The organism is Methanobrevibacter sp. V74 (genome assembly GCF_963082495.1).
Lineage (GTDB): Archaea > Methanobacteriota > Methanobacteria > Methanobacteriales > Methanobacteriaceae > Methanocatella.
Genome location: NZ_CAUJAN010000001.1, coordinates 1 through 113525 on the forward strand (window position 1 = coordinate 1; position 113525 = coordinate 113525).

At 31.5% G+C, this 113525-nt stretch carries 137 protein-coding genes, 2 tRNA genes and 1 other RNA gene (1 of these 140 running past the window's edge); 108 read left to right on the plus strand and 32 right to left on the minus strand.

Annotated elements, in window-relative coordinates:
• The first annotated feature begins 303 nt into the window (after positions 1-303).
• The gene (locus Q9969_RS00005; protein WP_305553135.1) at positions 304-1254 is read left to right on the plus strand and encodes an adenosylcobinamide amidohydrolase; all 951 of its coding nucleotides are present in this window, start codon (positions 304-306) and stop codon (positions 1252-1254) included.
• Here Q9969_RS00005 and Q9969_RS00010 read toward each other — a convergent pair.
• Genes Q9969_RS00010 through xseA form a run of 3 tightly spaced genes read right to left on the minus strand, consistent with a single transcriptional unit; the run spans position 1238 to position 2875 of the window.
• Positions 1238-1459: an exodeoxyribonuclease VII small subunit gene (locus tag Q9969_RS00010; RefSeq protein WP_305513074.1), complete on the minus strand. Its 222-nt coding sequence runs from the start codon at positions 1457-1459 to the stop codon at positions 1238-1240. The two genes, Q9969_RS00005 and Q9969_RS00010, sit on opposite strands and share 17 nt — an antisense overlap.
• Positions 1459-1920, minus strand: a complete 462-nt coding sequence (locus tag Q9969_RS00015) for an exodeoxyribonuclease VII large subunit (RefSeq protein WP_305553138.1) — start codon at positions 1918-1920, stop codon at positions 1459-1461. Before Q9969_RS00015 ends, Q9969_RS00010 begins: the two co-directional genes overlap by 1 nt.
• On the minus strand, positions 1874-2875 hold the full coding sequence (xseA, locus tag Q9969_RS00020) for an exodeoxyribonuclease VII large subunit (protein WP_305553141.1): 1002 nt from the start codon (positions 2873-2875) through the stop codon (positions 1874-1876). Before xseA ends, Q9969_RS00015 begins: the two co-directional genes overlap by 47 nt.
• 119 nt (positions 2876-2994) lie before the next feature.
• Between xseA and Q9969_RS00025 the strand changes: the two genes are divergently transcribed.
• Positions 2995-3225 carry a PRC-barrel domain-containing protein gene (locus Q9969_RS00025; RefSeq protein WP_305553144.1) on the plus strand — a complete coding sequence of 77 codons (231 nt, stop codon included), beginning with the start codon at positions 2995-2997 and terminating at the stop codon, positions 3223-3225.
• Complete coding sequence (gene pyrE, locus Q9969_RS00030) at positions 3225-3749, plus strand: orotate phosphoribosyltransferase (protein WP_305513080.1); 525 nt, start codon at positions 3225-3227, stop codon at positions 3747-3749. Before Q9969_RS00025 ends, pyrE begins: the two co-directional genes overlap by 1 nt.
• Before the next feature lie 17 nt (positions 3750-3766).
• Here pyrE and Q9969_RS00035 read toward each other — a convergent pair whose 3' ends face one another.
• The 4 genes from Q9969_RS00035 to Q9969_RS00050 are packed head-to-tail and all read right to left on the minus strand — an operon-like array spanning position 3767 to position 6193.
• Positions 3767-4273 (minus strand): MogA/MoaB family molybdenum cofactor biosynthesis protein, encoded by a 507-nt coding sequence (locus Q9969_RS00035; protein ID WP_305553147.1) that lies wholly within the window; start codon positions 4271-4273, stop codon positions 3767-3769.
• 12 nt (positions 4274-4285) lie between these two features.
• On the minus strand, positions 4286-4591 hold the full coding sequence (locus tag Q9969_RS00040; RefSeq protein ID WP_305553150.1) for a winged helix-turn-helix domain-containing protein: 306 nt from the start codon (positions 4589-4591) through the stop codon (positions 4286-4288).
• A 22-nt stretch (positions 4592-4613) separates the two neighbouring features.
• A complete protein-coding gene (locus tag Q9969_RS00045; RefSeq protein ID WP_305553153.1) occupies positions 4614-5405 on the minus strand; it encodes a transcriptional regulator FilR1 domain-containing protein in 792 nt (263 codons plus the stop codon).
• Positions 5402-6193: a transcriptional regulator FilR1 domain-containing protein gene (locus Q9969_RS00050; RefSeq protein ID WP_305553156.1), complete on the minus strand. Its 792-nt coding sequence runs from the start codon at positions 6191-6193 to the stop codon at positions 5402-5404. The genes Q9969_RS00045 and Q9969_RS00050 overlap by 4 nt, the downstream gene beginning before the upstream one ends.
• A 220-nt stretch (positions 6194-6413) precedes the next feature.
• Between Q9969_RS00050 and Q9969_RS00055 the strand changes: the two genes are divergently transcribed.
• Genes Q9969_RS00055 through Q9969_RS00065 form a run of 3 tightly spaced genes read left to right on the plus strand, consistent with a single transcriptional unit; the run spans position 6414 to position 9021 of the window.
• Positions 6414-6920 carry a ribonuclease VapC gene (locus Q9969_RS00055; protein WP_305513091.1) on the plus strand — a complete coding sequence of 169 codons (507 nt, stop codon included), beginning with the start codon at positions 6414-6416 and terminating at the stop codon, positions 6918-6920.
• Positions 6917-8029, plus strand: coding sequence for a DUF2117 domain-containing protein (locus Q9969_RS00060; RefSeq protein WP_305553159.1), 1113 nt, complete (start codon positions 6917-6919; stop codon positions 8027-8029). Before Q9969_RS00055 ends, Q9969_RS00060 begins: the two co-directional genes overlap by 4 nt.
• A gap of 17 nt (positions 8030-8046) precedes the next feature.
• Entirely contained in the window at positions 8047-9021 is a 975-nt protein-coding gene (locus tag Q9969_RS00065; protein ID WP_305553162.1) for a methanogenesis marker 2 protein, read from the plus strand.
• A gap of 45 nt (positions 9022-9066) precedes the next feature.
• On the opposite strand, the gene Q9969_RS00070 is transcribed toward Q9969_RS00065, so the two are convergent.
• Positions 9067-9795 carry a thermonuclease family protein gene (locus tag Q9969_RS00070; RefSeq protein WP_305553165.1) on the minus strand — a complete coding sequence of 243 codons (729 nt, stop codon included), beginning with the start codon at positions 9793-9795 and terminating at the stop codon, positions 9067-9069.
• Positions 9796-9925: 130 nt separating this feature from the next.
• Between Q9969_RS00070 and Q9969_RS00075 the strand changes: the two genes are divergently transcribed.
• From Q9969_RS00075 to Q9969_RS00120, 10 genes are all read left to right on the plus strand, one after another.
• Positions 9926-11473, plus strand: coding sequence for a methanogenesis marker 3 protein (locus Q9969_RS00075; protein ID WP_305513549.1), 1548 nt, complete (start codon positions 9926-9928; stop codon positions 11471-11473).
• Positions 11445-11915 (plus strand): methanogenesis marker 6 protein, encoded by a 471-nt coding sequence (locus tag Q9969_RS00080; RefSeq protein WP_305553168.1) that lies wholly within the window; start codon positions 11445-11447, stop codon positions 11913-11915. Before Q9969_RS00075 ends, Q9969_RS00080 begins: the two co-directional genes overlap by 29 nt.
• A gap of 8 nt (positions 11916-11923) precedes the next feature.
• Entirely contained in the window at positions 11924-12382 is a 459-nt protein-coding gene (locus Q9969_RS00085; RefSeq protein ID WP_305553171.1) for a methanogenesis marker 5 protein, read from the plus strand.
• The gene (locus tag Q9969_RS00090; RefSeq protein ID WP_305553174.1) at positions 12383-13624 is read left to right on the plus strand and encodes a methanogenesis marker 15 protein; all 1242 of its coding nucleotides are present in this window, start codon (positions 12383-12385) and stop codon (positions 13622-13624) included.
• Positions 13625-13642: 18 nt separating this feature from the next.
• Positions 13643-14203 carry a methanogenesis marker 17 protein gene (locus Q9969_RS00095; protein WP_305513556.1) on the plus strand — a complete coding sequence of 187 codons (561 nt, stop codon included), beginning with the start codon at positions 13643-13645 and terminating at the stop codon, positions 14201-14203.
• A gap of 66 nt (positions 14204-14269) precedes the next feature.
• Positions 14270-15136, plus strand: a complete 867-nt coding sequence (locus Q9969_RS00100) for a radical SAM protein (protein WP_305553177.1) — start codon at positions 14270-14272, stop codon at positions 15134-15136.
• A gap of 101 nt (positions 15137-15237) precedes the next feature.
• Positions 15238-15732, plus strand: coding sequence for a metallophosphoesterase (locus tag Q9969_RS00105; protein WP_305513560.1), 495 nt, complete (start codon positions 15238-15240; stop codon positions 15730-15732).
• A gap of 7 nt (positions 15733-15739) precedes the next feature.
• Positions 15740-16660, plus strand: a complete 921-nt coding sequence (locus Q9969_RS00110) for a manganese-dependent inorganic pyrophosphatase (RefSeq protein ID WP_305553180.1) — start codon at positions 15740-15742, stop codon at positions 16658-16660.
• Positions 16661-16894: 234 nt separating this feature from the next.
• A complete protein-coding gene (gene mtnA, locus Q9969_RS00115; RefSeq protein WP_305553183.1) occupies positions 16895-17824 on the plus strand; it encodes an S-methyl-5-thioribose-1-phosphate isomerase in 930 nt (309 codons plus the stop codon).
• A 268-nt stretch (positions 17825-18092) separates the two neighbouring features.
• A complete protein-coding gene (locus Q9969_RS00120) occupies positions 18093-18419 on the plus strand; it encodes a hypothetical protein (protein WP_305553186.1) in 327 nt (108 codons plus the stop codon).
• Between the two features lies 1 nt (position 18420).
• Here the strand turns inward: Q9969_RS00120 and Q9969_RS00125 are convergent, their stop codons facing one another.
• Positions 18421-19455, minus strand: coding sequence for a class I SAM-dependent methyltransferase family protein (locus Q9969_RS00125; RefSeq protein ID WP_305553189.1), 1035 nt, complete (start codon positions 19453-19455; stop codon positions 18421-18423).
• Between the two features lie 313 nt (positions 19456-19768).
• Between Q9969_RS00125 and dph5 the strand changes: the two genes are divergently transcribed.
• On the plus strand, positions 19769-20560 hold the full coding sequence (gene dph5 / locus Q9969_RS00130; protein WP_305513568.1) for a diphthine synthase: 792 nt from the start codon (positions 19769-19771) through the stop codon (positions 20558-20560).
• A 783-nt stretch (positions 20561-21343) separates the two neighbouring features.
• Entirely contained in the window at positions 21344-21499 is a 156-nt protein-coding gene (locus Q9969_RS00135; protein WP_305513570.1) for a hypothetical protein, read from the plus strand.
• Positions 21500-21642: 143 nt separating this feature from the next.
• Here the strand turns inward: Q9969_RS00135 and Q9969_RS00140 are convergent, their stop codons facing one another.
• Both Q9969_RS00140 and Q9969_RS00145 read right to left on the minus strand, forming a co-directional pair.
• Positions 21643-22224 carry a transposase gene (locus Q9969_RS00140; RefSeq protein WP_305553192.1) on the minus strand — a complete coding sequence of 194 codons (582 nt, stop codon included), beginning with the start codon at positions 22222-22224 and terminating at the stop codon, positions 21643-21645.
• A gap of 98 nt (positions 22225-22322) precedes the next feature.
• Positions 22323-23069, minus strand: coding sequence for a transposase (locus Q9969_RS00145; RefSeq protein ID WP_305553195.1), 747 nt, complete (start codon positions 23067-23069; stop codon positions 22323-22325).
• Positions 23070-23371: 302 nt separating this feature from the next.
• On the opposite strand from Q9969_RS00145, the gene Q9969_RS00150 reads away from it, so the two are divergent.
• Entirely contained in the window at positions 23372-24292 is a 921-nt protein-coding gene (locus Q9969_RS00150) for a hypothetical protein (RefSeq protein ID WP_305513571.1), read from the plus strand.
• Positions 24289-24711 (plus strand): hypothetical protein, encoded by a 423-nt coding sequence (locus Q9969_RS00155; protein ID WP_305553198.1) that lies wholly within the window; start codon positions 24289-24291, stop codon positions 24709-24711. The genes Q9969_RS00150 and Q9969_RS00155 overlap by 4 nt, the downstream gene beginning before the upstream one ends.
• On the opposite strand, the gene Q9969_RS00160 is transcribed toward Q9969_RS00155, so the two are convergent.
• The gene (locus Q9969_RS00160) at positions 24703-25446 is read right to left on the minus strand and encodes an archaeosine tRNA-ribosyltransferase (RefSeq protein ID WP_305513575.1); all 744 of its coding nucleotides are present in this window, start codon (positions 25444-25446) and stop codon (positions 24703-24705) included. The two genes, Q9969_RS00155 and Q9969_RS00160, sit on opposite strands and share 9 nt — an antisense overlap.
• A 183-nt stretch (positions 25447-25629) precedes the next feature.
• Between Q9969_RS00160 and hdrC the strand changes: the two genes are divergently transcribed.
• From hdrC to Q9969_RS00205, 9 genes are all read left to right on the plus strand, one after another.
• A complete protein-coding gene (hdrC, locus tag Q9969_RS00165; RefSeq protein ID WP_305553201.1) occupies positions 25630-26577 on the plus strand; it encodes a CoB--CoM heterodisulfide reductase subunit C in 948 nt (315 codons plus the stop codon).
• Between the two features lie 22 nt (positions 26578-26599).
• A complete protein-coding gene (gene hdrB / locus Q9969_RS00170; RefSeq protein WP_305513579.1) occupies positions 26600-27496 on the plus strand; it encodes a CoB--CoM heterodisulfide reductase subunit B in 897 nt (298 codons plus the stop codon).
• Positions 27497-27686: 190 nt separating this feature from the next.
• Positions 27687-27953, plus strand: coding sequence for a DUF749 domain-containing protein (locus Q9969_RS00175; protein WP_305513581.1), 267 nt, complete (start codon positions 27687-27689; stop codon positions 27951-27953).
• Complete coding sequence (locus Q9969_RS00180) at positions 27950-28477, plus strand: DUF2096 domain-containing protein (RefSeq protein WP_305513583.1); 528 nt, start codon at positions 27950-27952, stop codon at positions 28475-28477. The genes Q9969_RS00175 and Q9969_RS00180 overlap by 4 nt, the downstream gene beginning before the upstream one ends.
• Before the next feature lie 12 nt (positions 28478-28489).
• Positions 28490-29179: a metallophosphoesterase gene (locus Q9969_RS00185; RefSeq protein ID WP_305513585.1), complete on the plus strand. Its 690-nt coding sequence runs from the start codon at positions 28490-28492 to the stop codon at positions 29177-29179.
• Positions 29180-29281: 102 nt separating this feature from the next.
• Positions 29282-30172, plus strand: coding sequence for a 2-phosphoglycerate kinase (locus tag Q9969_RS00190; RefSeq protein ID WP_305553204.1), 891 nt, complete (start codon positions 29282-29284; stop codon positions 30170-30172).
• Between the two features lies 1 nt (position 30173).
• Positions 30174-30563, plus strand: coding sequence for a CBS domain-containing protein (locus tag Q9969_RS00195; RefSeq protein WP_305553207.1), 390 nt, complete (start codon positions 30174-30176; stop codon positions 30561-30563).
• A 152-nt stretch (positions 30564-30715) separates the two neighbouring features.
• An RNA gene (ffs, locus tag Q9969_RS00200) (signal recognition particle sRNA) lies at positions 30716-31031 on the plus strand.
• Between the two features lie 62 nt (positions 31032-31093).
• Positions 31094-31177, plus strand: a tRNA-Ser gene (locus Q9969_RS00205).
• Positions 31178-31180: 3 nt separating this feature from the next.
• On the opposite strand, the gene Q9969_RS00210 is transcribed toward Q9969_RS00205, so the two are convergent.
• The 3 genes from Q9969_RS00210 to Q9969_RS00220 all read right to left on the minus strand — a co-directional run bounded on the left by Q9969_RS00210 (position 31181) and on the right by Q9969_RS00220 (position 34812).
• Positions 31181-32086 carry a cation diffusion facilitator family transporter gene (locus Q9969_RS00210; protein ID WP_305553210.1) on the minus strand — a complete coding sequence of 302 codons (906 nt, stop codon included), beginning with the start codon at positions 32084-32086 and terminating at the stop codon, positions 31181-31183.
• On the minus strand, positions 32079-33197 hold the full coding sequence (locus tag Q9969_RS00215) for a pyridoxal phosphate-dependent aminotransferase (protein ID WP_305553213.1): 1119 nt from the start codon (positions 33195-33197) through the stop codon (positions 32079-32081). Before Q9969_RS00215 ends, Q9969_RS00210 begins: the two co-directional genes overlap by 8 nt.
• A gap of 61 nt (positions 33198-33258) precedes the next feature.
• Positions 33259-34812 (minus strand): radical SAM protein, encoded by a 1554-nt coding sequence (locus tag Q9969_RS00220; RefSeq protein ID WP_305513593.1) that lies wholly within the window; start codon positions 34810-34812, stop codon positions 33259-33261.
• A 493-nt stretch (positions 34813-35305) separates the two neighbouring features.
• On the opposite strand from Q9969_RS00220, the gene Q9969_RS00225 reads away from it, so the two are divergent.
• The 4 genes from Q9969_RS00225 (at position 35306) to fwdF (ending at position 40232) form a co-directional block, all read left to right on the plus strand.
• Positions 35306-38233 carry an Ig-like domain repeat protein gene (locus Q9969_RS00225; protein ID WP_305553216.1) on the plus strand — a complete coding sequence of 976 codons (2928 nt, stop codon included), beginning with the start codon at positions 35306-35308 and terminating at the stop codon, positions 38231-38233.
• A gap of 241 nt (positions 38234-38474) precedes the next feature.
• Entirely contained in the window at positions 38475-38933 is a 459-nt protein-coding gene (locus tag Q9969_RS00230) for a phosphopantetheine adenylyltransferase (RefSeq protein ID WP_305513601.1), read from the plus strand.
• Between the two features lie 88 nt (positions 38934-39021).
• A complete protein-coding gene (locus tag Q9969_RS00235) occupies positions 39022-39213 on the plus strand; it encodes a 4Fe-4S binding protein (protein WP_305513602.1) in 192 nt (63 codons plus the stop codon).
• Between the two features lie 8 nt (positions 39214-39221).
• Positions 39222-40232 carry a tungsten-dependent formylmethanofuran dehydrogenase subunit FwdF gene (gene fwdF / locus Q9969_RS00240; RefSeq protein ID WP_305553219.1) on the plus strand — a complete coding sequence of 337 codons (1011 nt, stop codon included), beginning with the start codon at positions 39222-39224 and terminating at the stop codon, positions 40230-40232.
• 19 nt (positions 40233-40251) lie between these two features.
• Here the strand turns inward: fwdF and Q9969_RS00245 are convergent, their stop codons facing one another.
• Both Q9969_RS00245 and Q9969_RS00250 read right to left on the minus strand, forming a co-directional pair.
• Positions 40252-40434 carry a class III signal peptide-containing protein gene (locus tag Q9969_RS00245; RefSeq protein ID WP_305513606.1) on the minus strand — a complete coding sequence of 61 codons (183 nt, stop codon included), beginning with the start codon at positions 40432-40434 and terminating at the stop codon, positions 40252-40254.
• Entirely contained in the window at positions 40427-40633 is a 207-nt protein-coding gene (locus Q9969_RS00250; RefSeq protein WP_305513608.1) for a class III signal peptide-containing protein, read from the minus strand. The genes Q9969_RS00245 and Q9969_RS00250 overlap by 8 nt, the downstream gene beginning before the upstream one ends.
• Positions 40634-40817: 184 nt before the next feature.
• On the opposite strand from Q9969_RS00250, the gene Q9969_RS00255 reads away from it, so the two are divergent.
• Both Q9969_RS00255 and Q9969_RS00260 read left to right on the plus strand, forming a co-directional pair.
• Positions 40818-41984: a hypothetical protein gene (locus Q9969_RS00255; RefSeq protein ID WP_305553222.1), complete on the plus strand. Its 1167-nt coding sequence runs from the start codon at positions 40818-40820 to the stop codon at positions 41982-41984.
• Complete coding sequence (locus Q9969_RS00260) at positions 41984-42703, plus strand: metal-dependent hydrolase (RefSeq protein WP_305553225.1); 720 nt, start codon at positions 41984-41986, stop codon at positions 42701-42703. The genes Q9969_RS00255 and Q9969_RS00260 overlap by 1 nt, the downstream gene beginning before the upstream one ends.
• A 5-nt stretch (positions 42704-42708) precedes the next feature.
• Here the strand turns inward: Q9969_RS00260 and rqcH are convergent, their stop codons facing one another.
• The gene (rqcH, locus tag Q9969_RS00265) at positions 42709-44703 is read right to left on the minus strand and encodes a ribosome rescue protein RqcH (protein WP_305553229.1); all 1995 of its coding nucleotides are present in this window, start codon (positions 44701-44703) and stop codon (positions 42709-42711) included.
• Positions 44704-44787: 84 nt separating this feature from the next.
• Here rqcH and Q9969_RS00270 point away from each other — a divergent pair, with 84 nt between their 5' ends.
• Entirely contained in the window at positions 44788-45060 is a 273-nt protein-coding gene (locus Q9969_RS00270) for a hypothetical protein (RefSeq protein WP_305513619.1), read from the plus strand.
• Here the strand turns inward: Q9969_RS00270 and Q9969_RS00275 are convergent.
• Complete coding sequence (locus tag Q9969_RS00275; protein WP_305553232.1) at positions 45055-46875, minus strand: DUF2070 family protein; 1821 nt, start codon at positions 46873-46875, stop codon at positions 45055-45057. The genes Q9969_RS00270 and Q9969_RS00275 overlap by 6 nt on opposite strands.
• Positions 46876-46982: 107 nt before the next feature.
• On the opposite strand from Q9969_RS00275, the gene Q9969_RS00280 reads away from it, so the two are divergent.
• The 3 genes from Q9969_RS00280 to Q9969_RS00290 all read left to right on the plus strand — a co-directional run bounded on the left by Q9969_RS00280 (position 46983) and on the right by Q9969_RS00290 (position 49072).
• Complete coding sequence (locus tag Q9969_RS00280; RefSeq protein WP_305513623.1) at positions 46983-47504, plus strand: FumA C-terminus/TtdB family hydratase beta subunit; 522 nt, start codon at positions 46983-46985, stop codon at positions 47502-47504.
• 89 nt (positions 47505-47593) lie between these two features.
• Positions 47594-47923 (plus strand): hypothetical protein, encoded by a 330-nt coding sequence (locus tag Q9969_RS00285; protein ID WP_305553235.1) that lies wholly within the window; start codon positions 47594-47596, stop codon positions 47921-47923.
• Entirely contained in the window at positions 47924-49072 is a 1149-nt protein-coding gene (locus Q9969_RS00290) for a TIGR03576 family pyridoxal phosphate-dependent enzyme (protein WP_305553238.1), read from the plus strand. It abuts the gene before it with no gap.
• On the opposite strand, the gene Q9969_RS00295 is transcribed toward Q9969_RS00290, so the two are convergent.
• Together Q9969_RS00295 and Q9969_RS00300 are read right to left on the minus strand one after the other, a co-directional pair.
• Positions 49069-49986, minus strand: a complete 918-nt coding sequence (locus Q9969_RS00295) for a biotin--[acetyl-CoA-carboxylase] ligase (protein WP_305513625.1) — start codon at positions 49984-49986, stop codon at positions 49069-49071. The two genes, Q9969_RS00290 and Q9969_RS00295, sit on opposite strands and share 4 nt — an antisense overlap.
• A gap of 21 nt (positions 49987-50007) precedes the next feature.
• Positions 50008-51498, minus strand: coding sequence for an acetyl-CoA carboxylase biotin carboxylase subunit (locus Q9969_RS00300; RefSeq protein ID WP_305513627.1), 1491 nt, complete (start codon positions 51496-51498; stop codon positions 50008-50010).
• Between the two features lie 67 nt (positions 51499-51565).
• Between Q9969_RS00300 and Q9969_RS00305 the strand changes: the two genes are divergently transcribed.
• From Q9969_RS00305 to Q9969_RS00460, 32 genes are all read left to right on the plus strand, one after another.
• Positions 51566-52198 carry an METTL5 family protein gene (locus tag Q9969_RS00305; protein ID WP_305553241.1) on the plus strand — a complete coding sequence of 211 codons (633 nt, stop codon included), beginning with the start codon at positions 51566-51568 and terminating at the stop codon, positions 52196-52198.
• A gap of 230 nt (positions 52199-52428) precedes the next feature.
• The gene (locus Q9969_RS00310; RefSeq protein ID WP_305513629.1) at positions 52429-53256 is read left to right on the plus strand and encodes a putative RNA uridine N3 methyltransferase; all 828 of its coding nucleotides are present in this window, start codon (positions 52429-52431) and stop codon (positions 53254-53256) included.
• Positions 53257-53586: 330 nt separating this feature from the next.
• Positions 53587-54597, plus strand: coding sequence for a 50S ribosomal protein L3 (rpl3p, locus tag Q9969_RS00315; RefSeq protein ID WP_305513630.1), 1011 nt, complete (start codon positions 53587-53589; stop codon positions 54595-54597).
• Between the two features lie 2 nt (positions 54598-54599).
• A complete protein-coding gene (rpl4p, locus tag Q9969_RS00320) occupies positions 54600-55364 on the plus strand; it encodes a 50S ribosomal protein L4 (protein ID WP_305513632.1) in 765 nt (254 codons plus the stop codon).
• Positions 55365-55387: 23 nt separating this feature from the next.
• Positions 55388-55648 carry a 50S ribosomal protein L23 gene (locus tag Q9969_RS00325; RefSeq protein WP_305513634.1) on the plus strand — a complete coding sequence of 87 codons (261 nt, stop codon included), beginning with the start codon at positions 55388-55390 and terminating at the stop codon, positions 55646-55648.
• A 13-nt stretch (positions 55649-55661) separates the two neighbouring features.
• Positions 55662-56387 carry a 50S ribosomal protein L2 gene (locus tag Q9969_RS00330; protein ID WP_305513636.1) on the plus strand — a complete coding sequence of 242 codons (726 nt, stop codon included), beginning with the start codon at positions 55662-55664 and terminating at the stop codon, positions 56385-56387.
• A gap of 15 nt (positions 56388-56402) precedes the next feature.
• A complete protein-coding gene (rpsS, locus tag Q9969_RS00335) occupies positions 56403-56813 on the plus strand; it encodes a 30S ribosomal protein S19 (RefSeq protein WP_305513638.1) in 411 nt (136 codons plus the stop codon).
• Between the two features lie 12 nt (positions 56814-56825).
• Positions 56826-57290, plus strand: coding sequence for a 50S ribosomal protein L22 (locus Q9969_RS00340; protein WP_305513640.1), 465 nt, complete (start codon positions 56826-56828; stop codon positions 57288-57290).
• On the plus strand, positions 57290-58051 hold the full coding sequence (locus Q9969_RS00345; protein ID WP_305513642.1) for a 30S ribosomal protein S3: 762 nt from the start codon (positions 57290-57292) through the stop codon (positions 58049-58051). The genes Q9969_RS00340 and Q9969_RS00345 overlap by 1 nt, the downstream gene beginning before the upstream one ends.
• Before the next feature lie 27 nt (positions 58052-58078).
• Positions 58079-58285 carry a 50S ribosomal protein L29 gene (rpmC, locus tag Q9969_RS00350; protein WP_305513644.1) on the plus strand — a complete coding sequence of 69 codons (207 nt, stop codon included), beginning with the start codon at positions 58079-58081 and terminating at the stop codon, positions 58283-58285.
• Positions 58286-58624 (plus strand): stress response translation initiation inhibitor YciH, encoded by a 339-nt coding sequence (yciH, locus tag Q9969_RS00355; RefSeq protein ID WP_295598971.1) that lies wholly within the window; start codon positions 58286-58288, stop codon positions 58622-58624. It abuts the gene before it with no gap.
• Positions 58625-58708: 84 nt separating this feature from the next.
• Positions 58709-58987: a ribonuclease P protein subunit gene (locus Q9969_RS00360; RefSeq protein ID WP_305513648.1), complete on the plus strand. Its 279-nt coding sequence runs from the start codon at positions 58709-58711 to the stop codon at positions 58985-58987.
• Positions 58988-58998: 11 nt separating this feature from the next.
• Positions 58999-59316 (plus strand): 30S ribosomal protein S17, encoded by a 318-nt coding sequence (locus Q9969_RS00365; protein WP_305513650.1) that lies wholly within the window; start codon positions 58999-59001, stop codon positions 59314-59316.
• Positions 59317-59321: 5 nt separating this feature from the next.
• Entirely contained in the window at positions 59322-59720 is a 399-nt protein-coding gene (locus Q9969_RS00370) for a 50S ribosomal protein L14 (RefSeq protein WP_292740338.1), read from the plus strand.
• 9 nt (positions 59721-59729) lie between these two features.
• A complete protein-coding gene (gene rplX, locus Q9969_RS00375; protein ID WP_305513654.1) occupies positions 59730-60080 on the plus strand; it encodes a 50S ribosomal protein L24 in 351 nt (116 codons plus the stop codon).
• 1 nt (position 60081) lies between these two features.
• On the plus strand, positions 60082-60810 hold the full coding sequence (locus Q9969_RS00380; RefSeq protein WP_305553250.1) for a 30S ribosomal protein S4e: 729 nt from the start codon (positions 60082-60084) through the stop codon (positions 60808-60810).
• Positions 60807-61319: a 50S ribosomal protein L5 gene (locus Q9969_RS00385; RefSeq protein ID WP_305513658.1), complete on the plus strand. Its 513-nt coding sequence runs from the start codon at positions 60807-60809 to the stop codon at positions 61317-61319. The genes Q9969_RS00380 and Q9969_RS00385 overlap by 4 nt, the downstream gene beginning before the upstream one ends.
• Positions 61320-61328: 9 nt before the next feature.
• Positions 61329-61472, plus strand: coding sequence for a 30S ribosomal protein S14 (locus Q9969_RS00390; protein WP_292608552.1), 144 nt, complete (start codon positions 61329-61331; stop codon positions 61470-61472).
• An 11-nt stretch (positions 61473-61483) separates the two neighbouring features.
• Positions 61484-61876 (plus strand): 30S ribosomal protein S8, encoded by a 393-nt coding sequence (locus Q9969_RS00395; RefSeq protein WP_305513661.1) that lies wholly within the window; start codon positions 61484-61486, stop codon positions 61874-61876.
• Between the two features lie 8 nt (positions 61877-61884).
• Positions 61885-62421 carry a 50S ribosomal protein L6 gene (locus Q9969_RS00400; protein ID WP_305513663.1) on the plus strand — a complete coding sequence of 179 codons (537 nt, stop codon included), beginning with the start codon at positions 61885-61887 and terminating at the stop codon, positions 62419-62421.
• Positions 62422-62432: 11 nt separating this feature from the next.
• Positions 62433-62762, plus strand: coding sequence for a 50S ribosomal protein L32e (locus Q9969_RS00405; RefSeq protein WP_305513666.1), 330 nt, complete (start codon positions 62433-62435; stop codon positions 62760-62762).
• Between the two features lie 103 nt (positions 62763-62865).
• Positions 62866-63321: a 50S ribosomal protein L19e gene (locus Q9969_RS00410; protein WP_305513668.1), complete on the plus strand. Its 456-nt coding sequence runs from the start codon at positions 62866-62868 to the stop codon at positions 63319-63321.
• 2 nt (positions 63322-63323) lie between these two features.
• A complete protein-coding gene (locus tag Q9969_RS00415) occupies positions 63324-63905 on the plus strand; it encodes a 50S ribosomal protein L18 (protein WP_305553253.1) in 582 nt (193 codons plus the stop codon).
• Positions 63906-63907: 2 nt separating this feature from the next.
• Positions 63908-64549: a 30S ribosomal protein S5 gene (gene rpsE / locus Q9969_RS00420; protein ID WP_305513671.1), complete on the plus strand. Its 642-nt coding sequence runs from the start codon at positions 63908-63910 to the stop codon at positions 64547-64549.
• An 11-nt stretch (positions 64550-64560) separates the two neighbouring features.
• On the plus strand, positions 64561-65019 hold the full coding sequence (locus Q9969_RS00425; RefSeq protein WP_305513672.1) for a 50S ribosomal protein L30: 459 nt from the start codon (positions 64561-64563) through the stop codon (positions 65017-65019).
• Between the two features lie 15 nt (positions 65020-65034).
• The gene (locus tag Q9969_RS00430) at positions 65035-65472 is read left to right on the plus strand and encodes an uL15 family ribosomal protein (protein WP_305513674.1); all 438 of its coding nucleotides are present in this window, start codon (positions 65035-65037) and stop codon (positions 65470-65472) included.
• A 23-nt stretch (positions 65473-65495) separates the two neighbouring features.
• Positions 65496-66857, plus strand: coding sequence for a preprotein translocase subunit SecY (gene secY / locus Q9969_RS00435; RefSeq protein WP_305513676.1), 1362 nt, complete (start codon positions 65496-65498; stop codon positions 66855-66857).
• Positions 66858-66893: 36 nt separating this feature from the next.
• Entirely contained in the window at positions 66894-67451 is a 558-nt protein-coding gene (locus Q9969_RS00440) for an adenylate kinase (RefSeq protein ID WP_305513678.1), read from the plus strand.
• 8 nt (positions 67452-67459) lie between these two features.
• Complete coding sequence (locus Q9969_RS00445) at positions 67460-68035, plus strand: EMC3/TMCO1 family protein (protein WP_305553256.1); 576 nt, start codon at positions 67460-67462, stop codon at positions 68033-68035.
• A 108-nt stretch (positions 68036-68143) separates the two neighbouring features.
• Positions 68144-68410: a 50S ribosomal protein L34e gene (locus Q9969_RS00450; RefSeq protein ID WP_305553259.1), complete on the plus strand. Its 267-nt coding sequence runs from the start codon at positions 68144-68146 to the stop codon at positions 68408-68410.
• Positions 68410-68931, plus strand: coding sequence for a (d)CMP kinase (gene cmk, locus Q9969_RS00455; protein ID WP_305513682.1), 522 nt, complete (start codon positions 68410-68412; stop codon positions 68929-68931). The genes Q9969_RS00450 and cmk overlap by 1 nt, the downstream gene beginning before the upstream one ends.
• Positions 68932-69099 (plus strand): 50S ribosomal protein L14e, encoded by a 168-nt coding sequence (locus Q9969_RS00460; RefSeq protein ID WP_305553262.1) that lies wholly within the window; start codon positions 68932-68934, stop codon positions 69097-69099.
• A gap of 223 nt (positions 69100-69322) precedes the next feature.
• On the opposite strand, the gene Q9969_RS00465 is transcribed toward Q9969_RS00460, so the two are convergent.
• Positions 69323-70126 (minus strand): class I SAM-dependent methyltransferase, encoded by an 804-nt coding sequence (locus Q9969_RS00465; protein ID WP_305553265.1) that lies wholly within the window; start codon positions 70124-70126, stop codon positions 69323-69325.
• A 924-nt stretch (positions 70127-71050) separates the two neighbouring features.
• Between Q9969_RS00465 and Q9969_RS00470 the strand changes: the two genes are divergently transcribed.
• Entirely contained in the window at positions 71051-72013 is a 963-nt protein-coding gene (locus Q9969_RS00470) for an RNA-guided pseudouridylation complex pseudouridine synthase subunit Cbf5 (RefSeq protein WP_305553268.1), read from the plus strand.
• Between the two features lie 210 nt (positions 72014-72223).
• On the opposite strand, the gene Q9969_RS00475 is transcribed toward Q9969_RS00470, so the two are convergent.
• Both Q9969_RS00475 and Q9969_RS00480 read right to left on the minus strand, forming a co-directional pair.
• Complete coding sequence (locus Q9969_RS00475) at positions 72224-73990, minus strand: DUF2207 domain-containing protein (RefSeq protein WP_305553271.1); 1767 nt, start codon at positions 73988-73990, stop codon at positions 72224-72226.
• Positions 73991-74004: 14 nt separating this feature from the next.
• The gene (locus Q9969_RS00480; protein ID WP_305513395.1) at positions 74005-74559 is read right to left on the minus strand and encodes a LemA family protein; all 555 of its coding nucleotides are present in this window, start codon (positions 74557-74559) and stop codon (positions 74005-74007) included.
• 211 nt (positions 74560-74770) lie between these two features.
• Between Q9969_RS00480 and Q9969_RS00485 the strand changes: the two genes are divergently transcribed.
• From Q9969_RS00485 to Q9969_RS00600, 24 genes are all read left to right on the plus strand, one after another.
• A tRNA-Ser gene (locus Q9969_RS00485) sits at positions 74771-74855 on the plus strand.
• Positions 74856-75039: 184 nt separating this feature from the next.
• On the plus strand, positions 75040-75489 hold the full coding sequence (locus Q9969_RS00490; protein ID WP_305513393.1) for a 30S ribosomal protein S13: 450 nt from the start codon (positions 75040-75042) through the stop codon (positions 75487-75489).
• Between the two features lie 60 nt (positions 75490-75549).
• A complete protein-coding gene (locus Q9969_RS00495) occupies positions 75550-76089 on the plus strand; it encodes a 30S ribosomal protein S4 (RefSeq protein ID WP_305513391.1) in 540 nt (179 codons plus the stop codon).
• 11 nt (positions 76090-76100) lie between these two features.
• Entirely contained in the window at positions 76101-76493 is a 393-nt protein-coding gene (locus Q9969_RS00500) for a 30S ribosomal protein S11 (protein WP_305513389.1), read from the plus strand.
• A gap of 15 nt (positions 76494-76508) precedes the next feature.
• Complete coding sequence (locus tag Q9969_RS00505; protein WP_305553274.1) at positions 76509-77309, plus strand: DNA-directed RNA polymerase subunit D; 801 nt, start codon at positions 76509-76511, stop codon at positions 77307-77309.
• A gap of 2 nt (positions 77310-77311) precedes the next feature.
• On the plus strand, positions 77312-77677 hold the full coding sequence (locus Q9969_RS00510) for a 50S ribosomal protein L18e (RefSeq protein WP_305513385.1): 366 nt from the start codon (positions 77312-77314) through the stop codon (positions 77675-77677).
• A gap of 15 nt (positions 77678-77692) precedes the next feature.
• Complete coding sequence (locus Q9969_RS00515; protein ID WP_305513698.1) at positions 77693-78115, plus strand: 50S ribosomal protein L13; 423 nt, start codon at positions 77693-77695, stop codon at positions 78113-78115.
• A 17-nt stretch (positions 78116-78132) separates the two neighbouring features.
• Positions 78133-78534, plus strand: coding sequence for a 30S ribosomal protein S9 (locus Q9969_RS00520; protein ID WP_296784186.1), 402 nt, complete (start codon positions 78133-78135; stop codon positions 78532-78534).
• Between the two features lie 47 nt (positions 78535-78581).
• Positions 78582-78752 (plus strand): DNA-directed RNA polymerase subunit N, encoded by a 171-nt coding sequence (locus Q9969_RS00525; protein WP_305513380.1) that lies wholly within the window; start codon positions 78582-78584, stop codon positions 78750-78752.
• A gap of 61 nt (positions 78753-78813) precedes the next feature.
• Positions 78814-79011: a DNA-directed RNA polymerase subunit K gene (locus Q9969_RS00530; protein ID WP_305513378.1), complete on the plus strand. Its 198-nt coding sequence runs from the start codon at positions 78814-78816 to the stop codon at positions 79009-79011.
• A 132-nt stretch (positions 79012-79143) separates the two neighbouring features.
• Positions 79144-80388: a phosphopyruvate hydratase gene (gene eno / locus Q9969_RS00535; protein WP_305513376.1), complete on the plus strand. Its 1245-nt coding sequence runs from the start codon at positions 79144-79146 to the stop codon at positions 80386-80388.
• A gap of 22 nt (positions 80389-80410) precedes the next feature.
• Positions 80411-80605: a 4Fe-4S binding protein gene (locus Q9969_RS00540; protein ID WP_305513373.1), complete on the plus strand. Its 195-nt coding sequence runs from the start codon at positions 80411-80413 to the stop codon at positions 80603-80605.
• Between the two features lie 15 nt (positions 80606-80620).
• Positions 80621-81223, plus strand: coding sequence for a 30S ribosomal protein S2 (gene rpsB, locus Q9969_RS00545; RefSeq protein WP_305553277.1), 603 nt, complete (start codon positions 80621-80623; stop codon positions 81221-81223).
• Between the two features lie 9 nt (positions 81224-81232).
• Positions 81233-82081 (plus strand): MEMO1 family protein, encoded by an 849-nt coding sequence (locus Q9969_RS00550; RefSeq protein ID WP_305553280.1) that lies wholly within the window; start codon positions 81233-81235, stop codon positions 82079-82081.
• Between the two features lie 9 nt (positions 82082-82090).
• A complete protein-coding gene (gene mvk / locus Q9969_RS00555) occupies positions 82091-83053 on the plus strand; it encodes a mevalonate kinase (protein WP_305513367.1) in 963 nt (320 codons plus the stop codon).
• A gap of 4 nt (positions 83054-83057) precedes the next feature.
• Positions 83058-83858 (plus strand): isopentenyl phosphate kinase, encoded by an 801-nt coding sequence (locus Q9969_RS00560; RefSeq protein WP_305553283.1) that lies wholly within the window; start codon positions 83058-83060, stop codon positions 83856-83858.
• A gap of 3 nt (positions 83859-83861) precedes the next feature.
• The gene (fni, locus tag Q9969_RS00565) at positions 83862-84908 is read left to right on the plus strand and encodes a type 2 isopentenyl-diphosphate Delta-isomerase (RefSeq protein WP_305553286.1); all 1047 of its coding nucleotides are present in this window, start codon (positions 83862-83864) and stop codon (positions 84906-84908) included.
• Positions 84909-84911: 3 nt separating this feature from the next.
• A complete protein-coding gene (locus Q9969_RS00570; RefSeq protein WP_305553289.1) occupies positions 84912-86255 on the plus strand; it encodes an RNase J family beta-CASP ribonuclease in 1344 nt (447 codons plus the stop codon).
• A gap of 12 nt (positions 86256-86267) precedes the next feature.
• Positions 86268-87248: a short chain isoprenyl diphosphate synthase IdsA gene (gene idsA, locus Q9969_RS00575; RefSeq protein ID WP_305553292.1), complete on the plus strand. Its 981-nt coding sequence runs from the start codon at positions 86268-86270 to the stop codon at positions 87246-87248.
• 233 nt (positions 87249-87481) lie between these two features.
• Positions 87482-88267: an ADP-ribosylglycohydrolase family protein gene (locus Q9969_RS00580; RefSeq protein ID WP_305553295.1), complete on the plus strand. Its 786-nt coding sequence runs from the start codon at positions 87482-87484 to the stop codon at positions 88265-88267.
• A gap of 476 nt (positions 88268-88743) precedes the next feature.
• Complete coding sequence (locus Q9969_RS00585; protein WP_305553298.1) at positions 88744-89109, plus strand: pilus assembly protein; 366 nt, start codon at positions 88744-88746, stop codon at positions 89107-89109.
• A gap of 14 nt (positions 89110-89123) precedes the next feature.
• On the plus strand, positions 89124-90155 hold the full coding sequence (locus tag Q9969_RS00590) for a molybdopterin-dependent oxidoreductase (protein ID WP_305553301.1): 1032 nt from the start codon (positions 89124-89126) through the stop codon (positions 90153-90155).
• Positions 90156-90164: 9 nt separating this feature from the next.
• Positions 90165-91304: a Coenzyme F420 hydrogenase/dehydrogenase, beta subunit C-terminal domain gene (locus Q9969_RS00595; protein ID WP_305553303.1), complete on the plus strand. Its 1140-nt coding sequence runs from the start codon at positions 90165-90167 to the stop codon at positions 91302-91304.
• Positions 91305-91318: 14 nt separating this feature from the next.
• A complete protein-coding gene (locus Q9969_RS00600; RefSeq protein ID WP_305513349.1) occupies positions 91319-91723 on the plus strand; it encodes a hydrogenase iron-sulfur subunit in 405 nt (134 codons plus the stop codon).
• Positions 91724-92359: 636 nt separating this feature from the next.
• On the opposite strand, the gene mcrA is transcribed toward Q9969_RS00600, so the two are convergent.
• Genes mcrA through mcrB form a run of 4 tightly spaced genes read right to left on the minus strand, consistent with a single transcriptional unit; the run spans position 92360 to position 96668 of the window.
• Positions 92360-94012 carry a coenzyme-B sulfoethylthiotransferase subunit alpha gene (mcrA, locus tag Q9969_RS00605; RefSeq protein ID WP_305513696.1) on the minus strand — a complete coding sequence of 551 codons (1653 nt, stop codon included), beginning with the start codon at positions 94010-94012 and terminating at the stop codon, positions 92360-92362.
• Between the two features lie 7 nt (positions 94013-94019).
• Positions 94020-94814 (minus strand): coenzyme-B sulfoethylthiotransferase subunit gamma, encoded by a 795-nt coding sequence (gene mcrG, locus Q9969_RS00610; RefSeq protein WP_305513347.1) that lies wholly within the window; start codon positions 94812-94814, stop codon positions 94020-94022.
• Positions 94815-94831: 17 nt separating this feature from the next.
• On the minus strand, positions 94832-95326 hold the full coding sequence (gene mcrD, locus Q9969_RS00615; RefSeq protein ID WP_305513344.1) for a methyl-coenzyme M reductase operon protein D: 495 nt from the start codon (positions 95324-95326) through the stop codon (positions 94832-94834).
• 10 nt (positions 95327-95336) lie between these two features.
• Positions 95337-96668 (minus strand): coenzyme-B sulfoethylthiotransferase subunit beta, encoded by a 1332-nt coding sequence (gene mcrB, locus Q9969_RS00620; RefSeq protein ID WP_305513342.1) that lies wholly within the window; start codon positions 96666-96668, stop codon positions 95337-95339.
• Positions 96669-98114: 1446 nt separating this feature from the next.
• Between mcrB and Q9969_RS00625 the strand changes: the two genes are divergently transcribed.
• Positions 98115-99620 carry a putative glycoside hydrolase gene (locus Q9969_RS00625; protein ID WP_305553305.1) on the plus strand — a complete coding sequence of 502 codons (1506 nt, stop codon included), beginning with the start codon at positions 98115-98117 and terminating at the stop codon, positions 99618-99620.
• Positions 99621-99628: 8 nt separating this feature from the next.
• Here the strand turns inward: Q9969_RS00625 and Q9969_RS00630 are convergent, their stop codons facing one another.
• Positions 99629-100405, minus strand: a complete 777-nt coding sequence (locus Q9969_RS00630; protein ID WP_305553307.1) for a helix-turn-helix domain-containing protein — start codon at positions 100403-100405, stop codon at positions 99629-99631.
• Between the two features lie 118 nt (positions 100406-100523).
• On the opposite strand from Q9969_RS00630, the gene hcp reads away from it, so the two are divergent.
• The 3 genes from hcp (at position 100524) to Q9969_RS00645 (ending at position 102347) form a co-directional block, all read left to right on the plus strand.
• Complete coding sequence (hcp, locus tag Q9969_RS00635; protein WP_305513336.1) at positions 100524-101834, plus strand: hydroxylamine reductase; 1311 nt, start codon at positions 100524-100526, stop codon at positions 101832-101834.
• Positions 101834-102163 carry a cupin domain-containing protein gene (locus tag Q9969_RS00640; RefSeq protein WP_305513694.1) on the plus strand — a complete coding sequence of 110 codons (330 nt, stop codon included), beginning with the start codon at positions 101834-101836 and terminating at the stop codon, positions 102161-102163. The genes hcp and Q9969_RS00640 overlap by 1 nt, the downstream gene beginning before the upstream one ends.
• A gap of 67 nt (positions 102164-102230) precedes the next feature.
• Positions 102231-102347: a rubredoxin-like domain-containing protein gene (locus Q9969_RS00645; RefSeq protein ID WP_305513331.1), complete on the plus strand. Its 117-nt coding sequence runs from the start codon at positions 102231-102233 to the stop codon at positions 102345-102347.
• Here Q9969_RS00645 and Q9969_RS00650 read toward each other — a convergent pair.
• Positions 102344-103171, minus strand: a complete 828-nt coding sequence (locus tag Q9969_RS00650; protein WP_305513329.1) for a class I SAM-dependent methyltransferase — start codon at positions 103169-103171, stop codon at positions 102344-102346. The two genes, Q9969_RS00645 and Q9969_RS00650, sit on opposite strands and share 4 nt — an antisense overlap.
• Positions 103168-104175: an aldo/keto reductase gene (locus Q9969_RS00655; RefSeq protein ID WP_305553309.1), complete on the minus strand. Its 1008-nt coding sequence runs from the start codon at positions 104173-104175 to the stop codon at positions 103168-103170. Before Q9969_RS00655 ends, Q9969_RS00650 begins: the two co-directional genes overlap by 4 nt.
• A 100-nt stretch (positions 104176-104275) precedes the next feature.
• On the opposite strand from Q9969_RS00655, the gene Q9969_RS00660 reads away from it, so the two are divergent.
• Together Q9969_RS00660 and Q9969_RS00665 are read left to right on the plus strand one after the other, a co-directional pair.
• Positions 104276-105946, plus strand: coding sequence for a glutamate--tRNA ligase (locus tag Q9969_RS00660; protein WP_305553311.1), 1671 nt, complete (start codon positions 104276-104278; stop codon positions 105944-105946).
• Between the two features lie 9 nt (positions 105947-105955).
• On the plus strand, positions 105956-106423 hold the full coding sequence (locus Q9969_RS00665) for a hypothetical protein (RefSeq protein ID WP_305553313.1): 468 nt from the start codon (positions 105956-105958) through the stop codon (positions 106421-106423).
• Between the two features lie 12 nt (positions 106424-106435).
• On the opposite strand, the gene Q9969_RS00670 is transcribed toward Q9969_RS00665, so the two are convergent.
• A complete protein-coding gene (locus tag Q9969_RS00670; RefSeq protein ID WP_305553315.1) occupies positions 106436-107914 on the minus strand; it encodes an ATPase in 1479 nt (492 codons plus the stop codon).
• A 190-nt stretch (positions 107915-108104) separates the two neighbouring features.
• Between Q9969_RS00670 and Q9969_RS00675 the strand changes: the two genes are divergently transcribed.
• The 6 genes from Q9969_RS00675 to Q9969_RS00700 form a co-directional block, all read left to right on the plus strand.
• Positions 108105-109325 (plus strand): hypothetical protein, encoded by a 1221-nt coding sequence (locus Q9969_RS00675; protein ID WP_305553317.1) that lies wholly within the window; start codon positions 108105-108107, stop codon positions 109323-109325.
• 242 nt (positions 109326-109567) lie between these two features.
• On the plus strand, positions 109568-110800 hold the full coding sequence (locus tag Q9969_RS00680; protein ID WP_305553319.1) for an LL-diaminopimelate aminotransferase: 1233 nt from the start codon (positions 109568-109570) through the stop codon (positions 110798-110800).
• A 9-nt stretch (positions 110801-110809) separates the two neighbouring features.
• The gene (locus Q9969_RS00685; RefSeq protein ID WP_305553321.1) at positions 110810-111502 is read left to right on the plus strand and encodes a DUF6882 domain-containing protein; all 693 of its coding nucleotides are present in this window, start codon (positions 110810-110812) and stop codon (positions 111500-111502) included.
• Positions 111503-111506: 4 nt separating this feature from the next.
• Positions 111507-112103, plus strand: coding sequence for a hypothetical protein (locus Q9969_RS00690; protein WP_305553323.1), 597 nt, complete (start codon positions 111507-111509; stop codon positions 112101-112103).
• Positions 112100-112693 carry a hypothetical protein gene (locus Q9969_RS00695; RefSeq protein ID WP_305553325.1) on the plus strand — a complete coding sequence of 198 codons (594 nt, stop codon included), beginning with the start codon at positions 112100-112102 and terminating at the stop codon, positions 112691-112693. Before Q9969_RS00690 ends, Q9969_RS00695 begins: the two co-directional genes overlap by 4 nt.
• Positions 112694-112823: 130 nt before the next feature.
• Positions 112824-113525: the 5' portion of an adenylosuccinate synthetase gene (locus Q9969_RS00700; protein ID WP_305513796.1), read on the plus strand. The gene runs 318 nt beyond the window's last position; only the first 702 of its 1020 coding nucleotides appear in the window; its start codon is at positions 112824-112826; its stop codon lies beyond the right edge, outside the window.

Sequence of the window (113525 nt, forward strand, 5' to 3'; positions counted from 1 at the left end):
GAACTACCATTTGCAAACATGAAACAAAACATGCACCTAACAGAATTCACAACAACAGGCTTAAAACAAGTAAATATAGATTTTAAACTATACACAATAGGACACAACTTAAAAAGAGAATATACAACGAAATAAACAATAGAAACAACTGAAAAATAAAATTATTGCAAAAAATTTTTAAAATAAAAAATTTTATGAAAAATTAAAAAATTTCATGTCCCTTCCTGTTTTTTTATGTATTCACATAGGATTATTTTTAAAACATCATCAAATGATGAAATATTTTATTTAAAAGATACTATTTTGATTAATTTTGGCGTTAATCGTAATGGAATTTTAACTTCTAAGTTAAATGCCGGAACAAATGACACTTATAAACATGTTTTCAATCAACATTTGTCCCAGGATAAAATTGACTATCTGGAAAACAATAATGCCTATGAATATTTGTGTAATGAATGTGAATTGTTAAATATTGATTATAAATTATCAACTGCTTTAATTACATTAGCTGATATGAAAAATGTAAGTATTGTCACTAAAAAATTTAAAAATCTAGAAGTTACTGCAATTACAACTGCGGGAGTTAGAACAAATGCTTCAAGGGCAGGAGATAAGGCATCATATTGGGAAGATTGCGGCGAATTTCACTTCGGAACAATTAATATTATTTTATTAACAAATGCATACCTTGAAAAATCAGCGCTGACAGAAGCATTCATGACAGTAACAGAAGCAAAAACCGTTGCACTAAATAATTTAAAGATCCCATCACAATACTCAAATGGATTTGCAACAGGAACTGGAACTGACGGTGTTGCAATATTTTCAAATAAAGATTCAGATAATTTATTGACCAATGCCGGAAAACACTCTAAACTTGGAGAGTTAATTGGAAAGTCAGTAATTGAATCTGTTACAAAAGCCATTGGAAAACAGGTTTGGTTGTCAAACAAATCCCAATCAAATGCATTAGTTCGTATAAATAGGTATGCCTTAGATATAAATGAGTTTTACGATAATTTAGATTATGATAAATTCGAATTTATTAGTCAATTAAGAACTGATGCTCGAAATCAAAAAAATGTAGCTATTGCATCTTCAATTTTAAATTTATTCGATGAAGTTCAATGCAATTTAATTAAAAAGGAGGATGCATTTGATTTAGCATCCCAAATAAAAGAAAAATGTGATAGTTATCCAATAAAAACGTTATTGGAGTATTGGATTAACTGCTTTATTCACAAGAGTTAAATTCAGCGAGATTGCCATTGTCCTGAACAATTTTAGCAATTGATTCTTCAGCAACTTCTAATCTTTCATTACAAACTTTAACTAAATCCATTGCATTTTTAAACTCTTCAATTGCATCGTCTAGAGGAACATCTCCATTTTCTAGTTTGTTAACGATTTCTTCTAATTTGTCTAAACTTTCTTCAAAACTTAAATTTTCTTCCATTATATCACCTTTGTATTTACAAGTCCGTCTTCAAATTCAATATCAACTTCATCTCCAACTTTAACATCCTTAACTGAAGAAATAACATTATCTTCAGTTTTAGCTATTGCATAGCCTCTTTTCAATGTTAAAAGGGGGTTTAAAATTTCTAATTTTTTAATATTCTTTAAGCATGAATCTTTTTTCTTTCTAGTTATCTCATTTGGATTTTTTAGAATGTGGGAGTTTTCTAATCTAAATAATCTGTTTTTGTTTTCAGTGACGATTTTGTTAGATGTAATATTTAATTTGTTAACTACATTATTTAGGTTGATTCTTTTAAATTTATACATTGATTCAGGGTTTCTAAAAATAGGGGAGTTTTCTAGTCTAATTAGTTCATTTTTGTTTTTTGCAACAATGTTTTTCGTACAGTTAATATATACAACTATATGTAATCGTATTTTTTTTTTTTTTTTCAAACAGAAAGCCGCATTCGAAAAGGAGGAAAGGTTCGTGGGGCTGGAGAAGGGTATAAGAGACAGAAATATGAGTTAATTTAGTTCTATTTAATGTTAATTTATTTTTAATGGATTTATTAACTCTTTTATTCAGTTGTGCTATTTTATATTCAATTTCCATTAGTTCCGGCACTGCAAGATCTGCCGCCGCCGTTGGTGTTGGAGCTCTTAGGTCAGCTACAAAATCAGATATGGTAAAGTCAGTTTCATGACCCACTGCACTTATAACTGGAATATTGCATGCATAAATTGCCCGTGCAACTTCTTCTTCATTAAATGGCCATAAATCTTCAATACTCCCTCCTCCACGACCTACGATTAGTGTGTCTAAATTAAATTTCTGTGCATGCTTGATTTGCCTTACAATTTGACCGGCCGCTTGGTCTCCTTGAACTAATGTGGTAAATACTAAAATTTCACAAATAGGATATTTTCTGTTTATGGTAGTTATAATGTCTTTAACTGCTGCTCCGGTTTTTGCCGTGATGACTCCAATCCGTTTAGGATATTTTGGTATTTCTTTTTTCACAGTTTCGTCAAATAAACCTTCTTTATTAAGTTTTTTCTTCAATTGTTCAAAAGCTATATGTAACTCTCCAACTCCGTCTTCAGTAATTTTTGTGGCATACAGTTGATATCTTCCATTCTTTTCGTAGACTTCAATTTTACCTTTAATAATTACTTTCATACCATTTTCAGGTTGGAATTTAAGAAAGCGATCTTTATTGAATTTGTATATTACTCCGTCTATCTGACTTTCTTCATCTTTTAGAGTAAAATAGCTATGTCCCCTATAAGAATCTTTATAATTGGAAAGTTCTCCTTTTATGAGGATATTTTTCAAATTAGAATCCATTTTTAGCTTTCGGTTTATGTAAGAATTAATCTCAGATACTGTGAATGTTTTTTCTTCCATATGTTCACCTTGAAATTAATATTGTTATTATATTGTTTGTATTTAATACATTTTTCCTTTTTTTTTAGAAACAATTAATTAATATTAAAAACTACCTAATATTAAAAAGGTGTTTTTTTATGAGAATTAAAGATGAATTGTTTGGTAAAGAAGTTCTCGATTGTGATATTCAAATTGTTGGAAAAGTGTCTGATGTTGTTTTTGATAAAGATACATTTGAAATTACAGATTTAGTGCTTAAAAAAATGGGTTTGTCAGAACAAATTAAATCCAGTGAAAACATGGTTCCAATGGAACTTGTAAAGGTAATTGGTGATAAAATTTTACTTAAAGGTGAAGATGATTTATAATGGCTTCAAATGATTATTTAATTGAATTATTAAAGGAAAATAAAGTATTTCTTGAAGGAGATTTTACTTTATCCTCTGGAAAGAAAAGTGATTACTATATTAATATGAAAAAAGCCATTACTGAACCTGAAATCTTATTCACTATCTCAAAATTAATAACTGAAAAGATTGATGGTGAAAATATTGATAAGGTTGCAGGTCCTGCATTGGGAGCAGTTCCAATAGCTACTGCAGTATCTTTAGAGTCCAAATTGCCATTGTTAATGATTCGCAAAGAAAAGAAAGGTTATGGTACTTCTAAACTTATTGAAGGTGAGTTAAACGAGGGTGATAAGGTTATTGTTGTTGAAGATGTTTCAACTACGGGCGGATCACTTCTAAAAGCAATTAAAGCTATTCATGAAAATGGAGGTAATGTTGTTAGGGCATTTGTTGTAGTGGATAGACAAGAAGGCGCTATTGAAGAATTTGAAAAAGCAGGAATTACATTAGAACCTTTAATAAGTGTTGACGAATTCTTTTAAAAAAATAAAGTTCATCATTATTTTTTCAAATGATGAACAAAATGAGGCAATTCCTCTATAATTAAATTTAATGCTGTTTTGACAGCATTTGGAGAACCGGGCATGGAGAATATAATTGTTTTTTTATAAACTCCTGCAGTTGCTCTTGAAAGAAGAGCTGCAGAACCAATTTCTTCAAAAGATTTGGTCCTAAAAAGCTCTCCAAATCCATCTATTTTTTTTTCAAAAAGTGATTCTACTGTTTCAACAGTGATGTCACGAGTATCTAAGCCCGTTCCACCAGTTGTTAGAATAACATCAATTCCATTTGAAATCATATTCTCTATGGTGTTTATCAAATCATCAGCTTCATCGGGAATCAATTTCTTAGATTTTAATGTATATCTTGCATCAATTTTCTCAGCTATTAATTTGCCTGATAAATCCAATTTTTCTGATTTTCTACTGTCACTAAGGGTGATTATTCCACATGATAATTCCTTAGACGCTTCTTTTTGATGTTGTGCAGATGTTTCACTTTTCATTTTCAAACCTTTTTATATTTGCATTTTTTGCTTAATGGTATAGTATTCATCAATATATTTAATTAACTTGTCTGTGGGGTGGAAGTAAAAAGCTTTGCCAATTTCATTTTTTGTTATAAACTCATATTCTTTCATAATGTTTGTATGATGGATTATTGTGTTATAATCTAAATTGAGTTTGTTTGACAATTGATTGGCATTATGTGGTTTAACCAATATTTCATCAATTATTCTAATTGTTGTTCTTCCGCCATTTCGACCCATTAATAGTATTGATAGTTCTTTGTTTTCTTGCGATATTATTTTTTCATTGTTCATTACTCACCCTCTGTTTTAGTTATTAAATGAAATTTAAAAGGGTTGTTGCCCATTTAATAGCATTGTCGTCTTTTGCAACCAATATTTGTGAATCATCATAATGGCCGTCATTAAAGAATAACGTCAATGTCATAAAATCATCCGAACATGTTAAAAATATTTTCAATTCTTCATCAATGCATTTTATGCTAACTTTTTCATTTTTCAAGATAGATTCATTTAAAATATCATTTTTCTTCATGGAATTCAATATTTTTTTATTAATTATCAAATTCAAACTATCTAATTTATCTTTTCTTAAAAGTTCTATAAAATACTTTAAGTGATTCTCAGAATAAATTGGTAAAATTATATCTAAATTTTTTGTATTGGAAATTAGATTTATGTAGGTATTAAATGCATTTGATAGATTTGTTGTTGTTGAATTAACATATTCGGCATCTTTTAGGAGGTAAATATTTTTTAACAGGTCTTCTGGAAGCTGTGAGATGTCATGGCTATTCCAGAAGGTTTTATTTTTATTCACTGAATTCCAATTTTCAATAAGTTTTATCATGTTGGTCGATAATAAAAAACCATTCGAAGTCAATTCATATGACTTCTGAAATTTTTTAACTAAATTTATTGTTTCAAGTTCTTTTAGGCCATGCAATATTGTTGCTGAAGGTTTTTTAAGTTCATTTCTTAATTCTTCAAGTTTTTTCGGGTGTTTGTAAAGACTTAGAAGTAATTTTGATCTCATTTTCGATGTTAGAATATATTTGATCCCGCTAAATTCTTCTGTTAATTCTTGTTTGGTTTCAGCACTGGTCATTTCACCACCTCTTTTTTCACATATTCAAATAACTCTTTAGCCCAATTATATGATTTTTGATTTTCTGAAATTAAAATCCGATTTTGATCAAAACTGCCGTCGTTTTTAAACAATCCTAAACTAATGTTTTCATCACAAAGGGTTAAATATAAGTTTAAATTGCCTTTATAATTGTAAACTTTTAATTTTCCTACTCTAATGGATTTTTTCCTAATTTTTTCATCAATTTTCAAAATGAACTCTTTAAAAATACATTTTGGAATTATTAATTCAACAGACCCTTGATTTTTTAACACAATTTCCATCAATTTCGGATATTCGGGATGTAAGTATGGAAAAATGGCTTGAATATTGCTGGATTGCATTATCTGCTTTTTAATGGTATTGTGGGTTTTAAATATATCTAGGGATGTTGTTTCGATAATTTCGGAATTATTCAGATTGCTAATATTTTTTATAGATTCAATGCTTAGTTGATTAAGATTATGTTTGTTCCAGAATGCGTCATAATTATAAATCAAATCTACACTTTGTTTAAATTCCATGATTGAGTTGAAGTAAACTTCAGTCATTGGATTTACATGATACTTTTTGTCTATTTTTGTAATGTAGTCTTTTTTCTCTAATTTTCCAAGATTGCTTGAAACAGAGCTATAAGTTATTTTAGTCTTTTTAACAATGCCTTTTACATTATTTGGGTTTTTATATAATTCACTTAAGATTTTTAAGCGAATTTCAGATTTTGCAAGAAATTTAATGTCATTATTAATTTCATTTGTGCTATCCATCTTTTTATCCTCCGTATTTTTTTTCAAATCTCGATGAATTTTCAGGTACTATTAAATTTATCATTGGAATTTAAATATTTTTTTCTATAAACTTACAATAACTCTTAAAAAGTTATTCTAAATGTTTTCAGTAACTTTTCAATAAGTCTTCGGTATCTATTCAGTACTTGCATGATGAAATTCTTAAGTTTTATTAATTTGTAAATTTAAATATATCCATATGGAAATTTGTTATATTTTAGATGCATCAGCTTTTATAAATGGATTTAAAATGCTTTCTAATAATAATTTCACTGTTCCCGAAATTACTGCTGAAATTAAAGATTTTGAATCAAGACTAGTCTTTGATATGGCATGTGATGAGGGTAAATTGATTATTCAGGATGCGGATTCTAGTTATGTTAGTGAAGTTGAAAGAATCATATCTTCCTCAGGTGATGTTTTAAGATTATCTCTGCCGGATAAAAAACTGATTGCGTTGGCCGATATGTTGTCTCAACAGGGGAAAAATGTGAAAGTTATTAGTGATGATTATACAATTCAAAATACTTTAAAAATCATGAACATTCCCTATTCCAGCATAATGACTGATGGAATCAAAGGGGTGTATAATTGGAAGAAGGTTTGTCAAGGTTGTAAGAAAGAATATGATGAAGATTATATATTTGATGATTGTGAAATCTGCGGGTCTAAAATTTATGAAAAACGGGTTAAGGTGGATAAATGAGAATTGGTGTAGTTGTCCATGGACCTAATATAATTGATTTGGGGTATGCTTTAAAGTTAATTGATATTCTTAAAGGTTATGGTAATGTTAAAGCACGACTTGGTGGGACTATGGGCAGAACTGCCGTTATTGATGCAAGTTTGGAAGATGTTATCGATATTTCCCGTAAACTAGTTCCTAGTGATTCGTTAAAAATATTTCATGATGATGTTGATGTAATTTTTTTACTTAATTATGGAAAATCTGATGTAACCGGTCAGGTTTTCGGATATAAAGTTTATAGTCATTATGTTAATAAAATACCTGATGACAATATTCCAATAATTCAAATTGAACGTCCTGGCGAAGCCGATGGCAGTATTATTCCATGGAATCATAATTTAGACATTGTTAAAGATTTGTCTTTAAAGTTAAATTTGGATATTGTGTCCCCTGAGGAAGTTTATGAACGCCATATTAAACAAGATAGTGAAGGTATAAATCAACGTGTTGTTCATGGGGTTAGTCCTGGCGAAAATATAATGGTTAATAGTGTTGTTATTGGTAAAACTAACTCTGATAAATTAGTATTGATTGCAAAAGATAATCATATTGTTGATATAATTGGTGGAGAGCTTAAAATCCATGGACTGGAAAAATTAGGTGAAGTTAATCTTGACAAGGCAATTATTAAAACTGGACTTTTGAGGCATGCTAAAGTAACTCCAAGGGTTATTGCTCGTGACAAATCCGAGGATTTCAAAGTAACATTTCTTGATCATGCTGGGGAGGATGTTTATCAATTTAAAGATTCCAATCTTGTTATAACTGTTGGTGATGATACAACATTAATATCTTCAGACATTCTTTATAGATTTGATATACCTGTAATTGGAATTACTGATGGAGATTTAGATAAGGTTGTCGAAGATGGATTTAAAGTTAAAAACTCTATAATATTTGAAGTTGAAAGTGGTTTTGATGATGTCTGTGGTCAAAATATTAAAAAAGAAATATTCGGAGACAATGTGGAGGTATTTGATTTTAAAAATATTGATGAAGTAAAAGTCAAGATTGAAGAAACAATAAAAAATATTAACTGCAAATATAATATTAAATATATCAATTAAACTTTGGAAGTGGAATGTTGGATTTTAAAAATCTCGTAAAGGAAATTCAAGAATTTAAAGGAGTGTCACGTAAAAGCTCAATAGATAATGTAATATCTCTTTTAAAAGAATCTTATAATGTTTCTGGAGATGTTGTAATAGATATTGGGGATGATGCTTCAGCTATTGATATTGGAAATAATCAAGTACTTCTTATCGCTGCTGATGGAATATGGGGAGACATAATGAATTTAAATCCTTATTGGGCAGGATATTGTTCAGTACTTGTTAATGTAAATGATATTGCAGCAATGGGTGGAAAACCCCTTGCAATGGTTAATATAATGTCAATAAGCAATGATGAGATTTATGAAGATTTATTAAATGGAATCAAAGATGGTTGTTTAAAGTTTGGTGTTCCAATGGTTGGAGGACACTTGCATCCTGATGGCGATGTGGACTCTTTAGGTGTTGCAATTGTGGGCATTGCTCAAAAGAATAAAATTATAACAAGCTTTGGAGCAGAAGTTGGAGATAAAGTGCTTGTTGCAATTGACCTTGACGGCAAACCTCATGAAATGTTTAGTTTAAATTGGGATACTACTTACGATAAAGATCCGCAACTTGTTCAGGACCAAATTACAGCAGTCCGATACTTGGCTGAACATGATTATATTAAATCCGGTAAGGATATTTCTAATCCTGGGATATTGGGAACTCTTGAAATGCTTTTAGAAACTTCCAATAAAGGAGCTGTTGTTAATTTGGAGGATATTCCTAGAAATGAAAGTGTTGAATGGGTGGATTGGCTTAGGTCATATCCGGGTTCTGGTTTTGTTTTCACAACAAGTGAGGATAAATGTGATTATATAATAGGATATTTGTCCAAATATTCCATCGAAACAGCAGTAGTTGGTGAAATTATTGATTCAAATTCACTTTATTTGAATTATCAATCCAAACAAGAAGAAGTATTTAATCGGGAAAAGAATCCAGTATTTATATTTAAATGAGTTTATACATTGAATTTAGCAAGAATTATTTTAAAGAAGTAACAGTTAAGGATTGCAAACCTTACATGGCTGATATCCTTGACTTATTGCATCATTTCTACTGTCAAAACTAACTTTATTATGTTCAGATATTTTTTGAGCCCATCTACAGCCAGCTTCGTGGAATTTTCCAGTATTTACATTAGCAACATAATTTCCACTATCTGAACCGGAGTCAGAGCCGATATTTGCAGAGGTATTGTATGAATTCGGAACATGTGTCATGTTATTTACCCAATCATAGGGATAAAATTCACTTGGTGGTATGTACATCACTTCTGCAAGCCCTTCTTTTAAAAGCATTTCATTAACATTTTTGCCGTCAACAATAACCACACCTAATGTTCTGCCATATTTGTCTGAGTGTTTTGAATCATCGACATCGATTCCAACTTCCTTGTTTAAGCATAATTTTTGAACAAAATTTTTAGAAGTGATATATCCTTCAACACCTCGCTCGGGAGTATTAACTCCTACAAAACGGATCTTTTCGCCATTGTCTAAATATATGGTATCCCCATCAACTACTTTAGTGCAAACTCCACATTCTTCAACATTGCATTCGGTGTCGTTGTATTCATTTAAAATATCGGATGCTAATAGATTTGAGTATTTGGAGCTTGGAATATTGTGTGTAAAACCAGTTCCAGTATATGCATTAGCTATTGACATTGCTCCAACTATAATAATCAAAATAACTAGTAAAGAGAAAACCTGCTTTTTTGTAATTTTCATAGTTTTTTTTCCCTCCTTGTTATTAACATTATAACTTTGTGTTAATATAATTTTTCAAAATAAAATTAATAATTATTTTATATGAGGATATTAAATATATATAATATTAAAAATTATTATTGGAGATTGTATGTTAGTTAAAATTAATGGAGAAGAGGTTGATGTAGCAGATGCTTCAACAATTCAAGATGTCATTGATGAAACAAATGCTCCTTATACTCCAGGAAGTATTATTTGCTTAATTAAAGGTAAAAAAGAGCTGGAAAAAAATATTAGCAAGTATAAAATTAAAACAAACAAGGGTTCAATAATTATTCAATTAGACGAATCTGATGAGGCCAAACCTCTGGTTGATGTGTGGAAAAATCAATATGGGGAATTTGTCGATTTAGATATAAGATGGTCAACTCCAACTGAGGTTGCTATTGGTCCTATTGTAACTGATTTAGAACCCACTTCTGATGAGTATAAATATTTTGAAGGAGATGTTGTTTTAAGTTTATCTAGTTTTAGTAATGAGTCAACTCATTTAATAATGCTTAAAGAGAATACTACAAATGTCTACAGTGTACCTCAATACAATAAGGGTATTTTTGCCCATATTATTGGTGGTAAAAAAACATTGGATAATTTGACAGATGATGATAAAGTAACTGGTATTGAACCGGTTATCGAAAGAAGCACAACTACTGATAGTGCTTCAGTATCTGATTTAAACACTGTTTTAGAAGAAGGTAATGAATTATATACTTATATTTCATTTAATATTAATGAAGACTCTCCTGTATGTGTCGAACATTTATTCTCGCTTATTAAGGATGGTAGAATAAAAGTTTCATACGATAGTGAATCATTTGTAGGTTTTTATGAACTTGCAGGAATCGAAAAACCTAAAGAGGATAATACTTTAAGAAGTAGAGGAACTATTACGGTTAGAAATACTGGTGTTGGTGTTGGGAGATTATATATTTATCGTGCAAATAGAGTATTGACTCCAAATCACACTACTGTTGGTCAAATTGTAAATGGTATGGAGATTATTGATATTGCAAAGGAAAATGACTTCATAACAGTTAAATCTGAACAACAAAGATTGATGTTATTAAATAAAACTCAACGTGAAGCTAGCGAAATGTTATCTGCCGTTGGTGTTGAGCATATGATTGATGGAATTGTGGATGATAATGCCATCATTGTTGAACAAACTCCAAAGCATACAATTGATATTTTAAGAGAAGGCAAGGTAATAACTAAAGCAGTTAATAAAGAAGATTTATGTACTATCAAATTTAACGAAAATGCGCCAAGATCTGTAAGGTACTTTAAATTCATGTCAGGTCTTTTAGAAAATCCAGTTGGTCAAATTAAAGTTCACTTTGCAGTACCTGGAATGCATATTGTTATCTTTGAAGGTGATAAGAAATTAGCTAAAGGTTTAGTTCCTGAAAACAATCCTGTTGAGAAGGTAATAAGGGGTCAAATTGGAATTTCAAACATGGCTTCAAAAAATGCCGGTTTAATTGGTATTAGATTTGAAGATAATTATGATTTTGGCCCAACTGCGGAGAATTTCGAATCAACAAATATAATTGGAGATATTACTTCTGATTATGATTATATTGAACAATTAAATGAAGGAGTTGTAGTGTATGTCACAGAATCTAACCATGAGTCCTGATTTGGGTACAGAAGATTGGGATCCTGATGTAATCACTCGTATGATTTTTATTGGTCCGGGAGCTCATGTAAGTGAACAGGAAGTTGTAACTGCATTTCATATGCTTGGCCTGCCACTTACAATAAAAAATACATGCTATGGATCTATGATTAGTGGAAAAAGTGAACATGTTTATAAGGCCATTGAAGAGATTAGAAAACTCGACCCACATCATATTTTTACAAAAGAAAGAGGATTTGCTCCAGGTGACCCTAGACGTTGTAGAGGTCACAGATTTGGACCTAGAGAAGGTTTCCACCAAATGGAAAAGGAGTACAGAATACTTGGTTTTGTTTCTAACGCTTTAGAAAATCCTAAAGAAGTTGAAATAGAGGAGAAAAAACCAATTAGTGTTGATGAATTTAAAAAAATCATGAATGAATGTTTAGATAAAGAAGAGTAGGTGTAATTATGGTTAAAATCGGAATATATCCTCCAAATTCATTAATTTTAGCAGATTTACTTGAAAGGAGAGGTCACACTCCTTTAGTTTTACAAAAACAAATTAGACAAAAAATAAAAGATCCGGAGATTGATTCTCCACCAATGAATATTACAGAAGACGATCCAATTAAAGGTCTTAGGTATGCAGCTATCGAAGTTCCTTCAGGCGTTCGTGGAAGAATGTCAATTATTGGACCACTTATAGATGAAGCTGAAGCGGCTATTATAGTTGATAATGCCCCTTATGGCTTTGGGTGCATTGGCTGTGCAAGAACTAATGAATTATCAATATTTTTACTTAGAAATAAGGGAATTCCAGTTTTAGAATTAACTTATCCTACAAATCAAGATGAAACTTATTTAATGGTAAATAAAATCAATGAGTTTGTGGATTCACTTGAAGAGACTGTTAAGGAGGAAGAATAAATGGTTAAAATAGCATTAGTTTCATGTGGAACAGAGTATAGTGGTGTTCAAAAGGAGATTGAAAAAGCAGCAAATAAGTTCGGTGCTGAAATTATTCTTCCAGAAATTGATTTAGATTATATTGATGAATCTTATGAAAAATTTGGATTTTCAGCTCAAAGTTCAAGTTTAAAATTAATGATTGCAAGAGCTATGGCTATTGTTGAAGGCAGATGCAAACCTGATGCAGTATTTATTGCAACTTGTTTTAGATGTGCTGAAGGAGCATTAGTCAGGAATGAAGTAAGAAGATTTATACAAAGAAATACACGTATTCCAGTAGTTACTTATTCATTCACTGAAAGAACTAAAGCAGATGAATTATTCATCCGTATGGAAGCATTAGCTACTACTGTAACTCGCAGAAGTATTCTTGCTCGTGAAAAACAAGAAGGACTTACTCTTGGTTTGGACTCAGGTTCAACTACTACAAAAGCGGTTCTTATGGAAAACAACCAAGTTATTGGAACTGGTTGGACAGCTACTAAAGATATTATCGAATCAGCTGAAACCGCTGCAGCAGAGGCATTTAGTGAAACTGATTACAAGTGGGATGATATTGAAGGTATTGGAACTACTGGTTATGGCAGATTCACAATGGGTCAAAAATTCGGAGCGGAACTTGTTCAAGAAGAGTTATCTGTCAATGCTAAAGGTGCAGTATATCTTGCAGATTGTCAAAGAGGTGAAGCTACTGTTTTGGATATTGGTGGTATGGATAACAAGGTAATTACTGTTAATAATGGTATTCCTGATAACTTTACTATGGGGGGTATTTGTGCTGGAGCATCTGGTAGATTTTTAGATATGACTTCCCGTAGGTTAGATGTTGATATTACCGAACTCGGACCTTTGGCTGTTAAAGGTGATTGGAGAAAAGCAATGTTAAACTCTTACTGTATTGTATTTGGTATTCAGGACCTTGTTACTACACTTGCCGCAGGGGGTTTAAAATCAGATGTGGCGGCAGCTGCTTGTCACTCTGTATCTGAACAAGTTTACGAACAACAGCTTCAAGAAATCGATATTCGTGAACCATTGATTCAGGTAGGGGGAACTAGTTTAATTTCAGGCCTTGTTGAAGCAGTAAGTGAGACTTTAGGTGGAATTGAAGTAATTGTTCCGGAATACTCCCAACATATTGGTGCTGTAGGTTCAGCTCTTTTAGTATCTGGAATGGGTCATAGAAATGATGATAAATAATTTTAAAGGATTGATTCGATGTTAGTTGAATGTTATGATGAGCGTGGTGCAGAAGTTTATGAAATCATCATAAAACAAATCTTTCAAGATTTAGTTTTAGGTGCTTCTGTAGAAGATTTAAAAGCTTATGTTAATCCTGATGATCCGGTGTTTATCTTGGCTATTAAAATGAGGAAAACTTCAACTATTATTAAATTTGAGGATGTAGCTAATTTACTTTATGATAAAGAATCAGATGTTACTAGAATTCTTGTTGATGATGAGAACTATCTTCCAAATATCCTGAAGGAGTTATGGAAAAAATTTTCTAGAGATGAAATTTATCAACCAAATAGGTATCAGCTTGAAATCAAAGGGGATTTCACAGATTTGAAAACTATGGTCATTGATAATCCTCACTCTAATTTACAAAGGCGTATTTACGATGCGGTCTTTAGAATATTGCCGGAAGGTTTCAAAATCATTAAAGACTTATCCAGTGGAGATATTGTAGCTGTTGTATCAACTGATGAATTAATTAAAGATGCATGGATTGAAAAAGCTCAAGAATATATAGATGAATTAAATAAGGGCATGTAGAAAGATTTATATATTTGTTCGTATCAATACAAATTAACAGAAGTTATGTTTAAGGAGGAGTAGTATATGAATGAACACAATGGTTCAAGATTTGCACATATAACAAAAGCACATCCATGCTTTAATGAAAAAATGCATGATAAAGTCGGAAGAGCACATGTACCAGTTGCACCAAAGTGCAATATCTTTTGCAACTTCTGTACGAGAGATATTAATAATGAGGAAGATAGGCCTGGTGTAGCTAGTTGTATAATGAAGCCTGATGATGCGATAACTCATATTAATGATGTAACTGCAGATGGTCCAATTTCAGTTGTAGGTGTTGCTGGACCTGGAGATTCACTGGCTAATGAGGAAACATTTGAGTTTTTTGAAAAATTGGCAGCAGAACAACCAGATTTAATTAAATGTATGAGTACAAATGGATTATTGCTTCCAAAATATGCAGATAAACTTGCAGAAATTGGAGTTAATTCTGTCACTGTTACTATTAATGCAATTAATCCAGATATTGCTGTAGATATTTATTCATTCATTAAATATGAAGGAAAAGTTTACAAAGGATATGATGCCGTTAAAATTTTAATCAAAAATCAATTGGATGGTGTTGAAAAAGCAGCGGCTAATGGAATGGTTGTTAAAGTCAATTCTGTTTTAATCCCGGGATTAAACGACGAACATATTGTTGAAATAGCTAAAGAAGTTAAAAAACGTGGTGCTGCTTTAATGAATGTTTTACCGTTGATCCCATTAGGTAAAATGAAACATTATCAACGTCCAGACTGTTCTATGATGGAAAAAGTCAGAGAAGAAGTTGAAGAAATTATACCAGTGTTTAGAGCATGCACTCAATGTAGGGCGGATGCTTATGGAATTCCTGGTAAGAAAAGTGAAGACCGCCATTTAGGAATGACTCCCCAAAGTCATTACTAAATGCTTTTTTTATTTATTTTTTTTAGATTTACCTAAATATTTTTAATGTATTATTTACATAATATTAAATATTAAAAATTATTTTAAAAGGAGTTTAATATATGACTAAAATCGGAATTGTTTCAGATACCCATGTTGGTGAAGAGAATATTGAAATTCTTGAAAATGTAAGTAAACATTTTAAAGGTGTAGATTTAATCCTCCATGCAGGAGATGTAACTCAACAAAAAGTACTGAATGAATTGAGTACAATCGCTCCAGTTATTGCGGTTAAAGGTAATGCAGATAGTCTTGATTTAAATTTGACTGAAATTATAATCGTGAATAATTTTAAAATAGCTTTAAATCATGGTATGGACCTTTCAGATAATTATGAGAAATTATATGAATTTGGCAAATCACAAGGGGCGGACATTGTAATTACCGGTCACACCCACAAACCACATTTTAAATTTACTAATAATATGTGTTTAGTTAATCCTGGAAGTTTAAATAAACCTATTGACTCCAAAGCTTCTGTAGCAATATTAAATATTGATAAAGAAGAAAAATTAATAAGTAATATTAAAGTTAATATTATTGAATTAGAGGAGTAGTAATAAGATGGTTAAAACTTACGTTTTTGGACATAAAAGTCCGGATAGTGATTCCATAACATCAAGTATTGTTATGGCTAACTTAGAAAATGAATTAGGTAATACTGACGCTAAAGCGTATAGATTAGGAAATATTAATAAGGAAACGGAATTTATCTTAAATTTTTTAGATATTGATGCACCTGAACTTTTAGACGATGTTGTAGATGGGGCAAATGTCATATTGGTTGACCATAACTCTCCAGCGGAATCAGTTGATAATTTAGAAAATGCAAATATCTTAAAAGTTGTTGATCATCATAAATTAGCATTAGCTACTTCATATCCATTGTTCTTAAGATTTGAACCTGTAGGTTGTACTGAAACTATTTTATTTAAATTATATGGGGAAAATGAAGTTGAAATCTCAAAAGAAATAGCTACCTTAATGTTGTCTGCTATTATTTCAGACACTTTACTTCTAAAATCTCCAACAACTACTGAAGATGATAAAATTGCTGTTGAAAAACTTGCTAAAATTGCTGAAGTCGATGCTGAAGAGTATGGTTTAGAAATGCTTAAAGCAGGCACTGATTTGAGTAGCTTCACAATTGATGAAATTTTAGCTCTAGATGCAAAACAAATTGATTTTAAAGATGTCAAATCAATTGTAAATCAAGTTAATACTGCAGATATTAATGATGTAATGGCGATGAAGGATGATTTGGAAGAAGGCATTAATAAGGTAATAGATAAGGAAAATCTTGATTTATTCATGCTTTTGATTACTGATATTGTAAATAGCAATTCTCAAGTTATAGCATTAGGTAAAAATGCAGAGTTAGTTGAAAAAGCGTATAATGTGAAACTTGACAATAATACCGTATTGTTGGAAGGTGTTGTTTCACGTAAAAAACAAGTAGTACCTATCATGACTGAAAGCGCTTAATTATTTAGGAACTCCTAAATTAAAGGCTTTTTCAATGGTTGTTTGTAAAAATTTATAAATGAGAATATGAAAATTATTAATTAGGTGTATTTAATATACCTCTCTATTCAATCCATTTTGGATATTAAATGGGAAGCATAATTATAAACAATCTATGCATTTGCATAACAAATTAGAAACTAACACTTAATTATGCTTTTCGTATTTATACTTTTTTTAAAATAGGTTGTTAAAATGAAAACACTTGAATGGGAAGGCAATAAATTAAAACTTATTGATCAAAGAAAACTTCCAGATGAGTTAACTCACATGTATTGTGATAATTATCAGGATGTTATTGTGGCAATTAAAAATATGATTGTACGTGGCGCTCCTGCAATTGGGGTGGCCGCTGCTTTTGGAATGGCACTTGCAGATATTCATGGCGTTGATCTAGATAAAGCAGCTGATGAGATTAAATCCGCAAGACCAACGGCGGTTAATTTATTTTGGGCAGTTGATAGGGTATTGCACAGTAAAGATGTGCTGTCTGAAGCATTAAAAATGTATGAGGAGGATATGATCACAAACAGAGCCATTGGCAAATTTGGTGCTGAAATTATTAATGATGGAGATACTATTTTAACTCATTGTAATGCAGGAGCTTTAGCATGCGTTGATTATGGAACTGCTTTAGGAGTATTTAGAGCGGCAAATGATGCTGGAAAAAATATTAATGTAATTTGTGATGAAACTCGTCCACGTGGTCAAGGTGCAAGCCTTAGTGTTTGGGAAATGCAGCAAGAAAATATTCCTGTAAAATTAATTCCGGATGTAGCTTCAGGATATCTGATGTCACAGGGAAAAATTGATAAAGTTGTCATCGGCGCTGATAGGATTGCTCGCGGCGGTGTTGTAAATAAAGTGGGTTCGTTTATGGTTGCATTAGCTGCAAAACATCATGACATTCCGTTTTATGTGGCGGCTCCATATTCTACATTTGATAATGAAATTTCAATTTATGATACTGTCATCGAAGAAAGAGATGGAGATGAAGTTAGATATTATGGTGGAGCAAGAATTTGTCCTGAAAATACTGAAGTAATTAATCCTGCATTTGATATAACTCCAAAAGAATTAATCACAGGCATCATTACCGAAAAAGGAATTATCAATCCAATTTAGACAATAATTTTTTTTTCGTTTTATTAATCACTTTATAGCTGAAATTTAAATAAAAAATATGCAATATTCTTTCAAAGCCTAAAGACTGAAAAATAATAATACTAAAATTAATTTTAGCTAACGTTCATAACTATTTAAACAATAAAATTTAAATATTTATATAACATTTGATTAATCTCTATTAATAAAATCAAATATTTGATTAAAAGTTACGTTTTGTAATAATATTTAGAAATTATGACTTGTTAAATGATCTGTGAGGGATAATATGGAGATTAAACGTGGAAAAGGGAAGGTGTATCCTCCTTTAATTAAGGATTTGGTAACTGAGTTATTGAAAGATGATTTTGTGCATTTCAAAATATTATGCGCTAACGAGGTTCATCATTTTAATAAAGAAGACGAGTCAATTGTCGAATTCGAAGAAACTTATGTAAAGGAAACTTCAGAAAATGGGGACATGTTATATATAGCTTATCCGGATATTTTCAGAGTTAAATTATATAGGGATATAGAACAGTATCTTGAAGACGAAAAGAAATTCAGTGCATTCAATGATGATGATGAGTGGACGAGTAACAGAATCCAATTCTAGTTTAAGAAACTTTTATTTCTTTCTTCTTTAATTTTTTTGAAGTTATTTTTCCATCAATAGCTATATGCCACTCACCGGGGCTTGTTGATTTGACTTTACGGGTATTGACTATTTCAACTTCTTTTCCAACTTCACAGCAAGCATTTTCCAGACGTTTTATTCCCTGTTCATATGAATCAGAAAATTCATAATAATTAATTATTCCTCCGTCTTTAATTAAATTGACACTAACATCAAGGAAAGTATAGGCAAGGCCGGGCAAGTTCATAATAATTCTATCAAATGGTGTTTTTAAATTTTTGCTAACTTCCCTTATATCTCCGCAGTAAGTAGTTATGCTGCCTTTTAATTTATTTAACTTGATATTTTCATCCAGATAATAAATGGCATCTTTATTGATATCTACTGCAGTTATATTAACATTTTTGTTTTTTGCAATAACAATAGGAAAAGGCCCAATCCCGCAAAACATATCTAATATCTTTTCACCATTTTCAACATTTTCCATCACTCGTTTTCTTTCAGTTGCAAGCCTAGGTGAGAAATAAACTTCACGAACATCTAATTTTAGCCTAGCGCCATGCTCTTTATGAATTGTTATTGAATCATCATTTCCAGATAAAAATTCCAAATCCCGTACTCTTGTGGTTCCTTTAATTGCGCTTTTTTTCATATAGACTGTTTTTCTTTTTGTAAATTTTAAAGCCGCATCTCCAATGAGCTGTTTTCTATCTGCTAATTCATCAGGAATTTCTAAAATAACAATATCTCCAATCGTATCAAATGAGGTTCTCAAATTCTCAATTTCTTCATGTGATAGCTCTCCTTCAAGCAATTGGGAAAAATTGTGTGGAACTTTTTGTATTGGCTCTAAATCCATATCAACAATTTCATAATTGCTAATGTCTTCAGTTATTGGAATATATCCAAAGTCATCCTGTGATTTTATTCTATACTCCATGCTCATTAGACCTTTTTCCATTAGTTTTATACGGGTGTCATTTAATTGTCTTAATGGAACTTTTACACATTTCATAAGAGTTATTATGTTTAAATTATTATATATGTATAATGGAATAAATGAATTAAATTTTAATTCAAATAAAAATGGGGATGTTTCCTTAAAGAATTTTAATAAATTATGTATTTTAATCTTTTTTGTTTTTTTAAACTGTGCATATGCGGTTTCAGACAATAATTGAAAATGACATATTAGCATCGATTATCAACTGATGAATTGTGTCAGATGCTATTGAGGGTTGTGATAATAATTATATTAATGAAAGAATTGTAAGTATTGGAATGAGTGATTGTAAAGTTTTATATATTTTTGTACATATATAATGTATATGTTTTATTTAGTGGGTTTGGGATTATTTGATGAGAAGGATATATCTCTTAAAGGATTAGAATGTTTGAGGAATGTTGATAAAATATATGCCGAATTTTTCACATCACGATTATTCGGCTCAAGTTTTGAAGCTATTGAAGAGCTAATAGGTCAAAAAATTGAAATTTTAGTTAGGGGAGAAGTTGAAGAAGAACATAAATTTATGGATGAGGCTAAAACATCTGATGTTGCTTTAATTACAGGAGGAGATCCCCTAATTGCAACAACTCATAGTGATTTTTTAGTGCAATGCTCAAAAAAAGGAATTGATTTTGAAGTAATTCATGGATCATCAATTTTATCATCTGCACCAGCTATTTCAGGTCTTCAAGGATATAAATTCGGTAAAGTCACTACAATTCCCTTTCCAGACTATAATTTCTATCCAAAATCTCCTTATGAAGCTATTGAGGAAAATCTTAAAATGGATTTACACACTTTAGTTTTACTTGATATTCAAGCTCATAACGACAGGTACATGACAGTCAATGAAGGTTTAGAGTATTTGATGAGCATTCATGATGATTTAGAAAGAGAAGGTTTAATTACTGAAGATACTTTAGCTATGGGTATTGCTCGTGTAGGCTCTCGGGACGTTGTTGTTCGTGCAGGTAAAATTAAGGAACTGAGGGATTTTGATTTTGGAGGTCCGCTACATTGCATTGTAATTCCTTCAAAGCTTCATATTGTTGAAGCTGAATATATGGTAGAAATTGCTGGTGCTGACCCAAAAATACTTGATGATGTTTAATTTTTAAAAATAAAGGGGGAGTGGAAGTAGATGTCATTTTCTACTTCCTCGATTCATTTAGTCATTTTGGAGATTATAAAATATTTGACTGACGTTCATCATAGATATGAATTTTTATTCATATCGTTTATTAGTTATATTTTGATAATATATAAATGTTTTTATTTGATTTTCCAATATTCATTTTAAATTGTTATTACTTTGTTTAGGCATACTTTTCAAAAATAATATTTTTTGGAAATCAGAACTCAATTTGTTATTTAAAAATGAGTTTTTCATAAAATATTTTGTAGGATTTTTCAACTGGGTATGGTTTTAATTCAGTTTTTAAGAGTAGAATGGGGAGTGGGAAGTAGTAGTGTTTATACTTCCTATAATGAAATATATTCTAAACATTTTGGAGATTATAAAATGTTTGACGTTCACCATAGATATAAATTTTACTTCATATCGTTTGTTAGTTATGTTTTAATATTATTTAAATGTTTTCATTTGATTTTTATAGAATCATCAAATAAGCTAATTATTACTCTTTAAGTATTCAAATATGGGTTCAATTTCTATAATTTGGGATATTATCCAAATAATATTTGGTTTTTAATGTTTTAAAGTATTTTAGACAAAATCAATATCTATATTTTTTTCCGGTTTTTCTGAATTTGTCATAGATTGGTGGTGGTGTTTTTTAGATTAATTTAGTTAATTCCAGTATTCAAAATCGAATGCAAAATTGTTCGTAAATGCACTAAAACATTTATTAACTAGTGTGTACAATTTAATTCTATGACTCGAAACAGACGTGTTACAATCAGCATCAATAATGACATTGATTTGGATTTTCGCAGATTAGCCTCTAATAAAATGTTATTTAAAACTGGATGGTATTCAAAGGCAATTGAAGAAGCAATGTTATTATGGATGGAAAAAGAAGATAAGTAAAATTTTTTCTTTTTTTTATTTTTTTTACATTAGAGTGTCCGCCAAAAATGATTTTTGAGTGTGGATTCTAGTAAATGGTCACATCAAGCTTTAATTGGTGTGTAGTGGATATACTTTCACAAAAATCAACAATATCTTCTTTATTATTTTGTTCTTCCTTGAATAAGATTATATAATCTTTTTATATTGTATGCTAGTGCATCTAGGTTGAGTCTTTCTCCGGTTTTTACCATTCCGATTACTATTTCTTGTTCTACATGGTATTGTTCTTTGAATATTCCGAATGGTCCTTCTACACTTGGTTTTTTTTTGAATTCTTCTTTATATTCTTCTTTTTCCATTTTGAAGAACATTGCTCTTTCTAATCTGCCACCGTTTTCTGTGATGGTTTTATGTGTTTGTTTGTCTGTTAAGCAGGATTTTCTGTGAATGCAGTATTTACATGCAGTATAATTGTTGTAGAGTCTTTTTATTTTGTCGGGTTTGTCTGGTTCTTCGTTTGGTTGTGTGTATTCTTTGTAGAAGTACATTGGTTGTCCTGATGGGCACATAAATAAGTCTAGGTCGGATATGTAGTAAAAGTGGTCTTTATGGAATTGGTTTGGATTTAATTTGCCTATTTTTTCTTTGGATTGTTTTCTTGTTGGTATTAATCCATCATCTATTCCTTTGTTTACAAAGTATGATAGGCTTATTTGATTTAAATATATTGTATCTGCACTCATGTGTTTTGGTACTTTTCCTATGTTGTTTATTGCTTTGTCAGCTACTTCTGGTAGTTGGTAATGGTCTGTAGGGTTTTGTGTGACGTTTAATGCGCAGATTAGTTTGGTGTCGTAATCGACTGCAGATTGGATATTATAAGCAACCAGGAAGTTTCCTTTTTTCCTTTCATCATGCGTGCTTCAATATCATTCATTGGTATTTTATCCTGTCCTGTGAATTTGAATTGAGTTCTGATGTCATATAATATTTCTAATTTTTCATCATTGGACATTTCCTTGTCATTTAGTATTTTTTGAGCTGGTTTATTGAGTTTTTCAAGCTTTTTAAGGTCAACTTCCAGTCCTTTGTAGAACTGGACCAGCAAATTGGTTTCTTTTTTGCTGATCATATTTTGGTTAGAATTGAATGCTTTTTTGATGGTCCCATCGACTACAACAACATGATTAAATTCAGTGAATCCTTTTTTTACGGCCATTTTTAATGTCATTTGAAGCAATACTTCATAATAACGTCCAAATTCATCACGATACCTTTGAATTGAACGTTCAGAGGGTTTAATTCTATCACAAACGAATTTATATATGTCATGGTACTTTGTCATTTCTGCAATGACTCTAGCACTTTCAATATGGTCTATTTTTGCATAAACAAGTAATTTTAACATGGAACATGGAGGATATGAAGGCCTACCGCCTTTTTTCTTATTCTCTTTAATTCCCAAAATCGGATAAAATTCTTCAATAAAATCAACCACAAAACGAGAAATATGATTCTCTGGAACATTAAAATCATAAGTCCTAATGCCTAATTCAGCCTGATTCTTAATAACTTTCTTACTAACCATAAATAACCAACACATAATAACTCATATCTAATATAAAATATGTACATCATAGTATATAAATATTACTATTCTAAAAATGACTAAAATCAAATATATAAATAAATCATTATAATCCATATTAAAAATTATTAATAATAAATAATTAAAATTAAATTCTAATTAATTTAATGAAAAAAATTAACAAAACAAGAAAATTATAACGCAGTTATAAAAAATTCAAAATAAAAAAAATTAGTTTTGGCGGACACCCATTAAGTATTTAAATTAAACGAATCAACTTATTAATATAAAGTGGTGTCCATATGGAAAGTGATGAATTTAGAACTGTTAGGGTGTATACTAAAAAATATACCAGTAAGGACAAAGATGGCAATTCTGTTGAAAAAGAGTCTCAACAAAAACAAGTTAGTCTTAAAAAAGAAGATCCATTTGAAGACGATGATTTGGTAAAAGTTTTATCTCAAAATGATTATCAAAAATTAATAGATAATCAATTTTCCGATGAAAAACTTGATGAATTTCATCATATTATTGAAGCAAAAGATGCTGAAATTGGGCATTTGCAGGAACAGCTTCAAACTCTTAAAGGATCATTTTTCAATGATGTGAATTCTCTAAAAGATCAATTAACAGATAAAGAGGAACTTGTTAAAGCTAAAGATGAAATTCATGAATTGAATAAGGAAATTAAAGCTATTAATGATGAACGTGTTGCTATTTTTAAAGAACTTGATTATAAAAATAAAATGATTCTTGCTTATAATGTTGAATTAAACAAATCTATTTTAAATGCTATTAATGTCGTTATTGATGAAGCAAGGGACAATATTAACAGAAGAAATGCTCTTTTAGTTAAAGATTTAGAAAAATCCATTGAAAAATCAAAACATGATGTAAATGAGAAGAATAAAGCTATAGCATATGATATAAAAAGCACAGTTGAAGACATGAATGAGCAAATAAGAAATACTAGCACTATAAAAATGATACTCAATAAGAATAAAATTAATTTGAGAGTATCTACCGATGATTTACTTAAACCATTTGACTTTGACTTTGATGTTGAACAATTACTTTCAGGTCAGGCATTAGAACTTGATGCAGCAGAAATCCTAAAAGAAGTAATGCCAAAACTTCCAGAACCATTTTCTAAATATATCGACACTATTGATGACTATCCGGAAACAATTGACGTTTCACCTAAAAAAGAGGATGATTTATGAGGATATTTAACACAGGCAAAATCACTTTCGAATATCCTGATACTTGGGAAGTTGAAAAAGCAGACATACTTTCAAATCCGGATTGTATAGCTACTTTATCTAAAGGCCAGAATAATTTAATTAATGCGGTCATGTTTCCAACTGCCACTACCCTTGATGATTATAAAATATTTATGGAGGATGCAATTTCAGATGATGGTGGAGTAATTTTAGCATCAGATTTTATACAAATTGCAGGTCTGGATGCTATAAAACTTCATGCAAATATGGATACTCCAGATATTAACTTTGATATGCATACATATGTATTTATTGAAAATAAAATAATATATATTTTTGAATTAAGGACATTAGACATTTCAGGAGAGGCGGAATCTGAATTCATAAATATGATTTCATCATTTGAGATTTTAAAATAGTTGTGTGTATTCTAATAGGTAATCTATATAATTTCTATCAAGTATTTTTAAAGTTGAGATATTTTGAGGAGTTGTTCCAGATCTCTCTTCTACAAGATTTCTCAATGATTTATTTTTCATATGGGCATGAATTTCTTTTATAACAAATTCCATATTTTCAATATTTTTATTTTCCAAATCTTTTTGTGAAATCTCATCATAAATGGGATAAGTATTTAAGTCATATGCTTTTGTTGGAGTTTGTAAGACATTTAAATGACTATAATAATTTGCAGCATCTGCTAAAAATCCATCAATCCCCATATATGTCAATATTGGCATGAATGATAGTTCAGCAAATGGAAAAATAAAATAACTACTTTTTTTAGCTTCTTTTTTAAGAATAACGATTAATTCAACTAATTCTTTGGGATTAGTTAGTAATGCGTCTCCATTGGCTATTATAAATCCATTATATCCAATATTTTCAAGTTGCTTTAAGCATTCAACTCTTAAATCAATATATTTTGAACCTTGAATAACTGCTAAGTCACATTTGTTTGTGTTTTCTTTAGCTAGCTTTAATGTTTCTTTAACATTAAATTCAACAATTTCACGGTCAACATTATGTGCAGAACCTTGAGTTGGTGCAATTTTTAAGTCATCTTTAAAAAATAACTTTGGAGTTAGTTCACCATCAATTTTGCAGATTCTTCCAGGTCCATCATGTGATTTTATTTCAAATTTTTTTATCATTTATTTCTCCCTTTTTTCTTATTAGTTTAATATTGGATTTTTGGGCATATAAAAATTTTTTATTTCATGTAACCTTTTTGATTACACCAGCTAAATTTTTAGTAAGCTTTATATATTGTTTTTTAAAGATTATAATTATGGATTTGAGGAGATTTTCCGATGATAATCCGAGGTGTGTTTTCAATGTCTATACTAAATCGTCTAAAATCCTTATTAAAAGAGGATAAAGATGAAACTGACATCAATACTGATGTTTCAAGCACATCTGATGATGTTCAAGTCACATCTTCAATAAAAGAAAATGAACCTGTCGATCTTGAAACCGAAACTGTTGTTGAAGCTGAGGAGACAACTATTGAGGAATTAGAAGACAGCACTGAAGATTTAACTTCCGAAAACATCGAAACTGAAGAAGAAATTATTGAGGATTCTTCTGAAGAAATTGTGAAAGAAGTTGAAACCGTTGAGGAAGAAACTCTTGCTGAAGCCGAAACTCCTGCTGAAATTGAAACTGAAGAAGATGTTGAAGAAGTTGAAACAGATTCAAAAAATAATGATACAGAGAGAGATAAAATGACTTTATTGACTGATAAAGAATTATTAAATGATAGTAATCGTGATCCAGATTTCACTGCAGCATTTATCGACGCTGGAATTGAAACTGTAAAACACTGTTTCCAATGTGGTACTTGTAGTGGAAGTTGTCCTTCTGGAAGAAGAACCCCATACAAAGTAAGACAGATTGTCAGAAAATGTTTACTAGGATTAAAAGAAGAAGTTATTGCTGATGACGCATTATGGATGTGTACTACTTGTTATACTTGCCAAGAAAGATGTCTTAGAAGTGTTAAAATTGTGGATATTATCAAAAAAGCACGTAATATTGCAGCACATGCGGGTTACATGGCAAAAGCTCACAAAATGACTGGAGTATATGTACTCAACACAGGTCACGCTGTACCTATTAATGATAAAATTAAAGCTTTAAGAGTTAAAATTGGTCTTCCTGAAGTGCCACCTACAACTCATTTTTATCCAGAGGCATTAGCTGAAATAAAAACATTATGTAAAATCACTGAATTTGATGAATTAATCGGTTACGACGAAGCAACCGGTGGATTAAGAGAATAAATGAATTGAGGAGAGTTATAAAATGGAAATTGCATATTTCTTAGGTTGTATCATGAACAACCGTTATCCTGGTGTTGAAAAAGCTACCAGAAAATTATTCGAAGCATTAGATATTAAATTAAAGGATATGGAAGGAGCTTCTTGTTGTCCTGCTCCTGGTGTATTCGGTTCTTTTGATGAAGAAACTTGGGCTACTATCGCAGCTCGTAACTTAACTCTTGCTGAAGATATGGGTGCTGACATTATGACTGAATGTAATGGATGTTTCGGTTCATTATTTGAATGTAATCATATCTTAAAAGAAGATGAAGAGAAAAAAGCTGAAATTAATGCTAACTTGGCTGAAATTGGTAGAGAATACAAAGGTACTATTGAAGTTAAACATATTGCTCAAATCTTAAGGGATGATGTTGGATTTGAAAAATTAGCATCTTTAATCGAAAAACCATTAGATTTAAATGTTGCTGTACACTATGGTTGCCACTTCTTAAAACCTACCCAAACTATCGGTATCGAAGATCAAGCTGAAAATCCATCTATTTTAGATGATCTTGTAGAAATTACCGGTGCTAAATCTGTAGACTACAAAGACAAAATGATGTGTTGTGGTGCAGGTGGAGGTTTAAGAGCAAGAGATTTAGATGTTACTACTAGTTTCACTAAAGAAAAACTCGAATACATGACTGAAGCAGGTGTAGATGCAATTGTTAACGTATGTCCTTTCTGTCACATGCAATTTGATCAAGGTCAAGTTGAAGTAAACGAAAGATATGGAACTAACTTTTCAATCCCTGTATTCCATTTAGCTCAATTATTCGGATTAGCTATGGGATTGCCTGTTGATGAATTAACTTTTGATGCTCAAAAAATTGATGCAACTCCTGCTGTTCAAAAAGCTTTAGGAGGAAATGCTAAATAAGTTTAAGGATTTTTATCCTTACCTTTTTTATTTTTGAGGCACTGAAAACACATTTCGGATTAGTTATCTTTTTGGATAACTATTTTTTTTATAATTAATTTTTTTGTTTGTTCCAATACGAATAATTCGCAATCATGTTTATATATTAGTAATTAAATAAAATAAGATAATAATTAATTGAGGTGTAATTATGTTTGTAGCAACATTAGATGGTATATTTAAATATTCTGACCTTCCAGAAGAATATGAACCTTATGTTCAATTTAAAGCAACTATTGACAAAAGAGAACTTAAACCAAGTGATGAATTAGCAATTTTAAACATTGCCGGGACTTCTACTCATCATGTATTATTCTTAGATTCCTATAAAAATACTCAGGAAATTGAAAATGAATTAAAAGACGCTGATGCTAAAATTAATCATACTACTTTAAAAATCATAGGTGGACATTTATGAGTTTGCCTTCAGAACAAAATTGGTTAATTCTTAATAATCTTTTACAGGATTTAATAAAAAAAGGATACTCAATCCCTAATGGAATAAGTCCGGAAATGGGGATTATTCGATCATCTATTAGTTCATATAAAAGAGATCCATCACATCCTGAATTAATCAATGGTTTGGCAAATGCTGAAATGTCTTTAAATAATATTCAAGGAACTCTTTTAACAATTGCAGAAGAAGAAGGAGAGGATTATGTCGATCGTTGGATTGATTTATTTAAACAAGCCATGCAAGGAAAAGAAGTATTTGAATTTGCAGATTCAAGATCCAAATTCTTAGTAAATACTCCTCCAGGTTTAACAACTGGTAGGATTAATTTAAGAGTTCCTTTGGCTGAAGAAAGAGTTCAGGAAATTGCAGAGTGGAATGGACTTATCATCGAATTTGATGATGATGTGACTGTTGAATTACATGGAGATAATGAAGATCTCAAAATGGGTCTAAAAGAAATGGGTGGTTTCTTTTTAGAGCAATAATGGGGTGGTAATATGGTTAAAATTTTAGCGATTAGTGATGTTCATGGTGAAGAAAATGAAAATTTATATACTTATTTAACTAATAATGATATTGATTTAGTTTTAATTTTAGGAGACATCACTGATTTTGGACCACTTGAATTTGTAGAAACTTTTATTAATAAAATATATGATTATGATGTAGATGTTATAGCAATTCCAGGCAATTGTGATCCTAATGGAATTTGTAATGCTATTAATGATGTTTCATTCTGTCTTCATAATAATATTATTGCATATGGTGATGCTGTATTATTTGGTTTTGGCGGATCTAATCCAACTCCATTTGATACTCCTGGAGAAATGGATGATGACAAAATCTATAGGAGTGTTTATGACTTATTAGCTAATTATGATTATGTTTACAATTCAGAGATTCCTAAAGTAAAAATATTAGTTACTCATGCACCTCCTTTCAACACTGAAGCAGATAGAGTTGAAAACGGTGAGCATGTAGGTAGTCAGGGTATTTTAAAATCTATTCATGAATTTGAACCTCAAATTAATTTATGCGGACATATTCATGAAGCAAAATCCCTCAGTAAAATCGGAAAAACTACTGATGTAGCAAATCCAGGTATGTTAAAAGATAATGGAGCTGTTCTGATTGACGTTAAAGATGGCTCAAATTATGACATAAGTATTATTTCATTAGACGAATAATCACTTATTTTTTTTTCTTTTTCTGTGAATTTTCAAATCAAATAACAAATTATATTTAATATAATTCTTAGATATTTATTTATATATTTAAGTGTGATTGTCATGATTTGGATTACTGCAGAGGTTGATGGTAAAAAATATAAAGAACCTTTTTCTAAAGGAATTTTATCTCGTTCTCTTAATGTAGCCGATATTGGTGTTGAAAAAGCGCATGACATTGCTAGTGATATTGAAGTTTATTTGATTGTGAACAATATTGCAGAAATTTCCAGTAAGGATTTAGCAGAGGTTGTTTTATATCATTTAGAATCCATTGATCATAATATCGCTGTTAAATATAAAAATTGGAGGTCTTTGAGAAATTCTGAAGAACCTTTAATTATTTTAATTGGAGGGGCATCAGGTGTAGGCACTTCCTCGATGGCATTTGAGCTTGCAAATAGATTAAGATTAAAAAATCTTATAAGTACAGATATGATTCGGGAAGTAATGCGTAAAATTATTTCTAAAGATTTAAGTCCTGTAATTCATAAATCCAGTTTCGATGCTTATGAAAGTATACGAATACCGTCTATTAGAGTAGATCCTATTATTGAAGGTTTCATTAATCATGTGGATGTTGTAAATGTAGGTATTGAAGCAATTATTGAAAGATCTATTAAAGAAGGAATTAGCACTATCATAGAAGGGGTTCATTTAGTTCCAGGGTTTATTAATCCTAAATTAATTGAAGAGAATAATATTATAATGTTTACTTTAATCGTTGGGGATGAAGAATCTCATAAACAAAGATTCTATTCAAGATGTAGACAACCTTGGGTAAGAAGGTCTCTTGAGAGATATATGGATAATTTTGGAATAATAAGGAAAACTCAAGATTTTTTGGTTGAACAAGCAAAAAGTTATGATATACGCGTAATTGATAATGTTGAAATAAATGAGACAATTGAAATTATGGTTGCTGATATCCTTGAAAAATATGGTGGTGAATAACATGTTGAACAAGAAAGTTAAAGACATCATGACAACTGATTTAGTAACAACTACTTCAGATGTTGATGTTGTAAATGCATTTGAAAAATTAATGGAATATAAAATTAGTTCTCTTCCGGTTGTTGAAGATGATAAATTGATTGGAATTATAACTGCAACTGATGTTGGTCATAATTTAATTCTTGATAAATATGAATTAGGTACTAATGTTGGCGAAATAATGATTACTTCTGTAGTTACAATTTCTCCAGAAGATACTCTTGAAATGGCAATTAAAGTCATGAAAGATGGTGCTCCATCTTCCGGAATTTTAAATCAGCTTCCTGTAGTTGATGGAGATAAATTAATTGGAATTATTTCTGATGGAGATATACTTCAAGAAATATTCTAATAATTCTATTATTTTTTCTTTATTTTTTAATTTAACTCTTTTTTAATTAGTTACTGGAATTTATTATTTTTTCTAGAATAGTTTTTTAATTTTATTTTAATATTTATTTAATGAATTTTACTAACATTTATATAATATTAAGACCAAATATAATGTTGGCTAGACTGGAGGGTTAGGGGTCCTCTGTAAGCACACACCCCCTTTGGTGCAGTTGAAGTTCAAAAGGCGGCTTTTTAAGAGAATATGAGCCTAGAAAAAACGACATAGAAACCTCGTCCTGCAGGATTGGTGGTGATGAAGTTTTCACTGGAGGGTAAAAATTAGTCATCTCTAATATGGGAATGGGTCAGGCCCGGAAGGGAGCAGCTCTACTGTTAACATTCAATGCTTGCAGAATCCCGGGGTGGAGTTGGATTTTTTAGATCACTTATATTTTTGAGATTAGTCCACTTTTGAACACGCCATTAATAAAAATAATTAAGTTTATAAATAAGTTTTTACATATAATGTATTATACTGTTTTTTATCATGTCGGGATGGCCCAGCCTGGTACGGCGTCGGACTGCTAATCCGATGGTCATATGACCACCCGGGTTCAAATCCCGGTCCCGGCGTTTTTATTTATCTATTTTTTGGTCATGGTCGTAATCTATTCCAGATGGACATGCATGCACCATTACGTATTTTACTTCGGGAATTTTTTTTAGAATATTATTTTCAACATTGTGAACAATTTCATGAGATTCATTTAAAGTCATGTTTCCATCAAGTTTAATATGTAAATAAACTGTTGCATAAGAACCTAAGTAATCTACTTTAATATTATGGGCTCCTTGAGCTTTTGGAGTTTTATTGGCTATTCTTCTTACTCTATTTTCTAAATCTTGTGAAGGTACTTTTCCCATAATATTATCAATATTTTCTTTTCCAATTTCATAAGCAGTTTTTAAGATTAAAATCCCAATAATTAATCCAATAATTGGATCTAAAATGGGATAACCTATATTGGATATGATTACTCCAATTAATATTGCTAATGAAGAAAATATGTCTGTTTTTTGATGTTTTCCATCAGCAACAATTGCCGGACTTTTTATTTCTTTTCCTATTCCAATGATGTATTCACTTATTGAATAGTTTACAAATATTCCAAAGACGGCCATTAATGCTGCAAATGTATCGGGGATTGTAACTAATTCGGGATGTATTAATTTATCAAAAGCTCCAGTTATAATTTCATAAGCAACCATTCCTAAGAATAAAACAATTATCAATCCGCTGATTGCTTCTGCACGACCATGTCCGATTGGGTGTTCTTTATCTGCAGGTCTTTGACCAATTCTAAATCCTATATATGCTATAACAGATGTTGCAACATCTGAAAGAGTATGTGCTCCTTCAGATACTAATGCATAACTTCCAGACATCAATCCAACAAATATGTTTAAAACAGTTAAAATACAGTTTGAAGTAATTGCTACAGTTGCTGCTTTTTTACCTGCTTTGCCTCTAAATTCATCCATTAACCACACGTTCTTCTAATATATTCATAGCTTTTTCAATATTTTCATAAGAGTTAGCATAAGACATTCTTACATGATTTTTCCCATTTGAACCAAATGCTACTCCAGGCACAGTGATTACTCCTGCTTTTGCTGCTTTCATGACAAAATCTTTGTCTTCAATTTTTGGAAATACATAAAATGCACCTTCTGCATTTACAGTTTTATATCCCATTTCATTTAAACGACTAACAATTAAATCTCTTCTTTTTTTGAATTCTTTAACCATTTCATTTACTTCATCTTGTGGTCCGGTTAATGCTTCGTATGCTCCTCTTTGAGAAGTGGTACTAGCACATGCAATATTGTATTGGTGGATTTTTAGTAATTCTTCACTATAAGTTTCATTTGCAGTTAAATAGCCTATTCTAAGGCCGGTCATTGCATAAGTTTTTGAAAATCCATTTAATGTTATAACATTGTCGCTATATTTTCCCGGAGAGTAATGTTTCTTATCATAAATTATTTTTTCATAAATTTCATCAGATATTATTAAAAAGTCATGATCCATTGATAAGTCAGCTATTGCTTTAATGTCCTCTTTTTCCATAACTGCTCCAGTAGGGTTTGATGGTGAATTCAGTATTATTGCTTTTGTTTTTGGAGTTATTTTTTCTAATACCTCATCAGCTTTTAATTTAAATTCATTTTCCATTTTACAATCTACTGGCACGATTGATCCACCAGAGAGGTTAATACATGCTTCATATGATAAAAAACTAGGATTGGGCAGTATTACTTCATTACCGGATTCAATAAATGCTTGTGTACAGATATTCAATGCTTCACTAGCTCCAACAGTAACAATTACATTTTCAGGATCAGTATTAATCCCATTATCTCTTTTGAATTTTTTAACGATTTCTTCTCTTAATTCAATATATCCTTTATTTGGAGTATAATGGGTATCATTGTTGTCGATTGATTTTTTCATTGCATCTTTAATGTTTTTGGGAACATTAAAATCAGGTTCCCCAATTCCTAAGTTTATAGCATTAGGATTTGTCACTTCAAACATTTTTCTAATTAATGATAATTCAATTGATTTTGTTCTACTTGCAGGATTAATCATATTTTGCCTCACTAATAATTATATTATATATTATTATAGTAAATTTATTTTTTTCCAGTAATTATTTTTCACATACTCCACAATTGTAGCATGGATTTGTTTCACACCAATGTGTTTGTTTTAAATTTCTCAATCGTTTATGTTCTATTTTTAAAAATCTTTCATTTACACCTATGTCAATATTGCTCCAAGGTAATATGTCATCAATATCATATTTTGGAGTCCTTTCCCTCCAGTCTTTAAGTGTAATTTGTTTTGTTAGAGATTTTTCAATAACCTCACCAATGTCACTATTTCCACAAGATAATATATACTGGATAAGTCCTTTTTTAGGACTTTCACATTTAATATTATAATTTTTCATTTCCTTTTTTATATATCTTGTTTTCTTTTTAATGTCTTTGAAATCATAACCTTCCCATTGAAGTGGAGTATGGGGTTTTGGAATTATCGGATTCACACTAAATTTCACTCTTTTAGGATTTTTATGCATATGAGCTATTTTTTTCATATATTCACAAAGTTCATGAATATCCTCCATATTTTCACTTGGTATTCCTATTAAAAAGTATAATTTTATATTAAAATCCAATTCAACAGCATTTTTTATTACCTTAAAAATTTTATCTTCCAGTATGTATTTATTAATCACTTTTCTAAGGTGATTAATTGATTCAGGTGCTAAAGTAATAGTTTTAAGTCCGCTGTTTTTTAAAGTTTCTAAAGTTTCTTTTGTAATGGATTCAATTCTCAGAGAAGGTGTTGAAATTTGAAAGCCCTCATGTTCAAGACCATTAATCAATTTATCTAAATCACTGTAATCTGAAACTGCAGCACCAATTAATGTAATTTTATTTAAACCGGTATTTTTTCTATTTTCAATTGCTATATCAATTAACTTTTTCCAGTTTGTTTGTCGGATAGGTCGATAAAGATACCCCGCCATACAAAACCTACATCCTCGAGTGCAGCCTCTTGAAACATTTAGCATTATTGAATTATTAAAAATACTCTGATAGTTTTCATCATCACTTCTGCTTATTATTGGTTGTGTTATGTGATATGTTTCATTCATATTGTCTATGATAGTCATTTTTGTTTTATTATCGAATTCCGGAATGTAAATCCCATCGAGTTCAAGATATTTTTTCAAATCTTTATTTTGCGAATTTTGATAAACATCTAAAAATTCATTTATTGTGTTTTCCCCTTCTCCGATAATAAACAAATCAATATAGTCAGCTAAAGGCATTGGATTTGCAGTGGCACAAGGTCCACCAGCTATAATTAATGGATAACTTCCATCCCGGTCTTTTCGTTTAAGTGGAATTTTACTTTCTTTCAGCATCTCTAAAACATTAAAATAATCTTCCTCAAATTGAAGTGTAAAACTTATTATATCAAAATATCTGCTTGAAGTGTTTGATTCAATTGAATTGACGTTTGGATAAATTATGCGCTCACACCAAGTGTTTTCACGTTCGTTAATTAAATTATATAGGATATTATAACCTAAAGAAGACATGGCGGTTTTATAAATATTTGGATAGCATAATCCGAACCTTATATCTACATTCTTGTAGTCTTTTTGGAATACATTTTTCTCATATAACATTAAATCAACTTCATGCAATATCTTTTATTTTTTTAGTTAAAGCTTTTTTTAGTCATTAATTTACTTGCATTAATTTATTTTTCTTAATTTAAACAATAATTCCCTTAATTTTCATATAATTAATGAATACTATTTAATTTTTATTATTAAAAATCATCAATTTCAAATTTCTTTTTTCATTGAAGTGTTAAAATTTTATTTTAAATTTAAGATATTTAGTTTTATCTTAGATTATTTCACTATATTTATTATTTTATTTAAAAATTTCATGCATTTATAATCTTTTTTGGCTGATTTGAGCAATTTAAATGGGTTTTTTAAATATTGGGGTTTTAAAAACATTTATATAAGATAATAAATATAATCTTTATCCACTCATTATGAATGCTATATTTTAGTATAATCATATTTTACTATAAAATTTTCGTAATGAGAACCAAGAGGTGGAAAAATTTCGATAAAAAATAAAACATTGTTGTTATCCTTTGTGTTAATGTTGTTCTTTGTTTTAGGAGCTGTTAGTGCAGTTGATTTAACAAATGTTTCAAATTCAGAAGATTCAAATTTAGAAGATAGTGTTGATTCATTATCTACAAACAAATTAGAAATTTCTAGCGAGGATTCTATCTCAGAAACTAATATAATTAATTCTCATGATGATAATTTGAGAGATTATTCGGATGACGAAGTTCTAAATGATACTTATTCATATTATGAGAATAATCAATCAACTTCCGATATTGAAGTAGTCGGGGAAAATACTTTGAATTCATCTATTTCAGGTACTGATAGTGTTATTGCTGCTGATTCAAGTAATAATTTCGTCAGTGCTGGCAATTCAAGTGAATCTGGTATTAAAAATGGTACTCCAATATCTACAAAGTTAACTGTATCTGATACTCACTACAAAAAATCAGCTACATACTTCACTTTAACTTTGAGCGATGCTGATGGCAATCCTTTAACCAATCAAAAAGTTTTCCTAACTGTGAATAAGAAAACTTATTCTGCATATACCAACTCTAAAGGTATAGCTACTATAAAAACTGCTTCTCTAGCAGTTGGATCATATTCTATTAACTTAAATTATAATGGAAATTCAGATTATTCCCATTATTCAACTACTAAAAAGGTTAAAGTATTATCATCTATAATTGGAAGCGATTTAACAAAAACTTATGGATATATATCTAAGTATAAGGTTAAATTTTGGAAAGCAAATGAGGTATTGGCAAATACTAACGTTACTTTCAAAGTTAACGGCAAAACTTATACTAGAACAACTAATGATTATGGCAATGCCGTACTCAATATAAATTTAGCTGTAGGTAAATATACCATTACTGCAATTAACCCATATTCAAAAGAAATGGTTTCACATAATATTGTAGTTAAAAAAGAAAAAACTAATTTCGATTTTGACAGTAAAAAGTATATTAGTGTTAATAAAAAAGGTTCATTTACTGTTACCTTGAAATCAGCTCATAATATATTGCTTAAGAATAAAAAAATTTCTTTTACTTATGGTAATAAAAAAGTAACCTCAAAGACTAATGCGAATGGGAAAGCTACTGTAACTATTCCTGTTCTTTCTAAAGGTACTCATAAGATTACTTTTAAGTATGGTGGTAGCAAAAATTACAAATCAAAATCAGATTCTGCAAGTTTAGTTATTTTTAAACCAACTACAAAACTGTCCTCATCATATTTGGTTATGAAATATAATGACGGATCTAAATTTAAAGTGAAATTAACTAATGATAAGGGTAAAAATTTAGCAAATAAAACTGTCAATATTAAAATTAATGGAAAATCTACCATATGTAAAACTAACAAATATGGTAATGCTAAATTAAAAATTAAAGATTTAAAACCTGGTGTTTATAAAGTTAGCTATTCTCACTCTAAAAAGGGTTCTAATAGTTATTCACACGGTTCAAGTAAAGTAATTGTCATAAGAGCAGATGCAGTAATAAGTGCTAAAAATTTAAAAATGGAACCTAATGACGGTTCAACTTTTAATGTTGTTGTTAAAGACAAATCTGGAAAAGTTCTTAAAGATATTTACGTTAAATCAATAATTGATGGTAAATCATATCTTTATAAAACTGATTCTAGTGGTGTTGCTAAATTAAAAATAACTAATGGAGCTGGATACTATAAGGTTAAAACTGTAGTGACTGATTCTTGTTATAAATCAACTACACTCAATAAATACCTTACAGTTAAAGGATATAAATTCGTTGCAGAAAATAAATATTCTTCTCCGGGAGGCAATACTATATTTTCAGTAAAATTAGTTACTGAAAAAAATATAGTAGTTAAAAATGCAGTTGTTAATTTTACTTTTGAGGGTAAAATTATCTCTGGTAAAACCAATTCCAAAGGTATTGCTCAAGTTAATTTAGGTGTTTTATCCAAAGGTACACATAAAATAAAATTTGATCATGAATCAGCTTCTGGTTCAGCTAAAATATTTGTTGTTAATAAAGTAACTATTAAAGATATTGTCACTGCATCCAAAACAGTGAAAAAATATATTTCCAAATATAATAAGTTGCCTTCAACAGTTAATATAGGTGATATTAAAGTTACTACTGCGGTGTATTTATACTTGGCTTCCAAAGCTGTTGTTAACCTAAAAACAGGTGGTAAATCTAGTATTACTTTTGAAAATATTGATAATCCTACAAATCCAAAAGGGGCAAATAATTTAGGTCATTTATCTGATTACCTTTCTGTTGCAAAAAAAATTGTTAAAACTTCAGAATCCAAAGGTAAATTGCCTAATTCTGTAAGTTCACAAGTTGGAACTATTGGTTACGATGGTTTAGTTAGTGCATTTTCACGTATTCTTGTTTCTTATGATAAATATGGTAAAATGCCTAAATATGTATATGTAAAATCTTTGTCTGGTGGAAAAACCAAAGTCACAGGTAATCTAAACTCTAAAAATACAATTGGTAATTTGGCAGCGTACTTGGCAGCTTCTAAAAACTGTGAAGTTAACGATGCTAAAATCAAAAAGTTAGTTACTAAGCTGACTAAAAATTGTGGTACTGATAAAGAAAAGGCAGATGCGATTTTTAAATACGTAAGAGATGCAATCGGATATAGTTTCTATTATAATACAAAATACGGTGCTGCCGGCACTTTAAAAACAAAATCTGGAAATTGTGTGGACTTATCACATTTACTTGTAGCTATGTATAGAAATGCAGGTTTAGCTGCTAGATATGGTCATGGAAAATGTACTTTTTCAAGTGGAAATACTTATGGGCATGTCTGGACTCAAGTATTAATAGGTAATACTTGGACTGTTGCTGATGCTACAAGTTCTAGAAACTCGTTAGGTCATGTGGCTAATTGGAATGTAAAATCATATTCACTTGAGGGTTATTTCTCAAGTATTTCTTTCTAATTAACTACTTTTTATTTTTTTATCTTTTTTGACTATTTCAAAAACTTAAATGATTTTATTTAAACAAATTTTTCATTAAAAACTTTTTCTTATTATTCAGAGTTGTCTTAAAGCTAATAAATCGCTTATCGTGAAATATTTTTTGCTGATTTTTTTTTTTGAAAATGACCTTTTTTTCAATAGCTATAAATTTATACAAGTTTTTATATAATTAAATCATCAAACTAATTGGGATAATAGTATGAATTCTAAAAGATATAATAAAGTTGCTGTAGGGGGAACTTTTGACAAATTTCATGATGGGCATAAAAAGTTGTTATCGACCGCTTTCGAGATTGGAGATTGTATTGAAATTGGTGTGACTTCAGATGCTTTTGGAGGTTTAAAAGGGGATATCGATCCTTGTAAAGAAAGGATGAGTAATCTCAAATCTTTTTTTGATGACAAATCAAATTTTTCAGTTGTTCAATTAGATGATCCTTATGGTACTACAATATTTGATGCAGATTTTGAAGCCATTGTTGTAAGTGAGGAAACTGAACCCACGGCAGTTAAAATCAATGAAATTAGAGTTTCAAAAGGCATGAAACCAATAGATATTGTTGTTGTTAGTTTTGTATTGGCTTATGATGGAACTCCCATATCTTCCACAAGAATTAGGCGTGGTGAGATTAATCAAAATGGGAAATTCATCAAATGATAAAAAAAATAATCGATATGTTTATAAGTACAGTTCGATATAATATTAATTGACATAAAAATATTTTTATGTAATGTGAGGTGGTTATATGGTAGTAAAAATAGACTCAAATTTGTGTGGACACATTGAAAATTGCCCAGTACAAGGGTTATGCATTAAACTTTGTGAACAAAATGCAATCATAGAAGAAAATGGTGATGTTGCTATTGTTTCTGAAAATTGTGATGATTGTGATCTTTGCATACAAAATTGTCCAAATCAAGCTATCTCTAAAGCATGAGGGATAAAATGTTTGATATTAAAAGAGAGGGTGAACAACACCGTAACTTATCTTATCAAGATGCAAATTGTCTTGGTTGCGGTATATGTGTTGAAATATGTCCAACTGACTCTTTAAGATTAGGACCAATCGTACCTATTGCTAGAGGGTTAATAGAAATGGATTTAGTTTCTATTAATGCGGACTCTTGTGTATTCTGCGGTTTATGTTCAGTTGCATGTCCGTTTGAGGCATTGTCTTTAAATATTGATGGAATTAATGTTAAAGATATGGAGGAATACCCGATTTGGGAAGTTGAATCAATAGTCGATGATGATGACTGTATTTACTGTGGTAGATGTTATGAAGTCTGTCCTCAGGATTCAATTATTTTCAAAAGAAACCTTCCTGAAACTAAAGATTTAGTTAGGGGAGAAATTGATATTGATGAGGATAAATGTATTTATTGTGCTTACTGTGCAGAATTATGTCCTGTAGGTGCTATTGATATTAAAAATATTCCCACATCAAGCATTGACTTGTTAAATAATTCTATTGATGTGGATTTGTCAAAATGTGTTTTTTGCGGGGTTTGTAAGAGAATATGTCCTGAAAATGCGATTTATGAAGTCTGCGCTACTTGTATGTATAGTGATGAAATTAAAACGCCTAAAATCACTGGCAATACATTTATTGTGGAGGAATCTTGTGTAAGTTGTTCTTGGTGTTCAGAAATCTGCCCATCAGATGCGATTTCTATTGTCAAACCATTTGAGGGTAAATTAGAATTGATTGAAACTGATGAAAAAATATGTAAAGGGGATTCATGCCATGCATGTCAGGATGTTTGCTCCTGTAATGCGGTTTCAATTATTGATGGCAAATCTGTTACTAATTTGGACTTCTGTAATTTATGTGGAGCTTGTGTAACCGCATGTCCTCAAAATATTAGGGTTGTATCTAGAACAACAATGAAATTAAATAATATTAATTCCGAGACTTGGAACAATATATTAAAAACTTTATTGGCGGGAAAATAGAGAGAATTTCTCTCCATTTTCATATTTTATTTATTATATAATCTCTTTCTATTTTTAATAAATTTTGAATGCTAGTTTGGGTTTTACTGGTTATATTTGACATATAACTTCCAACAAGAAGTACAATTACAATTAACCCTCCAATTATTAGGATGAGTTCTGCACTGCCCTGTCCTTTATTATCAAGTTTTTTTCTATACATGTGTTCTGTTATCAAGTATTGTGTTTCTAACATCTATGATGTCATCTTTTGCTTTCAGACTAACATCACTAGTGTTCATGTATGATCTGTATATTGTTAATGCAAGTAATGCGATAACAATAACTCCTCCAAACAGAAGAATGTATTCTGCTGCACCTTGACCTGAATTTTCATTGATGAATTTTTTCATTTTTTTCATTTTTTTCACCAAACTAATTTTATGTTTTTTTACTATATTAATATTACTATATTCTAAAAAAGTATTACTTTACCTCATTTTTCCAGGATTCTTACTTTTTTTATCCAATAACTTTATAAATATTGTTAAATAAATAATTTCATAGTTAAATAATAGTGTGATAATAATTGATAAGGGTGAAAACGTGGGAAATACAATAAAATTAGTTTCAGGTTTTATTTTATTTGTAATAGGTGTTCTCCTTGCATATGAAACAATGGTCTATAACTTATTGGACATTTTGTTAATAGTTGGTATATTCATTTCAGTTGTAGGGATAATAATGATTGTCAGCTATTTTGTTGATTCAAATGCATCTAGAACAACGGATATGATTAAAGAATTTATAGAATCTCGTGAAGATAATTTCCGTTCATTTAACGGTATTGAAAGAAAAACAACTGATGATAAACAGCCACTTAGAGTTCGCAAAGAATTTAATGATTATGATGATGGGGGTTATGAAGACTTTGTAGTTGATGAATATCCAGATTCCTCAACTAGTGAATTTTTTGGGACTTCTTTTGAAGATAATTCAAATGAGGGTTTAAATGCTGTCTCTCAACAGGAGTCAGAAGTAGATTTCAGTAAACAGCTTGATTTTACTCCTCATTATGAAAAACCATTAAAAGTCACTAGAACTCCTAGAAGACGTGAAGAAAGATATACAGATGAAGTTCCAGAATTCATTGTTGAACCAACTCATAATTCAAATGATATTCAGGATGCTTTAGCATATGAAGATTCCTTAAATGAACCAGCTTTACATACTCCAAATAAGATTGCTCCAGAAGTTCCAGCTAGAGATATCAAAATCGATATTAACAATCCTGAGAGTTTACCAGTTCCAAAATCACTTAAAAGTTATGTAATTTCGGATTATGGAGTATTAACTTCTCAAGAGGCTTTTGATAATTTAGCAGTTAATGTTAATAAAGAAATCATGTTGGAAATTCCATCATTGAAAGATTTATCAGACCGTGTTTTATCTTATGTACCAACAATTTATTCTAGGGTAATAATTGATGAATTTGATGTTTCTGATATGTCTTATATGTTTTTAATATCTTCTCTTTTAAAACAGGGAGTTCATATTAAAACAGTTCCGAAAGTACATTCTATAAATTTAATTACAGATGATTCACATGCTATGATTATATCTGAAGGTAAAAATAATTTGGAATATGGTGCTATATATGATGATAGGAACTCTATTTCCAATATAAGGGCTAATTTCGAAAAAACTTGGAATATAGCTTCTAATTTAAATGAAAATATTTTAATGAATAATGCTCATGGTGGTGTTGTATAATGGAGATTAGGTGGTTGGGACACTCTGCTTTTGAAATAATAAGTGATGGGGGTGTTAAAATCCTAATTGATCCATTTATAAGTAATAATCCTGCCTGCCAAGTTCCAGTCGAAGAATTAAATCCAGATATAATTTTACTTACTCATGGGCATTTAGATCATTTTGGTGATGCATTAGAAATTTCAAACAGTACTAATGCCCCTATAGCTTGTATCCATGAAATTTCACTCTTTTTAGCAAAACAAGGAATTAGAAATATTAGCGTCAATATTGGAGGTTCATTTATATTTAGAAATATTAAATTCACAATGCTTGAAGCTAAACATTCTTCTGATATTGATCTGGTTGAAGAAATCGTGCCTGGAGGTACGGCCGCAAGCTTTTTAATAACTTTTGAAGATGGAACTAAAATATATCATGCTGGGGATACGGGTTTATTCGGTGATATGAAAACTATAATTGGTTCAATATACAAGCCTGATGTTGTTATGGTTCCTATTGGTGATAAATTCACCATGGGTCCTTTTGAAGCGGCATTAGCTTCAATGTGGATGAATCCTAAAGTGGTTATTCCAATGCATTACAATACATTTCCACCGATTGAACAAGATCCTGCAATTTTCGCTAATTTTGTAAGCCAGTTTAACCCGAATATTGATATTGTGGTTATGAATCCTGGTGAATATTTTGAATTTAATCCTGAAGATTGTCAGGATTAATTTTTTCATATTTTTTTTCTTTGATGATATTCTTCATCGATATCGCATTTTCCGGATGGCAATACACGTATAACATCATCTAAATTTATCAAATCATTCTCATTAATTTTGTGAATAATTTTTTTAGCTATTGCTTCTTTTTTAGTAAAACCGGGTTTTATAACAACATAGTTGTCACAATGTGCTTCTAAAGCTTCAACCGGTCCGGCCATTATTCTTTTTCCTTCGTAATTTACGATTCCAATAGCTAATTTAACTCTTGCACTTCGGATATAATTCCTATGGCCCCTAATAACAAATGATCCTTTTGGTAGAAATTCTCCAGATTCAGGTGTTTTTGATACTTGGTCTGGATTGACCCAAAATACATCCTGTGTTGAGTAACCTAATGACCAAGCAGATGAAAATGATGCTGCAAACTCTCCCGATTCTTTAAGGAGATTGTCATTTATTTCACTTCCATTTAATTTTATAGCAGTTGAAGAAGCACCATGTATATCTGCATGCAGGTAGATGTCATTTGGTTCTAAGTATTTCTTAACAATATTTTCATTGGTGTTTGCATCACGACCTCCAACAACCAAAACATCATCAGAGCTTATAAACCATCTTAATTTTTCATACCACTTAAGATTTTTCTTAACTCTCTTTTTTGGAACTGTTACATGTTCCATTGCAATGTCTTTTTTAGATTTAATATCTTCCAGTTGTTTTTTGGTATTTTCAATAGCTATCAATGCACCTTTTGTTTTTCTTTTTGCTTTTTTAGCTTTTTCATAATAATTTTCAGCATTCTCCGGAATTGTTAACTTCGGATCCATGATAAATGAGGTATTGTCAATATTTAAAGTTAAAACGCCTAATTTATCAATTGATTCATAAATTTGAGCTTCGTCCATACCATCTTTTTTAGCTTTTTTCAGTATTTTGCCAATTTCTTTAAAAGAGTAATCATTACTAGCCTGGTTTACAACTGTTAATATATTTTCAATGGAAGAGTAATTAGAATAAATAATCTCTCCTTTATCTTGGCTGTCCTCGATAGTCTTGGTAAAATTATCAAGTGTTTCTTGCTGTAAATGCAACCTTTTTTCAAACTTATTTACTTTTTTGTTCCAGGCTGATTCTTGGACATTTTTTATATCTGTATTGACCCTTTTTGAGTAAAACTCATCACAAGCTTCATTAAATGTTTTGTAATATGTTTTTTCATAATTTTCATATTTAACAAGGTCAAGAGCAACAACGTCTTCATTGTTATCATTTTTCACAATTTGAGGTTTAATCTTTTCATCTGTTAGGTTAGCAAACAAATCCTTGAAACCGCGGTACAATCCAGATAATTGTTCTTGGGTAATTTCATTATTTGAAGTATTTTTATCTATTTCTATAATTTCATTAGCTCTTTTAATAATTTCTTCAGCATATAAACTTCCAAGACCGTTTCTTGCAAGAGTTCTTACAACATCACTTTCTCTGTCCTGAAATAAGGATTTAAAGTCGTTTTCATTTGCATTTATTGGATTTATGCCTCTTTCTTCTGGGAAAATATATTCTCTTTTAGAACTGATATCTCTTGTACTCATTTGTTTTCTTTTAAGAGGCAAGATAATATTATTTTCATCATCTAGAAGAATAATGTTTCCTTTATCAAATAATTCAACAATGACTGTATAATATTTATCTTTTTTAACTTTAATCTCCACTACACGATCAAAATTGTGCTGCTTAATACTTTCAACATGTGCACCTTTAATTCTTTTTCTTAAAAGCATAGGAAATGTAGGGGGATTAGTTGGATTTTCAAGAGGATATTGGCTAGTATGTATTCTAGAGCCGCATTGCAATACTAAATCAATCCTACCTGTTCCGGGAACATGAAATCGCATAACAACCATGTCTTTTGTTGGTTGAAATGATTTATCGACTCTAGCTCCACTTAATAAATTATTTAATTCATCTGTAATTGTAAAAATGTCTACATTTGACATTGATTTCATTGTTTAACACCTTTTTTATCAATACCTTAATATATTATAACTCATAAAATTATATTAATATATTTAATTTAATGGAGGATATAAATGGACACTACTATCAAGGTTACAAGTATTCATATTATTTTTGGTCTTATTGCAGCTTTATGTTCAGCTGCTTTATCTCTTGGTTGGCTTGGATTTAAGAATGATGTTTTTGCATTTTTTATTGCAGTAATAATATTGTATTTCATTGGCCAATTATCCCAAAAAATTGCAGGAGATGAAATCTCCGGATTTAGCCAATGGTTATGGGATGGAATTTCACCATTTTTCTTTACTTGGATTATTGCATACACATTATTTGTAATGTATTTATAATCCTCCAAAGAAAATCCATATAAAAGATATAAATAATGATGTAATGAGTAAAACTGGAGCTACAATCTTACTAACAGCCACAACGGAACTAATTGTTGAAATCAGTTCTGTTGAATTATTTGGTCCGAATGTATTAAGATTTTTTATTTTTTCGGTTCCAGTTCCAACTTCTACTTTTTCTAAATCTTCAAGTGCTTCAGTAATGCTTAATTTTACATATTCAATAATTTCAGCTCTTTTTGCAACACCAATCGGATTGTATCCTCTGGAAATTGTATTTACAGTATGTGTATCAGTTGTCATTACTTCAATTTCATCGATTTCAAAGTCACTTACAGCATCTATGATCTCTTGTCTAAAACCAATTTCCATGTTATTTGCATCAAATAGGACATATGCGGTTCTTTGATCTCCAACTTCAATGATCATTGTTTTAATGCCGCTTTCACCAACCCCTTCATGTTTATCAAGAGTATCCATGTTATTTGAATAGCATCCAATTTTAATATCATGTTTGTCCTGTTTTGGATTAATTGTATCTATAACTCCAATTAAGTGGAATACCTCAGCATGCCCTGGAAGAACTTCCCCACTTTCTGGATTAAATGAATTGTGACAATCGACGATTATGGAGTCTTTAACACTACATCTGCTTCTACTTTGAGCCATCATAGTAAGTCCAACACCAAATTCAATATCGTCAACAGCTTCAGGGGCAAAAGTGGATAATATCACCATTCCTTCATTGAAAAATTGAACGCCTATTTTTGCTTTTTTAAAGGTATATCTAATAAATTTGCTTGCATCTTTTGAATATTCAATTTTTTCTAAACCTCTTCTAACGGCCGCTTCAATTTTATCGATTTCAGATACTGCAATAGGATTGAAATCGTGTGTTGAAGGGCCATGAGCAACCATTGTAAAATGATTGAATTTATTTGCAAGTAGTGTAGGCATATTAGAACCACCTAAATCGCCTAATGGTCCAGGATGAACAGATGGAGAGATAAATAATGCTTTAATTCCATTTTCACCTTTAAAACTAATAAATGTCACGATGGTTTCAATAGCTTCACTCATATTTTCAAATTCCCCTTCAAGAGAATTTGATCCTTCATTCATATGTGCAATGAATAAACTTAATAAATCTAAGACGCCGATTCCTAAATTTTTATTAAATGGGGATGCGATAATTCTAATAAATGCATAAATGGCCAAAACAAATATTATTCCTGCAACTATTGCTTTAAGGCTTATCTGCACCATTGCAGGCCCAATAAAGCTTGTGTCAGTAAATAAGAATGATATTAAAATGTACATGGATATTATAAGCACTGGTTGGATTAAACCAGTTGTTGCAGCAACAGTGAATCTGACTTTGGAAGTTGCCCAGAAAACTAATGTATTAAATCCATAGATTAAAACACAAGCAAATAACATGAAATTGACAAATATATCTACATTAATCACTCTTGAAATAACATATCCTATAATTATGAATATTCCTAAAATGGTCATTGAAATGGATGATAAAAACATTGAATGTTTTATTTTTAAGTTGATACCATGAAGGGAACTAATAACTTGCTGATTTAGTGCTCCACTCATTATGGAACTAATACCAAGAACAGCCAATCCGAATAATCCTCCAAAAATGAATTCTTCAATTATTCCATGGTTCGGTATTAAATCAATTAAATAGTATATTCCACCAAGAATATAACTGATTATAAGCATTCCTAAAATTGTATATTTTGTTTTTGGCAGGGTTGTGATAAATTTTGACAATCCTGCAACATTACTCATGCTTGACATTTTTTCCTCAGTTTATCTTTAACCATTAATTTTATTAAAGCAAAAATTTTTATATATTTATTGTTATATTGTTTTTTAATAAATAGATTATGATTATAGGTGTATAAATGGAAAAAAGATTAGATGTTCCAATTAAAGATGAAAGTTTAAATGATTTAAAAGCGGGGGATGTGGTATACCTTACGGGAAATATTATAACTGCAAGAGACCAAGCACATAAACGTTTAATTGAACGTGGTGCTCCGTTAAATATTGATGGTGCTGTATTATTCCATGCTGGACCAATCATAACTAAAAAAGATGGGCATTATCAGATGGTGGCTATTGGACCAACAACTTCGATGAGAATGAATCCTTACCAAAGTGATGTTTTAGATATGGGTCCAAAAATTATCATAGGTAAAGGCGGAATGGATGATAATGTACGTGAAGCATTAATTAGGAATAATGCATTATATGTTGTTGCTACAGGGGGTTGTGCGGCATTATATGTTGATGCTGTTGAAGAAATTGAAAGTGTAGATTGGTTAGACCTAGGAATGCCTGAAGCAATGTGGAATTTGAAAGTTAAGGATTTTGGACCGCTTATTGTTGCAATGGATATTGAAGGAAATAGTCTATATGACTGAAATTTATATAAAAATACTTATATATTAATTAATTTATACTATATTTTAAATTATTCTTACAAATATTATAATTTAGATGAAGTGTTATTATGGCTGATATTAATGAACTTGCTGAAAAGAAATTGAAATCTAGAATGACAAAAATTAGAAAGTGCAACAGAGAAGCTGAAGAAAAATTTAAATTTTCTGAAAAATTAGGCGTTTCTGTTGAAATAGAATTCCAAAACAAAAATCCGGATAAACTTAGTGATGGAATAACCATCATTACAACTCCTGAAGGAAAAGTTTTATTTGCAGACTATTTCTATGGAATTCCTGAAGATGAAGAGTACACTAATGTTGAAATCAATGAAAAACAATTAAAATCCATTATTGAATTCTTTGAAAACTTTAAATTAGAATTAGATGACTCTGATTAGATGATTGTAAATAGTCCTTTAGATGAAGTCAAAAAAAGAGAAAAAGCTCTTTTGATTATTAAAGACATAGTTGAAACTAAAGGTAGGAATTATCTATTTGATTTAACGGGTTTATCGGGGGGATTTATTGCAAGTCCTTCTGAATTAAGTCTTTTAGAAACCTATGTTGGACCGGCTATTTTTGAAGATGCTCTTCAAGAAGTTGGAATTGGTCATATGGGTGGTGAAAAGGTCCTTCCACTTAACAGAACTTCTTCTGGAATTTTAGCTACTATTTTAACATTAGTCAAAAAAAATTCTAATGTTGTACATTATCTTGCAGAATTGCCAGCACACCCATCAATTCCTCGCAGTTGTAAATTGGTAGGTGCTAATTATTTTGAAACTGATGTTTTTGATGATTTTTCAATACCTGACAATACTTCATTAGTTGTAGTGACTGGTTCTACAATGGATTTAAAAGTCATTGATGAAGAAGAATTTAAAAAAGTAATTGAAATGGCTCATGAGAAAAATATTCTTGTCATGGTTGATGATGCTTCTGGAGCAAGACTTAGAACTGTTGTATTTAACCAATCCAAAGCTTGTGATTTAGGAGCAGATATTGCAATTACAAGTACTGATAAATTAATGTCCGGTCCGAGAGGAGGATTAATGGCAGGTCGTAAGGATTTAATTGATAAAATAAAAATTAAAGTTAATCAATTTGGTCTTGAAGCTCAACCACCTGTGGTACTAGCCATGTTAAATGGTATTAAAAACTTCAATGGGGATAATTTAATAAAAAGTTTTGAAAGAAAAGATCAATTATTTGAATTATTAAGGTCCAAATTTAATAATTTAGAAAAAACACCAAATGGAGTACTTATTTCTCCGGATAATTTATCAAATGAGGTTAATATTCCCCATAATCTCTCTAATGATGATTTAGCATTTGTATTTTCATTTGTTTTATTAAAAGAACATGGCATAATTACAATTCCGGCAGTTGGGATGCCGGGAGCATCACCTACTATAAGATTTGATTTATCGACTAGCGATGCATTTAATTTAGATTTAAATGATTTAGTTAAAAAAATAGAATCTTCCTTTGAAAAATTACTTGAAGTAATCCAAAATGAAGAAAAATGTAGGGAGATTGTATTTTAGTTTTTAATTATACATTCTCCGGAAATTACTTTTTCTAAGGTTCCATCAATTTTTTCGACAATTAAAGCTCCTTCCTTACTAATGCCAACAACGTAACCGTCATAATATTTGTTGAATGGTTCTCTAACTTCTACAATTTTTCCAATAGTGTATGAACGTTTTCTCCATTCTTTCAAGATTTCTTCGAATCCTTCATGATTGAAAAGTTCTGCAATTTTTTCAAATTCTTCTAAAAATAATCTGATTAGAGTATTTTCATTTTCTTTTCTTCCGAGCTCCTCTTTAATTGTTGTAGTCCCTTCTTTTAAGTCTTCTGGAAAACCAGTAATGTCTACATTAGCATCAATACCAACACCAATAATGACATTTTTGATTGTGTTAAATTGAGTAACTGCTTCTGTTAAGATTCCACAAACCTTTTTGTTATTTATGATAATATCATTAGGCCATTTAATCTCAGCAGATTTGATTCCTATTTTCTCCATTGCTTTTGCAACCGCCACACCTGTTGCTAATGTGATAAGTGGGAGTTTTGAGTAATCTACATGTGGTTGTAATATAATAGATAACCATATTCCTCCTAATGGAGATTCCCATGTTTTGCCAGATCTTCCTTTTGCATCGGTTTGTTTTTCAGAAATAACCACACTGCCGTTTTCAACATTGTTCATTGCTAAAAATTTAGCCACGGTATTAGTAGATTTTACTTCATCAAAAACATATAAACTTTTACCTATATATTTCGTATTTAATTCTTTAGAGATTTCAGATGCTTTAATATATTTAGTTTCTTGCTTTCCGATTTCTTGAATAATATTGGCAAAATCGTTTAAATCTGTTTCTTGGAGTTCTTTGATTGTTTCATCAGAAAGTTTATTCTCTTTTTTTAATATTTTAATTATCTCACTTCTCATTTATTAATCTCCAACACAGAATTATTTTTGCATTTGTTGATTTTTAGCCATATTTTGGTATGATCCGACTGCAGCAGAAATTGCAGCTATTTTTTTACCCGGCATGAAAGTAGATTTCATTTTATTTACAAGTTCCAAATCTTCAGCAATTACATTATCCATTTCTATTTCAATACCTTTTTTATATGTATCGATAAAATGCGTATTTAAATCGCCAGAAATAAAGTTAGGGTTTCTTAAAACGGCTTTATGGAATGGAATTGTTGTTTTTACTCCTAGAATGATATATTCACTTAATGCCCTTTTCATTCTGTTAATTGCATCTGTTCTGTCTCTTCCATATGTGATTAATTTTGAAATCATTGAATCGTAAAATGTTGGAATGGTATAATTCATGTATACTCCACTATCTAAACGTACGCCAGGTCCGCCAGGTGATCTGTAACCTGTAATTTTCCCTGGATTTGGTGCAAAGTCATTTAATGGGTCTTCTGCATTAATACGGCATTCAATTGCATGGCCAGTTACTTTAATATCTTCCTGTTCATAGCTTAATTCATCGCCATTTGCAATTTTGATTTGTTCTTTAATTAAATCAGTGTTGGTGATTAATTCAGTAATGGGATGTTCTACTTGGATACGTGTATTCATTTCAAGGAAATAATATTCTCCTTTATCATATAAGAATTCTACAGTACCTGCACTTTTATATCCAATATATTTTGCTGCTTTAACTGCACTTCCGCCCATTTCTTCTCTTAATTCTTCTGTCATAATTGGGGAAGGCGCTTCTTCTAGGAGTTTTTGATGTCTTCTTTGAATAGAACATTCTCTGTCTGCTACATGAATGACATTTCCATGTTCATCAGCTAATAATTGGAATTCTATGTGGCGTGGCTTTTCAAGGTATTTTTCAATAAATACGGTTGAATCTCCAAAGTTTGTTGATGCAACGGATTGTGTAGATTCAATTGCACGTACAAGTTCGTCTTCTTCATAAACTGCACGCATACCAATTCCTCCACCGCCTGCTGAAGCTTTTACAATTACAGGATATCCAATTTGGCGTGCTATTTCTTTAGCTTCATTAATATCAGTCACGCCTTCGGCGGTTCCTTCAATTACAGGAACTCCTGCTTTTTTCATTAAAGCCTTTGATGTAATTTTATCTCCCATTTTGTTAATTACATCTCCACTTGGTCCGATTAGTTTAATTCCATTTTTTTCACATTCTTCTCCTAATTTAGCATTTTCTGCTAAAAATCCATAACCTGGGTGTATTGCATCAGCACCAGATTCAAGAGCAATATTAATAATTTTTCCGATATTTAAATAGGATTTTGCCGGTGAAGGATTTCCTAAAGGATAGCTTTCATCAGCATAATTTGTATAAAGGGAAGTTTTATCAGCATCTGAGTAAATAGCTACACTCTTAATGTCAAGTTCACGACAGGCACGCATTACTCTAATTGCGATTTCTCCTCTATTTGCAATTAATATTTTTTCAAACATTTGAAACCTCAAAGTAATTCTTATCAATATATAATTATATACTAAATAATTTAAATATTTTTATTAGATGAAAATGATTACTCGTAAAAAACATTTGGAAATGAAACTTCAATCTATTCCATCGCACCCAAATCCTAAAGTTGGTCTTGAGCAATATTCAACTCCTTCGGTTATTGCATCTGATTTAATCTGGAATGCTTATTCTCTTGGAGATATTGAGGATAAAAATATCGTTGATTTAGGTTGTGGCACTGGTATTTTTGCCATTGCCTCTTCACTGATGGGAGCAAATTCCTCAATTGGTGTGGATATTGATGAAGATTCTATAAACTTAGCAATAGGTGTTAAAGACAAATTAAAATTAGATAATTTAAATTTCATTGTCAGCGACATTAATGAATTTAATGAAGGATCAATTACAGACACTGTATTTCAAAACCCGCCCTTCGGATCTCAGAGAAATGCTGAGGTTGGTGTTGATTTAAATTTCATTCAAAAAGCTATTGGATTAAATTGCAGTGTATTGTATTCATTTCACATGGCATCTACTGAGGAGTTTTTAATAAAATATTTTGAAGTCAATAATTTAAAAATAACACATATTTTTCGTTATAAATTTCCAATTCCTAAGATTTATGATTTTCACACAAAAGAAAATCAAAATGTTGATGTAATCGTAATAAGAGCATTACATAAATAATTAAAATTTCAAAAATCTTATTTTTTACCCAAATAAACCATATATTTATATAGTGGGTTATTCATATTACTATATTAATATATTCTCTGAGTATAAAAAAGTTGGTAGCATATGAGAAGCTACGGATATTATAATTGATATAATATTTTGTAAATGTGTAAGTCTATTTAGTGATAGCTATATAAATGTAGGGTAATCTTTATATAGTTTATATGCCAAATATAAAACTAATGTATAAAGATGAGCTATCTATATTTATTCCAAACTCATTTCTTTCTGAGTCTAGAGATCTTAAAATTCGTACTTATAAAGTGGGGATTATAGCAAGAGCTTTAGCTATTTTTCAAGCAGATAATGTTGTTATTTACAATGACAATCATGATAAAAACGAAGATGGAGAAGAGGATGGAGCTTTTATTGCTGAAGTTCTAAATTATATGAATACTCCTCAATATTTGAGAAGACAAGTTATTCCTATAAAAGCTGAACTTAAGCATGTCGGTATCCTTCCACCGCTTAGGACTCCTCATCATCCTGTTAATAGTCAACCAGATGTGGGTGATTATAGACAAGGTTTCACTGTTAAAAGAAATAAGAAAGGAACTTTTGTTGATATTGGTATGGATAAATTTGCATTCTGTAAAGAGCATCTTACAGTTAAAAAAATTTTTGACTTTAAGATTACTAAAATAGCTAAGAAAGAAGTAATAGTCACACCTGATAAACCAGATGACATTTACTGGGGATATAAAGTTATCTCCTCTAATAAGAGTCTTAAAAATAGCTTAAAATTAATTAAACCTGATCTTGTTGTGGAAACTACAAAATATGGAGATTATATTGATTCTATTTTTGATGAATTAAAATGTAAAGTAGATGAATGTAAAAGTATTGCTATTTTATTTGGTGGCCCTTATTCTTCAATTGCAGAAGATGTTTCAAATCCTAATTGGGATTTATTTAAAGTAAATACTCTTCCTGGACAAGGAACTGAAACTGTTAGAACTGAAGAGGCAGTTGTCGCTACACTTTCTTTATTTAACTTTATGAGATTTTAATTCTCTTTATATATTATTAGTTTAGACGCTAATAGATAACTTGCTCAACTTTTTATACATGAATATTTTTGGGACTCTCCTGAAAATAATCTTAGCACAGGATGATTTATACATTAAATATATTCTTTATTGTGCTTCAATTAGCTTAAACTCAATTGAATATATTGAAATTTGATATTTATCTAGTTGCAGACTTGTTTGTAGCTATTTATCATTTCGATGAATTTATTTCATCAAACTCGTTTAATAGTTGTTCATTTGACTGTTAAACTAAAAAAATTAAAATAATTTAAAAATAAAGGAAAAATATATATTAGGAGGTTAAATTAAATGGTTAGACATCATCAGCCAAGAAAAGGTTCCGTTGCTTTTAGTCCAAGGAAAAGAGCAGCTAAAGAAACCCCTAGAGTTAAATCTTGGCCAAAATCCGATGAACCAAAATTACTCGGCCTCGCAGGTTATAAAGTTGGTATGACTCACGTTTTATTAACTGATACTGATAAAAACTCTCCTACTCAAGGTATGGAAGTTTTCACTCCAGTAACTGTATTGGAAGTGCCTCCAGTCGTAGTAATGGGAATTAGAGCATATGAAAAAACTTCTCGTGGTTTGAAAGTAATCACCGAAGTACTTGCAGACAATTTAGATCAAGAACTTTCAAGGAAGATTTCCCTTCCTAAAGATTACAATAAATCTGAAGCTATTGCAAAAATACAAGGTGCATTAGAAAACACAGAAGAAATTAAGGTCTTAGTACACACAAATCCAAAAGTAACTAGCGTACCTAAGAAAAAACCGGATATATTTGAATGCGGTATTGGAGGAGCAAATCCTGAAGAAAAATTAAATACTGCATTGGAGTTATTAGGTAATGAAGTAAAAGCTAGCGAAATCTTCAATGAAGGTGAATTTGTTGATGCAATTGCAACTACAAAAGGAAAAGGATTCCAAGGTGTAGTAAAAAGATGGGGAATTAGAATTCAATATGGTAAAGCTGTAAGAGCAGGAAAAGGTAGACACGTCGGTTCTATTGGTCCTTGGACTCCAAGAAGAACTATGTGGACTGTAGCTCAAGCAGGTCAAATGGGTTACCACAAAAGAACTGAATTCAATAAAAAAATTTTAAAAATCGCATCAGCTGACGAAGTTGATGAAATCAACCCAGATGGCGGATTTGTAAAATATGGGCTTGTCAAAAACGATTATGTTTTAGTAAAAGGATCCCTTCCAGGACCTTCTAAAAGATTAGTAATCTTAAGACAACCTATCAGACCTAACAATAAAGCTGAGGATATCCCTCAAATTAACTACATTAGTACAAAATCTAAACAAGGGGTATAATCATGAAAGTTAATGTTTATTCTATTAATGGGGAAGTTAAAGATGAAATTGAACTTCCAGCTATTTTTGATGAAGTGTACAGACCGGATTTAATCAAAAGAGCTGTACTTTCAGCACAATCTGCTAGAGTACAACCATGGGGTAATGACCCAATGGCAGGTAAAAGAACCTCTGCTAAAGGATGGGGTTCAGGTAGAGGTACTGCAAGAGTGCCAAGGATTAAAAATGGTTCAAAAGCAGCTTTCGTACCAATGGCTATTGGTGGTAGACAAGCACATCCTACTAGAGCTGAAAAAAATCATCATGAAAAAATCAACATCAAAGAAAGAAGGTTTGCAATCAGATCTGCTGTTGCAGCAACCACTAATAAAGAAATTGTTGAAAATAGAGGTCATGTTGTTGATGATTTAGCTCAAGTGCCTATTATTGTTGAAGATGATATTGAAGAAGTAAAAACTGCTAAACAAACTCGTGAAATTTTCCAAAAATTAGGTGTTTATGATGATGTCATCCGCGCTAAAGAAGGTAAAAGAATCAGAGCCGGTAGAGGTAAAACTAGAGGAAGAAAATACAAAAAAGTAAAAGGACCTCTTGTTGTTGTCGGTGAAGATAAAGGAATTTCCCTAGGTGCGAGAAACCACGCTGGTGTAGATGTTGTGGGTGTTGAAAACTTAAATGCTGAATTATTAGCACCTGGTACTCACCCAGGAAGACTAACTGTTTACACTAAATCAGCTGTTGAAAAATTAGGAGGTTTATTCCAATAATATTGGATAAATAAGGTGATATTATGGATTCATATTCAGTTATTATTAAACCTCATGTTACTGAAAAAACAATGAATTTAATTGATTTGAATAATGAGATTGCATTTGTTGTAAATCGTGAAGTCAATAAAAGGCAAATTAAATATGCTTTTGAGGATTTATACGAAGAAAAAGTAGCAAGAGTTAATACACATATTACTCCTAAAGGTGTAAAAGTAGCATATATTAAATTAATTGAAGAAGGAATGGCAGAAGAACTTGCTGTCAGATTAGGTGTATTCTAAGGAGGAATGAAAAATGGGTAAACGATTAATCCACCAAAGAAGAGGGAGAGGAACTCCTGTTCACCGTGTTGCTTCTCATCGTTTTAAAGACAAAATTAGGTACCGATCTTACGATGCATTAGAAAAAGAAGGAAGTATTAAAGGAAAAGTTATTGATATTGTTCACGATCCGGCAAGAACTGCTCCTATTGCAGAAGTAAAATTCGAAAATGGTGAAAAGAAATTTATCTTAGCACCTGAAACCATTCAAATCGATGATGAAATTGAATGTGGTATTTCTGCTCCTATCAAATTCGGTAATACTTTGCCGCTTGCTGAAATTCCTGAAGGTACTCCAATTTATGATATTGAAAACACTCCTGGAGATGGAGGCCGTTTTGTAAGATCTTCTGGAACTTATGCTTCTGTAGTTACTCATGATGCAAATCAAGCTGTTGTAGAATTACCATCAGGGGAATTAAAATACTTAAATCCTAACTGTCGTGCTAGTATTGGTGTAGTAGCTGGTGGAGGAAGAAAAGATAAACCATTCCTTAAAGCTGGTAAAAAATGGCATGCTTATAAAGCTAAAGGTAAAAAATTCATGACTGTAAGAGGAGTAGCAATGAATGCTGTTGACCACCCTCACGGAGGAGGTAACAGACAACATCCTGGTCGTCCAACTACTGTTTCAAGACATGCACCACCAGGAAGAAAAGTTGGTTCAATTGCAGCTAAAAGAACAGGTTTAAAAAGATAGATAGAGGGTGTTTCATTGGCAAGAAAAATATTTAAATATAAAGGTTATACTCTTGAAGAACTTCAAGGCATGTCTTTAGAGGAAGTAATGGAATTATTCCCTGCAAGACAAAGAAGATCTTTAAAAAGAGGATTTTTACCAAGACAACAAATTGTTTTGGATAAAATGAGAAAATTAAATAAAGAAGGAAGTAAAAATGGCCGTCCTGTTGTAATTAGGACCCATTGTAGAGACATGATTGTAATACCTGAAATGGTAGGGACCACTTTCGGTATTTATGATGGTCAAAATTTTGTAGAAGTCACTATTGAACCTGAAATGATTGGTCATTACTTCGGTGAATTTGCACCAACCAGAAAAAGAGTTCAACACGGAGATCCAGGTATGGGTGCTACTAGATCATCCATGTTTGTACCACTTAAATAAGGAGATTAGAACATGGCTAACAAATATGCTTATAATGAAAAAGTTGATGAGGCAAAAACTGCACGTGCTATGGCAAAATCTCTTAAGATTTCTCCAAAACACAGTGTTGAAATTTGCAGCGCGATTAGAGGAATGGAAGTAGGAAAAGCAAAAGATTACTTGGAAAATGTTATTGATATGAAAAAATCTGTTCCTTTCAAAAGACACAACAAAAAAGTTGGTCACAGAAAAGGACAAAAAGGATGGGCTGCTGGCAGATACCCTGTAAAAGCTGCAGAACAAATTTTAAAAGTTTTAGAAAATGCTGAAGCTAATGCAGAGTACAAAGGTATGGATACTGAAAATTTATTCATCGAACATATTTCATCTCACAGAGGTGTAGTAATCCCTGGTTACATCCCAAGAGCATTCGGTAGAATGACTCCATTCAATACACCTACTACTCATATTCAAATTGTATTACAGGAGGCTAACTAATGATAGAAAAAGATTTCGTTTCAGAAGGCCTTAGAAGAACTAGAATTGATGAATATTTAGAAAAAGAACTCGAAAGAGCTGGATATGGTGGTATGGATGTTCAAATTACACCTTTAGGTACCATGGTCATTGTTTATGCAGAAAGGCCTGGTATGGTTATTGGTAGAGGTGGTAAAAATGTTAGAGCTATTACCGATGTTCTTAAATCTGAATTTGGTTTAGATAATCCGCAAATTGAAGTCAAAGAAGTTGATGTTCCAGAACTTAACCCTAAAATCATGGCATACAAAATCTCTAATATGTTACAAAGAGGTATGCACTTTAGAAGAGTAGCTTACTCTACTATTCGCAGAATCATGGGAGCTGGAGCTCAAGGTGTAGAAATCACTATTTCTGGTAAAATCAGAGGTTCTAGATCTGCTGTAGCTAAATTCGTAGAAGGATACATTAAGAAATGTGGTGAACCTTCAATCAGATTAGTTAATGAGGGTTTTGCTACTGCTGAATTAAAACCTGGAGTATTAGGTATTTATGTAAGAATTATGCCTCCGGAAACTGTATTGCCTGATTCCGTTGAAATCCTTCCTCCAAAAATGACCATCAAAGAAGATGATGGTAATATCATTGAAGAAGATATCGATGTAGAAACCGAAGAAATCATCGAAGAAGAAATTATTGAGGAAATAGAGGATCTCGACGAATTGGAAGAAGTTGTTGAAGAAGAATCTACTGAAGAAGTAGAAAAAGATGATAAATCTTAAATTTTATTATCCAAACGAGTTGGAACAATGGCGATTTTAAGAAGTAAAGAAATTTGGGACATGGAAGTTGATGAGATTCAAGATAAGTTAGTTGAACTCAGAACTGAATTATCCAAAAATGTTTCTAAAAGTGCAGCTGCCGGGGTAGTCGAAAACCCTGGAAAAATTAAAGAATTAAAAAGAACAATTGCTCGTGTTCTTACAATTTTGAATGAAAAACAAAAGGAGAATTAAATGTCAAAAATCTGTGATGTATGTGGGCTTCCTGAAGAACTTTGTGTTTGTGAAGAAATTGCACGTGAAGTTCAAACTCTAAAAGTGTTTACAGTTAGAAGAAGATTCGGAAAACTCATGACTATTATCGAAGGTATTGATGAACATGATATAGATATCAAAGAACTCACTAAAACTCTTAAAGCTAAATGTGCTTGTGGAGGAACCGCTAAAAACGGTCAAATAGAGCTTCAAGGAGATCACAAAGTTAGAGTGAAAGAAGTTTTATCTGAAATGGGTTTCTCATCTGATACTATTGAAATCCGAGAATCTAAAAAGAATAATAAGAAAAGGAGATAGTTCATCTGTTCGATATGTTTTTCAATAAAATTTTGTAATTTTTCTGCATAATTTATTGTAAATTTTTATTAAGAGAATGGAAATATGATTACTTCAAATAATTTAGTGCATCATGAATTCATTGGTTTAAAAGTTAATGCAAGAAGTAAAAGGAATACCTCTCTTAATTTAAACGGAACTATTATTGATGAGACAAAGAATACTATCAGAATTGAGGGAATGGATAATACTGAAAAGGTTATTCCAAAGAATGGAACAATCTTTGTATTTGAAATTCCAAACGGGGAAAAAATTGAAGTTGATGGTAATATTTTGTCTATTCGTCCTGAAGATAGAATAAAAAAAAGGTTTAAAAAAATATAAATGGTGATAATATGGTTGGGCTTAACGTTCAAGAACCAGAAACTACATGTAATGATCCTAACTGCCCATTTCATGGAACTTTGCCTGTAAGAGGTCAAGTTCTTGAAGGTGTTGTAGTAAGTAACAGAGCAGAAAGGACTATTACTGTTGAACGTAGTTACTATAAATTCATTAAAAAATATGAAAGATATGAGAAAAGGAAATCTAAAATCAATGTTCACAAACCTGATTGTTTTGATGTGAATATTGGTGATTCTGTTAAAATAGCAGAATGTAGACCATTAAGTAAAACTAAACATTTTGTTTTAGTTGAAGTTAAAGGAGAGTAGTTATTATGAAACCATTAACCTCAAGCATGACTAAAGCATTACCAATTGGAGCAAGACTCCAATGTGTTGACAATACTGGTGCTCGTGAAATCGAAATCATTTCTGTAAAAGGATTTAAAGGTGTAAGAAGAAGACTCGATGTAGCAGGTGTTGGAGATTTAGTTGTTGCATCTGTTAAAAAAGGAACTGCGGATATGAGAAGAGAAGTTGTTAACGCAGTTGTAGTCAGACAAAAAAAGGAATATAGACGTGCTGATGGTCTTCGTGTTAAATTTGAAGATAATGCTGCAGTTATTATTACTCCTGAAGGAATTTTAAAAGGATCCGAAATTAGAGGTCCTGTTGCTAAAGAAGCAGCTGACAGATGGCCTAGTGTAGGTAGTGCAGCAAGTATTTTAGTATAAGGTGAAAATATGTCAATTCAACCAAGAAAACAAAGAAAAGCTCGTTATAATGCTCCTGCTCATGCACGTGGTAAATATTTAAGTGCTTCTGTAAGTAAAGATTTAAGGGAAGAAATAGGTAAAAAATCTTTACCGGTTAGAACAGGAGATACAGTTAGAGTAGTTCGTGGAGATTTTGCAGGTCATGAAGGAAAAATCACTTCTGTCGATTATTCTTCATATAAAGTAAACATTGAAGAAGTTACTTTAGCTAAACCTGATGGAACTAATGCATTTCTCCCAGTTGACCCGTCTAACTTAGTAATTATTGAAGCAGATTTAAAAGATGATAGAAGAATAAAAAATAAAGGAGATAATTAATATGGCTAAAATGGGATCTAGAAAACATCTTAAAAGATATAAAGCACCTAAATCTTGGCCTATTCATCCTAAAGAAGATACTTGGACTGTAAAACCTTCTGCAGGTTCACATTCAATTGAAGATGCTATTCCATTAACATTAGTTATCAGAGATGTTTTGAAATTAGCTGATAATTCCAGAGAAGCAAAAAGAATTATCAACTCTGGTAATATTTTAGTAGATGGGAGAGTTGTTAAAGATTATAAATTCCCAGTTGGATTTATGGATGTTATTGAAATTCCTAAAACTGAGGAAGCTTATAGAGTTCTTTTGGATAGAAAAGGAAAATTACAATTAGATTTAATCGATGAGGGTAGTGCTAAATTATCTAAAATTGTTAATAAATCCACTATTAAAGGTGGTAAAACTCAATTAAACCTTCATGATGGTAAAAATGTTATCATTGATGAAGATGCATACTCCGTTGGAGATGTTATTTGTTTAAAAGTACCTGAACAAGAAATTGTTGATGTATATCCTTTACAGGAAGGAGCTACTGTTCTTGTTACTGGTGGTAAACACACTGGTGAATTAGGTACTGTAAGTGAAATCATTGAAAATAAAGATTCTAATCCAAACACTATTCTTATTGAAAATAGTGCAAAAGATGAATTTTTAACTTTAAAAGATTATGCATTTGTAATTGGAGCTGATGAGCCGGTAATATCTTTATTGGAGGTTAATAAATGAACCCAATGAATGAAGTACGTATCGAAAAAGCCACCATCAGTATTGGTGTTGGTGAAGCTGGTGAAAAATTATCCCGCGCTATTACTTTATTAGAACAAATGTTCGATCAAACCCCTGTTAAAACTTTCTCAACAGTTACTAACCCAGAATGGGGTATTAGAAAACGCCAACCTATTGCATGTAAATTAACTTTACGTGGAGAAAAAGCTGATAAAGCTATTGATATGGTTTTAGAAGGAATTAGTAGAAATATTAAACCTACTCAATTCGATGCTCAAGGAAACCTTTCTTTTGGTATTAGGGAGCATATTGATATTCCAGGCATGAGATATAATCCGGATATTGGTATCTTTGGTATGAATGTTTCCGTTACTTTTGAAAAACCTGGGTATAGGATTTCTAAAAGAAAAATCCAACAAAAGAAAGTTCCTCAGAAACATAGAATTTCTAAAGAAGAAACTATGAAATTTATGGAAGAAAACTTCGAAGTTAATTATGTAACTGAATAAGGTGATATTTTGCCAAGAAAATACGGAAAAGCTGCAAAGAAATGTAGTCGTTGTGGAGATCATTCTGCTATGGTTAGTAGATATGGAATAAATTTGTGCAGACAATGTTTTAGGGAAGTAGCTCCTAAAATGGGATTTAAAAAATATAATTAGAGGTTTTAAATATGAGTCTTATGGATCCTCTTGCTGATGCTTTAACTAATATCAGGAATAATGAATTGCAAGTAAATGATTCTTGTGTTATTTCTCCTGCTTCCAAGTTAATTGGACAAGTTTTAAGCACTATGCAAAAAGAGAATTATATTGGTAATTTTGAGTATATTGATGACAACCGTGCAGGTAAATTTATTGTAGAATTAGAAGGTAACATTAACAAATGTGGTGTTATCAAACCTCGTCACGCTGTTAAAAAAGATGAATTTGAGAAATTTGAAAAAAGATTTTTGCCAGCAAAAAACTTTGGTATTTTAATCGTCACAACTCCTGAAGGAATTATGACTCACTATGAGGCTAAGGAAAGAGGAATTGGTGGACGTTTGTTGGCTTACATGTATTAGGTGATAAAATGGTAGTAGCTGCAGCTATAAGGGAAGAAATTGATATCCCTGAAGGCGTTGAAGTTATAATTGATAATAATGAGGTCTCTGTAAAAGGACCTAATGGAAAGGACTCTAGAAAATTTACTTATCCTAATGTAAGTATTAAAGAAGAGGATAGTGTTGTTATTTTAGAAACAGCATTCCCTAAAAAGAAAGATAAAGCAATGATTGGAACCACAAGAGCACACATTAACAACATGTTAATCGGTGTGACTGATGGTTTTGAATATCATATGAAAATCGTATTTGCTCACTTTCCAATGACTGTAAAAGTCCAAAAAGATACAGTTTTAATTGACAACTTCCTCGGGGAAAGACACCCAAGAACTGCTAAAATAGTAGGATCTTCTAAAGTAGTAGTGAAAGGTGATGAGGTAACAATTACTGGTATCAATAAGGAACATGTTGGTCAAACTATGGCTAACCTAGAACAAGCAACTAAAATTAAAGGAAGAGATCCTAGAGTATTCCAAGATGGAATATATTTAACTAGCAAAGAATAATGGTGATTTAAATGGCTAATAAAAGATTTAAAAGACAAGAATATGCTCGTTATAAAAAACTTGGAATAAAATGGAGACGCCCTAGAGGTAAAACCAGTAAAATGAGAAGATATGAAGCAGGTAAACCTGACATGCCGGCTATTGGTTACAGAACCCCTAGAGCTATAAGGGATTTACATCCTTCCGGATATAATGATGTTCTTGTTCACAATATGCAAGAATTAGAAGACTTAAACCCAGTATCTGATGCTGCAAGAATAAGTGCTTCTATTGGTAAAAGAAAAAAAGAGTTGATGTTGAAAAAAGCATCAGAGCTCAATATAAAAGTTTTAAATAAATAATCATATTTATAAGTTGAATCAATTACGGGGCTTTATTTGAATTGATTTGACTAGTTAAATTTCAAAGGGAATTTAGATTTTATCTAAATGGAGGATTATATACATGAATCTTACAACTCAAAAAAGATTAGCTGCTAGTATCCTCAAAGTAGGTCTTAATCGTGTATGGATTGATCCAGAAAGATTAGAAGAAGTATCTATGGCGATTACTAGAGATGGTGTAAAGCAGTTAATTCAAGATGGAGCTATTAAAGCAAAACCTCAAAAAGGTATTAGTAGCTACAGATCTAAAAAAATTAAAGAACAAAAAGCAAAAGGAAAAAGAAAAGGTAGAGGTAGTATAAAAGGGGCTAAAAAAGCTCGTACTCCTAAGAAAAAGGCTTGGATGACTACTATTAGGGCTTTAAGAAGAGATCTCAAAGATATGCGTGAAGATGAAATCATTGATGCTACCACCTATCGTAAATTATACAAAATGGCTAAGGGTGGCGCATTTAGAAGTAAATCTTACATGAGAAACTACGCCCGTGACCATGATTTAATTAAAGGAGAGGAATAAACATGGCACATGGAACTAATTATAAAGTAGCATTCAGAAGAAGAAGAGAAGGTAAAACTGATTATGCGGCTAGAATGAAATTAGTTGATTACAACAAATCTCGTTTGGTTGTTAGAGTTTCTAATGCTCATGCTACCGTTCAAGTTATTGATTACGCTCCAGAAGGAGATATCACCATTGCATCTGCAGTAAGCAAACAATTATCACAATATGGTTACTTAGGTGCTACTGGAAACATTTCAGCATTTTACTTAACAGCATACTTATGTGCTAAAAGAGCTTTAGAAGCAGGTGTTGAAAATGCAATCTTAGACATAGGTTTAAAATCACCAATTAAAGGTTCTAAAATATTTGCAGCTTTAAAAGGTGCAGTTGATGCAGGTTTAGAAGTACCTCACGGAGACTTCATTTTCCCAGAAGATGAACGTATCAGAGGAGAAAATATTGCAGAATATGCTGAATCTTTAAATGCTGAAGAAGTTGCTAAAAAATTCTCAAAGTATTTTGAAAGAGGTCTTAATCCTAAAGATTTACCTGAAAACTTTGATGAAACTGTTAAAAATATCGATGAGGCAGAGGTATAACTATGAGTTTTAATATGAATGAATGGGAACCTAAAACCAATCTTGGTAAATTAGTTAAAGATGGGACCATTATTGATATCGATGAAATTTTTGAAAAAGGTCTTCCAATTATGGAATTAGAAATAGTTGATGCCTTAATTCCAGATTTAGAAGAGGAAGTAATGGATGTTAACTTGGTTCAAAGGATGCATAAATCTGGTAGAAAAGTTAATTTCAGAGTAATTGTTGCCGTAGGTAACAAAAATGGTTATGTTGGATTAGGTCAAGGTAAAGCTAAAGAAGTTGGTCCGGCTATCAGAAAGGCTGTTGATAATGCTAAATACAACATTATTAAAGTAAGAAGAGGCTGTGGAGATTGGGGTTGTGTTTGTGGAAGAGAACATACCGTACCTTTCAAAGTACAAGGTAAAACCAGTAGTGTAAGCGTTACTTTAATGCCGGCTCCTGCAGGAGTAGGTTTGGCAGTTGGAGATGTTGGTAAAACTATCTTAAAACTTGCTGGAATTCAAGATGTATGGTCTCAAACTTTCGGACAAACTCAAACCACCATTAACTTTGCTAATGCTGTATTCGATGCTTTAAAAGGATTAAGCAGTGTTAAAGCTAGCCAAGAAAATCTCAAAAAAATGGGAGTTAACTACTAGATGGTGATACTATGTTTTTAGTTATTAGAGTTAGAGGAACTACTGGTGTCATTAAAAATATTGCAGACACCTTAGACATGTTAAGACTTAACAGAATTAGCCATGCAGTATTAGTAGAACAAAATCCTAGTTATGAAGGAATGCTTCAAAAAGCTAAGGATTATATCACTTGGGGGGAAATCGATGCTGAAACTGTTGCAGCAATGATTGCTAAAAGAGGAAGACTTCCAGGTAATGTAAAGGTTACTGATGAGTATGTTGCTGAAAATTCCGATTGTAATAATATTGAAGAATTGGCTAGTGCTTTAGTTGATGGTAAAGTTAAATTAGCTGATGTGGGTATTAAACCTGTATTCCGTTTACACCCTCCAAGAAAAGGTTACGAAGATATCCGTTTATCTGTTAAAGAAGGTGGATCTTTAGGTTACAGGGGAGAAGAAATTAAAGATCTTGCAAAAAGAATGCTTTAAACTCAGGTGTGTAGTATGATTAGAACAAAACGTAAAATCAACAAACAAAGAGGTTCAAGATCCAACGGTGGAGGATGTACCAAAAAACGTAGAGGTGCAGGTAACAAAGGTGGAAAAGGTAAAGCAGGTATGGGTAAACAACACTGGACCTGGACTGTAATCCACGAGCCTAATTACTTCGGTAAACATGGTTTCAAAAGACCTCAAAAAATGATTAAAAAAGTCAATGTTGTTAATTTAAATTACTTGGAAGAACAAGCTGACAAATTAATCGAACAAGGAAAAGCATCTAAAGAAGGAGATGCAATTGTTATAGATGTAACTGAATTGGGTTATGATAAAGTTTTAGCTAAAGGTAAAATCACTAAAGCTTACAAAATTTCAGCACCTCAATTTTCAGCATCTGCTATTGAAAAAATTGAAGAATTAGGAGGAGAAGCTATAATCTTATAGCTCTTCTCTTTTAGGGGAATAAAATGTCATCATTAGAAGTTTTAGAGCCAATTTTTAGGTTTATTCCTGAAGTTAAATCTCCAGTTCACAGAGAGGACTTCAATGAAAAACTCAAATGGACTGCTCTTGTCTTAGTATTATATTATTTTTTAACTTTAATACCATTATATGGTTTAGCTCCTGGGGCTATAGACAGTTTTGCTGCGTTAAGGGCAGTTATGGCTGGAAGTTTTGGTTCAATTCTCACATTAGGGATTGGTCCAATTGTTACTGCTTCTATTGTTTTACAATTATTGGTTGGTTCAAATCTTTTAGATTTGGATCTTTCATCCCATAAAGATAAATCTCACTTCCAAGCAACACAAAAAGTATTATCTATTATCTTCACAATATTTGAAGCTGCTGTTTTAGTATTGACTGGAAATTTAATTCCTATTGATAATTCATATACTTTAGTATTAATTGCACAACTTGTTTTAGGCGCATTTATTATTATTTATCTTGATGAAGTTGTTTCCAAATGGGGATTCGGTAGTGGTATTGGTTTATTCATTGCTTCTGGGGTTTGTCAATCAATCATGGTTGGTACATTCAGTATTTTAAAAGATACTGATGGATTGCTTGCAGGTATTATTCCTAAATTCATCCAACAAGCTTCTATGGGATCACCTGACTTTTCTAATTTAATTCCATTATTTGCAACTATTGTTGTATTCTCAGTTGTTCTTTATGGAGAAGCTATGAGAGTTGAAATTCCAATTTCTCAAGGTAGTGTAAGAGGGCACGGTAGAGTCAGAGGTTCTGTTGGTAAATATCCATTAAAATTTGTTTATTCAAGTAACATGCCAGTTATTTTAACAAGTGCATTGCTTGTGAACGTAACTTTATTTGCTAATGTTTTCCAAAAAATTGGTTTCCCAATTTTAGGACACTTAGATAAAGGTAAAGCTGTTGACGGTCTTGCATGGTTATTATCAACACCAAGCTTGACAATGTTTTATACTGAACCGATACATGTTTTGGTTTATGCAGTATTCTTTATTGCATGTTGTATATTATTCTCATATTTATGGGTTGAAATCAGTGGTTTAAACGCTAAAAAGATTTCAGAACAATTATTCAAATCGGGTATTCAGATACCTGGGTTTAGAAGTAGTAAACGTCAATTATATAAAATTTTGAAAAAATATATTCCTGCACTTACCATTATAAGTGGTGTCTATGTAGGTCTTATTGCTTTCCTTGCAGATTTAACCGGTGCTTTAGGTGGAGGTACTGGAGTATTGCTTACCGTAGGTATTCTTCATAAATTATACGAAGAAATGGCTGAAGAACAACTTATGTCTGCAAATCCAATCCTTAGGAAAGTTTTAGGAGGAGATTAATCTTCTTCTATTTCATCTTTTAAAAGAGGGATTAAAGTGAAATTAGTAGTGTTAACAGGAATTCCAGGTTCTGGAAGTACAACTTTATTAAATAAAGCTTTAGAAGAAGTCGATTATGTGCATTTAAATTATGGAGACATAATGACTGAAATTGCTATTAAAGAAAATATTGTAGAAGATAGGGATGCTTTAAGAAAATTACCTGCAGAAACTCAAAAAGAGATTCAAGCTAAAGCAGCTAAAGAAATTAAAGAACGATCTGAAAATGATAATGTTATTGTAGATACTCATTGTACAATTAATACTCCAACTGGATTTTTACCGGGATTGCCAATTTGGGTATTGGAACAATTACAACCAAATCAATTTATCTTAATTGAAGCTAATCCTGATGAGATTATTTTCAGAAGATTAAATGATGATACTCGTGAAAGAGACCTTCAAAAAGTTAACGACATAGATTTACATCAACAAATGAACAGAGCTACTTCAATGGCTTATGCTACATTAACTGGCGCTACTGTTAAAGTTGTTGAAAATCATGACAATCATTTAGATTCTTCAGTTAAAAAATTAGTAAATGTATTAAAATAGGTGATGATATGGACCCAATGGGAATTATTTATGAAGCGTTGAATGCAATTTTCAATCCACTTTTATCAATGGATCCGAATCCAACTAATCCTGCTTTAACTGTGTTAGTTATTGCATTTATTGTTTCATTAATTACAACTATTGCTAATAAATATTTAGTTGACCAAGATGAAATGAATGAAATCCAAGCTAGAAAAAAAGCTTTCCAGAAGGAATTACGTGAAGCTCAAAAGAAAGGGGATGGAAAAAAAGTTGCAGAACTTCAGGCCAAACAGGCTGAAATGATGCAAGATCAGACTAAAATGATGTCTAATTCATTCAAACCTATGATTGTTACTTTTATTCCAATTATTCTAATATTCTTTTGGATGAGGACTTCTGCTATTAGTAATTTAGTTATTATATTGCCGCCATCTGTTTATTGGCTTACATTAACTCCATTCTGGCACTTCATTGGTGGTTTCTTATATGGTGGTCAGGCTACTATTCCATATGGTATCGGATGGTTATTATGGTATATGATTTGTACTTTTGGTATGAGTCAGATATTAAGAAAATTCTTAGGATTTAAACAAGGGTTCTAAATCAACCCTTTTTCCATACATTTATTAATAATGAAAGAGAAATATTATAATATTCTATTTTGAATACGCTATTACACAATTTTATTAAAAATTATTTAAGGTGATTAAATGCCTGCAAATAGGTTTAGATCAAGATCATATAAAAGAGTTCACAAAAACATTCCCGGTGGGGAAAATGTTTTAAGATATAAAAAGAAAAAACCATCTAAGCATGTTTGTGCTGAGTGTGGTCAAGTATTACATGGAGTTCCTCGTGGACGTCCATATGAAATTGGAAAATTATCAAAAACAGCTAAAAGACCTAACCGTCCATTCGGCGGTTACTTATGTTCAAGCTGTGCTCGTAAACATTTCAAAAACGAGGCTAGAAAATAATGATAATTACTATCGGCGGATTAGCTGGTACAGGAACCACAACTACAGCTGAGGTTCTCAGTGAAAAGTTAGATGTTCCATATATTTCTGCAGGTTTTGTTTTCAGAGAAATGGCTGCTGAAAAAGGAATGTCTGTTCTTGAATTTAGTGAATTTGCTGAAGGTAATGATGATATTGATAAGGAAATTGATAGAAGGCAAGCTGAAAAAGCTAAATTAGCAGATAACTTAATAATTGAAGGAAGATTGTCAGCATACTTTGTTGACAATGCAGATTTGAGAATTTGGTTAGTAACTCCTCTTGATGTTCGTTCTAAAAGGATAGCTGAAAGGGAAGATAAAACTGTTGACGTGGCAAAAGACGAAATCAGTATTCGTGAAAAAAGTGAAGCCTCAAGATACATGGAAATTCATAATATTGATATTAGTAATATGGATATCTATGATATAATCATAAATACTGATACCTTTGATCCTAAAAGTGTATCAGAAATCATTATTCAAACATTAAAGGTGATTTAAATGGCATCAATTGAAGTAGGTAGAAAATGTATTAAAACTGCTGGTAGAGAAGCAGGTCAAGAATGTGAAATTGTTGCAATTATTGATGAAAACTTTGTTGAAGTAAAAGGCGAAGAGGTTAAAAACAGACGTTGTAACATTCAACATTTAGAACCTTTAGCTGAATAATTCCAGCGACACATTATTTTTATATTAAAATATAATCTGAATTCATCTATAAACGATGAATTTAATCTTTTTTTAAATTGGGGATGTGACTAGACTTAAAATTTCAAAATTTTCTATAATTCATCGCCAAAAGTTTATACCTAACGGATAATAGAGTTACATTCATGGAAAAATGAACTATTAAAAATATATAATTCCTCTATTAAAAAACTTTGTTAAACTACTATATTTTTTCAAATTTTCCAATTCTGTTATTTCTAGGTTTTAAAAATATAGATATAATTGTAATAAAAATCGGAGAATATCGTTTCATCACATTTGTTAAATTATAATCTCCAGTCATTTTAAACATTGGACAAATCATTTCAAAGTCTTTAGTTTCATTTATACCCCATCTGAATACAGCTCCAGTCTGTTTTACAGTTTCATGTTTCTTTTGATTTTTTACCATCCAATGAGTCATTAATTCTAAAAGCAGTTCAACTTTTCCAAAACTTTCAGAAATCTTAAAAAACAAATTTTTTACATCTTCTTGAGATAAATACATTAAAAAACCTTCAGCTATAATCAGTACATTATCTTTATTTTCAATTTTATCAATCCAACAAAAATCAAGTGCTGAAGTAGGTATGTCTGTAACTCTATCTTTTTTATCTATGAGCTTATCTCTTAATGCAATGATATTTTCAAAATCAATATTATACCACTTTATTTTACCATTGTCGACTCTACTAAATCTATCATCCAAACCACATGCTAAATTAACAACAGAACATTCTGGGTTATTTTTAATATATTTAGAAACCTCATCATCTAATATAATAGTTCTTGCTGCACATCCCCAAAAGTTCATTTTATTTTTAGATTCTTTAAAACGTTCTGCAAAATTATAATCAAGATTTTTAACAATTTTTGTTGCAGTTTTATCATAGAATGCTGGATTTTTTCTATTGCTTTCTAATGCTCTAGAATATAATGGAACAAGCATTGTTTCACTAACTCCAGATAAATTTACTTTTTCTTTCATAAAAACACCTCTTTATACATGACTTAATTTGACATTATACTATTTTACGTATACCTAAATTTTTAATTCATCTTATATAATCTTTTCACCAAAAAAATTCTTCGGCTCTTTCAAAAACTTGTGTGATTTTTTCTTTTTCATTTTTCATGTTCCAATAATTTAGTTTTAGTATAAATCTTTTTAAAAGACCATTTACTGTTCTCATTGTCTTTTTTATGTCTTTTTGGAATACTTTTTAGAAGATATTCTCGATTTTATTGTTTGTAGGGGGAATATTTTTATTCTCCATCTATATCGTTAATTTTTTAAAGTAATGAATCGTGAATTTGGATCTGTCTGAAATTGTCATGATGTTGTAATGATTTTTTGTAGTTTTATCAATCTTATTAGTCCTTTTTGTATTCGATATATTCTTTTCATTGATTTTGGTAGGGCATCGTTCTATTATTGGTTCGTGGAATGTTGGGAGTATTGTAGAATTATTTAGTGTTTTTATTCTTCTTTCTAATTTATTTATTCTTTGTAGGTTTTATCGTGATGGTTTTTGATGATGTGAAATATGCAGAGTGGATGTTTTATGCAAATTCTTTCTATAATTACAGAATATGCTGGATGTCCATCTGTTATTAGTATTTTTTTAGCTAAACCTTCTAAATGAGTAATTTTATAGAATTTTCTAAACTTGTATGGCCAAACAGAATTAATGTTAAAAACTATTACAATTAAATTCATACTTTTTAATAAGAGCAAAAAGAAACACATTTAAAAAACAACAAATGCAAATCCAATCTACAAGACAGCTTTTAAAAAATTAAAAAAACCTTAGCTTGACAGCATATCCTCTTTTAATTAAATTTATTTATAATAAAAATCTAATTTTATATTATACGATAAAATTATATTTTAGCTATTGGAGAATTAACCATGAAAGATTATTTAATTAAGTCAAATGCAGAAACTAATCCTGAATATGGATGTAATCCTTATGAAAGACCTATTGAAGAACATATAGCTAAAGGTATAATTAATTTAGACAAACCCTCTGGCCCTACTTCTCATGAAATTGACTCATGGATTAAACGTATTTTAAATTTGGAAAAATCTGGGCACGGAGGAACTCTTGATCCTAAAGTTACTGGAATTTTGCCAGTGGGGTTAAATGATGCAACCCGTGCAATACAACTTCTTTTAACAGCTCCGAAGGAATATGTTTGTTTATTAACATTCCATCAAGATGTTTCACAAGATAGGATTCATGAAGTCTTTGAGGAATTCACAGGTAAAATATTCCAGCTTCCTCCGGTTAAATCAGCTGTAAAACGTGAAATGAGAACACGTAATATTTACTATTCAACTATTTATGAAATTGAAGGTCGTGATGTTTTATTCAGAATAGGTTGTGAAGCTGGAACTTATGTTAGAACCTATTGTCATAATATTGGAGAGGCCTTGAGTGTTGGATCTCATATGGCTGAGCTTAGAAGGACTCAAGTTGGGTTTTTCAATGAGAAAAATCATTTAATGACTCTTCAAGATGTAACTGATGCGTATCATTTTTGGAGAGAAGATGGGGATGAATCATTCTTACGTGAAGCTATAATGCCTATGGAGAGGGCTGCGGATTATTTACCAAAAATAATTGTTAAGGATTCTGCTGTTGATGCGATTTGTCATGGTGCAGACTTAGCTTGTGGAGGCATTGCTGAGTTAACAGGTAATATTAAAAAAAATGATATTGTGGCAATTGAAACACTTAAAGGGGAATTAATTGGTGCCGGTCATTCATTATTAACTTCTAACGAGATTTTAGAAGCAGATTCAGGTTTTGCTGTTAATGTTTCTAAAGTGTTTATGAAACCAGATACTTATCCGAGATTTTGGAAGTAGTGTTTTTATTTTATTTTTTTTTCAGTTTAATGGAATTTAAAAACTTTTAATCATTATTATGCAATAATCTATATTAAAAACCACATGTTGGTATGGAATAATATTATATGCTAAAATAAAACGCATAACTGCTAAAAAAAATAATAAAAATTAAAAAAGCATTAATTTTAAAAATTCTGTTTTATGTTCTCAAAAAAAGAAATGGAAAAGCTAAAATGCTCCTCCACCTCCACCTCCTGATCCTCCTCCAAGGCTACCGAATCCATCAGAGTCAGATGAAGGATTAGCCGCACTCTCGCCAGTTATGAATGCAGCACTCATCATACTGTATCCGCCATAATAATGATATCTGAATACATCTTCATCATAGTTGGATATATTTGGTACTTGCAGTTTCATGGAGTCATAAACCTTGTCTGCTATTCCAAGAGCCGCACCATAAATCAAGTACTTTTTCCAAACGATTATAGATTCTGGAGGGTATTCTTTAATTAAACTACTGTCTTCTAAAAATTTCTTCAAATTTTTCCATTTGAGATAGTAGAGTCTACCTTCTTCAGTCCATTTTCCAAAAATATCTTCGTTTACTAAAAGAATGGCGATTGAAAATATTAATAGAAATATTCCTCCAATTATGCAATACAGTCCATTTTTAAGTGGGGTTGTAAATCCAAGAATAGCAATTATTATACTGAATACAATTCCTATTAATCCAATACCCATAATTATTGTAGAACCAGTATTGTCAAAGTATTTTGCAGGATTTGTTTCATTTTTAACTGATGTTTCCCAGTCTCCAATTTTCTCCATAAACCATTTAGCATTGTCTTCTGATGATAATTGTTCATTAAGTGCTGAAAGATTCAAGATATTATTTGCCGAAAAATGATGTAATGTGTCAAATACAATTTTTTCATTTGTACTTAATTCTTCTTTACTATTAAATGTCAAAAGCAAATCATTTGTTTGGCTGTGAATATCCTCTTGGGTATCTAAATTAATAGCTTTTTTGTCAATAATGCTCATTATTGAAGCTTCAAATCCTTTCATATTTGGGGTTCCAATATCTGTTCTGTTTTCAATAAGTGCATTAACAACTTCTGGCGGATCATCAGTTGGCAAATCTCTTTCATAAATTCCATCGTAATTTACTTCAGGTTCTCTACCATATTTTAAATATGTGAATATTGCACCAATGGGACTTAAAAGAGATAATAATCCTAGAATTATATAAGCGGTATTCCAAAAGTTACGTCCGTTAACGCTGTCTTCCAAATTTTTCATTATCATGTCACGGCCGTTTTGATTCACATGTTTTGCATAAGTTGCATTATTAAAATCACTTAATGGCATTAGGACAAGTAATTCATAAAATTCACCTTTGGGAATAGATGAAGTTTGTGCTGTTATTGTATCTCCGTTTATTGATGAGGATTTATTATATTCCTGGGGATTTAAGAAATATTCATTCCCTTTATCTCCAGGCAGATGTATCTTAGCTGTTAAACTTCCAACACCAACATCCCATTCTTCACCCCAGAGTTTATATTGGAGTTCGCCAACATCATTAAAAAGAGTCACTACATTAGTGATATCATAACTAATGTAAACTGTCACATCACAATCTTTTATGCCTTGTGTGTGGGCTGCATCAGAGTATAAATAAATCTTTAAATGTTTATAACCCTTATCATCACTTTCTTTTAAAACAGGATAAGCGCCATTGGCCGAAACTTTAATATTTTCAATCCTTTCTCCGGATTTTAGGGGAATATCCCTATAAATTCCATTAAAAGCTCCGTCAAATGCATAATCATACTTTTCATCTACATGCAGTAGACCATCATTTCCAACTGTTAAATCTATAAATGCTTGATTTATGGTGTAACTTCTATCATCGTCTGCCGATACAAATGTGATTGTTGAAAATAATATTAAAAAAAGTAAGATTATACAAAATGTTTTTTTAACATTCATATAATCGCCCTTATTTAAAATTCAACTTGTGGAACTGCTTTTTCTGTTTCAGGAGCTTTAAAAAATTCTTCTTCTTTAAAACCAAATAAACCTGCAATGAGGTTACTTGGGAATTGCTGACAGGAATTATTGAATTTTAAAACAATATCATTGTAGAATTGCCGTGAATATGCAATTTTATCTTCAGTGTCACTCAATTCCTTTTGTAATTGTTGGAAATTACTATTGGCTTTTAAGTCAGGATAACTTTCAGCAACTGCAAAAAGTGATTTTAATGCATCTGTTAATTGGTTATCTGCAGCACTAACTTCTTCAACAGAAGATGCACTCATAACACTAGCTCTAGCTTTTGTAACTTCTTCTAAAACACCTTTTTCGTGTGAAGCGTAACCTTTTACAGTTTCTACCAAATTCGGTATTAAATCATTTCTACGTTTAAGTTGAACATCGATTTGTGAATAACTGTTTTTTACACGGTTTCTAAGTCCAACGAGACTATTGTACATATGAATTACTGTTCCTATAATTATGATTACAATCACAATAATTACTATCATTAGTATGTCCATTTTATCACCTACAAATTATATATACTACTTTTGTTTAAATATACTTTGTCATTTAAAATTTACACATGATTAAAATATAATTATGTACTGTAATCATTATTTTTTAAAAATCGCACATTCAAGCAAAGCTTTATATATGTTAAGGTAAATACATTATTATATCATATTATTCTAGACAATATGATGTGCAGGTATTGCTAACTATTTCAATGCCGAGATAGTCTAGCCTGGTAAGGCGCGAGACTGGAAATCTCGTGGGCGTTCAGCCCTCCTGGGTTCAAATCCCAGTCTCGGCGTTTATTAGTTTTTAACTATATTTTTTTGATATTTAATTAAAAATACTTGTTAAACTGATATTTATTGCACTCTTAGCTGATATGCTAAGTTTATAACTGTTGAAAAAACTGTGTTTTGTAATTCAAAACATTCGAATCTATATTTTACGTCTCGTAGGTTCGCTCTATAAATGGAGGTTATTTAATGGAAGACGAATTCAAACATTTAGTACGTATTTCAAGAAAGGACGTTAATGGTAATAAAACCATCGAACAAGCTTTAACTGAAATAAAAGGTGTTGGAATATCTTTATCTAAAACTATGTGCCGCATTTTGGACTTAGATTTAGATGTTAAAATTGGATACATTGCTGACGAAGATGTTTTAAAAATTGAAGAAATTTTGGAAAATCCTTTAGATCATGGAATCCCAACTTGGATGTTAAACAGAAGAGAGGATTATGTAACTGGTGAAAACATTCACTTAATCGAGTCAGACCTTGACATGACTTTAAGGGATGATTTGAACAGAATGAAAAAGACCAGAAGCTACAAAGGTAGAAGACATGAAGTTGGTTTGCCTGTTAGAGGTCAAAGAACCAAGTCTACTTTCAGAAAAAGTTCTTCAGTTGGTGTAAAACGTTCAAGAGGTTAGGCAAGAGCTTTTTTTGTAAATTAAAATATTTAAATTCAATTTTATTAAGGAGATGTTTTAATGGGACAACCTAGAAAATCAAGGAAAAAGTATAATACACCACCACATCCTTGGAATGCGGAAAGAATTAAAAATGAAAATAAATTAATGACTAAATACGGCTTAAAAAACAAAAAAGAAATTTGGAAAGCTGATACTTTAGTTAGAAGATATAGTAGGGAAGCAAGATTCTTACTTGGTTTCGATACTGATCAAATGGTTAAAGAAAAATTAGAATTATTAGGACACTTAGCTAGAACCGGTGTTTTGCCAGAAGGTGCAGCTCTTGAAGATATTTTAGATTTAAATGTAGAGGATATCTTAAGAAGAAGATTACAAACTATCGTATTTAAGAAAGGTTTAGCTCGTACTCCTAAAGAAGCAAGAATGTTTGTTGTACACGGTCACATAGCTTTAAATGGTAAAAAAATCGATTCACCAAGTTATGTAGTATTGGATGGTCAAGAAGATGATGTTGGTTTCTATAGTTCTTCACCTGTAGCAAAACAAATTGAAGAGTACAACAACGGTAAGGATAATAAAGCTAATACAGAAGAATAAAGGGTGTAACTATGGCAAAAGATGAAAAATGGGGTATAGCTAATATTTACTCATCATTTAATAACACTATTATTACTGTAACAGATATTACTGGTGCTGAGACTATTTCTCAATGGTCCGGTGGTAAAGTTGTTCGTGCAGATAGACAACAAGCTTCACCATTCGCAGCAATGGCTGCAGCAAATAGAATAGCTGATGATGCTAAGGAAAAAGGTTTTGTTGGATTGCATATTAAAGTAAGAGCTCCTGGTGGAAATGGGCCTAGAAGTCCTGGACCTGGTGCACAAGCAACAATTCGTGCTTTAGCAAGAGCTGGAATTAAAATAGGAAAAATTGAAGATATCACTCCTATTCCTCACGATGGTACTGGAAGACCTGGTGGTAAAAGAGGAAGAAGAGTTTAAACAGAAGGGTTTAATATGGAGATAGAATTAAAAAGTCAAAGTGATGATGAAATAGTATTCATTGTTCGTGACGCGGAAGTACCTTTTATTAATGCTATTAGAAGAGTTGCTATGGTCAATGTTCCAAAAATAGCTATTGAAGACGTTAATATTATCAGAAATGATTCTGCAATGTTTAATGAGGTGCTAGCTCATAGGCTTGGTTTAACTCCTTTAGTTTCTGATTTAGATGCTCTTGAAGGTTTATCATTGCCTGAAGATGATTATTGGGAAGAGTATTCAAATGGGATCATGTTCCATTTGGATGAAGAAGGGCCTAAAGTTGTTTACTCTAAGGATTTAATATCTTCAGACTCTAAAATTAAACCTGTTTACGACACTATACCTTTAGTAAAACTTAAAAAAGGCGAAAAACTCAATATTGAAGCAGTTGCTAAAGTTGGGTATGGTAAAGAACATGCTAAATGGATGCCGACAACTGTTTGTGCATACAAACAATATCCAGAAATAACATTTAATGAAGATGTTGAAATAGATTATAATTGTGCTCAAGCATGTCCCAGAGGTATTTTAAAATCAGATAGAAGATCTAAAAAAATCAAAATATTGGATATTGAAGATTGTACCATGTGCAAAAGCTGTGTAAGGGCTTCTGACAATGGTTACATTAATGTGGGAGATCGTGAAAATGATTTCATATTTAGAATTGAAACTGATGGAGCAATGCCTCCTAAAGAAGTTTTATTAAAAGCTTGTGACGTATTAGGTGAAAAAGCGGATAAGTTTATCAGATTTAGTGAAGAAGGAGGAAATTAATAATGGTTAAAAAAGTTGTAAAAACAAATCCTAACCTTATTGAACTTATTAATAAACTTTATGAAAAATCAAGAAGTGACGATGCAGCTATTTGGATGGATGTTGCACAAAGACTCGAAAGGTCTAATAGAAGAACCGCTGAAGTTAATTTGTCTGACATTGCAAGACATGCTGAAGCTGGTGAAACTATTTTAGTCCCTGGTAAAGTTTTATCAAATGGTGATTTAGAAAACAAGGTAGATGTTGTAGCATTGAAATTCTCAGCTAAAGCACAAGAAAAAATTGAAACTGCAGGCGGAGAATGCATCTCAATTGAGGAAATTATGGAAAGTAATCCTAAAGGATCAAACATAAGGATTATGGAATAGGGGATGTGTGTTATGATGATTATTGATGGTGAAGGATGCGTTTTAGGAAGATTAGCTAGTGTAACTAGTAAAAATCTTTTAGAAGGCGAAGAAGTTGTAATTCTCAACGCTGAAAAAATCATGTTAACTGGTAATAAGGATTGGGCTTATGCTAAATACAAGCAAAGAGTTGACAGGGCAAGTATTTCTAACCCTCGTGACTTAGGTCCTAAATATCCTAGAAGGCCAGATGATATATTTAGAAGAACTGTAAGAGGAATGTTGCCTTTCAAAAAATCTAAAGGTAAAACAGCATACAAAGGTTTAAAAGCTTTTGTTGGCGTACCTGCTGAATATGCTGATGCTGAACTCACTTCAGTTCCTGAAGTAGAATACAAAAATATTAAAAAAGGTATCGAGTTAGGAGAAATCTCCAAACTTTTAGGAGCTACCTTTTAGACAAGTAGGGTGTAATTATGGTTAAAGTTATTCATACTAGTGGAAAACGTAAAACAGCTATCGCAAGAGGTACTGTTCGTGAAGGAACTGGTAAAGTTAGAATTAACAAAGTTCCTTTAGAACTTTACTCTCCTGAACTTGCTAACTTAAAATTACAAGAACCATTAACCTTAGCTGGAGACTTAGCTAATGAAGTGGATATTAATATCCATGTTATCGGTGGAGGAGTAATGGGTCAGGCTGAAGCTGCACGTATGGTAATTGCAAAAGGACTTGTACAATGGTCTCAAGATATGGATTTAAAAGAAAAATTCATTCACTACGACAGAACCATGTTAGTAGGTGACCCAAGACGTTCAGAACCTAAAAAATATGGTGGTCCTGGAGCAAGAGCCCGTAAACAAAAAAGTTACAGATAAACTCTGTAATTTTCATATTTTATTTAAATTAAAAAAAGATGATATAAATGATTCCTATAAGATGCTTAAGTTGTGGAAAACCTGTTTCAGCTCACTTTGATGAATACAATAAAAGAGTTGCAGCTGGTGAAAATTCTAAAGATGTTTTAGATGATTTAGGTTTGACTAGATACTGTTGTAGAAGAATGTTAATTTCTCATGTGGAAACTTGGGAATAGATGATTGTAGGGATATTTTTTTAATTAAAAATATAATCTTGGTAAAATATATGCCTAAAAAATGGAAGTAATATTCATGGATGTTGAAAAGAAATTAACAAGGTTTGAAAGAGCTAGGCTTCTCGGTGCTAGAGCAATTCAAATATCTATGGGTGCAAAACCTTTGGTAGATATTACTGATTCATTAGATCCAATTGATATAGCATACGAAGAACTCAAAGCTGGAGTTTTACCATTAGATGTTATTAGGGATGAATAGATTTATTCTATTTATTCTCCAATTACTTAAAAAAAATAAAAAATACCAATATAACTCTATAAAGAAACTTACTAATTTTTTATTAAGTATAGATTAATTGGTAACAAATTAAATGACACTGAGGTGTTTTTTTTGGATAGTATAATAGAAGATGTCCAAGTTCGCAAGATTTTGGACAGCAGAGGCAATCCGACCATTGAAGTGGATGTAATTACTTGGAATGGTTTTGGAAGAGCTGCTGCACCAAGTGGAGCAAGTACTGGTTCAAGAGAAGTAGTACCTTTCCCGGAAGGTGGAGTTGATATTGTAGTAAGTGAAATGGAAGATTTGATAGCTTCTGAACTTATTGGAATGGATGCTTGTGATGTCATTACAATTGATGAAGTATTAAAGGAAATAGATGGCACTGATAATTTATCAGCTATTGGAGGCAACACTACTGTAGCTATTTCCATGGCCGTTATTAAAGCAGCCGCATCATCTTATAACATGCCTCTTTATCAATATATTGGAGGTAATTTTGCAAACGAATTGCCATATCCTTTAGGTAATATGATGAACGGTGGTGCTCATGCTGGTGTTAATGCTCCAGATATTCAGGAATTCCTTGTTGTTCCTATTGGAGCCACTAATATTGTTGATGGAATTTTTGCAAATGCTTCTATTCACAAAAAATTAAAAGAATTAATTCAATCTAAAGATTCTGCTTTTACCGGAGGTAAAGGAGATGAAGGCGGATGGGTACCAAACATTACTAATGCTGATGCATTAGAAATCCAAGCACAAGCTTGTGAGGAAGTTGGTGATGAGATTGGTATTGAAATCAGGCCTGCTTTAGATATGGCCGCATCTGAATTATGGGATGTAAATGAGCAAAAATATATTTATGCTCAAGATAATATCAAACGAGATACCGGAGATCAAATTGATTTCGTAAAAGATATTATTGATACATATAAAATGTTTTATGTAGAAGACCCATTTGACGAGTCTGACTTCGAAGGATTTGCTCAATTAACTTCTAAAGTAGGAGATAAATGTCTCATTTGTGGTGATGATTTATTCACCACCAATAGGAAGCTTTTAGCTAAGGGTATTGAAATGAAAGCTGCAAATGCTATTATTATCAAACCTAACCAAATTGGATGTTTATCTGAAACATTTGCTACTGTTAAATTAGCAAAAGAAAATGGTATTGTACCTGTTGTTTCTCACCGTTCTGGTGAAACTACTGATGAAACAATAGCTCACTTGGCTGTTGGTTTTTCATCTCCGATGATAAAAACTGGAGCTATTGGCGGAGAAAGAATAGCTAAATTAAATGAGCTTATCCGTATAGAAGAAAAACTTCCAAATTCAATAATGGGTGAATTTTAAATAAGGTTTGGGGAGAAAGATTATGGCAAAAGTAATTCTCGACTACGATAAATGTGATGGTGCTGACTGTGCAGAATGTGCTGATGTCTGCCCAATGGAAGTATTAGTTCTTAGTGGGGACAAAATCGAAATTGTTGACCCAGATGAATGTAGTTATTGTGAAGTATGTATGGACGTTTGTCCAAATGAATGTATTATAATTGAAGATGATTTTTAAATTGTAGGTGAAAAAATGGTAAATGAAGAACTTTTAATAGACTTAGATAATTATTTAGCGGCTGGTTTACACATCGGAACCCAGCAAAAAACTAGTGATATGGAAAAATACATATTCAGAGTAAGATCTGATGGGTTATATGTATTGGATATTCAAAAAACCGATGAAAGAATCAGACAAATCGCAAAACTTTTAGCAAAATATGACCCGGAAGATATTTTAGTAGTAGCTACACGTCAGTATGGTCAAGCTCCTGTTAAAAAATTCGGGGAGTTGACTGGTGCTAAAACTATTCCTGGAAGATTCATTCCAGGTACTTTAACTAATCCGAATTATGCTAAATTCATTGAACCAAAAATTATTGTTGTAACTGACCCAAGATCAGACGCACAAGCAATTTTAGAATCCAAACAAAATGGTATTCCTGTAATTGCATTATGTGATACTGAAAACTTACTTAGTTTTGTTGATATTGTAGTGCCTGTAAACAACAAAGGTAGAAAAGCTATTGCTTTAGTTTACTGGTTACTTGCAAGGCAAATTTTAAGAGAAAGAGGGGACATCCCAGAAGACGGTGACTTAGATATTGATTCTACTGAATTCGAACTTAAATTTTAAGTGAGTTAGATGTTAAGACAACCTGCTGTTGCTGGTGCATTTTATCCAGCAGATCCAGAAACACTAAAAAAACTTATTGAAAGTTGTTTTTTAGATGATGTTGGCCCAGGTTACATTCCTGAGCTTAATTCATTTGATGGAAATGATTATCCTATCAATGTTATGGTTCCTCATGCAGGTTATCAATATTCTGGTGCAATAGCCTCAAAAGGTTATTGTGAAATCGTTAAAAAAGGTTTTCCTGGAGTTTTTATTATAATTAGTCCTAATCATACTGGATTTGGTAGTGAAATTTCTGTGTTTAATGAAGGGGAGTGGATTACTCCACTGGGCAATGTAAAAATTGACAAAGAGTTAGCAGAAGCTATTGTTGATGTTTCAGAATATGCTTCTTGTGATTTTACAGCTCATATTCATGAACACAGTATTGAAGTTCAGCTGCCATTCCTACAATATTTTTCAGCTGACTTTAAAATAGTTCCAATCACAATGGGAACACAGAATTTTGTAACTTCAACTGATTTGTCAAATGCGATTTTTGAAGCTACAAACAAATTAAACAGATCTTATTGTGTTATTGCAAGTACTGATTTATCCCATTTCAATACTCAAGAAAGAGCAAATACAGTTGACGGTTTTGTTTTGGAAGATATTTATGAGATGAATGAATTTAAACTTTTTGAGGAAGTTGTTCAGTATAATATCACAATGTGTGGTTATGGTCCGGTAATGACTGTGATGTCTTTATCTAAAAGATGTGGCAAGCACACAAGTGAAATATTGGCTTATGGAACTAGTGGTGATGTTACTGATGATTTAACATCAGTTGTTGGTTATGCTTCAGGTATTTTTAGATAAGGTGTTTTTATGATAGCTAAAGCTTCTGCTCCTGCAAAAACAATATTATTCGGAGAACACTCTGTTGTTTATGATGAACCTGCCATAGCTGGTGCGGTCAATAAGAGGGCTTATGTAACAATTAAGCCATCAGAGGATGATATTACTATTTTTAGAGCTCCGGATATAGGATTTGAAGCTGAATTGCTTACTAACTATAAGAAATATGTTTTGCTTAAAGGAAAACCGGGTATTATTAGATATATTTTAGAAGCTCTTTATCGAGTTCACGACCATACTCCAATTGACATTACTTTAAATTCAAATGTGCCAATTGGTTCAGGACTTGGTTCCTCGGCAGCTGTTACAGTTGCCACATTGGCGGCATTATACAGATACCATAACATTCGTTTTAATAAACACTCTCTTGCACATGATGCTCATATGGTTGAGCAGGCGGTTCAGGGAGTTGCAAGTCCACTTGATACTTTAGTTTCAACTTACGGAGGGCTTGTCTATTTGTCAAGAAATAAGCAGGTTGAACATTTCAAAGTTAATTTTAATGTCCCATTTGTTGTAGGTTACACTACTAAACATGGAAATACAGGTAAAATGGTTAAAGAGGTTAAAAATCTCAAAACAAGAAATCCTAAACTTATTAATCCAGTAATTACTTCAATGGGTAATTTAACCAATTATGCAAAACAAGCTATTTTAAAAAGGGATTTTGCAAAAGTTGGTGAATTGATGAATATTAATCATGGATTTCTAGATGTTTTAGGAGTAAATACATTAGAATTATCTCGTATGGTTTATAATGCAAGAAATGCTGGGGCTATTGGTGCTAAAACTACTGGTGCAGGTGGAGGAGGCAGTATTATTGCTCTTTGCCCTGATAAAGTTGATGAAGTTGCAAATGCCATTAGTCGTGAGGATAATATTTTAAAAATCAGATTTACTCGCAAAGGAGTTTCTTCAAGGGTTTACAAGTGATTTAATGATTATTTTAAAGATTGGAGGCAGTATATTAACTAATAAAGATTCAATGGAAAGTGAAGTTGATTATACTAGTCTTGAGAGAATAGCATCTGAAATAAAAGCTTCAATGGATGTTTGTGAAAAACAGTTAATCATTGTTCATGGAGCGGGGTCCTTTGGACATCCTCCAGCAAAAAAACATAAAATTGGTGAGGAATTTGATAAGTCACTATATCCTCAAAAAAGATTGGGTTTTTGCGAAATCCAAAATGAAGTTAAAAAATTAAACATGTTTATTTGCGAGGCTTTCATTGAAAATGACTTGCCCGTTATTGCACTTCCAGCTTCTAGTTTTATTTCTGCAACAGATAAAAGAATAACCAATGGAAATCTTGATTTATTAAAAAATTATCTTGAAAAAGGTTTCATTCCGGTTATCTATGGTGATGTGGTTTTAGATAGCAGTCTTGAATTTTGTGTAATTTCAGGTGATCAATTAATCCAGTTTTTAGCTAAAAATCTTAATCCTAGTCAGGTTATTTTAGGAACCGATGTTGATGGAGTTTATAATAAAAATCCCAAAACACATGATGATGCAATATTTTTTGAGAAATTCGCATCACTTGAGGATCTAGACGCCTTAGAAGGAACTACAAATGTTGATGTAACCGGCGGTATGGTTGGAAAAATTAAAGAACTTTTATATTTAGCAGATTTAGGAATCGAATCTAAAATAATAAATGCTGAAGTTAAAGATAATATTTTCAAAGTACTAGAAAACAGAGAAGTTAAAGGAACTATAATTTCAAGGGGAAATTAGAACATGATTTCAGATAGAAAATTAGAGCATTTATTAATTTGTGAAAATTATGATGTTGAGTTTAAAGACAAAACTACCGGATTTGAAGATATTGAATTAATTCATAATGTTTTGCCTGAAATTGATAAACAGGAAATTGATTTATCAACTAGTGTTTTTGGTAAAAAATTAGACTCACCTTTATTCATTACAGCTATTACAGGAGGCCATCCTGCAGCAAAGGAAGTTAACAAACAATTGGCAATTGCGGCAGAAAACAATGGAATTGCTTTAGGTGTTGGTTCTCAAAGAGCAGCATGTGAACACCCAGAATTGGCAGATACTTATAGTGTTGTTCGCGAAAATGCACCTGATTGCTTGCTTGTTGGAAACATAGGCGCTCCTCAACTTAATTTAGCTCAAAAAGCAGTTGAAATATTGGATGCAGATATATTGGCTATTCATTTAAATCCTCTTCAGGAATCTATTCAACCTGAAGGAGACCTGGATGCTAGGGGATACACTGAATTAATTAGCAAAATCACTGATAGCGTTGATATTCCAGTTCTTGCAAAAGAAACAGGTTGCGGAATTTCAGCCGAATCAGCTAAACAATTAGTTGATGCAGGTGTTGATTTCATTGACATTGAAGGTGCCGGTGGAACAAGTTGGGCTGCTGTTGAGACTTACAGAGCTGAAGACAGGTACTTGGGAGAAATATTTTGGGATTGGGGTATCCCAACTGCAATTTCAACAGTTGAAGTTACTCAAAATGTTAATGTCCCAGTTATTTCCTCTGGAGGGATACGTACTGGTCTTGAAGCTGCTAAAGCTATTGCTCTTGGAGCTGATGCTGTTGGTATGGCATTGCCTTTCTTAAAAAATCATGCTTCACAAGAGGCTTTAAACACATTTATTGACAGATTTAATGATTCACTAAGGATTGCTATGTTTTTAGTTGGAGCAAATAATATTGAAGAATTGAAACAATCTCGTTTAGTCATTCGCGGAAAAACAAGGGAATGGTTAAATGAGAGAGGTATTAACACAAATAATTATTCAAGGAGATAAAACATGAGCGTTGAAGTAATCGCTATAGGGGGATATCAGGAAGTCGGAAAAAACATGACTGCTATCCGCATAGGTGAGGATGTCGTTATTTTTGATATGGGGATTCACCTAGACAGAATTAGTATGCATGAAGACACTGATATTGACAGAATGCATAGTTTAGATTTAATTGAAAGAGGAGTTATTCCTGATGATACATTAATGAAGGATGTTGATGGTAAAGTAAAGGGAATAGTTTTCTCTCACGGTCACTTAGACCACATTGGTGCTGTTGCTAAGCTTGCACACAGATATGATGCACCATTATTTGGAACACCATATACTGCTGCTTTAATTGAAAAACAAATTAAAGGGGAACGTAAATTTAAAGTTACAAATCCGATTAAGGTTTTAAACCCTGGAAGTAAAATTAAACTTTCAAAAGATATTACATTGGAATTTGTACAGTCTACACACAGTATTCCACAAGCAGTATTTCCGGTATTGCATACTCCTGAAGGAGCTATTGTTTATGCACTTGATTTTAAATTTGATAACCATCAAAAGGTATCTCCGCCACCTGACTATAAAAGATTAAAAGAATTGGGTAGGAAAGGAGTACTTGCATTAATAGTTGAAACTACTAATGCTAAAAATTATGATGAAGTTAAAACTCATTCAGAAAGAATTGCTAGAAATATCTTAGAGGATGTAATGAGAGGACCATTACATGAAAAAACAGGTATGATAGTTACTACATTTTCCTCTCATGTGGAACGTGTACAGGCCATTGCCGATATTGCTAAGAAAAGTCACAGAGAAATATTTTTCTTAGGTCGTTCAATGGAGAGATTCTGCGGTATTGCACAAAAATTAGGAATCTTAAAATTACCTAAAAATGCCAGCATTTATGGATCTCCTAAAGCTGTTAATCGTGCTTTGATGAAAGCAGATAAAGACCGTGCAAATTACTTACTTGTAACTACTGGTCACCAAGGTGAACCTGATGCATTGCTTCCAAGAATTGCTAGCAACAGAACTCCTTTCAATATTAAAAAAGGAGACAATGTCATTATTTCAGCACCTATTATTCCAAATCCGACAAATGCTGCTAATAGGCATATTATGGAAAGAAGATTAAAATTAAATGGTGCGAGAATTTATCCTAATGCTCACGTTTCCGGGCACGCTGGAAGAGAGGATCACAGAGAATTCCTACGGATGATAAAACCGCAGCATATTATTCCGGCACACGGAGATTTATCCATGCTTTCAGCTTATGCTGAACTTGCTGAAGAAGAAGGGTATAGAATTGGATATGATATTCATATTTTAAGAAATGCTCAAGCACAAGTTTTTAAAAGTTAAGGGGGCAATTAAATGAGTGATGTAAAAGAGGTACTTGGAAGTTATTCAGAAGATGTAATTAAAACAATTGAAGAAGATTTATCTGTTATTACACCGAATAATCTTGGTGAAGCATCAGTTTATCTTACTAAAGCAGGTGGAAAAATGCTTAGGCCTGCTTTATCTTTAATTGTAAGTGAAGCTGTTGGAGGAAATCGTGAATCTGCTCTTAAAACGGGTGCAGCTATTGAATTAATCCACACATTCTCATTAATTCATGACGATATCATGGATGATGATGATATGAGGAGAGGAATGCCTTCTGTTCATAAAGTTTGGGGAGAAGATGTTGCTATTCTTGCAGGTGATACTCTATTCTCAAAAGCATTTGAAATGATTATCACTTCAAAAAACACTACTTCAGAACAGAACAACAAAGCATTAGCTACTGTTGCCGATGCATGTGTTAAAATTTGTGAAGGTCAAGCTTTAGACATGGGTTTTGAAGAAAGATTTGATGTTTGCGAAGATGAATACATGGAAATGATTTTCAAAAAAACTGGTGCCCTAATTGCGGCAGCTACAAAAGCAGGAGCTATTATGGGCGGAGCAGATGATGATGTCATTGATGCAATGTATGAGTATGGACGTTTAATTGGTCTTGCTTTCCAAATTCAGGATGATTATTTAGATCTTGCATCTGATGAGGAAACATTAGGTAAACCTATTGGGTCTGACATTGGCAAAGGCAAAATGACAATTATTGCAATTAAAGGATTAGCTAGTGACGATTCTGGCAGATTCCTTGAAATCTTAAAAGCTGAAGAAAACTCACAAGAAGAGATATATGAGGCAATTGAGATTTTAACAAATTGTGGAGCTATAGATTATGCTCGCAATTTCGCACTTGAATCTGTAAATCAAGCTAAAGAAGTACTTGAAATATTGCCTGATTCTTCATTTAAAAAAGTATTATGTGATATTGCAAATTTTGTACTTGGGAGAAATGCATAATTCTCTCACTTTTTTTATTTTTTTGTTTGCATTATATTGAACTTTTTTTAGAATTTTACTATTTCTAAATTTTCATATTGATTTATATATTCAGATATGCTTTTTTCTCAGATTATTAATGCAATTGCAACATTTTGACAAGAAGTTTCAATATGTTTTATTGTTTCTTTCTGTTGTAATATCTATATTATAAATGAAAACTTATTTTAATATCCTTGCATCAACATACATATATGAAAGGAATTATTGGAGCAATAAGTGGAGATATTATCGGTTCAACAAGAGAATTTAAACCAATAAAAACAAAAGAATTTAACCTATTTGAGAAACGATCCCGATTTACAGATGACACTATAATGACATTGGCTATTGCAAAATGGTTATGTGATGACAAAACATCTAAAGAGGTTTTAATCAAAAATCTAAAATATTTTGGAAATAAATATCCTCGCGCAGGTTATGGGGCAAGATTTAACAACTGGTTTGCTCAGGAATCCTGTGAACCATATGGTAGTTGGGCAAATGGATCTGCCATGAGAGTATCTCCTTGTGCTTGGGTAGCTAATTCCTTTGAAGAAGCTCATAATTTAGCTTATACATCAGCTATTGTTACTCATAATCATCCGGAAGGTGTAAAAGGTGCTCTTGCAACTTCAGATGCAATTTATCTTGCAAAAATAGGTGCAAGTAAAGATGAAATTAAAAATCATGTTGAAGTGAGATATGAATATGATTTATCCAGGTCGTTAGACCATATTCGTCCATGGTACGATTTTGATGTTTCATGTGCTGGAAGTGTGCCTGAAGCTATAATTTGCTTTTTAGAAGCGGATAGCTTTGAAGATGCCATTAGAAATGCCATATCTCTTGGTGGGGATTCGGATACACAAGCAGCAATAGCTGGAAGTATTGCATCAGCATATTGGGAAGTTCCTAAAAATATTTCATATAAAAGCATTCATCGCTTGGATTATTTCTTGCTAAATGTTTTAATTGGTTTTGAAGAGAAATTCATGTAATATTTTGGTAATACTTTTTTAGAATTTTTTATGTCTTTGGGTAGTATTAATTTTTATAAAAGTATTACTTATTTTTTCATTATCTTATTTTTGGACAATTTCATCTGGGTCTTAAAATTATTTGGAGTTTTTAATTATATTTGATTTATAAGATTTATTCATTGTTTTAATGCCTTAAAATTTGTTTTTTTAAAATTAGGCTACATAATTTTTATTTTGATTTTTTGCCTTTTTATTATTTTTAATCAATTAAAGACTCAGCACCATTTTTTCACTCTTTAACTCTTTCATTGTCATTATTTTTAATTGGAATCTATTTATATTTTTTTATTTTTAATTTAGATATCAAAATACGAAATAATAATTTAATAACATTTATATTATTATTACTTTCTATATTAAAGTAGATTATCTAATTAAAGTTTTTAATTCGATAATTTTAAGAGTTAAATATTAATAAATAGTTGGGGAGTATAATGGAAATTTATATGCAAAAAATTGGATTGATTAGGCCAAATTTTAATCCTAAAAATGCAACTTTAAATTTGGATATTGACTGGTCAGTTGAATATACTGATACTAATCATGAAGAAATAAATTTTGACATGATTTTAAAATCATGTGGAAATTTAGATTTAAGATTTAAAGTTGAAGGGATCGTTGTACTAGAGGTATTTGAAGAATTTATTCATGAAGAGGTTTCTCAATTAATTTTTCATCAAGCATGTAATGTTCTTATGGATATGATTTCTATCACTCGTGAATCTGTTCATATTTTATCAAGTAAGAAAGAATATTCAAAAATAGGCAGTGAACATTTTCAAAATACTCTTAAAAACTAATTTGGTGATGTATTATGTTAAAAATAAAACATACATTGTGCCCTTCTTGTAGTGTTGGTTGTGGGATTAATGTGGTGTTAAACGAGGGAGAAATTGTTGGAACATTTCCTTATAAAAGACACCCCATTAATGCTGGAAAAAATTGTTTAAATGGAAAAAATTCAATAGATTATTATTTAAACAAATTCAAAAAAGCTATTGTATCTAATCATGAAACAGATATTGATACTGCTATATCAGATGTATCTAAAGAATTAAATTCAATTGATTCTTCTTCTGTTACAATACTTTGTTTAGGTAATAATAGTGTTGAAGAAATTGAAGCTATTAAAAATTTCGCAGAATCTAAAAATTACAATATTGCATTTTATGCTGATGATTTAAAAGATTTTAAGGAGGTTGCATCTTATGAAGAAGTTGCAAATGCCAGTAGCGTATTTGTAATTGGTGATCTTTTGTATGAAAATCCATTAATTGGAAGAAGAATAGTTCATGCGAAACAAAAGGGTGCAAAGGTTTATGCTTTAGGTAAAAGCGAAAAGTCAGTCACTTTTAATATTGCAGATGAAACATTCAATTCCTCAGTTCAAGAATTTTTAAATGCAATTGAGTCAAAAATTGATGAATCCTCTGTAATTGTATTTAATTATGTTGATTCCAAAGAAGACTTGGATAAATTGGAATCAATTAAGTGCAAAGTTTTGCCGGTATTCAGCAATTCTAACTCTAAAGGAACATTTGATTTTGTTGAATCTAAATCATTAGATGAAATTGTGGAGTTATTGGAAAATACTAAGGCATTATTAGTTTTCGATGATGTTGTTGATAAGTTGGATTATGATTTTACCAGAATATCTAAGCTCATTAGTTTTGCTTGTTGTGAAAACGACACTACAAAAATTTCAGACATTGTCATTCCTATCAAAACATGGTTGGAACAAGATGGATCTTTTGTCAATGCAATGGGTGAAGTGCAAAATTTTAGTTCTGTCATTGAATCTGATAATTTAAGTATAATTGAAATTATTGATAAATTAAATGAATAGAGGGATAATATGAGTTATGTTTTAGCAAAATCTCGAAATGATGACATTCTTGATGCAGGTGAATGTGGTGGGGCGGTAACAAGCATCCTTAAGTATTTGCTTGATGAAGGAATAGTTGAAGGTGTTTTAGCATTAAGTCCGCATGATGATATTTATGATGCGATGCCTGTGTATATAACTGATTCTAAAGATTTATTAAAAACAGCTGGATCTTATCACTGCGCTCCTACAATGGTGGGGGATCTTGTTCAAAAATATTTATCTGATAAAAAAATTGCAATTACAGTTAAACCATGTGATATGAGAGCTATTGAGGAACTTGTTATGCGACATAGAATTGATAAGGATAATATATATTTCATAGGTTTAAACTGTGGCGGAACTGTTTCACCGGTTAGTGGTAGAGAAATGATTGATTTATTCTATGAAGCTAATCCTGATGATGTTGTTAGTGAAGAAATCGATAAGGGCAAGTTTATCATCAAATTAGCTAATGGATCTGAAGAAGCAGTAAAAATCCATGACCTTGAAAATGAGGGTTATGGCCGTCGTGGTAATTGTCAAAGATGTGATGTAAAAATCCCAAGAAAAGCAAATATTGCCTGTGGAAATTGGGGTGCAGAAGATGGATGGACATTCATTGAAATTAATGATGAAAAAGGTCAGAAATTAATCGATGGTACTAAAAACGCAGGCATTCTTGAAATAAAATCACCTGGTGACGCTGCTGTGGAAGCAAGAGCAAAAGTTGAAAAAATCATGATTAACATGGCTAAAAAGAATCAACAATCCTCTTATCCGTTAGTCAGTGAAATGGATGAATGGAATCGTTGTATTGGATGTTATGCTTGTCGTGATATCTGTCCAGTCTGTGGTTGTTTTGAAAATTGTGAATTAAACAAGTCTTACTTTAATGATGAGGCAACTGTTCCTCCAAGTCCGATAGCATTTCATGGTGTCAGATTATCTCACATGAGTTTCAGTTGTGTTGATTGCGGTCAATGTGACGATGTATGTCCGATGGATATTCCGGTTTCATTGATTTTTGATAAATTGCAGAAAAAATACTATGAAAGAACTGGTTATGTTGCTGGAGTTTCTGATGAGGTTAAACCTCCATTATACAGTCCAGAAAAAACAGAATTATAAGGAGGTGGTTTTTAATGTCTGATGATTTAAAAATCGTAGGTTTATTATGTAATTGGTGTTGTTATGGCGGTGCAGATACTGCAGGTACTGCTCGTATGCAATATTCGCCAAACATTAGGATTATTCGTGTAATGTGTTCTGGGAGAATAAATCCTTCAATGATTTTTAAAGCATTTAAGGAGGGTGCTGATGGAGTATTTGTAGGAGGGTGCCATATTGGTGACTGCCACTATGATGCAGGTAATTACAAATGGTCTAGGAGATCTAAAATTGTTGAAGATATTCTTGAAGAGTTTGGAATTGAAAAAGAAAGGTTCCGTCACGAATGGATTTCAGCTTCAGAAGGTGAAAAATTCCAAACAACAATGGAGGAATTTCATAAAACATTATCTAAACTAGGTCCATTAGAATTAGAATGATTAAGATATCAAGCCATATGTAAATAGCTATTATTTCAATAGCTATTTACGCTCACTTCTAATTGCCTTTCTAAGATTAGTAACTTGTTACTAACCTTAGAAAGATAGTTAAATAGAGAATGTTTGATTATTTTTCAAATTAATTATATTATGTTGATAAATCATCATTAGCCGATAACTACCAATACTCAGCATATTGGTAGTTATCCTTTCTCTCCATCGATATAAAATAATTAATTAAAATAAAAGAGAGATATATGGAAAATCATATAGGTTTCTTTTCACTGTCTAGAATAGCTATTTGAGTTTATCTTTAATAGCTATTTTAATTTTTCATGATTATTTTTTATAAAAGCTTATTTTACAATATTTATTAATCTAAACCGGGAGAGACATATTTTTGTCATTATGATAATGTAAAGATGTGACTGCTCTTCATTATAGCAATTTGATATTAAAAACTATTGCTGATTTAATGATAGTTGATTAGTTAAATTCATTAGTTCTGCTGTAAACTATAGAATAAACAAACTTCAATTTAATTAAAAGTTGTTTTGTCCATGAAATTGTTTCATGTCTTTGATAACATTATGGTGATGGTTAATAAATTTCCATGCCTTTAAAAATGAAAATATATTATCCTTTTGTTGGGATAATAATTTCCCTTTCACCGGATGGCATGAATTCTCTTAAGGCACCCTTTGCGATTTCCTTTCTTGGATGTCTAAAGTCAAAGGTTAAATGCGGATCTGCAAATGCAATTTTAATCAACGGATTTGTACAGAAGGCATCTCCTCTTGCGGCGTGTGGTGCTTGAGCAATACCTGCATATTCAGGCTGGTGACCTACATTCATAGCATAGTTTGGATAGTTCGGTCCTCTTAATTCATGGATTAAACCTTCATCACTTCTTATTGATAATGAATTGGAAGCACCTGCTTGGTCTTGTAAGTCATATCCATAAAATCCTAACCTTGAATGAGCTTCTTTATGTAAAATCATACTTAAATACCAACCATTCACACCGGCATTTGAGTTTCCAGTAGCAAATGCAGTTGAACAACCTGCTGCGGCAGATATTACAGATGCTCTTTGAGAACCTCCAAAGTGTGTTTCCAAAAGTGTTGGTATTTCATATTGTTCTAATCCGTAAAGTGTCACTTCACTGGCAATGTCTCTTACAGTTTCCATGTCTAAACTTGCATTACATAAGCCGTATTTTTTATCTACATAATCTTTACCGTAATATGCAAAATCATCTAATATGTCATCTGTATATGTTGCACTTGCATATTGGGTAAATCCTACTCCTCCAGACATATATGATCCAAGCCATACTTGGTCATATAGTACTGCAGCAGCTGCAATAACTTCTAAAGTTACTTCAACCGGATCATCAGAAATTCTTGAAGTCTGAACCATGTCTGCTAGAGTACCAAATGCCACACCTCCAGGTTCATTAGGGCCTCTTGCACGTCTGGCTGGTAAAAATGATGCCATTCCAATTACATCTGCATGTTTTGCTGCATATGAGAAATCTGCAATAGCTGCTTCACCTGCACATAATTTATACGCATTAATGAAACTCATACCAATTTGCATAGCTGACCATCTGGAAACGGTACCTCCGTCACAAGCCCTTACAACAAGTGTTGGAACTCTACTTACCTGATAAGTTTTATTTCCAACATATCTTTTTAACATTTCTGCCTGGTCTTCTGGGAATTCTTTGTTAATGTCAATTAAAACTCTTTTATCAAGTTCGTCAGCTAATTCATCGTTTCCTGTAAAGATTTTTGCATAGCAATCTTCAGCAAGGCCTGGGTGCACTTCAACCATATGTTCTTGAACAACTGCACCTCCTGGAAGTGCATGGTTAATGTTTTCCATGTATTCATTGATTGTTTCAGGAGTAACTTCTACACCTAATCTTTCTTGCAATACTGAATGGGCTGTATCCATTCCTACAATGATGGTTCTTTTAATGTCATCAACCAGTTGCTGAATTGCTGCATTGTTACAAAAGTGTAGGTCATCACCTTCAACATAATCTTCGGTACCTGAAATTTTATATGCCATTAATTGCCTTTGGCCTAAGGGCACACCTATGTCCGGATTATAAAATGGCATGTTTCTTTCTTTTGCTAATTTTTCAGCAGCATCATTAAATTCTCTTTTTCTTTCTGATTGTTTCCATCCCTCAAAACAATAGAAACTGGTGTGATCACTTTCCTGGTCTTCACCTTTAAATTTCTGGTTTAATGCGCTTAAAAACTTTTTATTCTCCAAACCCATTTTATTCACCTAATTTTTTTTTCAAATCCTTAGAAAATACTCCCATACCATATCCCCCTTCAGTACGTGCAGTGTGAATATTTTCAATGACTTCAATTGCTTCTTTGTCTTGTCTCATACCAATGTTGTCTTCTCTGTAGATGGTGGTGATTTCTTTTAAATATTCCTCATCTAAAGGGGCACCTACATCTATTGTTTCATCTAAAGGACGTCCAACTTGATCTTTAATATAATAAACATGGCCATCTTCTTCATTGTAAATGTATCTTTGAAGACCATCAAACATTAATCCGTTTTCATCAAGCCTTAATGAGTGTCCATGTACTGTTGCACCTCTCATACCGCATCTTGCAGGGTCAAAAATATCGGTTTCAACTAGTTCTTTGGAAATTTTCTCTAAATCTTGTTCTCTTATTTCGATTACTTGCCTTCCGGATAATGTACCTGTATCTACGCCTCTGTATCTCCACATGTATGTTCTTGCTCTATCATATGGTTGTGCTGGGGCATTATACATTGAATCTGCAAATTGGATATATCTAACACGTATCCCTTCCTTTGCTCCGGGTGTTGGTTCAACGATTTTTTTAATTATATCTCCATCATCTTCCATTTCTGCTAAAGGAGGATGTACGGTTTTATAACTTTCACCGGGGTTTCTATGGCCTAGTATTTTAACTAAACCTTCATCAGATATTTGCCTAATTTTTTTAAAGTTATGCTCAGGATTCATGTGTTTTCGCCTATTTTCAGCAATTTTTGTTTCACCTGGGCAATATTGAGCTTTATATTCCATAATTCACCAACATAATATTATCTAATAACTTTCACGGTTTCTGCTGTTTTTGCACGTGAATCAACTAAACCAATGTAGCGATCATCAATAACACTTTCAAAATTGTTTCCATATTTTAAATAGTCAGAAATTGTTGATTTTGTCCTTGTAAAAATACCTACTAATAAATAATAATTGCATGGAACATTTTCATCTAAAATCAATTGTAATTCATCCATAAACTCATTAAATTTAGACATGTCTACTGTAATTACAATTTCTCCTACCATCACTCTTAATTCAACATCATTTCCATGAACACTTATCTTCTTGCGGTCGGTATGGTTAACGACATGTCCTTTTCCAGGACCGTAAAATACTTTTAAAGGAATTGATGGGCCATGAATTAAAACTCTTTGCTGACCTTCGAGCTTATAAATTTCATTTAATATTTTTTCGGCAGTATCCGGTTTCAAATATCTATCTGGGGTAATTTTAATGTCAATAACATTAATTTTTTTTGATTCATCCATAAAAACACCTTTAAAGTTTATTTTTAAGTTCTCCTGCAACTTTAGCCACATTCGGAATTGGATTTCTAAGATTGTCTATTGTACCATATACAATTCCAATCAATGCTGATGTTCTTTTAACTGAAAACATCTGAGTACCTGCATCCAAACACATTGCTGCTGATGCACAAGGAATTGCAGTTCCTTTTGCATGTCTTGTTACTACGTGGTTTCCATGGAATGTACCTGGTCCTCCACCACCATAAATTGAGTGGGAAAAGAAACTGAATCCTACACCAACACCTTCAGTTCTACCATAATCTACGCCTGGAAGTCCAGTTTCATATTCTAGCATGTCATTATAATACAATACTGTTGATGCTACTGCTTGCGCTGCTCTTGCAGCACCTACATTAACAATAACTGCCGCTAGCAATCCTGCTGCAGCATATGCATTCCATAAAGCCCAGTCTTGAGGTTCATAAATGTTATATCCTGAAGGCATCTTTTTAGCAACTCTAATAACATTATCTTCAATAGCTCTTCCAACTAATGAACGGATTACAGTTCCAACTGTTCCTTTGCCGTTTTCTTTTACAATATCGAAAACTAAATTATTAGCATTCAAACCTTGATAGGCCATAGTCAATAAGTGCATTCTCTCAAATGCTCCTGTTGCATCTCCAGTTTCAAACATTGCCGTTTGTTCCATAATTGAGGATAATGCTGCGGCATTTAATGTCTGTTTATTGGTAATTGCTACTACATGGTTTGCCATAACATTTCTTAAACCGTATCCTAATCCTTCTAGGAGCACTGGCGGTCCTAAAAGAGCACTGATGTTTGCACCTGAGAGATCCACGGTTCTGGGATATGCTCCCATTACTGCGGTTTTAATTGTTGATGCATCAAACATATTTATGTCAAAGCTATCTATGATAGATTGAATTGTTGCAGCACCGGTCTGTAGTGTTGATACTGAGTAATCTGCCGCGACTTTTAATCGTTCTTCTGGAAGTTGGACAAGCAATTGTTGTCCGTCGTTGATAATATTGACGGTTGTGTCATCATCTTCATTAACCTGAAGAATTTTCTTAATCTTACTTGCGATAAGTTCAGCATTTTCAACAATCGGCAAGTCTAATTCACGACCTGGAATATATGTGGATTTTCCACCCATTGCTGCTGTTTTTAAACCTTTTTCGATACCTGCTAAATTAACAGCAGATGATCTTTTAATATCATAAATCATCTCTTGTATAGCAGAATTTTTAAGGGGACTAATAGATTCAAGAGGTGCAGATTCTTCTAAAATTTTTCCATCTGGACCATATAAATCTAGATTGTCATCATATATTTTCATTAATAACCTCCTTAAAATTCATATTAAAATATTCTCGTGAACAATTTCAAGCAATATTTTAATACTACTATTAATACTGATTATTTTTGTAAAATAATCATTATTAGTTACAAGTAATAATCATATAAAGATTACTATAATTAAAAACACTTATAATTTATTTAAATTGATTTTTTAAGTTTATTCATTGTTAATATTTATTTTTAGATGATTTTTGAGTTTATTTTTACCAAATGACTTTAAATTTTAAATATCTGATTGAAAGTATTATTTTTAAATTTTTTTTATAATGGTCAAATGGATATTGAAATATTTAATTGGGGCGCTTTTTTTGAATTTTAATTTAATAGGAGGGCAATGAATTGTTTTTTTCAAGATTGTAATTCATTTATTACATGATTCAACTCAAATAAAAAAGAATAATATTTTTTGAAAATGTATTAATTATTACATATTTAATTTATATTAAATAATATTTTTTTTATAAATTTTTATCAAATATAATAATATTAGTAATGATAAATTATATAGTTGATATAAAAATAACTTTTGTTTAAAAAAATAAAAGGTAAATTATAATTTTTATATTAAAATGTTAGTTTTAGGATAAAATTAATTTGTTGATTATCTTTTTAATGATTATGTAGAAATTGAGTATTTCATTATATTGTTTAAAAAAATAAAAAGTAAATTATAATATTATATCACGTAGGCAAAGTTTGATAATAAAATCGATTTACTAATTATTTTTTTAATACTGATGTAGAAATTGATTATTTTGTTATAATAATCAAATAATAGTTAATAGTAATAAGCCTATAAATGTTTCTTATTTTAATTATTGTTTAAATTTATCAGTTTTTCTTTTATCATATTATTTACGCTTTTTAAGGTATATGGTAATTGATTTTTTCTTAATTTATTAATTCAAGTTCAAAATGTGCTTATACTCATTTAAATATTATTTTTAACAATATTTTATTTTTGAGTATTTGAGGTTATTCATTATTAAATTTAAAATAATGAGTTTAAATAAGGCATATCTCTGTTAAGTTTCATTTCCTTTTATTTTAACAGTTAATTTTTCTTTTTTTATTTATGTTCGTGTTTTTATTAATTTTTCAAAAAAGTAATAATTATTAATAAATTAATAATATTAAATTATTATTTTTTTTAAAAAAAGTATTATTAAAAATCATATAGCTTTTTTTTTATTTTAAGTGTTCTGTTAAAATTAACGTTTTAATTAACCTGAAGTTAAAAATTACGGGATCATATGGAAGTTGAGCAAAAATTACAAAATCAACTAAAGTCAGTGGAGGCGTATGATCTTTAAAGCGAATTAACAAAAAAAGAGACTGAACCAGCGAATATCAAATTAAAATTTATTTTGATTTAAGAAAGATTTAAGTAATCTGATAATATAACTATTATGTGGTTGTTAATATGAACAATAAAATAATATTTTGTTTTATTATTCTTTTAGCATTATTTTCAACAATTTCGCTAACTTCTGCAAATGAAAATGTCACTTGTGATAATTTATCTATAATTGAAGATGACATGCCAATACCTTTAGGCATTAACGATACTTGTAATGTGAATAAATCATCAACCGACATTTCCGCAGATAATAAAACTTCATACACTGATTATAGTGATGAATTTAAAGTCACATTAACTTCAAATGGAAGTAGTTTGGCTAATAAATCAATTGTTGTTAATCTAAATAATGTTGTCTATAATAAAACAACAGATTCATATGGACAGATAGTTATAAATTTCAAACTTACAACTGGAATTTATAATGTGAGTTATTCCTTTGAAGGTGATGAAAATTATACTTCATCAAATGGCACGGCTACAATAACAGTTTATCCGGAGTTGGTTACTTATCTTGATGTTGTAGACAAGGATATTAATTATCGCCAGGGATTGAAATCCCTGTTTCAGCTTAAATTAGTCGATGTTTATGGAAATCCTGTTTCCTCTAAAAATATCACTATTAAAGTGGGAGGTAAAACTTACATTGCCAAAACAGATTCTAAGGGCATTGCAACATTTAGTTTAAGTCTAAAAAAAGGAACCTATGTGATTCAATGCTGTTCTTGCGGAAATGGAATTTATTTGAATGCATCAGGCACTTTTAAGATATTTGTCAAATCAAAATTATCTAAAGGACATGGATATTGGGTAGATAAATGGAGCATGAAAAAAGTCAAGCTTAAAAAACTTGCTAAACTTGGAACAAAGCACATTTTCTTACTTCACACAGTATTTTCAAAATATGGTAAGGGTACCGTTTTGAAATGGATTAAGAAAGCCCATAAATATGGAATGAAAGTTCACATATGGATGGCGGTATTTTATAAAAACGGAAAATTCATACACCCTGTAAGCAAAAAAGGTGTTTATAATTACAAATTCATGAATACAATGATTAAAAAGGCAAAATACTATGCTGGTTTGAAGGGCGTTGACGGAATACAATTTGATTATATAAGGTTTGGCGGAAATGCTTATAAATATAAGAATGCAGTTAATGCTGTTAATTATTTTATAAAAAAAGCCAGTGTTTCTGTTCGAAGCATAAACTCAGAATGTGTCATGTCTGCAGCAGTCATGCCTGAACCGTCTTGTATGAAGCATTATTATGCTCAGGATGTTCCTACAATGTCCAAGTATCTGGATGTTGTTGTCCCTATGGTTTATAAGGGAAATTACCATGCAGGTTCGAAATGGATTAAAAAAACAACTAAAAAGTTTGTAAAACAATCTAATGGGGCTAAAATTTGGTCAGGTATCTTAACTTATAAATCCGATTCCAATATCAAAAAATTATCCTATAAAGCACTATTTAAAGATGCAAAAAATGCAATGAATGGTGGCGCATCTGGTGTCGTGTTATTTAGATGGGGATTAACTAAGTTCATAAACTTTAAAAAACTATAGAGTTTTTTTTAACTCTTTTTCTTATTTTTAATTTTCTTCAATTGGTTTATAAACCGGTCATCATAGTTTTTAGCAATATCTTCGTATTTGTTCCAGATTCCAATAGCTGTTTCGGGAACTACATCAAGCTTATTTTCTGTAAATTTAGTATATGTGTGCATCATCTCTCTTGAATCAGATATGATAACTTTAACAAATGGGATGTCTGCTTTTTGAATAGGTATGTCTTTTTCTCTAAATAATGAAATAATGTCAAATTCTTCATTGTTAATGTAGCAAGTTGGTGAAGCTAGGATGTTTATTTTCAAATTGGACCTTTTACGAAGTGCTTTTACTAATGCTTCCCCTTCACCTTCAAATAAAAACCCAATTCTCATGTTAATTGATTTTTTAGCTCTTTTAATGATTTCCAACTCTTGAGCGATAATTTTATCAACTCCATAAATCCTCCAAATTGGGGCTTGGACTTGATTCATGCCGTTTTCATAAATATTGGTTAGTCTACTTATTCCGTCATCAATTTCACTGTTAAGTCTTTCTTTTTCATGTGTTAAAACTTCAACAGGGGATTTAACATTGTATGTCAGTGGACGTCCGCTTTCTATTTCAATAAAATCTTTTTCAGCCAGTCTTTTTAAAACGCCATATATTTTTGATCGTGGTATTTCTGCTTTTTCAGCTATTTCAACTGCATTTGCTGAAATTAATAATGTTAATGCCAGGTATGCCTGTGATTCATACATTGTTAATCCGATTTTGTTAAGTAGATTTATATTTTCGTCCATGTTTATGAATTGTCTCATGTAATATATAAATTGTTACTTTTCACCATTGAGAAGTGACAAAATCTTTATATATACTTTAGGTTAAATTTATAATTATAAATATTTAGGAGATATTATTATGGCAGATAATGGCTTAGATATGTTTTGTTATCAATGTTCCCAAACCGCTCATGGTACTGGATGTACTATCAGTGGAGTTTGTGGTAAAAAACCTACCGTAGCAAGATTACAGGATAACTTAATCTTTACTATGAAAGGAATCAGTGCATACAACTACAATGCAAATGTTTTAGGTAAATACAATCCTGAAATTGATGCATTTTTAACTAAAGGTTTGTATACTACTTTAACTAATGTTAACTTTGATACTGAGGATTTGGTGGCATTAGCTTTAGAAGCAGGTAAAATCAGTGTTGATGTAATGAGATTACTCAAAGACGCTCACATTGATGCTTACGGCGAACCAAGACCTGTAGAGGTAAAAGTTGGAGCACAAGAAGGGCCGGCTATTATTGTAACCGGTCACGACTTAAAAGCATTGGAAGAATTATTAAAACAAGTAGAAGGAACTGATATTAAGGTTTACACTCACTCTGAAATGTTGCCGGCTCACGGATATCCTGGATTAAACAAATATAAAAATTTAGCAGGACAATTAGGTGGGGCATGGCATGATCAAAGAACAACCTTTAAAAAATACAATGCAGCTATTGTTGGAACCAGTAATTGTGTTTTGCCAGCACTTGATGCATACAAGGAAAGAATGTTCACTATGGATGTAGCGAAACTTGAAGGAGTTAAAACCATAGAAGATTATGATTTCTCAGAAGTAATTGAATGTGCAAGATCTTTAGGAGGATTGGAGCCTGAAGAATTAACTGCAGTTACAACCGGTTGGAGTGCAGGAGCTATTGTTGAACATGCTGATACTATTAAAAGATTAGTGGAAGAAGGTAAAATTAGAAGATTCTTTGTAGTAGGTGGCTGTGACAAAGCAGCAAAACACAATGACTACTACAGAGACTTTGTGCAAAACTTACCTGAAGACACTGTTATTTTAACTTTAGCTTGCGGTAAATTCAAATTCAACGACTTGGATTTAGGCGACATTGAAGGAATTCCAAGATTATTGGATGTTGGTCAATGTAATGATACTATCGTAGCAGTAGATGTTGCACTTGCTTTATGTGATTTATTTGACATGGAATTAAATGAACTGCCATTGACAATTGTTCTCAGTTGGATGGAACAAAAAGCAGTAGCAGTTCTCTGGGCATTACTTTACTTAGGTAAAACTGACATGTGGCTTGGGCCTGTGCTTCCTGCATGGTGTAACGATGATATCATAAATGTTTTGGTTGAAAACTATAATTTGACTCCTACTTCTGGCAATGCTTTAGTCGACATTAAAAGAATTTTAGGAGAATAATTATGGAAAATTTAAAATCAAAAGCATTGGATATTGAAAATTTAGTGCAGTATGAAAAAGACAGTGTAGTAAGCCGGGAAGTAATTAAAAAAGAGCTTGGAACAGTAACATTCTTCGCCTTTGATAAGGGTCAAGGATTATCTGAACACTCAGCTCCTTTTGATGCGATGGTTCAAATTATTGATGGTGAAGCTGAAATAACAATCTCCGGTGAAAAGCACACTGTTAAAAAGGGTGAAATTATTATCATGCCTGCAAATGAACCGCATGCACTTCAGGCTGAAAATACTCCCTACAAAATGATTTTGACCATGATCAAAAGTGATTAAATTCATTATTTGTTGTTAGATATGGTGGGCGATTAATCGCCCATTTTTTTTTATTAAAGGTGATAATATGGCATGGAGATGCAAAGTTTGCGATTATGTATTTGAAGGCGATGAACTGCCTGATGATTATGTTTGCCCTTTATGTGGGTTAGGTCCTGAATATTTTGAAGAAATTAAGGACTAATTTTTTTTATTTTTATTGCACCACCAGATAATTATCCAGTCGGCCTTATCTTTAATGGTATAGTATTTTTCAGATTCCTCATCATATGTTAAAATTCTTTTTAAATAATCCTTTAACAATTCTTTCTCACTATCCGAGTATAAATCAAGTCTGAATTTGCCATTGTCCATTGCTTCTTCAATACTTGAATATTTACGGTAATTCTGCAAGTCAAATCTTTCAATATTTGCATAAATTCCCATATTGAACAGTATATTGAAGAAATAATTATAGTCTGGAAAATCCTCAGTTTTAATGCCTAATTCTTCATCGAAGTCTTTTTCGATTTTTTTATTTTCAGGTCCAAAAATAGTTATGAAAACATATTTCTTGGCTATTCTATTCAATTCACATAATACATCTTCAATTGGAATAATGCCATTTAGAGATCTTGAACAGACAACAACATCAACATCCCCAATTTCATCATAACTAATCTCTTCAATCGGTTTTAATATAGTTTCTATATTTGAAGCATCTTCATCTCTAGCTCTTTTTTCCAAATATTCCAACATTTTCGGGGATGAATCAATTCCAATTACTTTTTTAACTTTTTTAGCTATGGGTATTGTAACAGATCCTTCACCACAACCTACATCTAAGACCGTATCGTTTTCATCAAGGATTAATCTATCAAATAGTGCATTATAATAGTCTTCCTTTTTTGTTCTTTTAAAAAATCCCGGAGCCGCTTTGTCCCAGTCTTTATCTACTTTTTTTGATAGCTTTTCAGCCCAAAATTTTGTCCAGTCAACATCATTCGGATTTTCTATGCATTGTTTCATATTATTGTCCTCCCTTCTAAAACATCCATATAATCGTCATAGTTTTCTTTTAATAATTCTGGAATGTCCAGTTCATATGGGCAGTTATCAACACATTCATAGCATTCTATGCAATCTAGGGTTTTTTTCATAATTTCTTGAGTTTTCTCGTCCAGATTAGGTTCTGTTGGAAATCGCCTAATCCAAAGTGACATTCTAGCACATAAACTGATGTTAATGTCTTCAGGACAGGGCATACAATATCCGCAACCTCTACAAAAGTTGTCACCTAATTCTTTTTTATCATTTTCAGTAATTTTTTTAGTTTCATCATCTAAAAGTAAATCGTTTGGATATGATAGGAACTCTTCAAGTTCACTTAGGCGTTGAATTCCCCATATGGGCAATACATTATCAAATTGGTTAATGTATGCATAACTTGTTTTTGATTGTTTCAAAAGCCCACCGCCCATTGCTTTCATGGCAATAAAACCGACATCTAATTGCCTGCATTTTTCAACAAGCTGCAATTCTTCAGCCCCACTTAAATATGAAAAGGGATATTGTAAGGTTTCATAAAGTCCACTATCAAGTGCTTCATGGGCAATCGTGATTTTATGGGTAGTTATGCCGATATGATTAATTTTGCCCTCTTGTTTGGCTTTTATCATGGCTTTGTATAAATCATCTTCTTCTTTTGGACAAAATGAAATATTGTGGAACTGATAAAGATCGAGATAATCTGTTTTCAATTCTTTAAGGGATGTTTCCAAATCTCTCCAAAATTCTTCAACACTTTCCATTCCGGTTTTTGACGCAATATAAATATTTTCACGCACATCTTCAAAAGCACATCCCAGTTTGGATTCGCTATCGGTATAAAAACGTGCAGTATCATAAAAATCAATGCCGTTGTCATATGCGGTTTTCAATATTTCAATAGAATCGGCATAATTTCTTCTCTGGATAGGCAGTGCTCCAAATCCATTTTTATTAACTTCCAAATTAGTTTTTCCAAGCTTCATTTATTTCATACCCATATTATTCTTAATGTTTATATATCTTCAATTAAATAAATAATATTACTTATTTTTATAATGGAAATTATTGAATTGTGATGATTAAATGAATGATTTAGAAAAGATTATCTATAAACATGCTTTGCTTAATGCAGCTAAACATAAAGGATCTGCAAATCCTGGAGCTGTAATGGGTTCAATCATGTCAAACGAACCTGAACTTAGGAGCAAGGCTAAAGAAATTAGCCCGATGTCCGGTAAAATTGTAGCACAGGTAAATGCACTTTCACCAGAAGAGCAGGCTAGTGAAATGGAAAAATATGGGGTTGAAGTTCAAGAGAAAAAACCTAAAGTAAAAGAAACAGGCCTTCAAGAACTCCCTGGAGCTCATGAAAACATTGTATTGAGATTTGCTCCAAACCCAAGCGGACCGCTTCATATTGGACACTCAAGAGCAGCAGTGCCAAATGCTGAATATGTCAAAAGATATGGTGGCAAATTGATTTTAAGGATTGAAGATACTGACCCGAAAAGGATATTCGAACCTGCTTATGAAATGATTCCTGAAGATTTGAAATGGTTGGGGGTCAATCCGGATGAAATAATTTATCAATCTGATAGATTTGAAATTTATTATGATTATGCTCGCCAATTAATTGAAAAGGGTGCAGCTTATATGTGTACTTGTGACGGTGCAGCATTTAAAGAATTAAAGGACAATTGCAAATCCTGCCCATGCCGCGACAATGATGTAGGCGAAAACCTTGAATTATGGGATAAATTCGACGAAATGGAAACTGGTGAAGCGGTACTTAGAGTTAAAACAGACATTAATCATAAAAATCCAGCTATTCGCGATTGGGTTGCAATGAGGTTAGTTGATGAAGTTCACCCAAGATTAGGTACAGAATATAGAATTTATCCCATGATGAACTTCTCAGTTGCTGTTGATGACCATTTAATGGGAATGACTCATGTGCTTAGAGGAAAAGACCATTTAGCAAACAGTGAAAAACAAAAATACTTATATGGCCATATGGGTTGGGACTTGCCGGAATTCATCCATTATGGAAGACTGAAAATGGAAGATATTGCACTCAGCACTTCAAAAGCTAAGGAAGGTATTGAAAATGGCACTTACTCTGGATGGGACGATCCAAGACTTGGTACTTTAAGAGCTATTGAAAGAAGAGGAATTCAAGCTAAAACCATTTATGATTTAATCATTGAAATTGGAGTTAAAATGGCTGACTCTGCAATTAGCTGGAAGAAGATTTACGGTTTAAATCGCAGTCTTTTAGAACCGATAGCTAATAGATATTTCTTCTGTGAAAATCCGCAGCTAATCGAAATTGACGGTTACAGTGACGGCAAAGTTGATATTGAAAGACCTTTGCATGCTGATCATATGGACAGGGGAAATCGTCATTTGCCGTTTGACGGAAAAGCATATCTTGCACAAGGAGATATTGCTGAGGGAATATTTAGATTAATGGATGCGGTTAATGTAAACATCAGTGGTGATGAGGTAACCTATCATTCAACTTCATTTGAAGATGCAAGAGAAGTCAAAGCCAGAATTATCCAATGGGTTCCAGTGGAAAACAATGTTAATGTTAAAATTGTTATGGATGATGCATCTCTTAAAACAGGTTTAGGTGAAGGTGCACTTAAAGATTTGAAAGTTGGAGACATTGTTCAGTTTGAAAGAGTGGGATTTGCAAGGCTTGATGAAATTGCAGGTGATGAATTAATATTTTATTATGCTCATAAATAGGTGATTTAAGTGACAGTGTTTACAAATGGATTTTCAACACTTCAAATACCTGAAGATTTTGAACCGGTTCCCGGAAAGAATGAATTTACTGAGTTATACTTGGTAAATACTAAAATTCCAATGTCAATTAAGTTTTCAACAACACCGACTCTTGCGGGACTTCCAGAGATTAGGGCGGACATTGAAAAAAATGCGGCCATCAACGATAAGATAGAGTTAATTAATTCAGATTTCATAGCAATAAATGATGATATTTATTATATGGTCGTTTCTTCATTTTCAGATGGTGAAAATGAACTAAGGCGTAATGAATTTTTATATGTAAAAGATGATAATCTCTATTTTTTCGAATTCACTTATCCTTATGCTGATAGGGAATTGGATGATTTCTATTTAAACATTATACGTTCTTTAAAAATAAGCGGACCAAAATATATTGTTGAAAATGGGGAATATAAAATAAACAATAATGAATAAAAAAAGATATTCTCAATATATCTTTTTAATATCACTTGGTTTAATCATAATATTTTTACGTCTGTACTTAACTGAGATATCATCACCGTTTATTGCATAAACTTGGCTTGAATAGGTTTCACCAGCATGGTTGAAGATGATTTCATCACCTTTTTTAAGCACGACTTCATCATTATTTAATTTAACTTTAATGTTGTCTCTTGCAGGTTTGCTTTTGATTTCAGGTATTTTTTGTTTTGCTACTTCTGGTTCTGGTGAGTTTTTAGCCATATTAAATACACGTTTAGTATTTTCCTGCCTTAATCTTTGATCGTGGTATTCTTCATAGCTTGCATCAAAGTCAACATGGGTTTCATTAATAATTGGAGCATATTCATCATACTCATATTCATTAACGGTTCTGATGAACTCGTCCTGCGGTATTTCATCTTGTTTTGGAGGCAATTCCTCTGTTTCACTAGATAATTTGCCTTTGACATTTTGTAAAATTGAAGAGTCTTTAACTTCTTGGAAAATTGTTGATTCCTTAATTTTATTTGTAAATTTATCTAAATCTTTTCTGTAATCTAAATCCATGCCTTCTTCTTTTTCATCTTCTTTAAATAAATCAACATCATCAATAGAAGCTCCAAGTTCATAATCTTTGGTTTTAACTTTGTTTGGTGTTTTCAAGGCAGGTTCAGAGATTTTAGGAGCGTTTTGATTTAATAATGAATCAGTAATGTTGTTTTCTTCAGAAACACTTTCAACTTCTTCTTTTTTGCTGTCTCTGGAAGCGGTATTTATTGCCTCATCAATATCTTTTTGGGATGCAACAGATGGAATTTCGCTTTCTTTTTTATCCTCGTCAATGATGTGTTCAATTGATGTTTCTTTATTTTCCTCTTCAGCAATTACTTCTTCGATTAGTGGTTCTTGAGTTTTATTTTTAATGCTCTGTTTAATTTCATCTAATTCAGTGTCATCTTCAATTTTGCCGATTTTTTGTGATTCTTTTTCTCTTTCACTATCTTTCCTTTTAGATTCCTTGATTAATTCATCGATTGTGAATAAGTCTTTTAATTCGCCGGTGTCTTTATTATTTTGAGTCATAATATCCATCTGGTTTTGTTTAATTGGTTCTTGAAATTTTTCAACATTATCATCGTAATTAATAAGTACTTGATTTTCAGAGTGGTACTCATAATTTGTTAGGTCAGTATTTTCAACTTCCGGAACAATAGGAGCATCATTTGGTTCATCATCATTTCTAAATAAGTTAAGGTTGTTGTCATTTTGAGATAAACTACTGTGTGTGCTTGGATAATTGTCATTTGTATTTAATTTTTCTTTACCAAAGTTTAATGCATTGTTTATGCTTTCTGTACTTGTCAGTATTGATCCTTCTTCGTGTTCTAATTCATCGCCTCGGTAATGTAGTTTAACACTTATTATGGCTATTGCAGCGATTATTGCAATAGTTATCCAAATTAAAATAGTTATCATATTCATTTTTTTCAACCCTTATTTAGTCTGTATATAATTATGTTATATAGATAATTTAAATATTTTCATATATAATTTCTTGGCTCTTTCAAAAACTTTGTTGATTTGAAATTTTTTGATGAAAATTAGTTTGGAATTTTTAATTTTGTCTAAAAATAGTTAAATTTAATAAATAGGTGGAGTAAAAGTTTTTATTATGCCTAATCAAAAAACAAATACTCCAAATAGTATTTTAGATGTTAAACAATATATATTTTGTGATTTTAATGATGGATTTGTCCTTTCAGATCCTCGTTTTGTGAAAATTTTTAAATCCTGTCAAAAGGCTCTGAAATCTTTTGATTTGAGTTTTAAGAAGGATGTTCCGTATTTTAAAATGAGTTTAGCTCGATGCCCTCATTGTGGAACTCGTCATGTAGTTAAATATGGTTTTACAAAAAGAACATTAGTATTTAAAGAAATAGGCAAAACTAAGGTGAAAGTTCAGCGTTATATTTGTAAACGTTGTGGTAAAACCTTTCAAACTGATTTAACAAGTCTTGTTGATAAAAACAGTAATTTTACGAATGAATTGAAAAGTAAATCAGAGCATTTAATTTCAGATTATCTGGGAAGCTTGAAAAATGTTTGTAAATCTTTTAAAAAATTCTTTGGAATAACAGTTTCACATCAAACGATTGAAAATTGGCTTTTTGTTGATGAAAACATTTTAGAATTTGATTTAGGTCGTTGCTCGGGATATTATGTCTTTGATGTAGAATGGATAAAAATCAATGGAGAATGGAAATATCGACACACCTTACTTGATTCAATTTCAAATTGCATCGTAGCCGATGCAATTTACGATACTGAAGATGAAAACACTGTTGAGAAGTTTTTAAGAGAATCTACAGTAAATAAAAATAAAATTGCAATCACAACAGATTTAGATAAAAAATATGCCTCAATTATACCAAAACTAGGTTTTAAACACCAATTATGTATTTTCCATACTAAAAAAAGTTTAAATAAACAATTAAAAACTTTTAAAGATAAAAATCTCATTTCTGACGAAGAATATCAAGAATGCCACAAACAACTGAAAATAATCAAAGATTTATTCGATTTAAATGATTACGATGAATTCAAAAATGAAGTACAATCTTTAATTTATCGCAAAGATGATTTTCATCCAGTTATTTACAAAATAATCAGAAAATCAATCACTCCTCGATATAAAAGCTTTATTCATCACTTAAAAGATAAACGAATTGAAAAAACAAGTAACAAAATTGAAAATGCCTTCCAAAAAACAATGCCAAAATCTAGAAAAAGAACATTCAAGACCAAACGAGGTGTTTTAAAACGAATCTATCGCAGAGATTTAATTTGGAATGACAATCGCAAAAAGGATTTTGAAAATCAACAAAGTTTTTGAAAGAGTCAATTTCTTTTGAATATGACATTACTATTTTTCAAAATAAAATCTTAAACAACTTAGATTTTAATATAACTTTTTTTAAATAATTATTTTTTTCGATATAATTGTTTGGTCTAATTTCTGTTCAAATAATTATTTTCTGATTTAATGTTTAGTTAAAAGGTAATTTTAAATAATCATTCATTTTATATATTTCAAAAATCTAATATAGATTAGATTGATATTAATGAGGATTGATCATGGTTGTTAAAATTAATGAGAACTATCTCAAATTAAAAAGCAGCTATCTTTTTGTTGAGGTAGCTAGAAGAGAACAAGAATTTGTAAAGAATAATCCTGATGCTGATATAATTAAAATGGGTATTGGGGACGTTACAAAACCATTGGCGCCTGCTGTAATTGATGCATTCAGAAAAGCGGTTGATGAAATGGAGGATGGTGAAACATTCAGAGGATATGGTCCGGAACAGGGTTATGAGTTTTTAGCTGAAGCTATTGTAGAGGATTATAAAAAATACGGCGTTTTGCTGGATACTTCAGAAGTATTCATTAGCGACGGGGCAAAATGCGACACTGGAAACATTCAAGAAATCTTTGGAACTGATAATAAAATCGCTGTAACCGATCCAGTATATACAGTTTATGTTGATACTAATGTGATGGCTGGAAGAACTGGGGAAATGGCTGATGATGGAATGTATGAAGGTTTAACCTATCTTAAATGTAATGCGGAAAATGATTTTATTCCAGAATTGCCTGATGAAAGTGTTGATATAATTTATTTATGCTATCCAAACAACCCAACAGGTACAACATTGACAAAAGATCAATTAAAGGTTTTCGTTGATTATGCAAAAGAAAACAAATCATTAATCTTATTTGACGCAGCTTATGAAGCATTTATAAATGAAGATAACGTTCCTCACAGTATTTTCGAAATTGAAGGTGCAAAGGAAGTAGCTATTGAATTTAAAAGCTTTTCAAAAACCGCCGGATTTACAGGAACCCGTTGCGCATACACGGTTGTTCCCAAACAACTAAAAGGTTATGCTGCAGATGGTGAAGAGGTAGAAATCAATCCTTTATGGAATAGAAGGCAAACCACTAAATTTAATGGCGCATCCTATCCTGTTCAAAGAGCGGCTGAAGCCACATATTCTGTAGAAGGCCAAAAACAAATCAGGGAAGTAATTGACTATTATATGGAAAACGCTAAAATTATCCGTGAAAGTTTAACTGATATTGGGTTGGAAGTTTACGGAGGCATTAGCTCACCTTATATTTGGGTGAAAACTCCAAAAAACATGGATTCATGGGATTTCTTCGATATTTTATTAAATGATGCAAATGTTGTTGGAACTCCAGGTTCCGGATTCGGTCCAAGCGGGGAAGGCTATTTGAGGCTTACTGCATTCAATACATTAGAAAATACAAAAGAAGCAATGGACAGAATTTCAAAATTAGAATTTTAGGTGTTGTAATTGAAAAAAATAGAAAAAGCAATAAGTATTGAAGAAGATGATTCATTCAAAACAGTATTGTCCAAATATGGTGCTTTAGGTCTTGACAAACAAGAAAATCTATCTGAATTAATTGGCGAAACCGTTGGAGATTTGGACATTGAAAGGGGAACTGTTCGCTTTGGCGAAATAGTATTTCCAGTTCAGATATTAGGTTTCCATATGCAGGAGTCCAAACAGTGGTCTTGGGCATGGGATAGCGAGGAAATCTTTGGCAGGGATTTAATTCAGGGAGCCCTTGAAATCAAAGCTATTGGAGATAAGTTCGGCATTGCCGAGTTCAATACTCCCATTTTAAATTCCACTTATGATGATTGCCATACTTTAGCGGTGGCCTGTGTACCTATCTTAAAAATGGACGGATATTATGCAGTTTCAGAAGATGGCATCGATATTTTTGTAGCCGTCAAGTCTGATTTGATAAAAGAAAATAATACTGTTGAGAAATTCAGAAATACTTACTATACTTTCCAAAAGAATTTCAATATTTATCCAAAAATCGCATTTGAAGCATATACCAAACTTAAAGGTTATGAATTCAAACCTCATGATGAGTTTTCCCTTGCAAAGATCGGAGAGTCTCGTGTAATGGCGGGATTTACTGATAGGGGAAATGTCACACGGATATTGCTTTTCGGTGACGGGGAAGAGTGATTATATGGATGCTGATTTAGTTGAAGAGATAGAGTTCATGATAGATTTATTGGCTAAATCAGGATTTTTTTCAGCCGATGAAATCATGGAGATACTTGAAGATCAGTTTATGGAAGAAGAAATCGATTTTTCGAATTTCAATATTTCCCTGACCGATTCATCAAATAATAACTTTTCCAAACTGGAAAATGCATTTTCAAGGCTTTCTTCTGAAAATATCGTAGCGATCCACAATTGCGGTTATGATATTGGGGAAGGAGTGGGGGATGCATTTGAATTAAATGTTCATTTGGCTAACAACAGGTTTAAGGCCGAAGGGTTTTGCTTCTATACTTTTGAAGATGTGGAAGAGGCAATTTTTGATGAGAAATTAAGGATAACCTTCGGTGATTTTGAAAACAATGAAATAAAGGCGCTTGAAATCGGCAAAACCGTATCCAAATATTTAAAAGATGAAGATTTCACAGTCAATTGGGATGAAACAATTAACAGCCAAATTGAGATTAATCCTTTCAAGTGGGACAAATTATATGATGAGGATAAGGAATTTGAGATTGAAGGGGCATATGATGTTTTTACAGCTAATCAGGTGTTAGAATGAATGCACGGTCTTTAAGATTAATTCGCGATGTCATTATCAATTCAGGCAAATGGACTTCAATTGAAGTCTCTCAGGATTCAATCTACATGGAGTTCAGGGACGTTGAGTTGGGCGGTTCAAAATACAGGGATGAAATGTCTTTAACTGTTCGTTTTGCTGAAGATTCATTTTTCACAGTATTTTACAATAACATCTGGGATATAGAATTCTTATCTAAATATAATTATAAACACCGATTGCTCAGTGAAGACATATTATTTAAAGTAAAAGAAATAAGATTCATTGATTTTGAATATTTAAACACGTTTTTCTATAACTTTAAAAGCGAAAAAACAGTTTCTTCAGTTGAGGACTTCAATATCCACAACATCAGAAACGATTTTTTCATGTTGGTTGAAACTAATGAGGTTGCATTTGCTGCAGGTGGAAATCAGATGGATTTCTTCACACCATTTGAAAGGCTGGATGATTCCTCTTTAAGAGACCTTTCAAATGACTGGATGCTTTATTTCTTAAATTATCATTTGAAAAGAAATTTGATTAAAGACCCGATGTGTGAAAATCACCCGTTGATTCATAAGAAAAAATAATTGTCTTTTTTGTTAAATTGTTTTGTTTTGTTATAATATTACAAAAGTTTTTTAAATAATAAAGGATATAATATTAGTGTTATGAAGATTTTTATCATCTTCAAATTATTAATGATTAAGGAGTTATTATATGACTTGTAGTATTTTAGTTGGTGGAGCATGGGGGGATGAAGGTAAAGGAAAATGCATCACTTACCTTTGTGACAATGATAAACCTAATATTATTGCTCGTGCAGGTGTTGGACCAAATGCAGGACACTCTGTTGAATTTAACGGAGAAAAATATGGTTTAAGGCTCACCCCATCTGGTTTTGTACATACAGATGCTAAACTTATGATTGGTGCTGGAGTTTTAGTTAATCCTGATGTATTATATGATGAATTTGAAAACTTGAAAAAGTATGGTGTTGAAGAAAGGATGTGTATAGACCCTCGATGTGCAATCATTACCGAAGATCACATGAACAGGGATAAGTCATCTAAACATTTATCTAAAAAAATTGGAAGCACTGGTTCAGGTTGCGGGCCTGCAAACTCAGATAGGGTTCTAAGAACAATTGGCCTTGCCCGTGAAGTTCCGGAACTTGAAGAATACATTACTGATGTGTCTCTTGAAATAAATGAAGCTATTGACAATGGTGAAGAGGTATTTATCGAAGGTTCACAGGGTTTCGCTCTATCCCTTTACTATGGAACCTATCCATTTGTAACCAGTAAAGATACTACAGCATCCACATTTGCCGCTGATGTCGGTGTTGGACCAACTAAAGTGGATGAGGTCATTGACGTATTTAAAGCCTATATTTCCCGTGTTGGAGAAGGACCATTCCCA

What these genes read in the sequence shown, in the direction of transcription:
- Q9969_RS00395 (WP_305513661.1), top strand. Translation starts at nt 61,484, where the DNA reads ATGAGTCTTATGGATCCTCTTGCTGATGCTTTAACTAATATCAGGAAT.
- Q9969_RS00525 (WP_305513380.1), top strand. Translation starts at nt 78,582, where the DNA reads ATGATTCCTATAAGATGCTTAAGTTGTGGAAAACCTGTTTCAGCTCAC.
- Q9969_RS00090 (WP_305553174.1), top strand. Translation starts at nt 12,383, where the DNA reads ATGGTTAAAATAGCATTAGTTTCATGTGGAACAGAGTATAGTGGTGTT.
- rpmC (WP_305513644.1), top strand. Translation starts at nt 58,079, where the DNA reads ATGGCGATTTTAAGAAGTAAAGAAATTTGGGACATGGAAGTTGATGAG.
- Q9969_RS00325 (WP_305513634.1), top strand. Translation starts at nt 55,388, where the DNA reads ATGGATTCATATTCAGTTATTATTAAACCTCATGTTACTGAAAAAACA.
- Q9969_RS00060 (WP_305553159.1), top strand. Translation starts at nt 6,917, where the DNA reads ATGAGAATTGGTGTAGTTGTCCATGGACCTAATATAATTGATTTGGGG.
- Q9969_RS00010 (WP_305513074.1), bottom strand. Translation starts at nt 1,459, where the DNA reads ATGGAAGAAAATTTAAGTTTTGAAGAAAGTTTAGACAAATTAGAAGAA.
- Q9969_RS00035 (WP_305553147.1), bottom strand. Translation starts at nt 4,273, where the DNA reads ATGAAAAGTGAAACATCTGCACAACATCAAAAAGAAGCGTCTAAGGAA.
- Q9969_RS00140 (WP_305553192.1), bottom strand. Translation starts at nt 22,224, where the DNA reads ATGAGTGCAGATACAATATATTTAAATCAAATAAGCCTATCATACTTT.
- idsA (WP_305553292.1), top strand. Translation starts at nt 86,268, where the DNA reads ATGAGTGATGTAAAAGAGGTACTTGGAAGTTATTCAGAAGATGTAATT.
- Q9969_RS00195 (WP_305553207.1), top strand. Translation starts at nt 30,174, where the DNA reads ATGTTGAACAAGAAAGTTAAAGACATCATGACAACTGATTTAGTAACA.
- Q9969_RS00370 (WP_292740338.1), top strand. Translation starts at nt 59,322, where the DNA reads ATGAAACCATTAACCTCAAGCATGACTAAAGCATTACCAATTGGAGCA.
- Q9969_RS00025 (WP_305553144.1), top strand. Translation starts at nt 2,995, where the DNA reads ATGAGAATTAAAGATGAATTGTTTGGTAAAGAAGTTCTCGATTGTGAT.
- Q9969_RS00400 (WP_305513663.1), top strand. Translation starts at nt 61,885, where the DNA reads ATGGTAGTAGCTGCAGCTATAAGGGAAGAAATTGATATCCCTGAAGGC.
- Q9969_RS00495 (WP_305513391.1), top strand. Translation starts at nt 75,550, where the DNA reads ATGGGACAACCTAGAAAATCAAGGAAAAAGTATAATACACCACCACAT.
- Q9969_RS00085 (WP_305553171.1), top strand. Translation starts at nt 11,924, where the DNA reads ATGGTTAAAATCGGAATATATCCTCCAAATTCATTAATTTTAGCAGAT.
- Q9969_RS00520 (WP_296784186.1), top strand. Translation starts at nt 78,133, where the DNA reads ATGGTTAAAGTTATTCATACTAGTGGAAAACGTAAAACAGCTATCGCA.
- Q9969_RS00645 (WP_305513331.1), top strand. Translation starts at nt 102,231, where the DNA reads ATGGCATGGAGATGCAAAGTTTGCGATTATGTATTTGAAGGCGATGAA.
- Q9969_RS00430 (WP_305513674.1), top strand. Translation starts at nt 65,035, where the DNA reads ATGATTAGAACAAAACGTAAAATCAACAAACAAAGAGGTTCAAGATCC.
- Q9969_RS00250 (WP_305513608.1), bottom strand. Translation starts at nt 40,633, where the DNA reads ATGAAAAAAATGAAAAAATTCATCAATGAAAATTCAGGTCAAGGTGCA.
- Q9969_RS00475 (WP_305553271.1), bottom strand. Translation starts at nt 73,990, where the DNA reads ATGAATGTTAAAAAAACATTTTGTATAATCTTACTTTTTTTAATATTA.
- mcrG (WP_305513347.1), bottom strand. Translation starts at nt 94,814, where the DNA reads ATGGAATATAAAGCTCAATATTGCCCAGGTGAAACAAAAATTGCTGAA.
- rqcH (WP_305553229.1), bottom strand. Translation starts at nt 44,703, where the DNA reads ATGAAATCAATGTCAAATGTAGACATTTTTACAATTACAGATGAATTA.
- Q9969_RS00505 (WP_305553274.1), top strand. Translation starts at nt 76,509, where the DNA reads ATGGAGATAGAATTAAAAAGTCAAAGTGATGATGAAATAGTATTCATT.
- Q9969_RS00095 (WP_305513556.1), top strand. Translation starts at nt 13,643, where the DNA reads ATGTTAGTTGAATGTTATGATGAGCGTGGTGCAGAAGTTTATGAAATC.
- Q9969_RS00135 (WP_305513570.1), top strand. Translation starts at nt 21,344, where the DNA reads ATGACTCGAAACAGACGTGTTACAATCAGCATCAATAATGACATTGAT.
- Q9969_RS00540 (WP_305513373.1), top strand. Translation starts at nt 80,411, where the DNA reads ATGGCAAAAGTAATTCTCGACTACGATAAATGTGATGGTGCTGACTGT.
- Q9969_RS00410 (WP_305513668.1), top strand. Translation starts at nt 62,866, where the DNA reads ATGAATCTTACAACTCAAAAAAGATTAGCTGCTAGTATCCTCAAAGTA.
- rplX (WP_305513654.1), top strand. Translation starts at nt 59,730, where the DNA reads ATGTCAATTCAACCAAGAAAACAAAGAAAAGCTCGTTATAATGCTCCT.
- cmk (WP_305513682.1), top strand. Translation starts at nt 68,410, where the DNA reads ATGATAATTACTATCGGCGGATTAGCTGGTACAGGAACCACAACTACA.
- Q9969_RS00415 (WP_305553253.1), top strand. Translation starts at nt 63,324, where the DNA reads ATGGCACATGGAACTAATTATAAAGTAGCATTCAGAAGAAGAAGAGAA.
- Q9969_RS00220 (WP_305513593.1), bottom strand. Translation starts at nt 34,812, where the DNA reads ATGTTATATGAGAAAAATGTATTCCAAAAAGACTACAAGAATGTAGAT.
- Q9969_RS00625 (WP_305553305.1), top strand. Translation starts at nt 98,115, where the DNA reads ATGAACAATAAAATAATATTTTGTTTTATTATTCTTTTAGCATTATTT.
- Q9969_RS00040 (WP_305553150.1), bottom strand. Translation starts at nt 4,591, where the DNA reads ATGAACAATGAAAAAATAATATCGCAAGAAAACAAAGAACTATCAATA.
- Q9969_RS00380 (WP_305553250.1), top strand. Translation starts at nt 60,082, where the DNA reads ATGGCTAAAATGGGATCTAGAAAACATCTTAAAAGATATAAAGCACCT.
- Q9969_RS00110 (WP_305553180.1), top strand. Translation starts at nt 15,740, where the DNA reads ATGGTTAAAACTTACGTTTTTGGACATAAAAGTCCGGATAGTGATTCC.
- Q9969_RS00450 (WP_305553259.1), top strand. Translation starts at nt 68,144, where the DNA reads ATGCCTGCAAATAGGTTTAGATCAAGATCATATAAAAGAGTTCACAAA.
- Q9969_RS00445 (WP_305553256.1), top strand. Translation starts at nt 67,460, where the DNA reads ATGGACCCAATGGGAATTATTTATGAAGCGTTGAATGCAATTTTCAAT.
- Q9969_RS00295 (WP_305513625.1), bottom strand. Translation starts at nt 49,986, where the DNA reads ATGAGAAGTGAGATAATTAAAATATTAAAAAAAGAGAATAAACTTTCT.
- Q9969_RS00385 (WP_305513658.1), top strand. Translation starts at nt 60,807, where the DNA reads ATGAACCCAATGAATGAAGTACGTATCGAAAAAGCCACCATCAGTATT.
- Q9969_RS00080 (WP_305553168.1), top strand. Translation starts at nt 11,445, where the DNA reads ATGTCACAGAATCTAACCATGAGTCCTGATTTGGGTACAGAAGATTGG.
- Q9969_RS00260 (WP_305553225.1), top strand. Translation starts at nt 41,984, where the DNA reads ATGGAGATTAGGTGGTTGGGACACTCTGCTTTTGAAATAATAAGTGAT.
- fwdF (WP_305553219.1), top strand. Translation starts at nt 39,222, where the DNA reads ATGTTTGATATTAAAAGAGAGGGTGAACAACACCGTAACTTATCTTAT.
- Q9969_RS00270 (WP_305513619.1), top strand. Translation starts at nt 44,788, where the DNA reads ATGGACACTACTATCAAGGTTACAAGTATTCATATTATTTTTGGTCTT.
- Q9969_RS00670 (WP_305553315.1), bottom strand. Translation starts at nt 107,914, where the DNA reads ATGAATATGATAACTATTTTAATTTGGATAACTATTGCAATAATCGCT.
- Q9969_RS00210 (WP_305553210.1), bottom strand. Translation starts at nt 32,086, where the DNA reads ATGGATGAATTTAGAGGCAAAGCAGGTAAAAAAGCAGCAACTGTAGCA.
- Q9969_RS00155 (WP_305553198.1), top strand. Translation starts at nt 24,289, where the DNA reads ATGAGGATATTTAACACAGGCAAAATCACTTTCGAATATCCTGATACT.
- secY (WP_305513676.1), top strand. Translation starts at nt 65,496, where the DNA reads ATGTCATCATTAGAAGTTTTAGAGCCAATTTTTAGGTTTATTCCTGAA.
- Q9969_RS00465 (WP_305553265.1), bottom strand. Translation starts at nt 70,126, where the DNA reads ATGAAAGAAAAAGTAAATTTATCTGGAGTTAGTGAAACAATGCTTGTT.
- yciH (WP_295598971.1), top strand. Translation starts at nt 58,286, where the DNA reads ATGTCAAAAATCTGTGATGTATGTGGGCTTCCTGAAGAACTTTGTGTT.
- Q9969_RS00285 (WP_305553235.1), top strand. Translation starts at nt 47,594, where the DNA reads ATGGCTGATATTAATGAACTTGCTGAAAAGAAATTGAAATCTAGAATG.
- Q9969_RS00190 (WP_305553204.1), top strand. Translation starts at nt 29,282, where the DNA reads ATGATTTGGATTACTGCAGAGGTTGATGGTAAAAAATATAAAGAACCT.
- Q9969_RS00305 (WP_305553241.1), top strand. Translation starts at nt 51,566, where the DNA reads ATGAAAATGATTACTCGTAAAAAACATTTGGAAATGAAACTTCAATCT.
- Q9969_RS00600 (WP_305513349.1), top strand. Translation starts at nt 91,319, where the DNA reads ATGTCTGATGATTTAAAAATCGTAGGTTTATTATGTAATTGGTGTTGT.
- Q9969_RS00045 (WP_305553153.1), bottom strand. Translation starts at nt 5,405, where the DNA reads ATGACCAGTGCTGAAACCAAACAAGAATTAACAGAAGAATTTAGCGGG.
- Q9969_RS00055 (WP_305513091.1), top strand. Translation starts at nt 6,414, where the DNA reads ATGGAAATTTGTTATATTTTAGATGCATCAGCTTTTATAAATGGATTT.
- fni (WP_305553286.1), top strand. Translation starts at nt 83,862, where the DNA reads ATGATTTCAGATAGAAAATTAGAGCATTTATTAATTTGTGAAAATTAT.
- Q9969_RS00500 (WP_305513389.1), top strand. Translation starts at nt 76,101, where the DNA reads ATGGCAAAAGATGAAAAATGGGGTATAGCTAATATTTACTCATCATTT.
- Q9969_RS00345 (WP_305513642.1), top strand. Translation starts at nt 57,290, where the DNA reads ATGATAGAAAAAGATTTCGTTTCAGAAGGCCTTAGAAGAACTAGAATT.
- pyrE (WP_305513080.1), top strand. Translation starts at nt 3,225, where the DNA reads ATGGCTTCAAATGATTATTTAATTGAATTATTAAAGGAAAATAAAGTA.
- Q9969_RS00100 (WP_305553177.1), top strand. Translation starts at nt 14,270, where the DNA reads ATGAATGAACACAATGGTTCAAGATTTGCACATATAACAAAAGCACAT.
- Q9969_RS00175 (WP_305513581.1), top strand. Translation starts at nt 27,687, where the DNA reads ATGTTTGTAGCAACATTAGATGGTATATTTAAATATTCTGACCTTCCA.
- Q9969_RS00310 (WP_305513629.1), top strand. Translation starts at nt 52,429, where the DNA reads ATGTATAAAGATGAGCTATCTATATTTATTCCAAACTCATTTCTTTCT.
- Q9969_RS00275 (WP_305553232.1), bottom strand. Translation starts at nt 46,875, where the DNA reads ATGTCAAGCATGAGTAATGTTGCAGGATTGTCAAAATTTATCACAACC.
- Q9969_RS00630 (WP_305553307.1), bottom strand. Translation starts at nt 100,405, where the DNA reads ATGGACGAAAATATAAATCTACTTAACAAAATCGGATTAACAATGTAT.
- Q9969_RS00515 (WP_305513698.1), top strand. Translation starts at nt 77,693, where the DNA reads ATGATTATTGATGGTGAAGGATGCGTTTTAGGAAGATTAGCTAGTGTA.
- Q9969_RS00405 (WP_305513666.1), top strand. Translation starts at nt 62,433, where the DNA reads ATGGCTAATAAAAGATTTAAAAGACAAGAATATGCTCGTTATAAAAAA.
- Q9969_RS00160 (WP_305513575.1), bottom strand. Translation starts at nt 25,446, where the DNA reads ATGATAAAAAAATTTGAAATAAAATCACATGATGGACCTGGAAGAATC.
- Q9969_RS00150 (WP_305513571.1), top strand. Translation starts at nt 23,372, where the DNA reads ATGGAAAGTGATGAATTTAGAACTGTTAGGGTGTATACTAAAAAATAT.
- Q9969_RS00075 (WP_305513549.1), top strand. Translation starts at nt 9,926, where the DNA reads ATGTTAGTTAAAATTAATGGAGAAGAGGTTGATGTAGCAGATGCTTCA.
- xseA (WP_305553141.1), bottom strand. Translation starts at nt 2,875, where the DNA reads ATGGAAGAAAAAACATTCACAGTATCTGAGATTAATTCTTACATAAAC.
- mcrD (WP_305513344.1), bottom strand. Translation starts at nt 95,326, where the DNA reads ATGGATGAATCAAAAAAAATTAATGTTATTGACATTAAAATTACCCCA.
- mtnA (WP_305553183.1), top strand. Translation starts at nt 16,895, where the DNA reads ATGAAAACACTTGAATGGGAAGGCAATAAATTAAAACTTATTGATCAA.
- Q9969_RS00145 (WP_305553195.1), bottom strand. Translation starts at nt 23,069, where the DNA reads ATGGTTAGTAAGAAAGTTATTAAGAATCAGGCTGAATTAGGCATTAGG.
- Q9969_RS00490 (WP_305513393.1), top strand. Translation starts at nt 75,040, where the DNA reads ATGGAAGACGAATTCAAACATTTAGTACGTATTTCAAGAAAGGACGTT.
- Q9969_RS00230 (WP_305513601.1), top strand. Translation starts at nt 38,475, where the DNA reads ATGAATTCTAAAAGATATAATAAAGTTGCTGTAGGGGGAACTTTTGAC.
- Q9969_RS00660 (WP_305553311.1), top strand. Translation starts at nt 104,276, where the DNA reads ATGAATGATTTAGAAAAGATTATCTATAAACATGCTTTGCTTAATGCA.
- Q9969_RS00650 (WP_305513329.1), bottom strand. Translation starts at nt 103,171, where the DNA reads ATGAAACAATGCATAGAAAATCCGAATGATGTTGACTGGACAAAATTT.
- hdrB (WP_305513579.1), top strand. Translation starts at nt 26,600, where the DNA reads ATGGAAATTGCATATTTCTTAGGTTGTATCATGAACAACCGTTATCCT.
- Q9969_RS00290 (WP_305553238.1), top strand. Translation starts at nt 47,924, where the DNA reads ATGATTGTAAATAGTCCTTTAGATGAAGTCAAAAAAAGAGAAAAAGCT.
- Q9969_RS00330 (WP_305513636.1), top strand. Translation starts at nt 55,662, where the DNA reads ATGGGTAAACGATTAATCCACCAAAGAAGAGGGAGAGGAACTCCTGTT.
- Q9969_RS00690 (WP_305553323.1), top strand. Translation starts at nt 111,507, where the DNA reads ATGGATGCTGATTTAGTTGAAGAGATAGAGTTCATGATAGATTTATTG.
- Q9969_RS00680 (WP_305553319.1), top strand. Translation starts at nt 109,568, where the DNA reads ATGGTTGTTAAAATTAATGAGAACTATCTCAAATTAAAAAGCAGCTAT.
- hcp (WP_305513336.1), top strand. Translation starts at nt 100,524, where the DNA reads ATGGCAGATAATGGCTTAGATATGTTTTGTTATCAATGTTCCCAAACC.
- Q9969_RS00480 (WP_305513395.1), bottom strand. Translation starts at nt 74,559, where the DNA reads ATGGACATACTAATGATAGTAATTATTGTGATTGTAATCATAATTATA.
- Q9969_RS00470 (WP_305553268.1), top strand. Translation starts at nt 71,051, where the DNA reads ATGAAAGATTATTTAATTAAGTCAAATGCAGAAACTAATCCTGAATAT.
- Q9969_RS00655 (WP_305553309.1), bottom strand. Translation starts at nt 104,175, where the DNA reads ATGAAGCTTGGAAAAACTAATTTGGAAGTTAATAAAAATGGATTTGGA.
- Q9969_RS00235 (WP_305513602.1), top strand. Translation starts at nt 39,022, where the DNA reads ATGGTAGTAAAAATAGACTCAAATTTGTGTGGACACATTGAAAATTGC.
- Q9969_RS00560 (WP_305553283.1), top strand. Translation starts at nt 83,058, where the DNA reads ATGATTATTTTAAAGATTGGAGGCAGTATATTAACTAATAAAGATTCA.
- Q9969_RS00245 (WP_305513606.1), bottom strand. Translation starts at nt 40,434, where the DNA reads ATGTATAGAAAAAAACTTGATAATAAAGGACAGGGCAGTGCAGAACTC.
- hdrC (WP_305553201.1), top strand. Translation starts at nt 25,630, where the DNA reads ATGTCTATACTAAATCGTCTAAAATCCTTATTAAAAGAGGATAAAGAT.
- dph5 (WP_305513568.1), top strand. Translation starts at nt 19,769, where the DNA reads ATGTTTTATTTAGTGGGTTTGGGATTATTTGATGAGAAGGATATATCT.
- Q9969_RS00280 (WP_305513623.1), top strand. Translation starts at nt 46,983, where the DNA reads ATGGAAAAAAGATTAGATGTTCCAATTAAAGATGAAAGTTTAAATGAT.
- Q9969_RS00050 (WP_305553156.1), bottom strand. Translation starts at nt 6,193, where the DNA reads ATGGATAGCACAAATGAAATTAATAATGACATTAAATTTCTTGCAAAA.
- mcrB (WP_305513342.1), bottom strand. Translation starts at nt 96,668, where the DNA reads ATGAAAATATATGATGACAATCTAGATTTATATGGTCCAGATGGAAAA.
- Q9969_RS00300 (WP_305513627.1), bottom strand. Translation starts at nt 51,498, where the DNA reads ATGTTTGAAAAAATATTAATTGCAAATAGAGGAGAAATCGCAATTAGA.
- Q9969_RS00360 (WP_305513648.1), top strand. Translation starts at nt 58,709, where the DNA reads ATGATTACTTCAAATAATTTAGTGCATCATGAATTCATTGGTTTAAAA.
- Q9969_RS00125 (WP_305553189.1), bottom strand. Translation starts at nt 19,455, where the DNA reads ATGAAATGTGTAAAAGTTCCATTAAGACAATTAAATGACACCCGTATA.
- Q9969_RS00120 (WP_305553186.1), top strand. Translation starts at nt 18,093, where the DNA reads ATGGAGATTAAACGTGGAAAAGGGAAGGTGTATCCTCCTTTAATTAAG.
- Q9969_RS00510 (WP_305513385.1), top strand. Translation starts at nt 77,312, where the DNA reads ATGGTTAAAAAAGTTGTAAAAACAAATCCTAACCTTATTGAACTTATT.
- Q9969_RS00675 (WP_305553317.1), top strand. Translation starts at nt 108,105, where the DNA reads ATGCCTAATCAAAAAACAAATACTCCAAATAGTATTTTAGATGTTAAA.
- Q9969_RS00460 (WP_305553262.1), top strand. Translation starts at nt 68,932, where the DNA reads ATGGCATCAATTGAAGTAGGTAGAAAATGTATTAAAACTGCTGGTAGA.
- Q9969_RS00570 (WP_305553289.1), top strand. Translation starts at nt 84,912, where the DNA reads ATGAGCGTTGAAGTAATCGCTATAGGGGGATATCAGGAAGTCGGAAAA.
- Q9969_RS00185 (WP_305513585.1), top strand. Translation starts at nt 28,490, where the DNA reads ATGGTTAAAATTTTAGCGATTAGTGATGTTCATGGTGAAGAAAATGAA.
- Q9969_RS00105 (WP_305513560.1), top strand. Translation starts at nt 15,238, where the DNA reads ATGACTAAAATCGGAATTGTTTCAGATACCCATGTTGGTGAAGAGAAT.
- Q9969_RS00695 (WP_305553325.1), top strand. Translation starts at nt 112,100, where the DNA reads ATGAATGCACGGTCTTTAAGATTAATTCGCGATGTCATTATCAATTCA.
- Q9969_RS00340 (WP_305513640.1), top strand. Translation starts at nt 56,826, where the DNA reads ATGGCTAACAAATATGCTTATAATGAAAAAGTTGATGAGGCAAAAACT.
- Q9969_RS00070 (WP_305553165.1), bottom strand. Translation starts at nt 9,795, where the DNA reads ATGAAAATTACAAAAAAGCAGGTTTTCTCTTTACTAGTTATTTTGATT.
- Q9969_RS00225 (WP_305553216.1), top strand. Translation starts at nt 35,306, where the DNA reads ATGTTGTTCTTTGTTTTAGGAGCTGTTAGTGCAGTTGATTTAACAAAT.
- rpsB (WP_305553277.1), top strand. Translation starts at nt 80,621, where the DNA reads ATGGTAAATGAAGAACTTTTAATAGACTTAGATAATTATTTAGCGGCT.
- Q9969_RS00595 (WP_305553303.1), top strand. Translation starts at nt 90,165, where the DNA reads ATGAGTTATGTTTTAGCAAAATCTCGAAATGATGACATTCTTGATGCA.
- Q9969_RS00425 (WP_305513672.1), top strand. Translation starts at nt 64,561, where the DNA reads ATGTTTTTAGTTATTAGAGTTAGAGGAACTACTGGTGTCATTAAAAAT.
- rpsE (WP_305513671.1), top strand. Translation starts at nt 63,908, where the DNA reads ATGAGTTTTAATATGAATGAATGGGAACCTAAAACCAATCTTGGTAAA.
- Q9969_RS00580 (WP_305553295.1), top strand. Translation starts at nt 87,482, where the DNA reads ATGAAAGGAATTATTGGAGCAATAAGTGGAGATATTATCGGTTCAACA.
- rpl3p (WP_305513630.1), top strand. Translation starts at nt 53,587, where the DNA reads ATGGTTAGACATCATCAGCCAAGAAAAGGTTCCGTTGCTTTTAGTCCA.
- Q9969_RS00530 (WP_305513378.1), top strand. Translation starts at nt 78,814, where the DNA reads ATGGAAGTAATATTCATGGATGTTGAAAAGAAATTAACAAGGTTTGAA.
- Q9969_RS00365 (WP_305513650.1), top strand. Translation starts at nt 58,999, where the DNA reads ATGGTTGGGCTTAACGTTCAAGAACCAGAAACTACATGTAATGATCCT.
- rpl4p (WP_305513632.1), top strand. Translation starts at nt 54,600, where the DNA reads ATGAAAGTTAATGTTTATTCTATTAATGGGGAAGTTAAAGATGAAATT.
- Q9969_RS00550 (WP_305553280.1), top strand. Translation starts at nt 81,233, where the DNA reads ATGTTAAGACAACCTGCTGTTGCTGGTGCATTTTATCCAGCAGATCCA.
- mvk (WP_305513367.1), top strand. Translation starts at nt 82,091, where the DNA reads ATGATAGCTAAAGCTTCTGCTCCTGCAAAAACAATATTATTCGGAGAA.
- Q9969_RS00180 (WP_305513583.1), top strand. Translation starts at nt 27,950, where the DNA reads ATGAGTTTGCCTTCAGAACAAAATTGGTTAATTCTTAATAATCTTTTA.
- Q9969_RS00215 (WP_305553213.1), bottom strand. Translation starts at nt 33,197, where the DNA reads ATGATTAATCCTGCAAGTAGAACAAAATCAATTGAATTATCATTAATT.
- Q9969_RS00590 (WP_305553301.1), top strand. Translation starts at nt 89,124, where the DNA reads ATGTTAAAAATAAAACATACATTGTGCCCTTCTTGTAGTGTTGGTTGT.
- Q9969_RS00585 (WP_305553298.1), top strand. Translation starts at nt 88,744, where the DNA reads ATGGAAATTTATATGCAAAAAATTGGATTGATTAGGCCAAATTTTAAT.